109 protein-coding genes, 1 tRNA gene and 1 pseudogene (2 of these 111 cut by a window edge) are annotated in these 114224 nt (G+C 60.8%); 70 read left to right on the top strand and 41 right to left on the bottom strand.

Going from position 1 to position 114224, the window contains the following annotated elements; genetic code table 11:
* The 6 genes from AC13RE_RS20650 to hemC all read right to left on the bottom strand — a co-directional run.
* Positions 1-536, bottom strand: the 5' portion of a protein-coding gene (locus tag AC13RE_RS20650) for a glutamine amidotransferase (protein WP_488564327.1). Its footprint begins 190 nt before the window's first position; the window shows 536 of its 726 coding nt (coding positions 1-536); its start codon is at positions 534-536; its stop codon lies beyond the left edge, outside the window.
* On the bottom strand, positions 529-1014 hold the full coding sequence (locus AC13RE_RS20645) for a tellurite resistance TerB family protein (protein WP_132720602.1): 486 nt from the start codon (positions 1012-1014) through the stop codon (positions 529-531). The genes AC13RE_RS20650 and AC13RE_RS20645 overlap by 8 nt, the downstream gene beginning before the upstream one ends.
* 112 nt (positions 1015-1126) lie before the next feature.
* A complete protein-coding gene (locus tag AC13RE_RS20640; protein WP_488564301.1) occupies positions 1127-2734 on the bottom strand; it encodes a heme biosynthesis HemY N-terminal domain-containing protein in 1608 nt (535 codons plus the stop codon).
* Positions 2735-2749: 15 nt separating this feature from the next.
* Positions 2750-4030, bottom strand: coding sequence for a COG4223 family protein (locus AC13RE_RS20635; RefSeq protein ID WP_488564300.1), 1281 nt, complete (start codon positions 4028-4030; stop codon positions 2750-2752).
* A gap of 79 nt (positions 4031-4109) precedes the next feature.
* Positions 4110-4838, bottom strand: coding sequence for a uroporphyrinogen-III synthase (locus AC13RE_RS20630; protein ID WP_488564299.1), 729 nt, complete (start codon positions 4836-4838; stop codon positions 4110-4112).
* 6 nt (positions 4839-4844) lie between these two features.
* The gene (gene hemC / locus AC13RE_RS20625) at positions 4845-5774 is read right to left on the bottom strand and encodes a hydroxymethylbilane synthase (RefSeq protein ID WP_132720606.1); all 930 of its coding nucleotides are present in this window, start codon (positions 5772-5774) and stop codon (positions 4845-4847) included.
* A gap of 84 nt (positions 5775-5858) precedes the next feature.
* On the opposite strand from hemC, the gene tsaD reads away from it, so the two are divergent.
* Genes tsaD through AC13RE_RS20600 form a run of 5 tightly spaced genes read left to right on the top strand, consistent with a single transcriptional unit; the run spans position 5859 to position 9377 of the window.
* Positions 5859-6956 carry a tRNA (adenosine(37)-N6)-threonylcarbamoyltransferase complex transferase subunit TsaD gene (gene tsaD / locus AC13RE_RS20620; RefSeq protein ID WP_015341424.1) on the top strand — a complete coding sequence of 366 codons (1098 nt, stop codon included), beginning with the start codon at positions 5859-5861 and terminating at the stop codon, positions 6954-6956.
* Entirely contained in the window at positions 6953-7942 is a 990-nt protein-coding gene (locus AC13RE_RS20615; protein ID WP_488564298.1) for an NAD(P)H-dependent glycerol-3-phosphate dehydrogenase, read from the top strand. Before tsaD ends, AC13RE_RS20615 begins: the two co-directional genes overlap by 4 nt.
* A 25-nt stretch (positions 7943-7967) precedes the next feature.
* Positions 7968-8261, top strand: coding sequence for a YciI-like protein (locus tag AC13RE_RS20610; RefSeq protein WP_015341422.1), 294 nt, complete (start codon positions 7968-7970; stop codon positions 8259-8261).
* 3 nt (positions 8262-8264) lie between these two features.
* Positions 8265-8696 (top strand): EVE domain-containing protein, encoded by a 432-nt coding sequence (locus AC13RE_RS20605; protein ID WP_488564297.1) that lies wholly within the window; start codon positions 8265-8267, stop codon positions 8694-8696.
* A 30-nt stretch (positions 8697-8726) separates the two neighbouring features.
* Positions 8727-9377, top strand: coding sequence for a class I SAM-dependent methyltransferase (locus AC13RE_RS20600; protein WP_488564296.1), 651 nt, complete (start codon positions 8727-8729; stop codon positions 9375-9377).
* A 6-nt stretch (positions 9378-9383) separates the two neighbouring features.
* Here the strand turns inward: AC13RE_RS20600 and AC13RE_RS20595 are convergent, their stop codons facing one another.
* Positions 9384-9779 (bottom strand): hypothetical protein, encoded by a 396-nt coding sequence (locus tag AC13RE_RS20595; protein ID WP_488564295.1) that lies wholly within the window; start codon positions 9777-9779, stop codon positions 9384-9386.
* Between the two features lie 302 nt (positions 9780-10081).
* Between AC13RE_RS20595 and sdhC the strand changes: the two genes are divergently transcribed.
* The 20 genes from sdhC to AC13RE_RS20495 all read left to right on the top strand — a co-directional run bounded on the left by sdhC (position 10082) and on the right by AC13RE_RS20495 (position 31819).
* Positions 10082-10480 (top strand): succinate dehydrogenase, cytochrome b556 subunit, encoded by a 399-nt coding sequence (sdhC, locus tag AC13RE_RS20590; protein WP_488486591.1) that lies wholly within the window; start codon positions 10082-10084, stop codon positions 10478-10480.
* A gap of 65 nt (positions 10481-10545) precedes the next feature.
* Positions 10546-10926 (top strand): succinate dehydrogenase, hydrophobic membrane anchor protein, encoded by a 381-nt coding sequence (gene sdhD, locus AC13RE_RS20585; RefSeq protein WP_488564294.1) that lies wholly within the window; start codon positions 10546-10548, stop codon positions 10924-10926.
* 7 nt (positions 10927-10933) lie between these two features.
* The gene (gene sdhA, locus AC13RE_RS20580) at positions 10934-12790 is read left to right on the top strand and encodes a succinate dehydrogenase flavoprotein subunit (RefSeq protein WP_488564293.1); all 1857 of its coding nucleotides are present in this window, start codon (positions 10934-10936) and stop codon (positions 12788-12790) included.
* 17 nt (positions 12791-12807) lie between these two features.
* A complete protein-coding gene (locus AC13RE_RS20575; protein ID WP_015341415.1) occupies positions 12808-13587 on the top strand; it encodes a succinate dehydrogenase iron-sulfur subunit in 780 nt (259 codons plus the stop codon).
* Between the two features lie 337 nt (positions 13588-13924).
* Positions 13925-14452: a protease inhibitor Inh/omp19 family protein gene (locus tag AC13RE_RS20570; protein WP_015341413.1), complete on the top strand. Its 528-nt coding sequence runs from the start codon at positions 13925-13927 to the stop codon at positions 14450-14452.
* 62 nt (positions 14453-14514) lie between these two features.
* Positions 14515-15678, top strand: a complete 1164-nt coding sequence (zapE, locus tag AC13RE_RS20565; protein WP_488564292.1) for a cell division protein ZapE — start codon at positions 14515-14517, stop codon at positions 15676-15678.
* A gap of 180 nt (positions 15679-15858) precedes the next feature.
* Positions 15859-16821 (top strand): malate dehydrogenase, encoded by a 963-nt coding sequence (gene mdh, locus AC13RE_RS20560; protein ID WP_015341411.1) that lies wholly within the window; start codon positions 15859-15861, stop codon positions 16819-16821.
* 27 nt (positions 16822-16848) lie between these two features.
* Positions 16849-18042 carry an ADP-forming succinate--CoA ligase subunit beta gene (sucC, locus tag AC13RE_RS20555; protein WP_488564291.1) on the top strand — a complete coding sequence of 398 codons (1194 nt, stop codon included), beginning with the start codon at positions 16849-16851 and terminating at the stop codon, positions 18040-18042.
* A 5-nt stretch (positions 18043-18047) separates the two neighbouring features.
* The gene (locus AC13RE_RS20550) at positions 18048-18539 is read left to right on the top strand and encodes a DUF1579 family protein (RefSeq protein ID WP_132720617.1); all 492 of its coding nucleotides are present in this window, start codon (positions 18048-18050) and stop codon (positions 18537-18539) included.
* Between the two features lie 12 nt (positions 18540-18551).
* Positions 18552-19454 (top strand): succinate--CoA ligase subunit alpha, encoded by a 903-nt coding sequence (sucD, locus tag AC13RE_RS20545; protein ID WP_068388874.1) that lies wholly within the window; start codon positions 18552-18554, stop codon positions 19452-19454.
* A gap of 175 nt (positions 19455-19629) precedes the next feature.
* Positions 19630-22614 carry a 2-oxoglutarate dehydrogenase E1 component gene (locus tag AC13RE_RS20540; protein WP_488564290.1) on the top strand — a complete coding sequence of 995 codons (2985 nt, stop codon included), beginning with the start codon at positions 19630-19632 and terminating at the stop codon, positions 22612-22614.
* A gap of 11 nt (positions 22615-22625) precedes the next feature.
* A complete protein-coding gene (locus AC13RE_RS20535) occupies positions 22626-22871 on the top strand; it encodes a hypothetical protein (protein ID WP_488564289.1) in 246 nt (81 codons plus the stop codon).
* Positions 22861-24102: a 2-oxoglutarate dehydrogenase complex dihydrolipoyllysine-residue succinyltransferase gene (gene odhB / locus AC13RE_RS20530; RefSeq protein WP_488564288.1), complete on the top strand. Its 1242-nt coding sequence runs from the start codon at positions 22861-22863 to the stop codon at positions 24100-24102. The genes AC13RE_RS20535 and odhB overlap by 11 nt, the downstream gene beginning before the upstream one ends.
* A gap of 15 nt (positions 24103-24117) precedes the next feature.
* Complete coding sequence (locus tag AC13RE_RS20525; RefSeq protein WP_488564287.1) at positions 24118-24867, top strand: DUF4241 domain-containing protein; 750 nt, start codon at positions 24118-24120, stop codon at positions 24865-24867.
* Positions 24868-24869: 2 nt separating this feature from the next.
* Positions 24870-25391, top strand: coding sequence for a hypothetical protein (locus AC13RE_RS20520; protein ID WP_488564286.1), 522 nt, complete (start codon positions 24870-24872; stop codon positions 25389-25391).
* Entirely contained in the window at positions 25388-26143 is a 756-nt protein-coding gene (locus tag AC13RE_RS20515; RefSeq protein ID WP_488564285.1) for an SDR family oxidoreductase, read from the top strand. Before AC13RE_RS20520 ends, AC13RE_RS20515 begins: the two co-directional genes overlap by 4 nt.
* 18 nt (positions 26144-26161) lie before the next feature.
* Complete coding sequence (locus tag AC13RE_RS20510; RefSeq protein ID WP_488564284.1) at positions 26162-26800, top strand: LysE family translocator; 639 nt, start codon at positions 26162-26164, stop codon at positions 26798-26800.
* A 29-nt stretch (positions 26801-26829) separates the two neighbouring features.
* The gene (lpdA, locus tag AC13RE_RS20505; protein WP_488564283.1) at positions 26830-28236 is read left to right on the top strand and encodes a dihydrolipoyl dehydrogenase; all 1407 of its coding nucleotides are present in this window, start codon (positions 26830-26832) and stop codon (positions 28234-28236) included.
* A 113-nt stretch (positions 28237-28349) separates the two neighbouring features.
* A complete protein-coding gene (locus tag AC13RE_RS20500) occupies positions 28350-31211 on the top strand; it encodes a M16 family metallopeptidase (RefSeq protein ID WP_488564282.1) in 2862 nt (953 codons plus the stop codon).
* Between the two features lie 101 nt (positions 31212-31312).
* Positions 31313-31819, top strand: coding sequence for a DUF2867 domain-containing protein (locus tag AC13RE_RS20495; protein ID WP_488564281.1), 507 nt, complete (start codon positions 31313-31315; stop codon positions 31817-31819).
* On the opposite strand, the gene AC13RE_RS20490 is transcribed toward AC13RE_RS20495, so the two are convergent.
* Positions 31803-32894: a TraB/GumN family protein gene (locus AC13RE_RS20490; RefSeq protein ID WP_488564280.1), complete on the bottom strand. Its 1092-nt coding sequence runs from the start codon at positions 32892-32894 to the stop codon at positions 31803-31805. The two genes, AC13RE_RS20495 and AC13RE_RS20490, sit on opposite strands and share 17 nt — an antisense overlap.
* A gap of 130 nt (positions 32895-33024) precedes the next feature.
* The gene (locus tag AC13RE_RS20485) at positions 33025-33960 is read right to left on the bottom strand and encodes a tyrosine recombinase XerC (RefSeq protein WP_488564326.1); all 936 of its coding nucleotides are present in this window, start codon (positions 33958-33960) and stop codon (positions 33025-33027) included.
* Positions 33961-34206: 246 nt separating this feature from the next.
* On the opposite strand from AC13RE_RS20485, the gene AC13RE_RS20480 reads away from it, so the two are divergent.
* Together AC13RE_RS20480 and AC13RE_RS20475 are read left to right on the top strand one after the other, a co-directional pair.
* Positions 34207-35151, top strand: a complete 945-nt coding sequence (locus AC13RE_RS20480) for a GNAT family N-acetyltransferase (protein WP_488564279.1) — start codon at positions 34207-34209, stop codon at positions 35149-35151.
* Positions 35152-35177: 26 nt separating this feature from the next.
* Positions 35178-36314 carry an AAA family ATPase gene (locus AC13RE_RS20475; protein WP_488564278.1) on the top strand — a complete coding sequence of 379 codons (1137 nt, stop codon included), beginning with the start codon at positions 35178-35180 and terminating at the stop codon, positions 36312-36314.
* Between the two features lie 99 nt (positions 36315-36413).
* Here AC13RE_RS20475 and AC13RE_RS20470 read toward each other — a convergent pair.
* The 4 genes and pseudogenes from AC13RE_RS20470 to AC13RE_RS20455 form a co-directional block, all read right to left on the bottom strand.
* Positions 36414-36581, bottom strand: a pseudogene (locus AC13RE_RS20470) (glutathione S-transferase family protein); the annotation flags it as partial.
* Positions 36582-36895: 314 nt separating this feature from the next.
* Entirely contained in the window at positions 36896-37255 is a 360-nt protein-coding gene (locus tag AC13RE_RS20465; protein ID WP_488564277.1) for a TfoX/Sxy family protein, read from the bottom strand.
* Positions 37230-37565, bottom strand: a complete 336-nt coding sequence (locus AC13RE_RS20460; RefSeq protein WP_165915317.1) for a nuclear transport factor 2 family protein — start codon at positions 37563-37565, stop codon at positions 37230-37232. Before AC13RE_RS20460 ends, AC13RE_RS20465 begins: the two co-directional genes overlap by 26 nt.
* Positions 37558-38130, bottom strand: coding sequence for a TetR/AcrR family transcriptional regulator (locus AC13RE_RS20455; RefSeq protein ID WP_488564276.1), 573 nt, complete (start codon positions 38128-38130; stop codon positions 37558-37560). Before AC13RE_RS20455 ends, AC13RE_RS20460 begins: the two co-directional genes overlap by 8 nt.
* Positions 38131-38482: 352 nt before the next feature.
* Between AC13RE_RS20455 and AC13RE_RS20450 the strand changes: the two genes are divergently transcribed.
* The 8 genes from AC13RE_RS20450 to AC13RE_RS20415 all read left to right on the top strand — a co-directional run bounded on the left by AC13RE_RS20450 (position 38483) and on the right by AC13RE_RS20415 (position 46888).
* A complete protein-coding gene (locus AC13RE_RS20450; protein WP_488564275.1) occupies positions 38483-40714 on the top strand; it encodes a primosomal protein N' in 2232 nt (743 codons plus the stop codon).
* Positions 40715-40771: 57 nt separating this feature from the next.
* A complete protein-coding gene (locus AC13RE_RS20445; RefSeq protein ID WP_488564274.1) occupies positions 40772-41224 on the top strand; it encodes a hypothetical protein in 453 nt (150 codons plus the stop codon).
* Between the two features lie 68 nt (positions 41225-41292).
* Positions 41293-41676 carry an AGROH133_08824 family phage infection protein gene (locus AC13RE_RS20440; RefSeq protein WP_488564273.1) on the top strand — a complete coding sequence of 128 codons (384 nt, stop codon included), beginning with the start codon at positions 41293-41295 and terminating at the stop codon, positions 41674-41676.
* 262 nt (positions 41677-41938) lie between these two features.
* Positions 41939-42505 (top strand): F0F1 ATP synthase subunit delta, encoded by a 567-nt coding sequence (locus tag AC13RE_RS20435; protein ID WP_132720635.1) that lies wholly within the window; start codon positions 41939-41941, stop codon positions 42503-42505.
* Positions 42505-44034: a F0F1 ATP synthase subunit alpha gene (gene atpA, locus AC13RE_RS20430; protein ID WP_488564272.1), complete on the top strand. Its 1530-nt coding sequence runs from the start codon at positions 42505-42507 to the stop codon at positions 44032-44034. Before AC13RE_RS20435 ends, atpA begins: the two co-directional genes overlap by 1 nt.
* A 29-nt stretch (positions 44035-44063) precedes the next feature.
* The gene (locus tag AC13RE_RS20425; RefSeq protein ID WP_132720636.1) at positions 44064-44948 is read left to right on the top strand and encodes a F0F1 ATP synthase subunit gamma; all 885 of its coding nucleotides are present in this window, start codon (positions 44064-44066) and stop codon (positions 44946-44948) included.
* A gap of 24 nt (positions 44949-44972) precedes the next feature.
* A complete protein-coding gene (atpD, locus tag AC13RE_RS20420; protein WP_015341387.1) occupies positions 44973-46403 on the top strand; it encodes a F0F1 ATP synthase subunit beta in 1431 nt (476 codons plus the stop codon).
* A 77-nt stretch (positions 46404-46480) separates the two neighbouring features.
* Positions 46481-46888, top strand: a complete 408-nt coding sequence (locus AC13RE_RS20415; protein ID WP_015341386.1) for a F0F1 ATP synthase subunit epsilon — start codon at positions 46481-46483, stop codon at positions 46886-46888.
* Between the two features lie 236 nt (positions 46889-47124).
* Here the strand turns inward: AC13RE_RS20415 and AC13RE_RS20410 are convergent, their stop codons facing one another.
* A complete protein-coding gene (locus tag AC13RE_RS20410; RefSeq protein ID WP_488564271.1) occupies positions 47125-48030 on the bottom strand; it encodes a LysR substrate-binding domain-containing protein in 906 nt (301 codons plus the stop codon).
* A gap of 116 nt (positions 48031-48146) precedes the next feature.
* Between AC13RE_RS20410 and AC13RE_RS20405 the strand changes: the two genes are divergently transcribed.
* The 3 genes from AC13RE_RS20405 to AC13RE_RS20395 are packed head-to-tail and all read left to right on the top strand — an operon-like array spanning position 48147 to position 51936.
* Entirely contained in the window at positions 48147-49292 is a 1146-nt protein-coding gene (locus AC13RE_RS20405; RefSeq protein ID WP_488564270.1) for an iron-containing alcohol dehydrogenase, read from the top strand.
* A gap of 1 nt (position 49293) precedes the next feature.
* Entirely contained in the window at positions 49294-50793 is a 1500-nt protein-coding gene (locus AC13RE_RS20400) for an aldehyde dehydrogenase (protein ID WP_488564269.1), read from the top strand.
* A 21-nt stretch (positions 50794-50814) separates the two neighbouring features.
* The gene (locus AC13RE_RS20395) at positions 50815-51936 is read left to right on the top strand and encodes a mandelate racemase/muconate lactonizing enzyme family protein (RefSeq protein ID WP_488564268.1); all 1122 of its coding nucleotides are present in this window, start codon (positions 50815-50817) and stop codon (positions 51934-51936) included.
* A gap of 39 nt (positions 51937-51975) precedes the next feature.
* Here AC13RE_RS20395 and AC13RE_RS20390 read toward each other — a convergent pair whose 3' ends face one another.
* The gene (locus tag AC13RE_RS20390) at positions 51976-53187 is read right to left on the bottom strand and encodes an acyltransferase family protein (RefSeq protein ID WP_488564267.1); all 1212 of its coding nucleotides are present in this window, start codon (positions 53185-53187) and stop codon (positions 51976-51978) included.
* Between the two features lie 169 nt (positions 53188-53356).
* Entirely contained in the window at positions 53357-53932 is a 576-nt protein-coding gene (locus AC13RE_RS20385) for an NADPH-dependent FMN reductase (RefSeq protein ID WP_488564266.1), read from the bottom strand.
* 73 nt (positions 53933-54005) lie between these two features.
* Between AC13RE_RS20385 and soxR the strand changes: the two genes are divergently transcribed.
* Positions 54006-54470, top strand: a complete 465-nt coding sequence (soxR, locus tag AC13RE_RS20380) for a redox-sensitive transcriptional activator SoxR (RefSeq protein ID WP_488564265.1) — start codon at positions 54006-54008, stop codon at positions 54468-54470.
* A 9-nt stretch (positions 54471-54479) separates the two neighbouring features.
* Here soxR and glpD read toward each other — a convergent pair whose 3' ends face one another.
* Together glpD and AC13RE_RS20370 are read right to left on the bottom strand one after the other, a co-directional pair.
* Positions 54480-55991, bottom strand: coding sequence for a glycerol-3-phosphate dehydrogenase (gene glpD, locus AC13RE_RS20375; RefSeq protein WP_132720644.1), 1512 nt, complete (start codon positions 55989-55991; stop codon positions 54480-54482).
* A 114-nt stretch (positions 55992-56105) separates the two neighbouring features.
* Positions 56106-56879 carry a DeoR/GlpR family DNA-binding transcription regulator gene (locus AC13RE_RS20370; RefSeq protein WP_132720645.1) on the bottom strand — a complete coding sequence of 258 codons (774 nt, stop codon included), beginning with the start codon at positions 56877-56879 and terminating at the stop codon, positions 56106-56108.
* A gap of 97 nt (positions 56880-56976) precedes the next feature.
* On the opposite strand from AC13RE_RS20370, the gene AC13RE_RS20365 reads away from it, so the two are divergent.
* The 9 genes from AC13RE_RS20365 to AC13RE_RS20325 all read left to right on the top strand — a co-directional run bounded on the left by AC13RE_RS20365 (position 56977) and on the right by AC13RE_RS20325 (position 67312).
* Positions 56977-57747 (top strand): SDR family oxidoreductase, encoded by a 771-nt coding sequence (locus tag AC13RE_RS20365; RefSeq protein ID WP_132720646.1) that lies wholly within the window; start codon positions 56977-56979, stop codon positions 57745-57747.
* 100 nt (positions 57748-57847) lie between these two features.
* Positions 57848-58186 (top strand): metalloregulator ArsR/SmtB family transcription factor, encoded by a 339-nt coding sequence (locus AC13RE_RS20360; protein ID WP_132720647.1) that lies wholly within the window; start codon positions 57848-57850, stop codon positions 58184-58186.
* Positions 58187-58256: 70 nt separating this feature from the next.
* The gene (locus tag AC13RE_RS20355; protein WP_015341374.1) at positions 58257-59153 is read left to right on the top strand and encodes a LysR family transcriptional regulator; all 897 of its coding nucleotides are present in this window, start codon (positions 58257-58259) and stop codon (positions 59151-59153) included.
* Positions 59154-59313: 160 nt separating this feature from the next.
* Positions 59314-59793 carry a formate dehydrogenase subunit gamma gene (locus AC13RE_RS20350; protein WP_132720649.1) on the top strand — a complete coding sequence of 160 codons (480 nt, stop codon included), beginning with the start codon at positions 59314-59316 and terminating at the stop codon, positions 59791-59793.
* The gene (locus AC13RE_RS20345; RefSeq protein WP_488564264.1) at positions 59790-61346 is read left to right on the top strand and encodes a formate dehydrogenase beta subunit; all 1557 of its coding nucleotides are present in this window, start codon (positions 59790-59792) and stop codon (positions 61344-61346) included. Before AC13RE_RS20350 ends, AC13RE_RS20345 begins: the two co-directional genes overlap by 4 nt.
* Positions 61347-61351: 5 nt before the next feature.
* A complete protein-coding gene (fdhF, locus tag AC13RE_RS20340) occupies positions 61352-64231 on the top strand; it encodes a formate dehydrogenase subunit alpha (RefSeq protein ID WP_488564263.1) in 2880 nt (959 codons plus the stop codon).
* A 229-nt stretch (positions 64232-64460) separates the two neighbouring features.
* On the top strand, positions 64461-65288 hold the full coding sequence (gene fdhD, locus AC13RE_RS20335) for a formate dehydrogenase accessory sulfurtransferase FdhD (protein ID WP_488564262.1): 828 nt from the start codon (positions 64461-64463) through the stop codon (positions 65286-65288).
* Complete coding sequence (locus AC13RE_RS20330) at positions 65278-65544, top strand: formate dehydrogenase subunit delta (RefSeq protein ID WP_488486080.1); 267 nt, start codon at positions 65278-65280, stop codon at positions 65542-65544. Before fdhD ends, AC13RE_RS20330 begins: the two co-directional genes overlap by 11 nt.
* 106 nt (positions 65545-65650) lie before the next feature.
* On the top strand, positions 65651-67312 hold the full coding sequence (locus AC13RE_RS20325) for an OFA family MFS transporter (protein WP_488564261.1): 1662 nt from the start codon (positions 65651-65653) through the stop codon (positions 67310-67312).
* 71 nt (positions 67313-67383) lie between these two features.
* On the opposite strand, the gene AC13RE_RS20320 is transcribed toward AC13RE_RS20325, so the two are convergent.
* The 5 genes from AC13RE_RS20320 to AC13RE_RS20300 form a co-directional block, all read right to left on the bottom strand.
* Positions 67384-67860: a chemotaxis protein CheW gene (locus AC13RE_RS20320; protein ID WP_106999223.1), complete on the bottom strand. Its 477-nt coding sequence runs from the start codon at positions 67858-67860 to the stop codon at positions 67384-67386.
* A 163-nt stretch (positions 67861-68023) separates the two neighbouring features.
* Positions 68024-68959: an arginase gene (gene rocF / locus AC13RE_RS20315; RefSeq protein WP_488486078.1), complete on the bottom strand. Its 936-nt coding sequence runs from the start codon at positions 68957-68959 to the stop codon at positions 68024-68026.
* Positions 68960-69310: 351 nt separating this feature from the next.
* Positions 69311-73495: a translocation/assembly module TamB domain-containing protein gene (locus AC13RE_RS20310; RefSeq protein ID WP_488564260.1), complete on the bottom strand. Its 4185-nt coding sequence runs from the start codon at positions 73493-73495 to the stop codon at positions 69311-69313.
* Positions 73496-73560: 65 nt separating this feature from the next.
* Complete coding sequence (locus AC13RE_RS20305; RefSeq protein ID WP_488564259.1) at positions 73561-75486, bottom strand: autotransporter assembly complex protein TamA; 1926 nt, start codon at positions 75484-75486, stop codon at positions 73561-73563.
* A 315-nt stretch (positions 75487-75801) separates the two neighbouring features.
* Complete coding sequence (locus AC13RE_RS20300; protein WP_112336410.1) at positions 75802-76101, bottom strand: YMGG-like glycine zipper-containing protein; 300 nt, start codon at positions 76099-76101, stop codon at positions 75802-75804.
* 297 nt (positions 76102-76398) lie between these two features.
* On the opposite strand from AC13RE_RS20300, the gene AC13RE_RS20295 reads away from it, so the two are divergent.
* From AC13RE_RS20295 to hemA, 4 genes are all read left to right on the top strand, one after another.
* Positions 76399-76887 carry a (2Fe-2S)-binding protein gene (locus tag AC13RE_RS20295; RefSeq protein ID WP_112336411.1) on the top strand — a complete coding sequence of 163 codons (489 nt, stop codon included), beginning with the start codon at positions 76399-76401 and terminating at the stop codon, positions 76885-76887.
* A gap of 81 nt (positions 76888-76968) precedes the next feature.
* Positions 76969-79314 (top strand): xanthine dehydrogenase family protein molybdopterin-binding subunit, encoded by a 2346-nt coding sequence (locus AC13RE_RS20290; RefSeq protein ID WP_488564258.1) that lies wholly within the window; start codon positions 76969-76971, stop codon positions 79312-79314.
* A 20-nt stretch (positions 79315-79334) separates the two neighbouring features.
* Positions 79335-80129 (top strand): FAD binding domain-containing protein, encoded by a 795-nt coding sequence (locus tag AC13RE_RS20285; RefSeq protein ID WP_488564257.1) that lies wholly within the window; start codon positions 79335-79337, stop codon positions 80127-80129.
* 219 nt (positions 80130-80348) lie between these two features.
* On the top strand, positions 80349-81560 hold the full coding sequence (gene hemA / locus AC13RE_RS20280) for a 5-aminolevulinate synthase (protein ID WP_488564325.1): 1212 nt from the start codon (positions 80349-80351) through the stop codon (positions 81558-81560).
* A gap of 112 nt (positions 81561-81672) precedes the next feature.
* On the opposite strand, the gene dxr is transcribed toward hemA, so the two are convergent.
* Positions 81673-82866, bottom strand: coding sequence for a 1-deoxy-D-xylulose-5-phosphate reductoisomerase (dxr, locus tag AC13RE_RS20275; protein ID WP_488564256.1), 1194 nt, complete (start codon positions 82864-82866; stop codon positions 81673-81675).
* Positions 82867-83064: 198 nt separating this feature from the next.
* On the opposite strand from dxr, the gene AC13RE_RS20270 reads away from it, so the two are divergent.
* Together AC13RE_RS20270 and AC13RE_RS20265 are read left to right on the top strand one after the other, a co-directional pair.
* Positions 83065-83331 carry a BON domain-containing protein gene (locus AC13RE_RS20270; protein WP_106999216.1) on the top strand — a complete coding sequence of 89 codons (267 nt, stop codon included), beginning with the start codon at positions 83065-83067 and terminating at the stop codon, positions 83329-83331.
* 725 nt (positions 83332-84056) lie between these two features.
* Positions 84057-84425: a hypothetical protein gene (locus AC13RE_RS20265; RefSeq protein ID WP_488564255.1), complete on the top strand. Its 369-nt coding sequence runs from the start codon at positions 84057-84059 to the stop codon at positions 84423-84425.
* 218 nt (positions 84426-84643) lie between these two features.
* Here the strand turns inward: AC13RE_RS20265 and AC13RE_RS20260 are convergent.
* A tRNA-Arg gene (locus AC13RE_RS20260) sits at positions 84644-84720 on the bottom strand.
* A gap of 122 nt (positions 84721-84842) precedes the next feature.
* Positions 84843-86003 (bottom strand): M20 aminoacylase family protein, encoded by a 1161-nt coding sequence (locus tag AC13RE_RS20255; RefSeq protein WP_488564254.1) that lies wholly within the window; start codon positions 86001-86003, stop codon positions 84843-84845.
* A gap of 195 nt (positions 86004-86198) precedes the next feature.
* Here AC13RE_RS20255 and AC13RE_RS20250 point away from each other — a divergent pair, with 195 nt between their 5' ends.
* The gene (locus tag AC13RE_RS20250; RefSeq protein ID WP_488564253.1) at positions 86199-87365 is read left to right on the top strand and encodes a D-alanyl-D-alanine carboxypeptidase family protein; all 1167 of its coding nucleotides are present in this window, start codon (positions 86199-86201) and stop codon (positions 87363-87365) included.
* Between the two features lie 15 nt (positions 87366-87380).
* Positions 87381-88583, top strand: coding sequence for a CobW family GTP-binding protein (locus tag AC13RE_RS20245; RefSeq protein WP_488564252.1), 1203 nt, complete (start codon positions 87381-87383; stop codon positions 88581-88583).
* A gap of 29 nt (positions 88584-88612) precedes the next feature.
* On the opposite strand, the gene AC13RE_RS20240 is transcribed toward AC13RE_RS20245, so the two are convergent.
* From AC13RE_RS20240 to AC13RE_RS20220, 5 genes are all read right to left on the bottom strand, one after another.
* On the bottom strand, positions 88613-88846 hold the full coding sequence (locus tag AC13RE_RS20240) for a sulfurtransferase TusA family protein (RefSeq protein WP_488564251.1): 234 nt from the start codon (positions 88844-88846) through the stop codon (positions 88613-88615).
* Positions 88839-90152, bottom strand: a complete 1314-nt coding sequence (locus AC13RE_RS20235; RefSeq protein ID WP_488564250.1) for a L,D-transpeptidase family protein — start codon at positions 90150-90152, stop codon at positions 88839-88841. The genes AC13RE_RS20240 and AC13RE_RS20235 overlap by 8 nt, the downstream gene beginning before the upstream one ends.
* Before the next feature lie 231 nt (positions 90153-90383).
* Positions 90384-91337, bottom strand: a complete 954-nt coding sequence (locus AC13RE_RS20230; protein ID WP_132720669.1) for an acetyl-CoA carboxylase carboxyltransferase subunit alpha — start codon at positions 91335-91337, stop codon at positions 90384-90386.
* A gap of 63 nt (positions 91338-91400) precedes the next feature.
* Positions 91401-92390 carry a site-specific tyrosine recombinase XerD gene (xerD, locus tag AC13RE_RS20225; RefSeq protein ID WP_488564249.1) on the bottom strand — a complete coding sequence of 330 codons (990 nt, stop codon included), beginning with the start codon at positions 92388-92390 and terminating at the stop codon, positions 91401-91403.
* Positions 92387-92554, bottom strand: a complete 168-nt coding sequence (locus tag AC13RE_RS20220; protein ID WP_015341347.1) for a hypothetical protein — start codon at positions 92552-92554, stop codon at positions 92387-92389. The genes xerD and AC13RE_RS20220 overlap by 4 nt, the downstream gene beginning before the upstream one ends.
* Before the next feature lie 161 nt (positions 92555-92715).
* Here AC13RE_RS20220 and AC13RE_RS20215 point away from each other — a divergent pair, with 161 nt between their 5' ends.
* The 3 genes from AC13RE_RS20215 to AC13RE_RS20205 are packed head-to-tail and all read left to right on the top strand — an operon-like array spanning position 92716 to position 95746.
* Positions 92716-93309, top strand: coding sequence for a shikimate kinase (locus AC13RE_RS20215; RefSeq protein ID WP_132720671.1), 594 nt, complete (start codon positions 92716-92718; stop codon positions 93307-93309).
* Positions 93306-94436, top strand: a complete 1131-nt coding sequence (gene aroB / locus AC13RE_RS20210) for a 3-dehydroquinate synthase (protein WP_488564248.1) — start codon at positions 93306-93308, stop codon at positions 94434-94436. The genes AC13RE_RS20215 and aroB overlap by 4 nt, the downstream gene beginning before the upstream one ends.
* On the top strand, positions 94436-95746 hold the full coding sequence (locus AC13RE_RS20205; RefSeq protein WP_015341344.1) for an HlyC/CorC family transporter: 1311 nt from the start codon (positions 94436-94438) through the stop codon (positions 95744-95746). The genes aroB and AC13RE_RS20205 overlap by 1 nt, the downstream gene beginning before the upstream one ends.
* A gap of 18 nt (positions 95747-95764) precedes the next feature.
* Here the strand turns inward: AC13RE_RS20205 and AC13RE_RS20200 are convergent, their stop codons facing one another.
* On the bottom strand, positions 95765-96052 hold the full coding sequence (locus tag AC13RE_RS20200) for a BolA family protein (protein WP_112421194.1): 288 nt from the start codon (positions 96050-96052) through the stop codon (positions 95765-95767).
* Positions 96053-96159: 107 nt separating this feature from the next.
* On the opposite strand from AC13RE_RS20200, the gene AC13RE_RS20195 reads away from it, so the two are divergent.
* The 4 genes from AC13RE_RS20195 (at position 96160) to AC13RE_RS20180 (ending at position 101208) form a co-directional block, all read left to right on the top strand.
* Positions 96160-96780, top strand: coding sequence for a J domain-containing protein (locus AC13RE_RS20195; RefSeq protein ID WP_015341342.1), 621 nt, complete (start codon positions 96160-96162; stop codon positions 96778-96780).
* Positions 96781-97088: 308 nt separating this feature from the next.
* Entirely contained in the window at positions 97089-98078 is a 990-nt protein-coding gene (cobS, locus tag AC13RE_RS20190) for a cobaltochelatase subunit CobS (RefSeq protein ID WP_112336426.1), read from the top strand.
* 119 nt (positions 98079-98197) lie between these two features.
* Positions 98198-100099, top strand: a complete 1902-nt coding sequence (gene cobT, locus AC13RE_RS20185; protein WP_488564247.1) for a cobaltochelatase subunit CobT — start codon at positions 98198-98200, stop codon at positions 100097-100099.
* A gap of 104 nt (positions 100100-100203) precedes the next feature.
* A complete protein-coding gene (locus AC13RE_RS20180) occupies positions 100204-101208 on the top strand; it encodes an esterase-like activity of phytase family protein (protein WP_488564246.1) in 1005 nt (334 codons plus the stop codon).
* A gap of 97 nt (positions 101209-101305) precedes the next feature.
* Here AC13RE_RS20180 and AC13RE_RS20175 read toward each other — a convergent pair whose 3' ends face one another.
* Entirely contained in the window at positions 101306-101941 is a 636-nt protein-coding gene (locus tag AC13RE_RS20175) for a queuosine precursor transporter (RefSeq protein WP_132720675.1), read from the bottom strand.
* 117 nt (positions 101942-102058) lie between these two features.
* Complete coding sequence (gene rpmB / locus AC13RE_RS20170) at positions 102059-102358, bottom strand: 50S ribosomal protein L28 (RefSeq protein WP_004107717.1); 300 nt, start codon at positions 102356-102358, stop codon at positions 102059-102061.
* Between the two features lie 237 nt (positions 102359-102595).
* Between rpmB and AC13RE_RS20165 the strand changes: the two genes are divergently transcribed.
* Positions 102596-103372, top strand: a complete 777-nt coding sequence (locus tag AC13RE_RS20165) for a DUF3108 domain-containing protein (RefSeq protein WP_488564245.1) — start codon at positions 102596-102598, stop codon at positions 103370-103372.
* 113 nt (positions 103373-103485) lie between these two features.
* Complete coding sequence (gene yddG / locus AC13RE_RS20160) at positions 103486-104385, top strand: aromatic amino acid exporter YddG (protein ID WP_488564244.1); 900 nt, start codon at positions 103486-103488, stop codon at positions 104383-104385.
* Between the two features lie 21 nt (positions 104386-104406).
* Here the strand turns inward: yddG and AC13RE_RS20155 are convergent, their stop codons facing one another.
* The 3 genes from AC13RE_RS20155 to gloB form a co-directional block, all read right to left on the bottom strand.
* Entirely contained in the window at positions 104407-105564 is a 1158-nt protein-coding gene (locus tag AC13RE_RS20155; protein ID WP_488564243.1) for an esterase, read from the bottom strand.
* 135 nt (positions 105565-105699) lie between these two features.
* A complete protein-coding gene (locus AC13RE_RS20150) occupies positions 105700-106125 on the bottom strand; it encodes a cupin domain-containing protein (RefSeq protein ID WP_132720679.1) in 426 nt (141 codons plus the stop codon).
* Entirely contained in the window at positions 106125-106895 is a 771-nt protein-coding gene (gene gloB, locus AC13RE_RS20145) for a hydroxyacylglutathione hydrolase (RefSeq protein WP_488564242.1), read from the bottom strand. The genes AC13RE_RS20150 and gloB overlap by 1 nt, the downstream gene beginning before the upstream one ends.
* A 53-nt stretch (positions 106896-106948) precedes the next feature.
* Here gloB and AC13RE_RS20140 point away from each other — a divergent pair, with 53 nt between their 5' ends.
* The 4 genes from AC13RE_RS20140 to AC13RE_RS20125 all read left to right on the top strand — a co-directional run bounded on the left by AC13RE_RS20140 (position 106949) and on the right by AC13RE_RS20125 (position 110322).
* Positions 106949-107728 carry a class I SAM-dependent methyltransferase gene (locus AC13RE_RS20140; RefSeq protein ID WP_041677690.1) on the top strand — a complete coding sequence of 260 codons (780 nt, stop codon included), beginning with the start codon at positions 106949-106951 and terminating at the stop codon, positions 107726-107728.
* Between the two features lie 102 nt (positions 107729-107830).
* Positions 107831-108940, top strand: a complete 1110-nt coding sequence (hisC, locus tag AC13RE_RS20135) for a histidinol-phosphate transaminase (protein WP_488564241.1) — start codon at positions 107831-107833, stop codon at positions 108938-108940.
* On the top strand, positions 108937-109866 hold the full coding sequence (locus AC13RE_RS20130; protein ID WP_488564240.1) for a prephenate/arogenate dehydrogenase family protein: 930 nt from the start codon (positions 108937-108939) through the stop codon (positions 109864-109866). The genes hisC and AC13RE_RS20130 overlap by 4 nt, the downstream gene beginning before the upstream one ends.
* A gap of 27 nt (positions 109867-109893) precedes the next feature.
* Positions 109894-110322, top strand: coding sequence for a GNAT family N-acetyltransferase (locus tag AC13RE_RS20125; protein WP_488564239.1), 429 nt, complete (start codon positions 109894-109896; stop codon positions 110320-110322).
* A 4-nt stretch (positions 110323-110326) separates the two neighbouring features.
* Here the strand turns inward: AC13RE_RS20125 and AC13RE_RS20120 are convergent, their stop codons facing one another.
* Positions 110327-111340, bottom strand: coding sequence for a DUF2125 domain-containing protein (locus tag AC13RE_RS20120; protein ID WP_488564238.1), 1014 nt, complete (start codon positions 111338-111340; stop codon positions 110327-110329).
* Positions 111341-111351: 11 nt separating this feature from the next.
* Between AC13RE_RS20120 and AC13RE_RS20115 the strand changes: the two genes are divergently transcribed.
* Positions 111352-111924 (top strand): gamma-glutamylcyclotransferase, encoded by a 573-nt coding sequence (locus AC13RE_RS20115; protein ID WP_488564237.1) that lies wholly within the window; start codon positions 111352-111354, stop codon positions 111922-111924.
* Positions 111925-111951: 27 nt separating this feature from the next.
* Here AC13RE_RS20115 and AC13RE_RS20110 read toward each other — a convergent pair whose 3' ends face one another.
* The 3 genes from AC13RE_RS20110 to AC13RE_RS20100 all read right to left on the bottom strand — a co-directional run.
* A complete protein-coding gene (locus tag AC13RE_RS20110; protein WP_132720686.1) occupies positions 111952-112755 on the bottom strand; it encodes a lysophospholipid acyltransferase family protein in 804 nt (267 codons plus the stop codon).
* A gap of 142 nt (positions 112756-112897) precedes the next feature.
* Positions 112898-113620: a YdcF family protein gene (locus AC13RE_RS20105; protein WP_488564236.1), complete on the bottom strand. Its 723-nt coding sequence runs from the start codon at positions 113618-113620 to the stop codon at positions 112898-112900.
* Positions 113621-113689: 69 nt separating this feature from the next.
* Positions 113690-114224, bottom strand: the 3' portion of a protein-coding gene (locus AC13RE_RS20100) for a cell division protein FtsX (protein ID WP_112336440.1). It continues 413 nt past the right edge of the window; 535 of the gene's 948 nt are visible here — the last part of the coding sequence; the start codon falls outside the window, past its right edge; it ends in the stop codon at positions 113690-113692.

Below are 114224 nucleotides of genomic sequence, written 5' to 3'. Positions count from 1 at the left end.
AATTGCAAGCCCCAGGCATTGGCGCCGTAACGATAAGCCTGGTTTGGGTAGGTCTCCGCTGTTGCCAGGAGGTCGGCGCCGTGCGGCAGCTCGAAGCCCTCGCGATGGAAATGGTAGACCATCTGCGGCCAGCGCATCAGCAGGCGACCCTTTTCCGTCGGCTGCAACGGATACCAGCCGATCTCGGTCTTGCCGTCATCGCGCGCCTTTACCTTGGCGCCGAGATGGCGGGCGAGCAGCTGCGCGCCGAGGCAGATGCCAAGATAGGGGCGGTTTTCCTTAAGCGGCACCTTCAGCCAGTCGGTCTCGGCCTTGATGAAGTCGTCGGGGTCGTTGGCGCTCATCGGGCCGCCGAAGACCACGGCGCCGGCATGAGCCTCCAGTGTCGAGGGCAGGGGGTCACCGAGAACCGGGCGGCGGATATCGAGATCGAAGCCCTTCTCCAGCATCATCTGGCCGACGCGGCCCGGGCTGGAGCGCTCCTGATGCAGGACGATCAATATCGGGCGCCCGGCGCTCTTCGGCGCTTCAATCATCATTGCCCGTCTCCACCCTGAAACCGGGCGCGCGTGCGGCAGCTTCCTGGCGTTTCATGATGCGCTCGCGATCGGAAATGCCCATGAGGTCGGCGATCCGCCAGATGGCATGATCTTCCATCTCGCTGCGCTCGCCGTCGGCATAGACGATATCCCAGAGGATGCCGAGCAGTTCGAGCCGCTGCGTGCTGTCGAGATGGCGCTTCAGGTCCGAGGTGAAGCGATAATAGTCGACCGCTTCGCTTTCCGCTTCCTCGCCGGCCGCGATCAGCTGATCGAGCTTGCGGCCATCAAGACCATACTGCTCCTTCAAGAGCTTGCGCAGCCGCTTCTTCTCGCTGTTCTCGATCTTGCCGTCCGCCTCCATCACCTGGATGCAGAGAGCTGCCACGGCGACACGCGGGTCGTCAGGTGCGAAACCGGATCGGGGATGGTCTTGTGTCAGGTTATGAAGAAATTCCTGAAAGCGTTCGAACATGCGTGTCCATTCTCAAAACGGGCAGAGCAGGGTTCTTGGGGCACCATGCTCCATCTTTTTGTCTTCCGGAATTCCAGACGCAAAGCCGCTGCGCGCTGTTGCCGGAATTGCTCTAGAACAACTTGAGCCGCGTCTTGGGTTCCGGTTCAAGTTTATGATCTTTCACGCCCGGATCATCAGGCGCGCCACCGAAGAAGGGCCGGGGCTCCGCATCCTGCGGCACCGGTTTGGGCGCTGCCTCGGACACGCTCGGCGCGGACTTTGCCACGGCGGGCTCCAACTCCATGACATAGGCATTGCTGGCTGGCGATGCAACTTTTGGTGAATTTGTCGCCTCCGCTGCGGTTGCGCCAGCCGCCTCGCGCACCGGCGGCAGCGATTTCAGCGCCGCATCGACAGAAACCGCGGAACCCTCTTCGACCGGACCTTCGATCTGGCCGAAGGGCGCCTTCCACTCGAAGGCGTCGAGGCGGCCGGTGACCGGCGACAGCGGCAGCCATTTTTCCGAGACGAAACCATCGGCGACCCAGGCTGGATCGCGCGGGGCGCGCAGCGCCTGCGCCATCCAGTGGCGGACGCGGCCCTGATCGCCGGTTTCCGCCTCTTCGATATCGGCGAGAAGCAGGAAGGCGCCCTCGCGCGCATCGATCCGTGCGGCGGCTTCCGCCTTGGCACGGGCCTTGCCGAAATCGCCCGCGTCCATTGCCGCCTTTGCGGTCAACAGCAGGGCTTCGACATTGTTCGGGCGGATCGCCTCCAGCCGTTCGGCGCGTTTCAGGCGATCGAGAACGGAATCGCCGCTGCGGGCCCGCACATAGGCTTTGCCGATTTCGGGATGCGGCCGGGCTTTCCAGACCTGCTCGAGGATGGAGGCAGCCTTGCGCACCTTGTCTTCACGGAACAAGGCTTTGGCGGCGATCAGCGCGGCGGGAACGAAATCATCCACGAGCTTTAATGCCGCCAGCGCATCGTCGCGTGCGCCGGCGGGATCGCTTTCCAATTTCTCGTCGGCGCGCGCCGTCAGGAGCACGGCGCGTTGACGGTTGGCGGTTGCCTTATCGACGACATGGGCAGCCTTCTGCTGGTCGAGCAGCTTGATGGCATCGTCCCAGCGGCCGGCTTGGCTGCGATATTCCAGCGTCGCCTGTGCCGCCCAGGGCAGGTAGGGCGCCTGGTCGGCCGCCTTCTCGGCATATTGCCGCGCCGCTTCATGCGCCCCGAGGCGCTTGGCTTCGAGATAGAGGCCACGCAGGCCGAGTTCGCGCGTTTCCGGATCATTGGCCATCTGCTCGAACTTCTGGCGCGCCTCGTCATGCTTGCCTTCGATCAAGGCAGCCTGAGCCTCAAGCAGGTTGATGAGCGGCTCCTGATCGGCGCGGATGAGGCCGCGGGTGCGGGCCGCCATCTTGCGCGCGAGCAGGGCATTGCCGGCGCCCGCGGCGATGAGGCCGGTGGAGAGCGCCTGATAGCCGCGGTCGCGCTTGCGGGCGCGGAAATAGCGGGTGACGGAGTGCGGCGAATTCCAGATCAAGCGCACGAACCACCAGACGATCATCACGGCGGCCACGATCGCAATCAGGATCGCGGCGGCGACGATCAGCTTCGTCTGGTAAAGCTGGCCTTCCCAGACCAGCGAGAGATCGCCGGGCCGATCCGCGAGCCAGGAAAAACCATAGCCGAGAGCCAGGACGAGAATGGCGAAGATAAGCAGTCTGATCATTGCTACACTCCGTCCTTAATTCTGTTTCCCGGTATTGGCGATCGCCTTCGACAAGGCATCGCTTACCAGATCCTCGACGCGGATGCGGGCCTCCAGCGATTGCTTGAAGGCGGCCGATGCAGATTTCGCGGCATCGGGCAGGCTGTTCCACTCGGTCACCGCACCCGGGAGATCGCCATTCCTGACCTTGTCCTCAAAACGGGCGGCGATGGCATCGATGCTGTCGCCAGAGACATTGCCGACGGGGCGGACCTGCACCAGCGACTTGGCGCCGGATACCAGGCGGCTGCTCCAGCTCTGATTCGGATCGTCGGTCTGTGCCGTTGCGACGATTGCCGTTGCGACATTCGAAACCTGGCGGATCAGGTCGGCCCGAGAGGGAACGCCGGTCTGGGCGAAATTCTTGAGGGCGGCAACGGCCGGATCGTCCGGCGCGACATTGGCGAAGGTGTCGAGCTCAGGCTGGAAGGGACCGCCGCGGTCAATTGCTGCCTTCAACGCCGCCGCCGCGATGGCGCGAGCCACAGCGCTCTCCTGGCTCGGTCCGCTCAGCTTCTTTTCGGCGTCATCAAGACGCTTGCTGACCTCGGCGTCGGAGGTTGCCTGGCTCTGCGTCGTCTTGCTGAGATCCGATTTCAGCTGCTCGACCTCGCTGGTGAGCGAAGCGATCTTCTGATCGGAAGCGGGGTTTGCGGTGCCACCCGAGCCATTTGTCAAAGCGCCGTTGGCAGCGCTCGTCTCAAGCGCTGCGACGCGGGCCGTCAGCGCTTCGTCCGGCTTTGCGGCTGGCGCGGCGGCGAGATTGGCGATGCTCTGCTTGAGACCGTCGATCTCCGTATTCAGCGTTGCGATCTGGGTAGAGCTATCTTTGCCTGCGCGGCCGCCAGGCAGGAAGCCGGCATATTGCAAGGCGCCGGCGCCGATGAGGGCGATCAAGCCGCCGACGATGCCGGCCGCGATCAGCCCCGAGGTTGAACCTGCGTGCGACTGCGAACGCTCGGTATGGGGCGCTTGTTGGGCATGGGAGGGCGGAGAATCGGCCTGTTGTGCTGATGCACCTTGCTGCTCTTGCGGTGCGGCGTCGAAGATCGTCTCCTGAGCTTCCTCGCGAAGCGGCTCCTTCTCCGCTTCCAGCGGCATTTCCACTTTATCTGCCGAGGAGCCGCCAAGCTCGCCATGGCTGCGCTCGGTCAAATCTTCGGGAGCTGCGTCCTGCGCAGTCTCTTCGGCTTCCAGATCGATCGTGACCGGTTCGTCGTTGGGCTTCGAATGGTTAGGCGTTTTTCGCGATACCATGAGGTCCTCTTTTCATGCGCTGCAACGAAGTTAGACAGACAAGGCGATTATGAAAAGGCCTTACATCAAAATTGCGGCCTTACGCCCGGATCAGAAGCGCCAGAAGTCGGTCTTCATTCGGCATGTCGGCGATATCGACATGGGATTGCAGCGTCTCCGGAACCGCGCCCGCCACGGCTTCGCTCAAACAAAGAAACCGCGTTTCCGCAAAAAGCTCCATGTTGTGGCCGACGAAAGACAGGCCGAAAAAGCGCCTGGCGGTTTCGTGAGAATAAAGCAGCACGGCATCCGCGCGAGCGTCGGAAAAAAACCGGCGAAGAGTGACGTCGTCAGGGATGATATCCCGCATTCGGTAGCATTCGACGGTCAGGAAAGGCAGGTGCAGCTCCGCCAATCCGGCTTCGAAACCGGCCGCGCGCGGAAAGCCTGCGAGATAGAGGAGGGGCGCGGTATTCCTGCCGCCAGAATGGCGTGAAATCAGGGCGGCAAGCTCGGCGCCGGCGCCTTGGGAGACTGCGATATTGCTGAAGCCGAGCTCCGCTGCCTCTCTAGCCGTTGCCTTGCCCACCGCAAAGAGCGGTCGTCCGAGATGGGGCTCGATATCGGAGCCTAGCGCCGCCAGCACGCGGAACGCCTCGGCGCTGGTGACGGCGACGGCGCCCTGCGTGGTCAGGAGCGCTCGTCTTGCCTCCTCGACATGATGGACGGGTTCGGCCAGCGGCAGCAGCAGGGGTTCGTGCCCCATTTGCGTCAACCGCCGCATGGTGCGTTCACCCGAATGCCGAGGGCGGGTGACGACGACGCGCATCCTTTGTCAGGTCCAGTCTTCGAAGAAGGTGCTGCCGGCCTCGGCGCGGATCGCCTGACCGGCATTGATCCCCAGCGCCTCGGCATCGCGCCGGTGGCCTTCGATGGTCGTCGTGTGCACTTGGCGGCCATCCGGGGTGAGGATCATGCCGAAGAAGCGCAGATGATCGCCTTCGCAAATTGCGTAGCCGGCTATCGGTGTGCGACAGGAGCCGTCGAGCGCCGCCAGGAAGGCACGTTCGCAGGATACGGCGTCGAAAGTCGGCGCATCATTGACGGCGGCGAGCAGGTCGTTCATCTGCTGATCGTCGATCCGGCTCTCGATGGCGATTGCGCCTTGTGCCGGCGCTGGAGGGAATTCATCAGGATCGAGAATGTCGGTGATGACCTCGACCATGCCAAGCCGCTTCAGGCCTGCAAGCGCCAGCAAGGTGGCGTCGGCCTGCCCCTCTTCCAGCTTGCGCAGGCGCGTCTGAACCGAACCGCGGAAGGTAATGACGTTGATATCCGGGCGCAGGCGACGGATCAGCGCCTGGCGGCGCAGCGACGCAGAGCCGACGGTAGCGCCATGCGGCAGCTCGATCAGTTTCGGCGCGGTGCGGCCGATGACCGAATCGCGGATATCTTCTCGCGGCAGATAAGCTGTGAGCGCCAGGCCTTGGGGCAGCTTCGTCGCCATATCCTTGGCCGAATGCACGGCGAGGTCGAGTTCGCCTGAGGTCAGCTTCTCTTCCAGCTCTTCCGTGAACAGGCCCTTGCCGCCGATTGCCGCGAGCGAGCGGTCGGTGATGCGGTCGCCCTTGGTGGTCAGAACGACGATTTCGAACATCTCCTCCGGAAGGCCATGGGCCGCCATCAGGCGGTCGCGCGCTTCTCGCGCCTGGGCGAGCGCCAGCGGGCTGCCGCGCGTGCCGATCCGGAAAGGTTTTGTTTGCATCCGCTTTGATCCGTTGTTACCGACAGTTCCCGTAACCATATTTCCGCTTTATCGCAATCGACCTGTAGGCAACGAACTTTCTCCATGACATCCGTTCTTCGTATTCTCGGCATCGAAACAAGCTGCGACGAAACCGCTGCAGCTATTGTCGAGCGCCGGGATGACGGCACGCCAACGGTTTGTTCCGATGTCGTCCTCAGCCAGCTGGACGAGCATAGCGCCTATGGCGGCGTCGTGCCGGAAATTGCTGCGCGGGCACACGTCGAAGCGCTCGATACGCTGATCGACGAGGCATTGAAACGCGCCAATGTGTCGCTCTCGGACGTCGATGCCATTGCCGCTACATCCGGGCCGGGCCTCATCGGCGGTCTGCTCGTCGGGCTGATGACGGGCAAGGCGATCTCACGCGCGACAGGCAAGCCATTATACGCTATCAACCATCTGGAAGGCCATGCCCTGACGGCGCGGCTGACGGACGGTCTTGCCTTCCCTTATCTCATGCTGCTCGTGTCCGGCGGCCACACCCAGCTGATCCTGGTGCGCGGCGTCGGCCAATATGAGCGCTGGGGGACGACCATCGACGATGCGCTCGGCGAAGCCTTCGACAAGACGGCCAAGCTTCTGGGACTGCCCTATCCCGGCGGCCCGGCTGTGGAGGCAGCCGCCAAAAACGGCAATCCGGACCGCTTCGATCTTCCGCGTCCCCTGGTCGGCGAAACGCGCCTCGATTTTTCCTTTTCCGGCCTGAAGACAGCGGTACGACAGGCGGCGACGGCAATTGCGCCTGTCACCGAGCAGGATATCGCCGATATCTGCGCCTCCTTCCAGAAGGCGATCTCGCGCACGCTGAAGGACCGGATCGGCCGCGGCCTGCAGCGCTTCAAGACGGAGTTTCCGAAGACTGAGGAAAAGCCGTCGCTTGTGGTGGCCGGGGGCGTTGCCGCCAATCTCGAGCTGCGCCGCACGCTGCAGGAGCTTTGCGACGCCAATGGTTTCCGCTTCATCGCGCCGCCATTGAGATTGTGTACGGATAATGCCGTCATGATCGCCTGGGCTGGACTGGAACGCATGGCGACGGGCGCCGCACCTGACGATCTCGATGTGCAGCCGCGCTCGCGCTGGCCGTTGGATCAGAAGGCGGAAACCCTGCTCGGACATGGCAAACGAGGAGCGAAGGCATGAGCGGCAATGAGCGGATCGCAGTCATCGGCGCCGGCGCTTTCGGCACGGCGCTTGCCGCCGTCATCGCGCTGACCGGTCGTGCCGATGTGGTGCTCGTCGGACGCAACGCAGGGCTGATGACTGACCTTGCCGCCGACCGCATGCATGATGCCGTCCTGCCCGGCATCGATCTTCCGGATTCGCTGCAGTTTTCGGCCGTGCCGGATGCAATTTCCAATGCCGGCATCGTTCTTTTTGCCATGCCCTCACAGGCGCAGGCCGATGCTGCCCGTCATTATGGCCCTTATCTCGCCAAGGATGCGGTCGTCGTTACGTGCGCGAAAGGTATCGACAAGGTCTCCGGCGATCTGCTGACCGATATGCTGGAGCGGGAGTTGCCGCAGCATGCGATCGCCGTGCTCTCAGGCCCGGGCTTTGCCGCGGACATTGCCAAGGGACTGCCGACGGCCATGGCGATCGCCGCCGCCGACATGACTGTCGCCGAAAGGCTAGCCCAGGCGATTTCCGGCCCGACGTTTCGCCTCTACGCCTCGGATGACCGCATCGGCGTTCAGCTCGGCGGTGCCTTGAAGAATGTTCTCGCGATTGCCTGCGGCATCGTCGAGGGCCGGGGTATCGGTGATTCCGCACGCGCGGCGCTGATCAGCCGTGGTCTTGCCGAGATGTCGCGCTTCGTTGCAGCGAAGGGGGGCAAGGCTGAAACTGTGCGCGGCCTATCGGGTCTTGGCGACCTCGTGCTGACGGCCACCAGCCATCAATCCCGCAACCTGCGATTCGGCATTGCGCTGGGTGAGGGCGAGGCTGCCGATCCGACGCATGGCACGCTGGTCGAGGGCGCCTATGCCGCTTCCATCGCCGCGCGGCTCGCCGACAAACTCGGCGTCGACATGCCGATCACCGACGCGGTGTCCGCCATCATCGACGGCAAGCTCGACATAGCAACAGCCATCGGACAATTGATGACGCGGCCGATCACTACGGAATAGTTTGGATATTTGAAGGAGACTAATCATGCTGTTTGCCTTTGTCTGCAAGGACAAGCCCGGTCACCTGAATGTTCGCATGGAGACGCGCCCGGCGCATCTGGAGCATCTGAACAAGCTCAATGCCGAAGGCACGTTGAAGATGGCGGGTCCGTTCCTGGATGCGGACGGCAAGCCGAACGGTAGTCTCGTTGTCGTCAAGGCCGAGAGCGCCGAGGCCGCCAAGGCGATTGCCGATGCCGATCCCTATACGAAGGCCGGTCTGTTCGAGAGCGTCGAGATCAAGCCGTTCAACTGGGTCTTCAACAATCCGGAGGCATGAGAGATGGCGCATTGGCTTTATAAATCCGAGCCGTCCTCCTGGTCCTGGCAGCAGCAGAAGGATGCCGGCGCAAAAGGCACCGAATGGACCGGCGTGCGCAACTATCTCGCCCGAAACAACATGCGGGCCATGCAGATCGGCGACAAGGGTTTCTTCTATCACTCCAATGACGGGTTGGAGGTCGTCGGTATCGTAGAGGTCTGCGCGCTGGCGCATCCGGATTCGACCGCTAAGGACGATCCGCGCTGGGAATGTGTCGACATCCGCGCCGTTCGCGATATGCCGAATCCGGTGACCCTCAAGGACATCAAGGCCAATCCGAAGCTTTCGCAGATGGCGCTCGTCACCTCCATGCGGCTTTCGGTGCAGCCGGTGACGGATGATGAATGGCTCGAAGTCTGCCGCATGGGTGGTCTGGACAATCCGCCGGCCTGATCCGGCCTTGTTCGGTGGGTGGGAGATTCATTGAAAACCGATCCGGAAAGCTTCATCCGTGCCAATACCAGCGTCATGGCGTCGCCGCATGTGCCGGAAATCCGGCTGCATCTGGCAAGCGAAGCACATGAACTGTGGCTGAAGACGGAAGAAGAGCTGGAGGAGATCGGCCTGCCGCCGCCCTTCTGGGCCTTTGCCTGGGCGGGTGGGCAGGGTCTCGCGCGCTATATCCTCGATCATCCGGAAATCGTTGCCGGCAAAACCGTGCTGGATTTTGCCACCGGCTCCGGGCTCGTCGCGATTGCTGCGAAGCGTGCGGGTGCGGCTCATGTGCTTGCCGTCGATATCGATCCATGGGCGGGCACGGCAATCCGGCTCAATGCCCTTGAAAACGGCGTCACCATCGATTTCTCCAGCAATGACATTATCGGCCGCACCGTGGATGCGGGCGTTATTCTTGCCGGCGATGTCTTCTATGATCGCGATTTTGCCGCGAGCCTCGTTCCCTGGCTAAGACGTCTGGCGGGCGAGGGGAAGACGGTTCTCGTCGGCGATCCCGGCAGGGCCTATCTTCCCAAGGATCGTCTGGAAGAGCAGGCGACCTATCAAGTGCCGGTGACGCGGGCGCTCGAGGACAGCGAGATCAAGAAGACGACGGTCTGGCGATTTCTCGCAGATTGAGAAACGTCAGTGCCTGATGACGCAGACGCCTGCTTCATACGAGCAGGGATTGCCGGCATAGCGGACATCGATGACCTTTGCCTTCGGCCTCAGCTGCGCTGTGGCAGGCGGAGCATAGGGATTGTAGCTGCCATAGCCGATGACATAGGTGCCGCCATCGGCCCGATAGACATCGGCCGAGCCGGCATAGCTGCCGGCGTTTGCCGCGTCGCGCCGCTCCATGATGACAATCCGGGCAGGTTGCTGCTCGCGCCTCTGGGGCTGGGAGATCTGGCTCAGATGCACCAAGCCGGAGCGATCGTGATGATGCCAGTGGCGGTAGTCGCCCGCCGATGCCGGGGCGAAGGAAAGGGTGGCTGCCGCCAAAACGAGCGCTGCTGCCTTGAAAAGATGCGGCTTCATGATTCGACTCGCTTCGATCGGTTAATGAAATCTTAACGGCAGATTGCCTCAAGAGCCGCGCGAAGTCCACGTCAGGGTTGCCGAAATGGTAAACGGCCCGGAATGGGAAGCCCGTCATTGCATGCTCGCTAAAGTGCAGCCCGATCCGAATCGATTAAATTCGATGCAGGCATCAATTGTGCTTGTGGATGGGCGTCTCTGTGATTATTGGTCGCAATGATGCAACGCACACTGCACGTCTCTGCGCGCGCGTTGCCCCGGATAACCGGGTTCTAAGCGTATCGTAACGCCGCGAGGTTCTGATGGCGAACGTCACACAAAACCGGCCTCTGTCGCCGCATCTGCAAATCTACAAACCCATTCCCACCATGGTCATGTCGATCCTCCACCGCATCACCGGGGGCGCGCTCTATTTCGGCACGCTGCTGGTCGCCTGGTGGCTGATCGCCGCGGCGACCGGTCAGGGCTATTTCGATCTGGTCAACTGGATCATGGGCACGATCATCGGTCGTATCATCCTGCTTGGCTACACCTGGGCGCTGCTGCACCACATGCTTGGCGGCCTGCGCCACTTCGTGTGGGATCTCGGGCATGGTTTCGATCCCGCCGTTTCGACCAGAATGGCCAAGGCCACGCTCATCGGCTCGATCGGTCTGACCGCGCTGGTCTGGATCATCGGCATCGTCATCCGGCTGGGTTGATTGGCATGATCGCTCCCGGAAGCGCTTGGGCGCATTTCGGGATCATGCTTTAAAGGATATTTCTCATGGATATGCGCACTCCTCTGGGCAAAGTCCGCGGTCTCGGTTCCGCAAAGGAAGGTACCGATCATTTCTGGCGTCAGCGCCTGACCGCCGTTGCCAATGTTCCCCTCTTTCTCTTCTTCGTCATCTTCCTGATCATCTATGCCGGCGCGCCCTATGCGGAAGTCGTGCACGCGATCTCGAACCCGATCGTGGCCGTCATCTTCGGCCTGATGGTGATCTCAGCCCTCATTCACATGAAGATCGGCATGCAGGTCATCATCGAGGACTATGTTCATGGCGAATTTGCCAAGATCGTCCTTCTCATGCTCAACACGTTCTTCGCGGTCGTCGTGGCGGGGCTCTGTCTTTTCGCCATTCTGAAGATCGCGTTCGTAGGATAATTGCATCATGGCACCGAACTCATCCGCTCAGAATGGGCCTGCTCAAAACGGGAAAGCCTATAAATATATCGATCACTCCTATGATGTGATCGTCGTTGGCGCCGGCGGCGCCGGCCTGCGCGCCACGCTCGGCATGGCCGAACAGGGTTTCCGTACCGCCTGCATCACCAAGGTGTTTCCGACCCGCTCGCACACCGTCGCAGCCCAGGGCGGCATTGCCGCCTCGCTGCAGAACATGACGCCGGACAGCTGGCAGTGGCATCTCTACGACACCGTCAAGGGCTCCGACTGGCTCGGCGATGTCGATGCCATGCAGTACATGGTCATGGAAGCGCCGAAGGCCGTTTACGAGCTTGAGCATTATGGCGTGCCCTTCTCGCGCAACGAAGAAGGCAAGATCTACCAGCGCCCGTTCGGCGGCCACATGCAGAATTTCGGCGAGGGACCGCCGGTGCAGCGCACCTGTGCCGCCGCCGACCGTACCGGTCACGCCATTCTGCACACGCTCTACGGCCAGTCGTTGCGCAACAACGCTGAATTCTTCATCGAATATTTCGCGCTTGATCTCATCATGTCCGACGATGGCAGCCGTTGCACCGGCGTCGTCGCCTGGTGCCTCGATGATGGCACGATCCATCGCTTCGCCGCCAAGATGGTGGTGCTGGCGACCGGCGGCTACGGCCGCGCCTATTTCTCGGCCACGTCTGCCCATACCTGCACCGGCGACGGTGGCGGCATGGTGGCTCGCGCCGGCCTGCCGCTGCAGGACATGGAGTTCGTGCAGTTCCATCCGACCGGCATCTACGGTTCGGGCTGCCTCATCACCGAAGGTGCCCGCGGCGAAGGCGGTTATCTGGTCAATTCCGAGGGCGAGCGCTTCATGGAACGCTATGCGCCTTCGGCGAAGGACCTTGCCTCGCGTGACGTCGTTTCACGCTGCATGACGCTTGAGATCCGTGAGGGTCGCGGCGTCGGCAAGAACAAGGATCACATCTTCCTGCATCTCGACCACCTTGATCCGGCCGTGCTGCATGAGCGCCTGCCGGGCATTTCCGAGAGTGCCCGCATCTTCGCCGGCGTTGATGTGACCCGTGACCCGATCCCCGTCCTGCCGACCGTTCACTACAACATGGGCGGCATTCCGACAAACTATTGGGGCGAAGTGCTGAATGCCGACAGCAACAATCCCGAGCGCGTGCTGCCGGGCCTGATGGCCGTCGGCGAAGCCGGCTGCGCGTCGGTGCATGGCGCCAACCGCCTCGGCTCGAATTCGCTGATCGACCTTGTGGTCTTCGGCCGCGCCGCCGCCATCCGCGCCGGCCAGGTCATCGACCGTGTCGGTCCGGTTCCTCCGGTCAACGTCGCGGCCTGCGACAAGATCATGGAGCGCTTCGATCGCTTGCGTCACGCCAGCGGCTCGACGCCGACGGCAGCGCTGCGCGAGAAGATGCAGCGCGCCATGCAGGAAGATGCGGCCGTGTTCCGCACCCAGGAATCGCTGGAATCCGGCTGCCGCCGTCTTTCGGAAATCTGGGGTGAAATGTCCGACATCAAGGTCACCGATCGTTCGCTGACCTGGAATTCCGACCTCGTCGAAACGCTGGAACTCCACAATCTGATGGCCAACGCCATCACGACGATCTACGGCGCCGAGGCCCGCAAGGAAAGCCGCGGCTCGCATGCTCGCGAAGACTATACCGAGGGTAAGTTCGCCGGCCGCGACGACGAAAACTGGCGCAAGCATACGCTTGCCTGGGTTAACGAGGCAGGCGACGTGAAGCTCGACTATCGTCCGGTTCACACCGACCTGATCGCCGAAGGCATCGATCCGCACAAGATCGAGCCGAAGGCACGCGTGTACTGATCTGAGAGGAACTGACCATGGTTGAACTCGCTCTCCCCAAGAACTCTCAGATGCGCGAAGGCAAGGTCTGGCCGAAACCGGTCGGTGCCAAGAACACGCGCGAATTCCGCGTCTATCGCTGGAGCCCGGATGACGGCCAGAACCCGAGCATCGATACCTACTATATCGATATCGATGATTGCGGCCCCATGGTGCTCGATGGTCTGCTCTACATCAAGAACAACATCGACCCGACACTGACCCTGCGCCGCTCCTGTCGCGAAGGCATTTGCGGCTCCTGCGCGATGAATATCGACGGCACCAACACGCTCGCCTGCACCAAGGGTCTGGACGAGATCAAGGGCACGGTGAAGGTCTACCCGCTGCCGCACATGCCCGTCGTCAAGGACCTCGTGCCGGATCTGACGAATTTTTATGCGCAGCACCGCTCGATCGAGCCTTGGCTGAAGACGGTATCGCCGCCGCCGGCCAAGGAATGGAAGCAGAGCCATGAGGACCGCCTGAAGCTCGACGGCCTCTATGAATGCATCCTGTGCGCCTGCTGCTCGACCTCCTGTCCGAGCTACTGGTGGAACGGCGACCGTTACCTCGGTCCGGCGGTTCTGCTGCAGGCCTATCGCTGGCTGATCGATTCCAGAGACGAAGCCAAGGGTGAACGCCTCGACAATCTCGAGGATCCGTTCCGCCTCTATCGCTGCCATACGATCATGAATTGCGCCCAGACCTGCCCGAAGGGTCTGAACCCGGCCAAGGCGATCGCCGAAATCAAGAAGATGATGGTCGAGCGGCGGGTCTAACCCGCCGCTTTCGGCCGTTTAACCGCAAAATCAAAATGCTTCGGCAAGCTCGCCGAAGCGCCCGCATGTCCTGCAGATGGTTCGCGATATGCTGCCGTTGCGAGGACATTCGAGCACAGGCGGGTGTCGGAGAAGCAACCGAATTGACCGCTCGCAGTCATTTTGGATGAGTTACAGCCGGTTAAGCCTTGAAACCACCCGATTCTTGTCCAGCTATCGCCTACGACAATTTGTAGCGGTATCGACTTGATTAACCAAAGTGAAATACGATAATTCGGACATCATTAAATATCACTTTGCAGATGTCAGCGGTGGACAATCATTTAGGAGTGTGATGATGCAGTTTAGATATGCAGTGACGGCTGCGGCGATTGGCCTGTCGCTTGCCGGTTGCCAGCGCACGGCATACAACAACGATAGTTATTCTTCTCCGCCGCCACTGCAGGCCCAGCCTGTTCCTTCCGTACAATCCAGCCAACTTCCGCCGGCAGGCGCCGGTAACGGTTCGCAGTTCCCGGCCGCCCCTGCGAGCGCGCCGAATGCAGCTAATCCAGCACAGCAGCAGGCGATGGCGGCGTCCGCCATGGATGTCACGAAGGAATCGATGGTCGGCAGCTGGAAGGTCAGCAACGGCGGATCGAGCTGCGACATGTTCCTGACGCTGACGAACCTCGGCAGTGGCTCGCGCGGTGGCACGCGCGGTTGCGCTGGCGAGCTGACCTCGATGGGGTCGTGGGAGGTTTCCGGCAAGCAGGTCCTGTTGAAGAATCGTGACGGCTCGACGATCGGTACGGTCTACAAGACGGCCGCTTCGCGCTTTGACGGTTCGACCGCCTCCGGTCAACCGCTCAGCCTCAGCCGATAAGCTTATTTGAAAGGGGCGGCATCCTCTGGATGCGCCCCATTTGCACAGGCGGATATTTCCCCATGCAGCCCATGCCAGATTACTCGATCAGCGTCTGCGAACAGCTGAAGGCGCTGACGGCGTCCGGATCCCTTCAGGTGGATTCGGCGCAGATCGATGTGGCGAAAAAGCTGGACCGTGTGCTTGCCGATCTCAAACGGAAACGGCCCGCGGCAAAGTCCAGCGCGCTGGGGTGGATGTTTGCCGCGCGCAAGAAATCGGCGGAGACGATCAAGGGCCTCTATATTCATGGCAGCGTCGGCCGCGGCAAGACCATGTTGATGGACATGTTCTTCGCGATGGCGCCCTGCCCGAAGAAGCGCCGGGCGCATTTTTTCGAGTTCATGAACGATGTGCACAACCGGATCGCAGCGCAGCGGCTGAAATTCAAGAACGGCGAGACAAAGCAGACCGACCCCATACCACCTGTTGCCGCCGATCTCTACGCCGAAGCCGAATTGCTGTGCTTCGATGAATTCACGGTCACCGACATTGCCGATGCGATGATCCTCTCGCGGCTGTTTTCCGAGCTGTTTTCGCTCGGCTGCGTGCTGATCGCCACTTCGAATGTCGAGCCGGACAATCTCTATCGTGATGGGCTCAATCGTGGCCTTTTTCTGCCCTTCATCGATCTCTTGAAGAAGCATGTCGATATCGTGACGCTGGATTCGCCGACCGATTACCGCATGGAGAAGCTGAACAGCCAGCCGGTCTATCTCACTCCGCTTGACCAGCGTACCGACATGGCGATGGACGCCTCCTGGATGCAGGGGCTACACGGGCGCAAGGCGCAGCCGATGGAGATCCCGATGAAGGGGCGCTCCATCCATGTCCCGCTCGCCGTCGATCGCATGGCGCGTTTCTCCTTCGCCGATCTTTGCGACGCGCCGCTGGGGCCTGCTGATTTCCTCGCCGTCGCCGAGCGTTTCGATACGATCTTTCTCGATCACGTGCCGAAGCTTGGTCCGGACAAGCGGAACCAAACGAAGCGTTTCATCATTTTGATCGATACGCTCTACGATCATAATATTCGGCTTTACGTCTCTGCAGCCGCGATGCCGGAAGAGCTGCTCGTGGAGCGTCGGGGCACCGAAGGCTTCGAATTCGACCGGACCGCATCCCGGCTTTTCGAGATGCGCAGCGCCGAATATCTCGCCCAGACACCGGCAAGGCGCGCCGCTGAGTAACAAATCGGTGACGGATTGACTTACGTTTACGTAAGAATTTTTCGATCTAACCGATTGAAATTCCTGATCTCAAAATAATCAATTGCCAATTTCCGCCTTTGGGTCTATGCGAGTTGCGGCATAGGTGGATGCCCTTGCAGGTGTCCCGCCACGGATTTTGATCGCAAAGGATACACCGAAATGGCGCGCAACAAGATCGCACTTATTGGTTCTGGCATGATTGGTGGCACGCTGGCGCATCTCGCCGGCCTGAAGGAACTGGGCGACATCGTCCTGTTCGACATCGCGGACGGCATTCCTCAGGGCAAGGGCCTCGATATCGCCCAGTCCTCTCCCGTCGAAGGCTTCGACGCCAACCTTACGGGCGCCAGCGACTATTCTGCGATCGAAGGCGCTGACGTCTGCATCGTCACCGCTGGCGTTCCCCGCAAGCCGGGCATGAGCCGCGACGATCTTCTCGGCATCAATCTCAAGGTCATGGAACAGGTCGGCGCCGGCATCAAGAAGTATGCCCCGAACGCTTTCGTGATCTGCATCACCAATCCGCTCGACGCCATGGTCTGGGCGCTGCAGAAGTTCTCGGGCCTGCCAACCAACAAGGTCGTTGGCATGGCTGGCGTGCTCGATAGCTCGCGCTTCCGCCTCTTCCTCGCCAAGGAATTCAACGTATCGGTCGAAGACGTCACGGCTTTCGTTCTCGGCGGCCACGGCGATTCGATGGTGCCGCTCGCTCGCTACTCCACCGTTGCCGGCATCCCGCTGACGGACCTCGTCACCATGGGCTGGCTCACTGCCGAGCGCCTCGAAGAAATCATCCAGCGCACCCGTGACGGCGGCGCCGAGATCGTCGGCCTGCTCAAGACCGGTTCCGCTTATTACGCCCCGGCTGCTTCCGCCATCGCGATGGCCGAATCCTACCTCAAGGACAAGAAGCGCGTCCTGCCCTGCGCCGCTCACCTCGACGGCCAGTATGGCGTCAAGGACATGTATGTCGGCGTTCCCACCGTCATCGGTGCCGGCGGCATCGAGCGCGTGATCGAGATCGATCTGAACAAGGCCGAAAAAGAAGCCTTCGACAAGTCGGTCGCAGCTGTTGCGGGTCTTTGCGAAGCCTGCGCCACGATCGCGCCGTCGCTGAAATAATCTAGCCGTTCCAACAGGGATAGACCCATGAACATTCATGAATACCAGGCCAAGGCGCTGTTGAAGAGCTATGGCGCACCCGTCGCGGACGGCGTTGCCATCTTCTCCGCCGATGAAGCCGCCGCCGCTGCCAAGCAGCTCCCGGGCCCGCTCTACGTCGTCAAGAGCCAGATCCATGCTGGCGGCCGCGGTAAGGGCAAGTTCAAGGAACTCGGCCCGGACGCCAAGGGCGGCGTTCGTCTCGCCAAGTCCGTTGACGACGTCGTCGCCAACGCCAAGGACATGCTCGGCAACACGCTGGTAACCAAGCAGACCGGCCCAGTCGGCAAGCAGGTCAACCGCCTCTACATCGAAGACGGCGCGGACATCGACCGCGAACTCTACCTCTCGATCCTGGTCGACCGCTCCGTCGGTCAGGTCGCTTTCGTCGTTTCGACCGAAGGCGGCATGGACATCGAGACCGTTGCGCACGACACGCCGGAAAAGATCATCACCGTCGCCATCGACCCGTCGACGGGTGTGACGGCTGCCAATACGGCTGCTCTTTCCGACGCGCTGAAGCTCGAGGGTGCTGCCCGCGAAGATGCCGCCAAGCTCTTCCCGATCCTCTACAAGGCCTTCGTCGAGAAGGATATGGCGCTGCTGGAAGTCAACCCGCTGATCGTCATGACCAACGGCCGTCTGCGCGTTCTCGACGCCAAGGTTTCCTTCGACGGCAACGCTCTCTTCCGTCACGAAGACGTCCGCGCGCTGCGCGACACGTCCGAAGAAGACGAGAAGGAAATCCAGGCCCATGAATACGACCTCGCCTATGTCGCCCTCGACGGCAACATCGGCTGCATGGTCAACGGCGCCGGCCTTGCCATGGCAACCATGGACATCATCAAGCTCTACGGCGCTGAGCCGGCGAACTTCCTCGATGTCGGCGGTGGCGCCACCAAGGAAAAGGTTACGGCCGCGTTCAAGATCATCACCGCCGATCCGGCTGTCCAGGGCATTCTGGTCAACATCTTCGGCGGCATCATGAAGTGCGATGTCATTGCCGAAGGCGTGCTCGCAGCCGTCAAGGAAGTCGGTCTGAAGGTTCCGCTCGTCGTTCGCCTTGAAGGCACGAATGTCGAGCTCGGCAAGAAGATCATCAACGAATCCGGTCTCAACGTCATCTCCGCAGATGACCTGGACGATGCCGCCCAGAAGATCGTGAAGGCAGTCAAGGGCTGATCGGGATGGCTGCTTCCTTCGCTCCAACGGCTGCTCATCTCCGCCTCGGTGCCTTTGCCGGCACCTGGGAAGGGGAAGAGCGTGTCGCGGCTTCGGCCTGGACGAAGGAAGGCACGGCAACTGCGCAGCTCACGGCTGAGTGTCTGTTCGGCGGATTTTTCGTCGAACAGCGCTACGTACAGAAGCGGGACGGCAGCACGTCGTTCGAAGCCCGGAACATTCTCGGCTTCGACGCTGCGGATCAGGCCTACAAGCTCTATCAGTTCGATACGGTGGGCTTTACGCCCGCCGCGCCGGCCTCCGGCGAATGGATCGACGACAAGCTTGTCCTGACCAAGGTCTCGCCGCGCGGTCAGCAACGCACTCTCTTTCAGTTCGAAAATGAAGACTGCTACCGCATGGGCGTCACGTTCTCGCCCGCCGGCAGCGATACATGGCAGGAGGTCGTCAGCGGCTTATATCGCCGCGTTGCCTCCGCGTCTTCCAACCTCTCGTAACAAAGGCCTCGCATGTCTATTCTCATCAACAAAGACACCAAGGTTCTGGTTCAGGGCCTGACCGGCAAGACCGGTACCTTCCACACCGAACAGGCGCTTGCCTATCACGGCACGAAGATGGTCGGCGGCATCCACCCTTCCAAGGGCGGTGAAACCTGGACCGGCAAGGACGGCGAAAAGCTGCCGATCTTCAAGTCCGTCGCCGAAGGCAAGGACGCGACCGGCGCCAACGCCTCGGTCATTTACGTACCGCCGGCAGGCGCTGCGGCTGCGATCCTCGAAGCGATCGAAGCCGAGATCCCGCTGATCGTCTGCATCACGGAAGGCATTCCGGTCGCCGACATGGTCAAGGTCAAGGACCGCCTGATCAAGTCGAAGTCGCGTCTGATCGGACCGAACTGCCCGGGCGTTCTGACCCCGAACGAATGCAAGATCGGCATTATGCCGGGCTCCATCTTCAAGAAGGGCTCCGTCGGCGTTCTCTCGCGTTCCGGCACGCTGACCTATGAAGCCGTGTTCCAGACCACCAATGAAGGTCTCGGTCAGACGACGGCTGTCGGCATCGGCGGCGACCCGGTCAAGGGCACCGAATTCATCGACATCCTGGAAATGTTCCTCGCCGACGACGAAACCAAGTCGATCATCATGATCGGCGAAATCGGCGGTTCGGCTGAAGAAGAAGCCGCGCAGTTCCTCAAGGACGAAGCCAAGAAGGGCCGCAAGAAGCCGATGGTCGGTTTCATCGCCGGCCGCACGGCACCTCCCGGCCGCACCATGGGCCATGCGGGCGCCGTGATTTCCGGCGGCAAGGGCGGCGCGGAAGACAAGATCGCAGCGATGGAAGCGGCAGGCATCCGCGTGTCGCCGTCGCCGGCGCGTCTCGGCAAGACACTGGTGGAAGTCCTGAAGGGCTGAGCCTACCTATAGCAAGGCCGGACGGGGCGGCAGTCGCCTTGTCCCGTCCGGTTTCGACATTTGCAAGTGCATAACTGCGGCCTTCATGGCTGTGAACGAAATACGGTCGCCGGGGACCCGAAAACCGGCAATGCAAACAAGTTGGGAGACGGGCGAGAGCGCCCGCAGATTCACCATGGCAAGGCAAGAAGCCAACGAGCAATTTCAGATCACCTCGTTCCTGGATGGCGCCAATGCTGCCTATATCGAGCAGCTCTACGCGCGCTACGAGGACGATCCTTCATCGGTCTCCGACGAATGGCGGTCTTTCTTCAAGGCGCTCGAGGATAGCCCCGACGATGTGAGGAAGGCAGCCAAGGGCGCCTCTTGGCAGCGCAAGAACTGGCCGATCCCGGCAAAGGGCGATCTGGTTTCCGCGCTCGACGGCGACTGGGGCGTGGTCGAAAAGGTCATCGAAACCAAGCTGAAGGCGAAGGCGGAAACTGCCGGTACGCCGGCGAGCGCGACCGACGTGCTGCAGGCGACGCGCGATAGCGTCCGCGCCATCATGATGATCCGTGCCTATCGCATGCGCGGCCACCTGCACGCCAAGCTCGATCCGCTCGGCATCGCCGCTCCGGTCGAAGACTACAAGGAACTGTCGCCGGAAGCCTATGGTTTCACCGAGGCCGACCTCGACCGCAAGATCTTCATCGACAACGTGCTTGGTCTCGAATTCGCAACCATTCGCGAGATGATCGAGATCCTCGAGCGCACCTACTGCTCCACCCTCGGCGTCGAATTCATGCACATCTCCAATCCGGAGGAAAAGGCCTGGATTCAAGAGCGCATCGAAGGTCCGGACAAGGGCATCGCCTTCAATTCCGAACGCAAGAAGGCCATCCTGCAGAAGATCATCGAAGCCGAAGGCTACGAGCAGTTCCTCGACGTCAAGTTCAAGGGCACCAAGCGTTTCGGCCTCGACGGCGGTGAATCGCTGATCCCGGCGCTTGAACAGATCCTCAAGAGCGGCAGCCAGCTCGGTCTTCGCGAAGCCGTCTTCGGCATGGCTCACCGCGGCCGTCTGAACGTGCTGTCCCAGGTCATGGGCAAGCCGCATCGCGCCATCTTCCACGAGTTCAAGGGTGGCTCCTACGCGCCGGACGAAGTCGAAGGCTCGGGCGACGTCAAGTACCATCTCGGCGCTTCTTCGGACCGCGATTTCGATGGTGCGAAGGTACACGTCTCGCTGACGGCAAACCCGTCGCATCTCGAAATCGTCAATCCGGTCGTCATGGGCAAGGCTCGCGCCAAGCAGGACATGGGCGCCACCCAGTGGGACGGCGACATCATCCCGCTCTCCGAGCGTGCCAAGGTCGTGCCGCTGCTCATCCATGGTGACGCAGCTTTCGCCGGCCAGGGCGTCGTTGCCGAAATCCTCGGCCTCTCCGGTCTGCGCGGCCACCGCGTTGCCGGTACGATGCACGTCATCATCAACAACCAGATTGGTTTCACCACCAATCCGGCCTTCTCGCGTTCGTCGCCCTATCCGTCCGACGTCGCCAAGATGATCGAAGCGCCGATCTTCCACGTCAACGGCGACGATCCTGAAGCGGTCGTTTACGCTGCGAAGATCGCAACCGAATTCCGCATGAAGTTCCACAAGCCTGTGGTCCTCGACCTGTTCTGCTACCGCCGCTACGGCCACAATGAAGGCGATGAACCGTCCTTCACGCAGCCGAACATGTACAAGGTCATCCGCGCCCACAGCACGGTCTTGCAGATCTACTCGCAGCGGCTGGTCAGCGAAGGCGTGCTGACTGAAGGCGAAGTCGAAAAGATGAAGGCCGATTGGCGTGCCCATCTCGAGCAGGAGTTCGAGGCCGGCCAGTCCTACAAGCCGAACAAGGCCGACTGGCTGGATGGCGAGTGGTCCGGCCTGCACACGGCCGACAATGCCGACGAGCAGCGCCGCGGCAAAACGGCCGTGCCGATGAAGTCGCTGAAGGAAATCGGTCGCAAGCTGTCGGAAATCCCGACCGGCTTCCACGCGCACCGCACCATCCAGCGCTTCATGGAAAACCGCGCCAACATGGTGCAGACGGGCGAGGGCATCGACTGGGCCATGGCGGAAGCCCTGGCATTCGGTTCGCTCGTCGTCGAAGGCCACAAGATCCGTCTGTCCGGTCAGGATTGCGAACGCGGCACCTTCTCGCAGCGTCATTCGGTTCTCTACGATCAAGAGACCGAAGAGCGCTATATTCCGCTCGCCAATCTCTCGCCGACCCAGGCCCGCTACGAAGTCATCAACTCGATGCTCTCGGAAGAAGCGGTTCTCGGCTTCGAATATGGCTACTCGCTTGCCCGTCCGAACGCGCTGACCCTCTGGGAGGCCCAGTTCGGCGATTTCGCCAACGGTGCGCAGGTCGTCTTCGACCAGTTCATCTCGTCGGGCGAACGCAAGTGGCTGCGCATGTCCGGTCTCGTCTGCCTGCTGCCGCATGGCTATGAAGGCCAGGGTCCGGAACACTCCTCCGCCCGCCTGGAACGCTATCTGCAGCTCTGCGCCGAGGATAACATGCAGGTCGCCAACGTCACGACGCCGGCGAACTACTTCCATATCCTGCGCCGTCAGCTGAAGCGCGACTTCCGCAAGCCGCTGATCCTGATGACGCCGAAGTCGCTGCTGCGCCACAAGCGCGCCGTATCGACCCTTGCGGAGATGGCCGGCGAAAGCTCGTTCCATCGCTTGCTCTGGGATGATGCGGAGCTGATCAAGGACAGCCCGATCAAGCTGCAGAAGGACAACAAGATTCGTCGCGTCGTCATCTGCTCGGGCAAGGTCTATTACGATCTGCTGGAAGAGCGCGAGAAGCGCGGCATCGACGATATCTACCTGCTGCGTATCGAACAGCTCTATCCGTTCCCGGCCAAGGCGCTCATCAACGAGCTCAGCCGCTTCCGCAATGCGGAAATGGTCTGGTGCCAGGAAGAGCCGAAGAACATGGGCGCATGGTCCTTCATCGATCCGTATCTGGAATGGGTACTTGCCCATATCGATGCCAAGTACCAGCGCGTTCGCTACACCGGCCGTCCGGCCGCCGCCTCCCCGGCGACGGGCCTGATGTCCAAGCATCTGTCGCAGCTTGCGGCGTTCCTCGAGGACGCGCTCGGCGGTTGAGGGGTTGCGCGATGACGCGTTTTCGTTTGAAAGTCGCGGCGTCGCGCCCCAGCCTTCCGCATGATGTGACGGGGGAGAAGATGGCAGCCATGCAGCAACATGCCGCCTATCGCCGCAATCAGGCAAATGCCCGGTCGGCCGCAACGGTCGTTCGGGCTATTGCGCCGCGGCGTATCACCCGTCCCCCGGCCGTCTGTCGCCGGAATTCCATCCAACTCATAAAGACGAAAAATCAGGATTTGAACAATGGCCACTGAAATCCGCGTTCCTACCCTCGGCGAATCCGTCAGCGAGGCGACCGTCGGTACCTGGTTCAAGAAGGTCGGCGATGCCATCAAGGCCGATGAGCCGCTTCTCGAACTCGAAACCGACAAGGTGACGATCGAAGTTCCGGCGCCCTCCGCCGGTACGCTTTCCGAAATCGTTGCGCAGGCCGGCGAAACCGTAGGTCTCGGCGCGCTGCTCGGCCAGATTTCCGCCGGCAACGGCGCTGCAGCCGCTCCGGCACAGGCTGCTGCACCCGCCGCCGCTGCTCCGGCCCCTGCCGCTGCTGCACCGGTTGCCGCCCCCGCCGTTTCCGCTCCGGCTTCCTCCATGCCGCCGGCACCGGCTGCCGGTAAGCTGCTTGCTGAAAACAATCTCTCTGCAGATCAGGTCGAAGGCAGCGGCAAGCGCGGCCAGGTCCTGAAGGGCGATGTCATCGCTGCTGTCGCTAAGGCTGCTTCGGCTCCCGCTGCTGCACCGGCAGCACCGGTTGCCGCTCGCGCCCCGACCGCTGTCGAGGACGTCAGCCGCGAAGAGCGCGTCAAGATGACCCGCCTGCGCCAGACGATCGCCAAGCGCCTCAAGGATGCGCAGAACACCGCCGCCATGCTCACCACCTATAACGAGGTGGACATGAAGGCCGTCATGGACCTACGCAACAAGTACAAGGACGTCTTCGAGAAGAAGCATGGCGTGAAGCTCGGCTTCATGGGCTTCTTCACCAAGGCCGTTACCCACGCGCTGAAGGAACTGCCGGCTGTCAACGCCGAGATCGACGGCACCGACATCATCTACAAGAACTACTGCCATGTCGGCATGGCTGTCGGCACCGACAAGGGCCTTGTCGTTCCCGTGATCCGCGATGCCGACCAGATGTCGATCGCGGAAGTCGAGAAGGAGCTTGGCCGTCTGGCGAAGGCTGCCCGCGACGGTTCGCTGTCGATGGCCGACATGCAGGGCGGCACCTTCACCATTACCAATGGTGGCGTCTATGGTTCGCTGATGTCCTCGCCGATCCTGAATGCGCCGCAGTCGGGCATTCTCGGCATGCACAAGATCCAGGAGCGTCCGGTCGCCATCGGCGGCCAGGTCGTCATTCGCCCGATGATGTATCTGGCGCTCTCCTACGATCACCGCATCGTCGACGGCAAGGAAGCGGTGACCTTCCTCGTGCGCGTCAAGGAAAGCCTGGAAGATCCGGAACGTCTCGTTCTCGATCTCTAAGGGGAGCGTTGGATCATGTCGACATGGCCCATGCGGACGCTGCGCGGATTGTTGTGCGCCGTCGCCGCGTGGGTGCCATCGTCCGCCGATGCGGCGGAGCTCGACATTTCCAAACTCAGCAGCAATCTCGATCTGGCGTCGCTTGGCGACGCCGATCTTGCCGCCCGCTCGATCAATATTCTGCGCATCGGCAAGGTGGAACTGACTTCCGGGCGCATCGTCGCCAGCGACCCGCTCGTCGGGCCTGACCGCGCGGCCTTTACCCGCTCCGTCTCCCCTGGCGATTATCCCATCACCTTGTATCAGGCCTTCGGCCGCATCGCGGCGGCCAGCATGCGTTTTGCCGAGGGCAAGCCGGTGCGCTGGGAACTGGCCGTGGTCCCCGGCCAGGATATCAACTCGCTGAAGAATGACGAATTCTTCGGCTATCCGGTCGATGCCGGTCTTGGCTGCTACATGGATGCCGAGACCTACGCGCTGATCCAGGAGCGCGAAAAGCAGGTTCAGACAGAGAAGTCGTCGTCGGATATCAACTACTACGACGATGTTCTGGCATCCGAGTTGCAGCCGAATAACGACGACTATGCCCTGCATCGGCCCGTATCAGGCAAACGCGGCAACGTCGCCGTTTTCTCTAGCGGTTGGGGTGATGGATTCTATCCGGTGTTCTGGGGGCTGGATGCCGCCGGCAGGCCGCTGGTTCTGTTCACCGATTTCGGCGTGATCGAGAATGCTGACGGCCGGCGCGAGCCGGGAGGAGGCTGAGCATGTCGGCCGAAAGCACGATGGCGCGACTGGCTTCGATGCCTTGGATAATGTTGGCTTGTGCGGCCAACCCCGTGCCTGCCTATGCGGAAGAATGCGTGCAGGAAAAGGCTGTCTATGTCGATATGGACAATGCCTATGAGCTGCGCTTCGAGCCCATGGAAGCGGAGTCGTCCGTCAGCAACAGGTTCAAGCTCACAGTGCGCAACACCAATATCGTGGCGGATGGGATCGTGATGCGCACGGACGACCATCTGCGCGCCGATGGACGGATCATGTTCGAATGCCCTGAAGGGGATGTAACCGGGGCCGACCTCAGAGCCTGCACCGTGTGGCAGGGCCTGGTCTATGCCTCGGATCTGAAGGGCCATATCCGTGTGCTGCCGGCGGAAGGTGAGAGTGCTGCGGATCGGCTTTTCCTGCCCGCGCTCGGTCCCTCGATCCAGAAATCGTCCCTCTGGGGCAAGGGCAAGGCGACCGTCGCGCCCTGGGACGTCCTCAGCTTGAAAGGATGCAATCAATGACCGATGATGCGCCTGTTCTCCTTGTAACCGGCGGCAGCCGCGGCATTGGCGCCGCGATTTGCCTGGCCGCCGCCCAGCATGGCTGGGCCGTAGCGGTCAATTATGCGTCCAACAAGGATGCGGCCGAGGCTGTGGTGGGGACGATCGTTGACGCCGGCGGCGAGGCGATCGCGATTGCCGGTGATGTCGGCAAGCCCAAGGCTATCAAAGCCATCTTCGCCAAGGTCGACGCGCATTTCGGCCGCATCGACGGGCTCGTCAACAATGCCGGCATTGTCGATAGTGTGCAGCGTGTCGATGAAATGACATCGGAGCGGCTCGATCGTATGTTCCGCATCAATGTGACTGGTTCGATCCTTTGCGCCGGTGAGGCCGTGCTTCGCATGTCGACGCGGCATGGCGGCAAGGGCGGTGTGATCGTCAATATATCATCTATGGCTGCGATCCTTGGCTCCGCCGGTCAATATGTCGACTATGCCGCATCCAAGGCTGCGATCGATACCTTCACGCTCGGTTTGGCGCGCGAAGTCGCGACCGAGGGTATCCGCGTGAATGCGGTGCGCCCAGGCATCATCGATACCGATATTCATGCGTCCGGTGGGCTGCCCGATCGGGCGCGCGACATGAGTCCCCTTATTCCAATGCAGCGGCCCGGCACGGCGGACGAAGTAGCGGATGCCGTCCTCTATCTTCTGAGCCCGCACGCATCCTATATAACGGGCTCCATCCTCAATGTCAGCGGCGGCCGCTGATCGGAAAGGGTCGACAAGATGCAATATATTCTCGAATTCCTCGGCCTGATGGCGGTGTTCTCGATCTTCATCGTCGTTCCCGGCGCCGATTTCGCCGTGATCCTGCGCCAGAGCATCGTGCATGGCCGCCGTGCGGCCATGATGACCGGGCTCGGCATGGGCTTCTCGCTGCTCTTCCACATCAGCTACACCATTCTAGGCCTCGGCCTGATCGTGTCGCAGTCGCTGATGCTGTTTAGCGTAGTGAAGTGGGCCGGCGTGCTCTATCTCGTCTATCTCGGTATCAAATCCTTCCGCGAGCCGGGCTTCAAGGTGAAGGATGTCGAAGTCACCGAGGAAGACCGCAAGCCGGTTTCTGCCTGGCGCTGCCTGGCGACGGGCTTCGTCACCAACGCATTGAACCCGAAGCCGGTGCTGTTCTTCCTGTCGCTGTTTTCGACGCTCGTTCATCACGATACGCCGGCGCTCATCCAGTTCAGCTACGGCATCGGCATGGCGGCGGCGCTTGTCGCCTGGTTTGCCGGCGTTTCCACCTTCTTCACCGTCAAGCCGGTGCGTGATCGTTTCATCGCGTCGGGCAAATGGTTCAATCGCATCACCGGAGCGGCGCTCGTCGGCTTCGGCATCCGCCTCGCTCTGGCACGGGCGACAGACTAATCAAAGATACTAAACAAGGAAATTAAGGCATGTCCTACGATGTAATCATTATCGGAACCGGCCCCGGCGGCTATGTCTGCGCAGTCAAGGCAGCGCAGCTCGGGCTGAAGGTCGCGGTCGTCGAAAAGCGCGCGACCTATGGCGGCACCTGCCTCAATGTCGGCTGCATCCCGTCCAAGGCACTGCTGCACGCTTCCGAAGTGTTCCATCATGCCGGCCATGGCATGGATGCGCTCGGCGTCGAAGTCGCAGCACCGAAGCTCAATCTTGAAAAGATGCTGGCGCACAAGGATGCGACGGTTAAGTCGAACGTCGACGGCGTCGCTTTCCTCTTCAAGAAGAACAAGATCGATGCCTTCCAGGGCACCGGCAAGATCGTTTCGGCCGGCAAGGTTTCGGTTACGGGCGATGATGGCAAGGTGACCGAGATCGAAGGCAAGAACATCGTCATTGCTACCGGTTCGGACGTTGCCGGCATCCCGGGCGTTCCGCTCGAGATCGATGAAAAGGTCATCATCTCCTCGACCGGCGGCATCGCGCTCGACAAGGTGCCGGGCAAGATGATCGTGGTCGGCGGCGGCGTCATCGGCCTCGAGCTCGGCTCTGTCTGGTCGCGCCTCGGCGCCAAGGTTACCGTCGTCGAATATCTCGACACGATCCTCGGCGGCATGGACGGCGAAGTCTCCAAGCAGTTCCAGCGCATGCTTGCCAAGCAGGGCATCGAATTCCATCTTGGCGCCAAGGTTGTCGGCGTCGAAAAGTCCGGCAATGGCGCGAAGGTTACCTTCGAGCCGGTCAAGGGCGGCGACAAGGTCGTGCTCGATGCCGATGTCGTTCTCGTTGCCACCGGCCGCAAGCCGTACACGGCAGGCCTCGGCCTCGAAGAAGCCGGCGTCGTGCTCGACAATCGCGGCCGCGTCGAGATCGACGGTCACTTCAAGACCAACGTTGCCGGCATCTATGCCATCGGCGACGTCGTGAAGGGGCCGATGCTCGCGCATAAAGCGGAAGACGAAGGCGTGGCGCTTGCCGAAATCCTCGCTGGCCAGGCCGGCCATGTGAACTACGATGTCATCCCGAGCGTTGTCTACACGCAGCCGGAAGTCGCCTCGGTCGGCAAGACCGAGGAAGAGCTGAAGGCCGCAGGCATCGCCTATAAGGTCGGCAAATTCCCGTTCTCCGCCAATGGCCGCGCCCGCGCCATGCTGGCAACGGACGGTTTCGTCAAGATCCTCGCCGACAAGGAAACGGACCGCGTTCTCGGTGGCCATATCGTCGGCTTCGGCGCCGGCGAGATGATCCACGAGATTGCCGTGCTGATGGAATTCGGCGGTTCGTCCGAAGATCTCGGCCGCACCTGCCACGCACATCCGACGATGTCGGAAGCCGTCAAGGAAGCAGCACTCGCGACCTTCTTCAAGCCGATCCATATGTAAGATCGGGCCTTCCCGGCGAGACAAGCGCCGGGATTGCAATGCTTGCCTGATGATGCGATGTACGGGGCTCCCGTGCATCGCATCGTCCAATCGTTTTCACCAACAAAGCAAGCATGTCACGTCAAAACCCATCCGGTCGTCTATCCCTGAAACTTTTCGTTGCGACAACGCTCGCGCTCCTCGTTACCGTTGCGGCTCCGGCCCATGCGGAAACGCCTGTCGCCAGCTGGCCGCAGGCGACAAGCGACCTGCCGGTAGAGCAGGGGATACGCTTCGGGACCTTACCGAACGGCATGCGCTATGCCGTCATGCACAATGCTACCCCGGCCGGTCAGGTGGCGATCCGCTTCCGCATCGGCGCCGGCTCATTGCAGGAGCGTGATGACCAGCAAGGCCTAGCGCATTTCCTCGAGCACATGGCTTTCAAGGGTTCGACGCATGTTCCCGAAGGCGAGATGATACGCACCCTTCAGCGCCTTGGCCTCGCCTTCGGCGCGGACACCAATGCGTCCACGAGCTACGGCGAGACCGTCTATGCGCTGGATCTGCCGGAAGCCAATCCGGAGACGGTTTCGACCGGCCTGATGCTGATGCGCGAGACGGCGAGCGAACTGACGCTCGATGCCGGCGCCTTCGACCGCGAGCGCGGCGTCATTCTTTCGGAAGAGAAGCTGCGCGACACGCCGCAATATCGCGGCGGGACCGGTTTGCTTGCGCAGCTGCTGTCAGGGCAGCGTGTGCCGCAGCGCCCGCCCATCGGCAAGACCGATATCATCAGCAACGCCCCGGTCGACCTGCTGCGGGACTTCTACCGCACCTATTATCGCCCCGATCGCACTACCCTGATCGTCGTCGGCGATATCGATGCGGCCGCCATCGAAGCCGATATCCGCAACCGTTTCGGCAATTGGGCCGCCGCCGCACCTGCACCCGCCGACCCCGATCTCGGCACTCTCCAAAGCCATGGAGAGCGCGTCGGTACGGTCATCGTGCCGGGTGGTGCGACGCGCGTGCAGCTTGCCTGGACGCGCGCCTACGACGCTTCGCCTGACATGGCGGCCAAGCGCCGCGCGCAGCTGGTCGAGGATATCGGCCTTGCCGTTCTCAACCGGCGCCTGTCCGTTCTGGCGCAGCAGCCCAATCCGCCGTTCGTCAGTGCGCAGGCCGGCGCGCAGGATTTGCTGAAATCAGCTCATGTCGCGATGGTTGCCGCCGATAGCGATCCCACGAAGTGGCAGGCTGCCCTGGCGGCTATCGATCAGGAGCAGCGCCGCATAGCACAGTTTGGTGCCGACCAAAGCGAGATCGACCGCGAAATTGCCGAATATCGTTCGACTCTGCAGGCGGCCGCGAATGGAGCTGCGACGCGCGCGAGCCCGGATATCGCCGGTTCGCTCAGCTGGAGCGTCGGTGAAAATATGGTCTTCACCTCGCCTGCGGACGATCTGGCGCTATTTGATGCCGCGATGAAGGGCTTGCATACGGAAGAGGTCAATCAGGCTCTTCAGCGCATCTTTGCCGGCAATGGTCCGCAGCTGGTGCTGCAAATCCCGCAAATGCCCGAGGGCGGGGATGCCGCTGTCGAGAAGGCTTATTCCGACTCGCGCGCCGTGGCGGTGAAGGCGCCGGAACAGACGGCTTCGGTCGCATGGCCCTACACCGATTTTGGCAAGCCCGGCGATGTCGTCGAACGCCATACGGTCGATGATCTCGGCGTGACCATGGTGCGTTTCGCCAATGGCGTTCGCCTGACCGTCAAGCCGACGAAGTATCGGGCCGACGAGGTTTTGGTGCGCGCCGAAGTCGGCCACGGTCGGCTGGATCTGCCCAATGATCGCGCGCTGCCGATCTGGGCGGCGCCGGCGCTGCCGCTATCCGGCCTGAAAGCCATCAGCTATGACGATATCCAGAAGGCCTTTGCCGCGAAGGTCGTGAGCATCGATTTCGCCATTCAGGATGCCGCCTTCAAATTCGAAGGTACGACGCAGTCGCGCGACCTGCAGACCCAATTGCAGCTGCTGACCGCCTACGTCTCCGATCCGGCCTATCGTCCGGATGTCTTCAAGCGGGTTCAGCAAGCCTACCTGAACATGCTTCCCCAGCTTCAAGCGACGCCGGGCAGCGTCGTCGGTCGCGATCTTTCCGGCCTCTTGCATTCCGGCGATCCGCGCTGGGCATTCCCGGACCGGACACAGTTGATCGATGCGAAGCCGGAAGATTTCGAGGGCCTCCTGCAGCCCGCTCTTTCGAAGGGGCCGGTCGAGGTCATCATCGCCGGTGATGTCGAGGTCGATGACGCCATTCGCTTGACGGCGCAGACCTTCGGCGCCTTGCCGGTTCGCGGCGATGGAGAGACACAGGGCGACGGTTCCGACGTGCATTTTCCCGCGCCGACGACCGATCCCGTCGTTCGGCTTCATGACGGGCGCAGCGACAGCGCCGGTGCCGCCGTCGCCATGCCGATCGGCGATTTCCTTTCCGATCTGCCGAGGGCGACCGCAGCGAATGTCGCCGGGGCGATCCTTCAGAACCGCCTGATCGACCAGTTCCGCATCGCCGAGGGAGCGACCTACAGCCCTCAGGGCGAGGTCGATCTATCGAGATCGATCCCCGGCTATGGCTTTGCCTATCTCTATGTCGAAACCACGCCTGCCAAGGTGGATCACTTCTTCGAGCTGGTGGACAAGATCGCCGCCGATCTCGGTCATGGAGATGTTTCGCCCGACGAGCTGACACGGGCCAAGGTTCCGATCATCGAAGCGGTGAAGCGTTCGCAGCAGACCAACGGCTATTGGATCCAGAATCTTCGCGATGCCCAGGCCGATCCCCGGCGCCTCGAGCGTATTCGCAGGAGCATCAGCGGCTACGAGGCCGTGACCGCCGAGGATGTTCGCGCCATTGCCGCGACGTATCTGAAGCCCGATACATCCTGGCGGCTGAAGATCTTGCCGGCCGACGGATCGGCGGTCCGCTAGTTAGTCACCTGCCGGCCAAATTGCCGCAGCCCAATTTTGCCGATCGGGTGGCATCGCAATGTATGGTAACTTGCAGACGTCGAATAAAGGCGGATGAAACCATGTCTGCAGGGCCTTTGATGGTAAAGCCCCTTATGCCGCATCCGGCGCTGCCGGATGCCGATTGGGCTGACTGCTATGAGCTGAATATCCCCAACTCAGATCTGACAGCCATTGCCGCCGCTCGAACGATGCTCAGCCGCTTTCCGTTTTGGGTGCGGCTGCTGATACGGGTGCGCGATGCGGTAACAGGCTTGTTCGGCTTGAGATCCAGCAGCGACCTTCGGGCGGAGGAGTGGGAGAAGATCGGCTTCTTTCCCGTCGTCAGCAAGTCGGACCATCAGGTCGTGCTCGGCTTCGACGATCGGCATCTCGATTTTCGGGTCGTCATCGACGTGCGTGATGACGACCAGGGGCGTCGGCTGGTCGATGCGACGACGCTCGTCCGGCGGAACATATTGCTCGGCCGGATCTATCTCGCCATCATCACGCCATTCCACCGGCTGATCGTCGCGACGATGCTCGCCGATCTCGGCAAACGGATGCAAGCTGTCAGTTCACCGCCGTGACAGTAAAACCCTGCTTGCGCAGCAGCGTCACAAGGCCCTGATCGCCGACGAGGTGAAGCGCGCCGACTGCGATGAAAGCGTTGCCCTTGTCGAGAACGGGCGCGGCACGCTCGGCCATGACCTTATTGCGGTCGAGGATGATGCGCTGCTCGAAAGCGGCAGTATCGGCATCCGTGATCTTCTGGTCCGGCTCGATCACCTTCAGCATCGGAATCATCGCGCCAATATTGCCGTCGATATAGAGCTCCGTCATCGTTTCGTTGACGTCGTTGATCTTGTCGCCCAGTTCAAGCGTCTGCAGCAGCGATTTAAGGTGAAGCGCGATCGGCAGATCGCTCATGGCCTTGGCCTGCTCGGCCAGCGTTTCGAGACCGACGACCTTCTTGCCCCCGGCCGCGGCGTCGGTTGCGAGTTTCTGATCGAGGAATTTCGCGCCGGCCGTCTTGCGGCGAACCTCGCAGCCCGTCATCTCGAAGGAGCTCGAGATCAGCCAGGGCTGCATGCGGGAGACGGCGGCGAGCGCGATGCCGCGCTCTTTCAGACCCGCTTCCAGCCGGGCATTGTCTTCCGGCGACAGATGTTCGCTGATGGTCGAACCGTCGGTGAGCATGGTGAGCGAAGGATTGACGAAGAGAGCGGCGGCGGCTTTCTTGTCATCGAGAATTTCGTCCGATTCAACCACGATCGTGTCGGCTGATGCAACGGCGTCTGCAGCGCCCTTCGGCAAGGTGAGCACGCGTGTGTCCGAGACATGCATGGTGCCGAGCAGCCAGGACGGCTTCAGGCCGGGCTTTTCGATCTTCCAGAAAATGCCCTTGCCGTTTTCTATCTTGTCGCCGGCGGCGATGATGGAGGCGTATTTTGCCGGATCGTTCTTTTGAAGTTCGGCCATCAGATCCTTGCCGCCGCAGCTATCGGAGACTGCGCCTTCGGCATGGGCCGGCTGCAGCGTCAGCATCGTCGCGACCAGCAGCACCGCAAGCATCAGCGGAAAGGCTGTGGCGAGCCAGAGCAGCATATCACCAAGCGTCGGCTTCATCGACCGCATCGTCTTGGACCCGAGGGCAGAAATCATCAGAATCTTCCGTTCGCAGAGAGCATGACCGCTAACGCCGGAAAGCGGCTTTCGGGAGGCATGCCGAGATATGGTCCTGCTTTACGGGAACGAGACGGAAATTCCCTTAACGCGAGAGGTTAATCTTTTCTTATGCGCGCGGGTGGGCGCGGTCGTAGACCTCGAGCAGGCGTGAGGAATCGACACCGGTATAGACCTGCGTCGTCGAAAGGCTGGCGTGGCCGAGCAGTTCCTGAATGGTGCGCAGATCACCGCCGCCAGCGAGCAGATGAGTGGCAAAGGAATGGCGAAGTGCGTGCGGTGTTGCCGTATCCGGCAGCCCGAAGGCGCTGCGCAGTTTCTGCATGCCGTGCTGGATGATGCCCGGCTGCAGCTTGCCGCCGCGCGCGCCGCGAAAGAGGGCGTCATCGGCTTCGAGATGATAGGGACAGAACTTGCGGTATTGATCGACCGCTTGCGTGACGATCGGCAGCAGCGGCACCAGTCGCGTCTTGTTGCCCTTGCCGGTGATGCGCAGCGAGGTCGCTCCTTGCGGAAAATCCTGGGGCTTCAGATCCAGCGCTTCAGAGATGCGCAGCCCGCAGCCATAGAGCAGGGTCAGCACGGCGGCATCGCGCGCGGCGATCCATGGTTCCTCGTGCAGCTGCGCTTCGTCACTGACGACGGTAATCGCCTGCTTGTCGGAAAGCGGCTTCGGCAGCGATTTCGGCTGTTTCGGTGAGCGCACGGCGGCAGCCCCCGCAGCATTCACCAGGCCCTTCTTTTCGAGATAGCGCAAGAGCGAGCGAAGCCCGGCAAGATTGCGCCCGAGCGAACGCGCACCCGCGCCGTCCTTGCGGCGGGCGGCAAGGAATGCGCGAAAGTCGGCGGGGCGGAGCGCGTGGATATCTTCGATCGTCGCCGGACCGCCGAGATGGCCGGTGAGGAAGGTCAGAAATTGCCGCGTATCGCGTTCATAGGCATTCAGCGTATGGGCGGCGAGCCGCCGCTCTTGGCCAAGCGCGTCTAGCCAGCGGTTGCGTTCCGCCATCAACCTGGAGTCGGCGATAACAAGCAATTCGTTCAGTGGAAAACCCCTTGAAATTCAGATCGCATCTGCCACTTTGAAGGAAGGAAGGTTATGGAATCGCTAATTTTCCCGCTGCTTCCGGTGCGTTTTCCCTTCGTGCCGCGGGGCGCATCTGGACTTCAATGAAACTGCATATGGCTCGTTCCGGATCTCGGATGGTTCGCCTTCCATATGCGAGGCGCTTGTCATGCTTCGATCATATTCGATTGCGATAGAATATATCCCAACCATTCAGGATACTTCATGGCACGTCGCGGTTCGATAACTGCACTCGGGCAGATTGCAGAAGCAATCGCTTTGGTGTCCCAGGGACAGCCAGGACATATCGTCGATACGTTGATCGCAGAGCGCGGGCAGAAGATCGTCCGAAACCCGCTCTGGCCGCTCATGCGCCCCTTTCTCTACACGCTGCTGCGCTACAACAAGGCAATCGAATTCGCCGATGATGTCGCCAAGCTTTCGGGCTTCCAGTGCTTCGAATATATGAGCGATCTGCTGCGGCTCGACATCGGCGTCACCCATGCCGATCGTATTCCGGCTTCCGGCGGCTTCATTCTCGTCAGTAATCATCCCACAGGCATTGCCGACGGCGTCGCCGTCTTCGATCTTCTAAAGTCGCGCCGGCCGGATATGATGATCTTCGCCAATCGCGATGCGGTGCGCGTCAACCCGCGCTTTGCCGAGATGATCATTCCGGTCGAATGGCGCGAGGAATATAAGAGCAAGCCCAAGACGCGCGAGACCTTGCAGCTGACCAACCGTGCCGTCGCGGAGGGGAAGGTCACGGTGCTCTTCCCGTCCGGCCGCATCGCCTACTGGGCGAACGGCAAGCTCAACGAGCGGCCATGGAAAACCTCGGCCGTAGGCCTGGCGCGCAAATATAATCTGCCGATCCTGCCGGTGCATCTGACGGCGCGAAATTCCGGCCTGTTCTACTGGTTCGCCAAGTGGTCGACGGAGCTGCGTGACATGACGGTGTTCCACGAGCTGCTCAACAAGCGCGGCGACCGGTTCGATTTCCTCGTCGGCAATCTCATTCCCGTCGAGCATCTGGACGGCGATGTCAACGAGGTGACGAAGGCGCTTGAGAAGCATACGGTCTTCGATCTTGCGGCGGATGGCAATGCAACCTTCGCCCCGCTCGTCCCTCCGAACCAGGATGAGATCCTGGTTTCGCATTCTCTTTAATATGGGAATCGGCTAAACCCTCGGGCATGCAGCTACGCTCGATGTTTGCCCGGAATTATCGCTCCCTGCGCTCGATCGGCATGGATCTTTCCGACGTCAATCTGTTCATCGGCGAAAATGGGGTGGGCAAATCCAATCTCTATCGTTCACTGCAGCTGGTGCAGGCTGCGGTTCGCGGCAGGTTGGCGCATGAAATCTCCAGCGAAGGCGGCATGTTCTCGGCCATGTGGTCGGGCAAGCGGCGTTCGCATGAGTCCGCCCGCATCCGCTTCGATGTCGAGTTGCTCGACATGGAGCGAGCGGCGACCTTCCGCTACTGGATCGAGGCGGGCATGCGGCCGCCTTGTGCCTCCGCCGGCTTTCCACTGGAGCCGCAGGTCAAGGCCGAGGAGCTTTCGGTCGAAACCGGGCGCAGGCCGGTGACGATGATGAAGCGCGATGGCCCCGGCATTTCTGTGCGCGGCGAAAGCGGCCGCATGCAGGTGCATCCCGAGAACGTCCTGAGCTCTGAAACGGCGGTCGCGCTCCTGGGCGATGCCGGCTATTTTCCGGAGGTCGGCACCTTCCGCCGAGCCGTCGATGCCTGGCGATTCTACCACGGCTTCCGCACCGATCGCGGCTCGCCGCTGCGTGCGCCTTGCCTTGCCGTGACGTCTCCCATGCTGGACGAGGACGGCGCCAATATCGCCGCCGTTTTCGCGACCCTCGTTCATACGCGCGAAGATACCGTCGAGCTAGACCGGGTTCTTGCCGCAGCGCTCGGAGGGGCGCGGCTTGTTGTGCCTGAACCGCAGGAAACTGCGGATTTCGGACTGATCCTGCCAGAATTCCCCAACCGCGTCTTCCAGCCGCGCGAATTGTCGGACGGCCAAATCCGGTTTCTCGGTCTTGCTGCAGCCCTGATGTCCTACCGCCTGCCACCGCTGATCGCGCTCAACGAGCCGGAGGCAAGCCTGCATCCCGACATGCTGGTGCCGCTTGCCGACATGATCGCTGAGGCGGCGAAGACAAGCCAGATCTGGATCGTCACCCATTCCGAACGTTTGGCCGAGGCCGTTCGCGAGCGCTGCGGTGCCAAGCCGCGCCGCGTGATCCGTGAAGACGGATCTACGTGGATCGACGGTATGCGGCTGACCGGTGAGATTGATGATGACGATGAATAGCGGCTGGTTCGAGTTCGTCGTCCTGCAGCGCAGGTACCTTATGACGCGGGATTGACGATGTGACAGCCTCACGTAGAGGTACTCTGCTGAACGATCATGTGGTGACGGATACGATCGCGCCATCAAGTATTCCATGATCGCGACCATCGTGACTTCGCCGTCCCGAAGTGCTGGAATGAATCCGCTTGGATTGATCGCCAGGAATTTCGCGTCATCGGCAGCTCCGGCTATCAGGTCCACGGGCCTCTATCGGTGCGGCAGGCCCATTTCCTTCAGAAGCCAGACGACCCGAAACCCTCTTCCTTCACCGTAAATCGTGATCGTGGCCCGTTTTCTTCTTGCTGAGGAGCCGACGTCTGTCCGCCAGCGTCTTCAAGATGCACGAGCGTGTGGCGATCCGACATCGCGGTGGAAAGTTGTTGAAAAACGTCGAACGGCGGATGTCCGGCTCGCGCTAAAAGCTGCCAAGTGACATCGGCAGCGTCGCGTCCCGGGGCGCGGAGGAACTAAAAACTCTCTCCTCTCAACTGAACCGCGTCTGTCCCGAGTGCGCTGATGTCAGCCGTTCGATGAAATCGAGATCAGGATATGCTTATCGCGCGCGCAGCCCAATGGTGCAACTTGTCGATGTCATCCATCACATCGTCCGGGGCCGAAAAATAACGCCCAACAACGACCAGCCTTCCACCTTTGTGATAACTAAATGGCTGACTGCCCGCCGCTTCAAGCTCGGCCCTCATGGCGGGATCGGTGATGAAATACAAGACATCACGCATCAGGATCGCGAATTGCTTTCCTATCGCACGAAACTGCCAGCCACCAAAAAACCGTAGAGTTTCGACTTCGACTAACTGATTGAACTCTGCTTCCAGAAAATCAACGAAATCCGGTTTACGTGCCGTTGCCAAATCGACCTCAAAAAAATCCTGTGAACGACGCAAATTTCCCCTCGGGTGTCAGTCTCGCATGACTTGTACCCAGCATGATCGTAGTGCGATTGCTGTCGACCAGCTTCCAGTTGGCGAGCGATTGCTCATGATGTTCGCGCACGTCGATTATTTCAAATGCGGTTCCAGGGAACTGAGTTTGAAACTCGCCCATGTACTGGGAAAAGGCCCTGCGTCCGGTTAGCTCGACATTGGGGTCCGTATAAGTGACATTATCTGACGTCAACGCCGCGAGCGCTGCATCGCGCTCCGCTTGCGGTTGCGACCAGCTCTTGCTGTAACGACTCCAATTGGCTTCAGACATGGTATTCTCCTGTAATTGAATTGATTTCGGCATAGATGATGGCGCGTAAGTCTTGTTTTGAATGACCATGGCGGATGAGCACGAGCAGCCCCTGGTAGAGGACCAATAGCTTGAGCGCTCCCTGCCGTGATCCCGCGATAATTCCGATTCGAAGGAGCACTTTTTCAAAAGCGCTGAGCAAAAGCTCAAATCCTTGTGTAACGCTGTCGGTGACCGGACCGCCCTCGCCGGCGAATTCAACGGCGGTATTGGTCAATAGGCAACCCGCTGAGCCACCGTCGGGCTCATCGAGTAATGACAGAAACATCGACAGCAGGCCCGCGCCAGGATCGTCCGCTTCGAGATGACGATGGATGCGATTGGCAACCACGTACGCATTGTAGTGATTGATAGCTCTGACGAACAGTTGATCCTTAGAGCCAAAGCTATTGTAAAGGCTGCCGGACGATACTCCTGTGTCTTTCTCAAGTGTTTTTATGGAAACACCAGCGAAACCACGCCGTCGGAAAATCTCCATTGCTGAAGTCAGCGCTTGCTTCTCGTCGAACTCGACCGGTCGAGCCATGTGCCTCTCCATTCTAATATGATCGTTCTATAACAATCATATTAGAATGGAGTCAACACGAAATCGGTTCTTATGGAGAACGCTGAATTCGTATCTTAAATCTCTCAAGGTAGGGTCAGCTCCGACGCGTCCTTGCCCACGCTGGCAAGGTCAAGGGCTGAGCTCATAGATTCTAATAGCCCTTGGAAATCGCTTCCAGCTTTGATGGTCGCTTCGGGCCGATTGTGGTCATTGGTGATGTTGCTGCATAAGGCAGGATACTCAGGTAGCTTGCAGACTATCCGCATTTTGCAAGTGCTCTTGCGCCACCCCGGGTTTTCTTTTGCGTCCGTCCGAGGCATGGTCTGGCGCAATGAGCAAAGATTCTTCCGATCTGTTCGGTGCGCTTTTCGAGGCGGCGCCCGCGAAGTCTATGATGAGCCGTACGGTTCCCGTTCTCGTGCCGATGCCGGCGCCGCGGGCCTATTCCTATGCCGTGCCTGAGGGCATGGCGGTCGAGCCGGGCTCGGTCGTGCAGGTGCCGCTCGGGCCGCGCCAGGTCATCGGCGTCGTCTGGGATGGCGAGGATGACGGTGGTGTCGATCCGAAGAAGCTTCGGCCGATCAGCCATGTGTTCGATTGCCCACCGCTCGGCAAGCACATGCGTGACTTCATCGATTGGGTTGCCGCCTATACGCTCTCGCCGCCGGGGCTTGTGGCGCGCATGGCGCTTCGAGCACCGGCCGCCTTTGATCCCGAGCCGATGATCGAAGGCTTGCGCTTCATCGGCGGCCAGCCGGAACGGATGACGCCGGCCCGCGCCAAGGTGATGGAGATTGCTGCCGACGGGCTTTCCTGGACGAGGCTTGGCCTCGCGCATGCAGCGGGTGTGTCCACCAGCGTCGTCGACGGATTGATCTCGCAGGGCATTTTCGAAACCATCTTCCTGCCACCGCCGCCTGTCGTCGCCAAGCCTGATCCGGAATTCACCGCGTCGCGGCTGCAGGGGCCGCAGAAGGATGCGGCCGACGAAATCCTGGCCGATGTGCGCAAGGGCGAGTTCGCGGTTTCGCTAATCGACGGTGTCACCGGTTCCGGCAAGACGGAGGTCTATTTCGAGGCGATTGCCGAAACGCTCCGGCGCGGCAAACAAGTGTTGATCCTGCTGCCGGAGATCGCACTGACGGCCAGCTTCCTCGAACGCTTTCAGGATCGCTTCGGCGCCAAGCCGGCCGAATGGCATTCCGATCTTGCGCCGAAGATGCGGGAGAAGGTCTGGCGACAGGCTGTGACCGGCGAGGTTCGGGTCGTGGCCGGGGCGCGTTCAGCGCTCTTCCTGCCCTTCGAGGATCTCGGGCTCATCATCGTCGATGAAGAGCATGATCCCGCCTACAAGCAGGAGGATCGTGTCTATTATAATGCGCGCGATATGGCCGTGGTGCGCGGCCGCATCGGCGATTTTCCCGTCGTGCTGGTGTCGGCGACGCCATCGGTCGAAAGCCAGGTCAATGGCCAGAGCGGGCGCTACACCACAATCCACCTGCCGACGCGCTTCGGCGATGCGGCGCTTCCGGATCTGCATCTGATCGACATGCGCCGGCATGCGCCCGAGCGCGGCGGCTTTCTTTCGCCCGTCATGATCCGCGCGATCGGCAAGACGGTCGCCAAGGGCGAGCAGGCGCTCTTGTTCCTCAACAGGCGCGGTTACGCGCCGCTGACGCTCTGCCGGGTCTGCGGCCACCGGTTCCAGTGCCCGCAATGCTCGAGCTGGCTGGTGGAGCACCGTTTCCGCAACCAGATCCAATGTCATCAATGCGGCTATGCCGAGCGCACGCCGGAGGCCTGCCCCGAATGCGGCACGCTCGACCACCTCGTCGCCTGCGGGCCGGGCGTCGAGCGCATCGCCGAGGAGGTGGAGCGGCATTTCCCCGAGGCGCGGACGATCGTGCTCTCCTCGGACATCATGGGCGGCGTCAAGCGGCTGAGGCTGGAGCTCGACGCGATCGCCAAGGGCGAGGCCGATATCGTCATCGGCACGCAGCTCGTCGCCAAGGGGCACAATTTTCCGCTGATGACGCTGGTCGGTATCGTCGATGCGGATCTTGGCCTGGCGAATGGCGATCCCCGCGCTGCCGAGCGGACATTCCAGCTCCTGTCGCAGGTGACAGGACGCGCCGGCCGAACTGGCTTGAAGAGCCACGGACTGCTGCAGACCTACCAGCCGCAACATCCCGTCATGCAGGCGATCGTATCCGGCGATGCCAGTGCCTTTTACGAGCGCGAGATCTTGGAGCGGGAGAGGGCCATCTTGCCGCCCTTCGGCCGGCTCGCTTCGATCATCGTCTCGGCCGACAGCAGACAGGATGCCGAAACCCATGCCCGCAGCATGCGCAATGCGGCGCCGCAGGTCTCAGGCATTTCAGTGCTTGGTCCGGCCGAAGCGCCGATCGCGCTCGTGCGCGGCCGCCACCGCTTCCGCCTGCTGGTGCATGGCCGGCGCAATTCCGACATGCAAGGCTTTCTGCGCGCGATGCTGGCGCAGTCCCCGAAGGAGCGCGGCTCCGTGCAGGTGCAGCTCGACATCGATCCGCAAAGCTTTCTATAAGAATCTATCAAAATACGCAGGCAGCAATCTGAAACATTCTCGTTGCAGGAGGCATTATTGTCGAAGCTTTTTAGCATCGCCGCATCCATTTGTTTGGCAACGTCGTCAGCTCATGCAGAAATGCCCAACTTCTGCAGAAACAGTCCAGTCCAGAAGCCAGGCGAGTCGATAGACGGGCGTTTTATGGGCATTCCTTATGTCATAATGATGCATACCCTTGCTGAGAAATACTGTGGCGCTCCGCATATCTCGATGAGGGAAAAGGTTCTCCGTGCAATTCGGAAAGGGGGCTGCGGTCCCGACACGGAAATATACATCAGCGTCGAGAGGACAATTGCGGATGCGGAGACTATGGATTTGGCGCGAATCGTCAGCGATGGGCGAGCCGATCCCAAGCTGTCACTCAAAGCTGCTCGTCAGCGTGCCGCGGCAATGGCAAAGCAATTGGGGGGATGTTCAGTGCTTCTAAAAGCGCATGCCGCCGTCGATTTAAGTGCAGAGGACAAATAGGGCGCTTTTCATTGCTTGAAGCATCATGTCATAAGACGTCAAATTGTTGACGGCTTTGAGGAAAACCGATGGAGCTTTATTTTCCGACCGAATTTGGCGAACGGCTTGCCTACTGTTCGGCTGCCATTACGGCGCTGATCGGCCTCTTCCTGATGTTCGCGCCGGGTTACGCCTATCGCTTCCTCAAGCTGCAGGTGAAGGAAGGCCGTTCGGAAGCCTATGCCGAGGCTCGCTCCGCTGGCGGCTTCATGGTAGGTATCGGTTTGGTGGCAATCCTGCTGGCGCAGCCGATGATCTATCTGGCGCTCGGTGCCGCCTTCAGCGTCGCGGCGTTCGGCCGCATCCTCTCGCTCATGTCCGATCGGGGCAGTGTATTTTTGAGCCTTCTTCTTCTGGTTGTGCAGGCGATTCTTGCTGCGCTACCTTTTCTCTATGGTCTCGGCTATATTTAAGCCGAAAACGGCTCCGGCGCGGCCATTTTTGCCTGCGCTATCCCCATGCTTTTCGAATTTTGCCATCATAAATTCGCCCGAATGGCGTATTCGTCGAATACGCGTGTTGCGAGTCTCCATATCCTATGTTAGACGAACCCCGAATTTCGGATGAGGCGGGAGCGCACTCCTGCTGATTTCTGGGGGAAATCAAAACGAATTCAAGGGCATAACGCTTCCGTCACCCGGAAGTTTGGTTCTTGGGTTGAAATCAGGGAATTTTGTGCCCGTGGCAGACACATCCCAGCATGTTTCTGGTGTTGCAGAACGATATGCCTCGTCGCTGTTCGAATTGGCCCTTGAAGAGGGTGCCGTACCGGCGGTGACCGCCGATCTCGATCGGTTCCAAGCCATGCTCGACGAAAGCGATGATCTGAAGCGCTTCGTTCTCAGCCCGGTTTTTTCGGCTGAAGAGCAGGTCGGCGCGATCGAGGCGCTGGCAAAAAAGGCCGGCTTCGGCGCCTATGTCACTAATTTTCTGAAGCTTGTGGCCAGCAACCGGCGCCTTTTTGCGCTGCCGGGCATGATCAAGGCTTTCCGCATCATTGCCGCCCAGCATCGCGGCGAGATTTCCGCCGAGGTCACCTCGGCCCATGCGCTGACCCCGGCGCAGGAAGATGAATTGAAGGCGGCGCTGAAGGGCGTCACCGGCAAGGACGTGACGATTGTCGTCACCGTCGATCCGTCGATCCTTGGCGGCCTGATCGTCAAGGTCGGTTCGCGTCAGATCGATACGTCCCTTCGCACCAAACTCTCCACCCTTAAGCTTGCATTGAAAGAGGTCGGCTGATGGATATCCGCGCCGCGGAAATTTCCGCAATTCTGAAAGATCAGATCAAAAACTTCGGCAAGGAAGCTGAAGTCTCCGAAGTCGGCCAGGTTCTCTCCGTCGGTGACGGTATCGCCCGCGTCTACGGTCTGGACAATGTTCAGGCCGGCGAAATGGTCGAATTCCCCGGCGGCATTCGCGGCATGGCCCTGAACCTTGAAGCCGACAATGTCGGTGTGGTTATCTTCGGCTCCGACCGCGACATCAAGGAAGGCGACACCGTCAAGCGCACCGGCGCGATCGTTGACGTTCCGGTCGGTCCGGAGCTGCTCGGCCGCGTCGTCGACGCGCTCGGCAACCCGATCGACGGCAAGGGCCCGATCAACGCGACCCGCCGTTCGCGCGTCGACGTCAAGGCTCCGGGTATCATTCCGCGCAAGTCGGTTCATGAGCCGATGTCGACCGGCCTCAAGGCCATCGACGCTCTGATCCCGGTTGGCCGCGGCCAGCGCGAGCTTGTTATCGGCGACCGCCAGACCGGCAAGACCGCCATCATCCTCGACACGATCCTGAACCAGAAGTCCATTCAGGATAACGGTCCGGACAGCGAAAAGCTCTTCTGCGTCTACGTCGCCGTCGGCCAGAAGCGCTCGACCGTCGCGCAGTTCGTCAAGGTGCTCGAAGAGCGCGGCGCGCTGAAGTATTCGATCATCGTTGCTGCGACGGCTTCCGATCCGGCTCCGATGCAGTTCCTGGCCCCGTTTGCCGGTTGCGCCATGGGCGAATACTTCCGTGACAACGCCCAGCACGCTCTGATCGGCTACGACGACCTCTCCAAGCAGGCCGTTGCCTATCGTCAGATGTCGCTGCTTCTGCGCCGCCCGCCGGGCCGCGAAGCTTATCCAGGCGACGTTTTCTACCTGCACTCGCGCCTCCTCGAGCGCGCTGCAAAGATGAACGACGAGAAGGGCGCTGGTTCGCTCACCGCTCTCCCGGTCATCGAAACGCAGGGTAACGACGTTTCGGCCTTCATTCCGACCAACGTGATCTCGATCACCGACGGCCAGATCTTCCTTGAAACCGACCTGTTCTATCAGGGTATCCGCCCGGCCGTTAACGTCGGTCTGTCGGTTTCGCGCGTCGGCTCTTCCGCTCAGATCAAGGCGATGAAGCAGGTTGCAGGCTCGATCAAGGGCGAACTCGCCCAGTATCGTGAAATGGCCGCCTTCGCCCAGTTCGGTTCCGACCTCGATGCCGCAACCCAGCGCCTGCTGAATCGCGGTGCTCGCCTGACCGAACTCCTGAAGCAGCCGCAGTTCTCGCCGCTGAAGACGGAAGAGCAGGTTGCGGTGATCTTCGCCGGCGTCAACGGTTACCTCGACAAGCTGCCTGTTCCCCAGGTCGGCAAGTTCGAGCAGGGCCTGCTGTCGTACCTCCGCTCGGAAGGCAAGGACATCCTCGACACCATCCGCACCGAAAAGGCCATCAGCGACGCGACGAAGGGCAAGCTCACCGCTGCTCTCGACAGCTTCGCCAAGTCTTTCGCGTAATCGGGCCCAAGCTCTAGGACGGACCAAGGATGCCTTCACTCAAGGATCTGAAAAACCGGATCGCCTCCGTCAAGGCGACGCAGAAGATCACCAAGGCGATGAAAATGGTCGCCGCGGCGAAGCTTCGGCGTGCGCAGGAGGCGGCCGAGGCCGCCCGGCCTTACTCGCAGCGCATGGCCGCTGTTCTGGCCAACATCTCGGCTGCCGTCAGCGATGCCGACGGCGCGCCGCTGCTGATGACCGGAACCGGCAAGAGCGATGTGCATCTGCTCGTCGTCTGCACGGCCGAACGCGGCCTTTGCGGCGGCTTCAATTCGCAGATTTCGCGCTTCGCCCGTGACCATGCCCGCAAGCTTCTGGCCGAAGGCAAGACGGTGAAGATCTTCACCGTCGGCAAGAAGGGCTATGACGTTCTTCGCCGTGAATATGCATCGCTGATCGTCGAGCGCAAGGAATTGCGCGACGTCAAGCGCATCGGCTTCGACAATGCCGACGCCATCGGCAAGCGCCTCATCGAGATGTTCGAAGCTGGCGAATTCGATGTCTGCACGCTGTTCTATTCCGAATTCAAGTCGGTGATCAGCCAGATCCCGACGGCACAGCAGCTCATTCCGGCTTCGGCTCCGGTCGTCGTCGAAGAAGATGCAGCCCACAAGGGTGCCGTCTATGAATACGAGCCGGATGCGGCTTCGATCCTCGCGGACCTGATCCCGCGCAACATCTCCGTCCAGATCTTCCGCGCGTTGCTCGAAAACGTCGCCGGCGAGATGGGTGCCAAGATGAGCGCGATGGACAATGCGACGCGCAACGCTGGTGAGATGATCAACAAGCTGACGCTGAACTACAACCGTCAGCGCCAGGCACAGATCACCAAGGAATTGATTGAAATCATTTCGGGCGCGGAAGCGCTCTGAGGTTAGGGAAAAGAGGGTAAGAATATGGCTGACGCAGCTACCCCCGCAGGTTCTGTCGGTAAGGTTACTCAGGTTATCGGCGCCGTTGTGGACGTTGCTTTCGACGGCGAGCTCCCGGCGATCCTGAACGCGCTTGAAACCGACAATAACGGCAATCGTCTGGTTCTCGAAGTCGCACAGCACCTCGGCGAAAATTCCGTCCGCACCATCGCCATGGACTCGACCGAAGGTCTCGTTCGCGGCCAGCCGGTCAAGGACACGGGCGCGCCGATCTCGGTTCCGGTTGGACATGAGACGCTCGGCCGTATCATGAACGTCATCGGCGAGCCGGTCGACGAAGCAGGTCCGCTGAACACGTCCAAGAAGCGCGCCATCCACCAGGAAGCTCCGTCCTACGTCGAGCAGTCCACGGAAGCGCAGATCCTCGTCACCGGCATCAAAGTCGTCGACCTTCTCGCTCCTTACGCAAAGGGCGGCAAGATCGGCCTCTTCGGCGGCGCCGGCGTCGGCAAGACCGTTCTCATCATGGAACTGATCAACAACGTCGCCAAGGCTCACGGTGGTTATTCGGTGTTCGCAGGCGTGGGTGAACGTACCCGCGAAGGCAACGACCTTTATCACGAAATGATCGAATCGGGCGTCAACAAGCATGGCGGCGGCGAAGGCTCCAAGGCTGCGCTCGTTTACGGCCAGATGAACGAACCGCCGGGCGCCCGCGCTCGCGTCGCTCTGACCGGTCTGACCGTTGCTGAAAACTTCCGCGATGAAGGCCAGGACGTTCTGTTCTTCGTCGACAACATCTTCCGCTTCACGCAGGCAGGTTCGGAAGTGTCGGCTCTGCTCGGCCGTATTCCTTCGGCCGTGGGCTATCAGCCGACGCTCGCCACCGACATGGGCCAGATGCAGGAACGCATCACCACGACGACGACGGGTTCGATCACCTCGGTTCAGGCCATTTACGTTCCGGCCGACGACTTGACCGACCCGGCACCGGCAACCTCGTTCGCCCACCTGGACGCAACGACGGTTCTGTCGCGCTCGATCGCTGAAAAGGGCATCTACCCGGCCGTCGACCCGCTCGACTCCACCTCCCGCATGCTCGACCCGCTGGTCGTCGGCGAAGAGCACTACGAAATTGCTCGTAAGGTTCAGTCGACGCTGCAGCGCTACAAGGCCCTGCAGGACATCATCGCCATCCTGGGCATGGACGAACTGTCCGAAGACGACAAGCTGGCTGTTGCCCGCGCCCGCAAGATCGAGCGCTTCCTGTCGCAGCCGTTCTTCGTCGCCGAAGTCTTCACCGGTTCGCCGGGCAAGCTCGTCGCGCTCGAAGACACGATCAAGGGCTTCAAGGGCCTCGTCAACGGCGAATACGACCACCTGCCGGAAGCTGCCTTCTACATGGTCGGCTCGATCGAAGAAGCGATCGAAAAGGCCAAGAAGCTGGCTGCCTAATCAGGCCAATCCATCGGCGCGCGGCTTTGCCCGCGCGCCCTTGCCTTGCGAATATGACAATCGAGAAGTGACGGGTCATGGCTGACAATTTCAATTTCGAACTGGTTTCTCCGGAGCGCCTGCTGCTGTCGGAACAGGTCATCGATGTCGTCATCCCCGCCAGCGAAGGCGAGATGACCGTCATGGCGAACCATGCGCCGACCATGACCACCATCAAGCCGGGCGTCGTCAAGGTGCATTCGGCTTCCGGCAAGAAGCAGGACTACGTCGTTTTCGGCGGTTTTGCCGACATCCTGCCGACCGGCTGCACGCTGCTTGCCGAATCCGCCGTTCCGGTCGAAGACATGAGCCGCGACGAGCTGGACCGCCGCATCAATGCCGCCAAGGCCGAACTCGAAGACGCCGAGCATCACGAGCACAAGTCGCGCCTGGAGCACTTCATCATGGAACTCTCGCATCTGCGGGGCTCGATCACGCAGGATTGATGCGGTCAGCGTAGTGATGAATGAGATGAAAGCGGTCCTATGGGCCGCTTTTTTGTTGTGATGTCATGCCTTTGCTGATGCTGCTGTTCGGTAAGTCATGACCGGGGAAGTTAGTGTAGTCGCATATGAGGCGTGTCAGCTCCGCAATCCCTTCTCCCCGAGGGGGAAGAAGGAGGGGAGGCAACGATTTCACATGCGGCTGCCCTGTAGGGTACCGGAATTTTTCTGAAACCGCGTCAGACCTCCTGTCCTTGTAGTAAAAACCGGTGCAGCTGCGCCGCCTCCGGAGAGAGCGAGCGGAAGCGAGGGGCGCCGAGATAATATCCGAAGCCACTCTCGACGCGATCCTGGCCGACTGTGATGAGCGCGCCTGACTGCAGATATTCCTCGATGAGGCCGAGACTACCAAGCGCTATGCCTTCGCCCCTGAGGGCTGCCTCCACCGCCATGATATAGGTCGAGAAAGACAGGCGCGGCCGCGGCAGCTTGCCCTTCAGGGGATCACCGACACGACTGAACCATTGGCGGAAGCTGATCCAATGGGCATTGGCCCGCTCGTAGTCGATGAGATCGAGCCCGGCAATGTCGACCGCCGTCAGCGTCTGCGGGTCCAAGCCGCAGGCTGCCAAATAATCCGGCGAGGCGACCGGGACCAGCACCTCGTTGAAAAGTGGCGTCAAGCTCCAGCGCGGGTGCTCGCCGGTGGAATAGATGATGATGAGATCGTTGTTCTCCGAGGCCAGTTCGGAGTGCACGTCCGTCGTCAGCAGGCGTACCGAGATGCCGGGGCTCTCCTTGCCGAAGTCCCTGAGCCGCTGCCCGAGCCAGAGATGCGAGATGGAGCCGCTCGCGGCGATCGAGATGATCTCGCCCGTGCCGGCGCGAAAAGGCTCCAGGCTTTCCTCCAGATATTCCAGTGTGGCGCGCACGCGCTGGAACAGCCGCTCGCCATCCGGCGTCAGTGCGAGGTTTCGGCCTCGTCGGGTAAAAAGCGTCGCGCCGAGGTGATCTTCCAGTCCCTTGATGCGGCGGCTGACGGCGGCCTGGGTGATGTTGAGCTCCCGGCCGGCGCGGGAAAAGTTCATGGCGCGTGCTGCCGCATCGAACACGCGGAAGGCTTCCAGCGGTATTTTCTCCAGCATTGGCTCTCCATAACTTCAGATCATCAATATTCCCGATAATTGCCCGGATTTGAAGATCTGAAATTGTGATGCAGGATTGTGACATCATTCTCAATCGCTTGTCCAAGGTGAACCGCGTGTCCTTTTCCGTTTCCGCCATCCCGGATCTTCGTTTTGGCGAGGGTGTGCTCTCCAGCCTTCCCGCTGCAGTCAAATCCTTTGATGGTGTCGGTACGGTTTTGCTTGTCATCGATGCCTTCCTGGCGCAGTCCGGCCTTGCCGCAAACATCAGCGCGGAACTTGCTGAAGCAGGCGTGAAGACGCAGGTCTTTTCCGATTTTGCCGGCGAGCCGAAGCTTGCGCATCTGCATGCCGCTATCGCGACCGGGCAGGGCGCGGACATGGTGATCGGCATCGGCGGCGGCTCGGCGCTCGATATCGGCAAGATCGTCGCCTGCTGCATCGCTTCGGGCGAAGATCCGATGCATTATGCGCTGGCCGCCAACGCGCTGCCGAAGAATTCGCTGAAGAAGATTATGATCCCGACCACGGCGGGGACGGGTTCGGAAACATCGGCCACGAATATCTTCGCCGGACCTGAGGGCAAGAAGCTCTGGATCTGGGGTCCGGAGACGAAGGCCGATCTCGTCATTCTCGATCCGGCGTTGACAAAGACCCTACCCGCCAACCTGACAGCATGGTGCGGCCTTGACGCTTTCATTCATGCCTTCGAAGCCGCGACGAACCGCAACACGCATCGTGGTGCGCAGTTCTACGCGCACCAGGCGCTGCGGCTGCTGACCGGTGCACTGGAGACAGCCGTCAAGCAGCCGGATGATATGGCAGCGCGCGGCCACGTGCTGCTCGGCTCCTGCTTTGGCGGTATTGCCATCGACAATTGCGGCACGGCGATCGCCCACAATATCAGCCATGCGCTGGCGGGCCTTGGTCCTGTCCACCATGGGCTTGCGACGGCACTCGGCTTCGAGGCGACGCTGGCATGGCTGGTCGAAGCCAATACCGCAGATCTAAATGCAGCGGCCAAGGCTTGCGGCGTCGAGAACGCCGCTGAACTTCCCGCTTTCGTTTCAGACTGGATGGACCGCTGCGGTATCGTTCGCGCGCTGCCGGCTGCCTTCAAACCGTTCGATGCCTCCGATCTCGCCCGCGAGATGCGGGCGACCGAAAATCAGCCCATGCGGCGATCGACGATCCGCGATGTGACGGATGCCGATATCGATCGCTTTGCCGCCGCCGTCATGGCGCTGCCGAAAGGAATCTGAGATGACCAAGAATTATACGCGCGATTATTGGGAAAGCGTTCTCTCCGGCCTCAAGCCCGAAGGTCGTCATTTCATCGACGGCGCCCATCGCGCTGCCGCCTCGGGCGAGACCTTCATCCGTATCCGGCCGATGGATGGCAAACCGGGTGCTGAGCTTGCGCGCGGCAATGCCGCCGATGTCGATGCTGCGGTCGCCTCCGCCCGCGCTGCCTTCGAAAGTGGCGTCTGGCGCAAGAAGGAGCCGCTCGAAAAGAAGAAGATCATGCTGAAATGGGCCGATCTCATTCGCGCCCATGGCGACGAGCTCGCCATGCTGGAGACGATCGATGTCGGCAAGCCGGTCATGGCGTCGCTCGGTGTCGATGTGCGCCTTTGTGCCGACGGCATCCAGTTCTACGGCGAAATGATCGACAAGATGTATGACGAGATTGCGCCGACTGGCCCGAATGTACGCGCGCTGGTGCGCAAGGTGCCGCTCGGCGTCATCGGCGCAATCACGCCCTGGAACTATCCGATGATCATCGATGCCTGGAAGCTCGGGCCGGCGATCGCGGCCGGCAATTCCGTGGTGCTGAAGCCGGCCGAACAGTCTTCGCTTTCGGCGATCCGCCTTGCCGAGCTCGCGATCGAAGCCGGTCTGCCGGCTGGCGTTTTCAATGTGGTGACGGGCTATGGCGAAGAGACCGGCAAGCCGCTGGCGCTGCACATGGATGTCGACATGATCGCCTTCACGGGCTCGACCGAGGTCGGCAAGCTGATCATGGGCTATGCGGCGCAATCGAACGTCAAGCGCGTGGCGCTCGAGCTCGGCGGCAAGTCGCCGCTGGTCGTGTTCGAAGATGCCGATCTCGATGCCGCCGCCGTCGCAGCTGCCTGGGGCTGTTTCTACAATTCCGGCGAAACCTGCCATGCTTCGACGCGCCTCATCGTGCAGCGCTCGGTACAGGACAGGCTGATCGAGAAGATCGAGGCGGTCACCCGCTCGGATATCGCACTCAAGCATCCCCTTGACCCTTCCGCGCAGATCGGCGCGCTGATCGAGGAAGAGCACATGAACAAGGTGCTGGCGATGATCGCAGCCGGTGAGAAGGAGGGTGCGCGACGTGCCTTCGGCGCCGAGCGTGTCTTGAGCGAAACCGGCGGCTACTATGTGTCGCCGGGCGTCTTCGTCGACATGACCAACGATATGAGCCTGGCGCGGCAGGAAATCTTTGGCCCCGTACTCGCCGCCATCCCCTTCGACACGGAGGAGGAGGCGCTGAAGATCGCCAACGACACGATCTATGGGTTGGCCGGAGCCGTCTTTACCAGGGACATGGATCGTGCTCACCGCTTCTCCGAAGAGATCCATGCAGGTACGGTGTGGATCAACACTTACGATATGTCGAACTTCGCCACGCCCTTCGGCGGCTTCAAGCAGTCCGGTTTCGGTCGCGATCGCTCGGTGCACGCGATCGACAAGTATTGCGACTACAAGACCATTTGGCAGCAGTTCGGCTGAGGTTTGCGGGGAGGCACGACCATGAGCAAGATCGTTTCCATCGAAATTACCCATCACCGCTTGCCGCTTGATCCGGCGTTCAAGGCGAGCTGGGATGGCCGTCCGCGCCGGCATTTCGATGCGACCATCGTGCGCGTCCGAGATGATGAGGGGCGCGAAGGTATCGGCTCCGGCGACCTGATGAAGGGTTTCGAGGGACATGAGGATCTGTTTATCGGACAGGATCCCCGGCATGTCGAACGGCATTATGAAGTTCTGTCGCACATCAATTTCCACTATGGCCGCTGCTGGCCGATGGACCTGGCGCTGTGGGATCTTTCCGGCAAGATTACCGGCGAGCCGGTCTGGCGGATGCTCGGCGGCCGCGCCAGCCGCGTGCGGCTCTATGCATCTTCCGGCGTGCTGCGCGAGCCCGCTGCCATGGCCGATCAGGCCGAGCGTTATATCGACGAAGGCTTCCCGGCCATGAAGGTGCGCTTCTCCTCGTCTTCGGGCGGCCGCGGCGGCTGGCGTGAGGACGTCAAGGCGCTCGAAGCGATCCGCGCCCGTGTCGGCGATCGGCTGGAGCTAATGGTCGACTGCAATCAGGGTTGGCGCATGCCCTGGGATACGACCTTGCCCTGGACCTTCAAGGATGCGCTTACCGTCGCCAGGGAGCTGGAGCGGCTCGGCGTCTACTGGATGGAAGAGCCGCTTCATCGCTCGGATCGCAAGGGCATGAAGGAATTGAAGCAGGTAACGTCGGTGCGGATGGTCGGCGGCGAGATGACGCGCGAGCTCTACGAGTTCCGCGATATCATCGAAGAGCGTGCCTTCGATGTCATTCAGCCTGATGTCGCGCTGGTCGGTGGCATCACCGGCTGCCGGCGGCTCGCCTATCAGGCGCGCGAGGCGGGCGTGCAGTTCACGCCGCATTCCTGGACGAACGGCATCGGTGTGCTCGCCAATGCCCATCTGACCGCCGGCGTCGCCGATGCTGCCTGGCTCGAATACCCCTACGACAATCCGGAATGGAGCGAAGCTCGCCGCGATTATCCGATGGCCTCGCCGCTCAAGCACGATGCCGGCTGGCTGGATCTGGGCGTTGCACCGGGGCTCGGCATCGTTCTCGACGAGGAGCGGCTGAAGGCGACGCGTATCTAAAGAATCCTTCGCGATCTTCCCTAGGATAGTACCGACCCGTCACACAGTGGCGGGTCGCATGACTTTGCTTTCCCGCGTCCGCGCCCACTGAATAACTGGGCGCTCGAGCAGGACATAGCTCAGCGTGCCGATGGTAAAAATGATGGCGGTCGCGATCAGGCTTGAGACGATCCAGCCGCCCAGCACATCGTCCGAGCCGGCACCGAAGGACGAGGGGAACAGCTGCGGCATCAAGGTCAGCACGATATCCTGCCAGATATAGACGCCGAAGGAGACGGTGGCGACATAACGGAACACGGGATTGTCGAGCAGCTTTGCCAGCAGCAGCGATTGCGGAAGCGCGCAAAGCGCGATCGCGACCGCGAGGGGCAGCAGCGGGAATTGGTAGGGAATGCCGAGCCAGGCATAGCCCTCCGCCGCGCCGCCGATTGACTGCGGCAGTTGCCACGCGCCCATGACGATCGCGAGCGCGCCGATGACGTCGTAGATCACCGAGCGTCGAGACGGGAGGATGGTCTGTATGCCGGCGGCCAGCACGCCGATTGCAAATATGGCAAAGAAGCCGATCGGGTTGTAGCGCGGCATCCATTCCTTAGCGCCGCCCTGGAAGCCATATCGCCATCCTTGCCCGACATTGTCGGTCGGCAGATAGGTGACGACAAGCCAATGGCCAATCAAGGATATCGCGATGATGCCGATCCAGAGCAGGCGTCTGAGGAAAGCGGAGCGCGATCTCAGTTTTGAATGAAACAACAGCAGGAAACCGATCGGCATGAGAACATAGCAGGTCGTCTCGAAGGGGATCGACCATAAAGGCCCATCTCCTTGCACCGGGAAAAAGGTGCGCCAATGCCATTGGCTCATCAGGAAGAAGCCGGAAATGTAGCGGCCGACCAGTTCCGCGTCCAACGGAAAGCCATAGATGGTGAAGCTGATCAGGAAGCCGACCGTCAGGGCAAACCAGAAGCCCGGCAGGATGCGTGCGGCGCGGCGCATGGCATAGATCTTCAGTGAAGGGAGGGGTTGGGCTCTATCCAGCGCCAACCAGAAGGGGCGCGCAAGAAGGAAGCCGCTGAGGACGAAGAAGACCGAGACGCCGTGATTGCCGAAGCGCGCCAATATGAAGGTTACATCCAGGGCTGGTGGGATCTTGTAGAAATTCATTCGGAGCACGAGATGGTGAACAAGCACCATCAGACATGCGACGGCGCGCATGAAATCCGCTCCTCCCAGCCGCTTGGCGTTCTCCATTCCCGTATCCGCCCGAGATCTCCCTCTATTGCGTTAGGTCATTGCGGCGGTTTCGGCAAGCATGATCCTTGACAGGACGCCCGAACCCATCGGTGCCGGGTCCGGGCGTCGGACCGATCTCCCGCACCTGCCAGAAACGAGAGATCGGATACCTGTGTTGGGATAGGGATCAGGCGGCAACGGAGCGGTAGGGGCGCGTGACGCGAGCCGGTTTCAGGGCGTTGCTCCACCACGTCAGCCGCGCAATCATGAGGACAAGCGATTTTCTGGCATCGAGCGGATTTTCGAGCGTGCCATCTTCGGCAAATCTGCCCCAGGGATTGGCGAAGCTGACCGCATCGCGCACCGTGACCGTATGCAGCTCGGCAAAGACGAGCCGCAACTGTTCCACCGCGCGCAGGCCGCCGGAGATGCCGCCATAGGAGACGAAGGCGACAGGTTTGCCATGCCAGGGCTCATAGACGAGATCGAGCACGAATTTCAGCGAGGCGGTGAAACTATGATTGTATTCGGGCGTGACGATAATGAAGGCATCGGCATCCGAAAGCCGCTCCGATAGGGCTGCGACACCGGGATGCTCGCGATTGTGCGCGAAAGGCAGATCGAATTCGAGAGGATCGATCAGATCGATGTCTATAAGCGGATAATGCGCCAGTTCGCGGGCGACCCAGTTGATCACCCGGTCGCATAGCCGACCCGGACGCGTGCTGCCGTAGATGATCGCCAGCCGGGTTCTTTCTGTCATGTCTTGCTCCTGCTTTACGCGGTTCGGAGCCAGGGTTATAAAACCTCAAGTAAAGTTGAGGTCAATAGCGAAAATGAGAAAAATCGATCCGATTCAATTTTCGAAGCTGCTGACGGTCGGCGAGGTGGCCGCACGCAGCGGCGTGGCTGTATCGGCGTTGCATTTCTATGAAGCGAAAGGCCTGATCGAGAGCCATCGCAGCAGCGGCAATCAGCGGCGCTATCCTCGCGAAGTGCTGCGGCGAGTCTCCGTCATCAAGGTAGCCCAACGCGTCGGCATTCCGCTTGCCGAGGTTCAGGCGGCTCTTCAATCGCTGCCGCAGGGTCGCACGCCGACAGCATCGGACTGGAAGGCGCTTTCGGAGCTATGGAAGGATGATCTAGACGCCCGCATCAAGCGCCTGCAGGGACTTCGCGATCAGCTGGACAGCTGTATCGGCTGCGGCTGCCTTTCGCTCGATAGCTGTCCCTTGCGCAATCCCTGGGATCAGCTTTCCGAGGAAGGCGCAGGCCCGCGGCTGCTTGATCCCGGAGAGTGAATTGGCCGCTCAGGCGTGGACGTGGCTCTCTGCCATATAGCTGTCGAGCGCCGCGGCTTCTTCCTTCGAGAGGTAGAGGCCCTTCTTGGAACGGCGCCATAGGATATCTGTTGCGCTATAGGCCCATTCCTGTTCGATCAGATATCGTACTTCCGCTTCATAGAGATCGCTTCCGAAACACCGACCGAGATCGGCGATCGTCTTGGCGTTGCCCAGGATCATGGCAGCGCGCGTGCCGTAGCGGCGGATGAGCCGGCGGGCATGCGGATCGGCAAGGAAGGGGTAACGCGACTTGAGCTTGGTGACTTCGGCCTCATAGCCGCGAACCGGAAAATCGCCGCCGGGGAGCGAGCTGCCGGCAGTCCAGGGTTTACCCTTGAGGCCGATGGCTTCGCCGATCTTTTCCAAGGCATGTTCGCCCAGGCGGCGATAGGTGGTGAGCTTGCCGCCGAAGACGTTGAGCAGCGGCGCCTGGCCTTCTTCTCCCTCGACCTTGAGAACGTAGTCGCGCGTGGCTTCCTGCGCTTTCGATGCGCCATCGTCATAGAGCGGGCGCACGGCCGAATAGGTCCAGACGATATCCTCGGGCCGGACCGGCTCCTTGAAATATTCGCTGGCGGCATTGCAGAGATAGGTGGTTTCCCCCTCGGTGATTTTCACATCCTTCGGATCGTCCTTGTAGTCGCGATCCGTGGTGCCGATCAGCGTGAAATCCTGCTCGTAGGGAATGGCGAAGATGATGCGGTTGTCCGGGTTCTGGAAGAAATAGGCGCGCGGGTCATCGAACTTCTTGCGCACGACGATATGGCTGCCCTGAACGAGACGGACATTGTGCACCTGGTTCTTGCCGAACGTACCGGACAGCACCTGATCGACCCAGGGACCTGCTGCATTGACCAGCATGCGGGCGCGAAACTGACGCTTCTCGCCGCTGATCGTATTTTCCGTTTCGATCGCCCAGACCGCGCCTTCGCGCCGGGCCGAGACCACCTTCGTCCGCGGCATGATCGTCGCACCGCGGTCTGCCGCATCGCGGGCATTCAATACGACCATGCGGGCATCGTCGACCCAGCCGTCGGAATATTCGAAGGCTTTGGTGAAGAGCGCCTTCAGCGGCTTGCCCGCAGGATCCTTCTTCATGTCCAGCGTCGCGGTCGGGGGCAGCAGCTTTCGTCCGCCGAGGTGATCGTAGAGGAAAAGGCCGAGGCGGATCAGCCAGGCCGGACGGATGCCGCCCTTATGGTAAGGCAGGACGAAACGCATCGGCCAGATGATGTGCGGCGCCATGGCCCAGAGCACTTCGCGCTCCATCAGCGATTCGCGCACGAGACGGAATTCGTAATGTTCGAGGTAGCGCAGGCCGCCATGAATGAGCTTTGTGGCGCCTGACGACGTGCCGGAGGCGAAGTCGTTCATCTCGGCAAGCGCGACCTTGTAGCCGCGTCCCGTGGCGTCGCGGGCAATGCCGCAGCCATTGATGCCGCCGCCGATAACGAAAATGTCGTAGACCTGCTCGCTCACCCGCCCCTCCGCAAAGGTCAGCCATCCCCTGAAGATGGAAAATCGAAACTAATCCATCTAAAGCGAAACAGATACGAATGTCAAACGAACGTTTCTTGACGGAAAGTGCGCCGGTCAGGCCGATCTGCGAGTGGTTTCAACGAGATGGACGTCATGTTCCGCTGCGATGGAGCGCACGGATTCGATACTGCATTCGTCGGTGACGAAGGTGTGGACTTGCGAGAGATGACCAATGCGAACCGGGGCGGTTCGTTCGAACTTGGTGCTGTCGGCAACGAGTATGACGTGCCGGGCATTGGCAATGATGGCCTGTGCCACTTTCACTTCGCGAAAGTCGAAATCCAGGAGTGCGCCGTCGGGATCGATCGCCGAGGCGCCGATGACGGCATAATCCACCTTGAACTGCTTGATGAAATCGACGGCAGCCTCGCCGACGATGCCGCCATCCGAGCCGCGCACGACACCGCCGGAAATGACGACCTCGATGGAGGGGAAAATGCGCAACTTGTTGGCAACGTTAATATTATTGGTAATGACCATCAATTCGTGATGGCCAAGAAGCGCTTCGCCGACGGCTTCCGTGGTCGTGCCGATATTGATGAAAAGCGAGCTATTGTTGGGGATCAGGCTCGCCGCTGCACGGCCGATCGCCTGCTTTTCGGGTGCGGCAATAGACCGTCTCGCCTCATATTTCACGTTCTCGGTTCCGCCGGGAAAGATTGCGCCGCCATGCACGCGCGATAGAACGCGGCCGTCGCAGAGATCGTTCAGATCCTTGCGGATGGTTTGCGGCGTGACCGAGAAGCGCAACGCCAGCTCCTCTACGAGTACTCGTCCTTCCGCCTTGGCGATGTCGAGAATCTCGGTCTGACGTCCGGATAGGAACATGGTTTTCGCTCCCTTTCTTTCGTTTTTTCGTCATCATATGGTAAAGTGAAAATTCCGCAATTACTGACGCGCGAATTGTGCGATTTGGGAGGATTTCGTGTTTCATCCGAAGCTATTCGAAAATCGCAATGTCGTGGTCACCGGCGCCGGCCGCGGCATCGGGCTGGAGGTCGCGCGACAGTTTCTCGATTGCGGCGCCCATGTCCTTGTCCATATCGGCCGCGATACTGGCCGCGATTTGCCTGATTTCCTGATGGAGGCAGAGGCCGACCGTCGCGCCTTCCTGATTGCCGGCGATTTCGCAGCCGGCAACGGCACGCGCGATTTCGTCAGTGCTGCCGGGGAGCGCTTCGACCGCATCGACGTGCTGGTCAACAATGCCGGCACCATGGTCGGGCGATTTCCTGCCGGCGAACTGACCGACGAGCAATACGAGCAGATCGTTCATCTCAATCAAACTTCCGTCGTGGAAGTGACGAGAGGGCTGTTGCCGCTGCTGCGGGCAGCCGGGCAGGCCGCGATCGTCAACACTGTTTCGATTTCGGCGCTGACCGGCGGCAGCCCAGGATCGGCGATTTATTCCGCCTCGAAGGCCTTTGTCGCGACCTACTCGAAAGGGTTGGCGCGTGAGCTGGCGCCTGACGGCATCCGGGTGAATTGCGTCTCCCCCGGCACGATAGCGACCGATTTTCATGAGCGTTATTCGTCGAGAGAGAAGCTGGAGCAGACGCGCAAATCGATCCCGCTTCAGCGACTGGGCACCCCCGAAGATTGCGCGCCCGCCTATCTCTTTCTCGCAGCCCCGCTGCTTTCCGGCTACATCACCGGGCAGGTAATTGAGATCAACGGCGGGCAGCTTATCTGCTGATAAAACGGACCTTTTTTGGTTTTCCGCGTCTTTTTTGAATCAGCTTCTGATTTGATAATATTATAAACATTCCCTGGGGATTCTTATTAGAGGCTGTGATATGTCGTCGTCTCTACCGCAGGGCGGTGCAGCGGAACGTGATATTGAGGAAATGACTGACAGGGCGCGAAAGTCGAGCGCCCTGCTGAAAGCACTATCGCATGAGACGCGCCTGGCGATTCTCTTCATGCTGGCCAAGAACGAGAAAACGGTGATGGAGCTCGAGGCTCTTCTTGATCTGCCGCAGGCTGTCGTGTCGCAGCATTTGGCGCGTCTTCGCCTCGATAAGCTCGTCGATACGCGCCGCGAAGGGCGGCTCATCCACTATGCCGTCGCGCGGTCGGAAATCTGCGCCGTGGTCGATTCGCTGCAGAAGGCATTCTGTCAGCGCGAATGTTGAGGTCCGAAGCAGCCTTGCATGTTGCGTTCACCCGGCTGTCGGTCTAACCCTTTCACTTCGGGAGAGCGGGATGATCGACAAGCTGGAATTCTTCATCGCGCTGGCGAATCAGAAGCATTTCGGGCGCGCGGCCGAGGAATGCGGGGTGACGCAGCCGACCTTGTCGGCGGCGATCCGCCAGCTGGAGGACCAGCTCGGTGTGATGCTTGTCAGCCGTGGTTCGCGCTTTCAGGGTCTGACGCCCGAGGGGCAGCGCGTGCTGGAATGGGCGCGCCGCATCGTCGGCGACAGCCGTACGATGCGCGAGGAGATGCGGGCTGCGCGCAAGGGCCTTGCCGGCCACATCCGGATCGCCGCCATTCCGACGGCGCTTGCCATGGTGCAGAAAATCACCACGCCTTTCCAGGAAAGACACCCGGACGTTACCTTCTCCATTTTATCGCGTAATTCGCTGCAGGTTCTGAGCCTGCTGGAAAATCTCGAGATCGATGCCGGCATTACCTATCTGGAAAACGAGCCGCTCGGCCGTGTCACCAGCGTGCCGCTCTATGCCGAGCGCTATCACCTCATCACCGCGGCAGGCAGCCCGTTTTCCGAGCGGGAGACGGTCACTTGGAAAGAGGTCGGCGATCTTCGGCTTTGTCTATTGACTGCAGACATGCAGAACCGGCGCATCATCAATCGGCATCTTGCCGAGGCGGGCGCAACGGCCAGGCCGACACTGGAATCCAATTCGATGATCGTGCTGTTTTCGCATGTGCAGACCGGGCGCTGGGCGAGCATTATGCCGAAGAATATTGCCGATTCATTCGGTTTTCCGGCGGATATTCATAAGATCCCGATCACGGAGCCTGACGCCGAGCATCTTGTCGGCCTGGTCGCCACCCACCGCGAACCCTTTACGCCACTCGTCTCCGCCTTGTTGCACGAAGCGAGATTGCTCGCAGAAGAGGACGAGAATCGATAGAAATTTTCTATCGAGCAACGAGACTGCCTTATTGATCCTTTGTCGTCTCCCTGCGAGCTTATCCTTGCGGCGTGCCGATCGCGCGCCAGGAGGAAATGCCGCATAGGTCTTTTCCGAAGATTCGCCTTCGATCTTCGGAGCTATGCGCGGGAGGCTGCTAATGAGTTTGAATCAGGCCGCGGGCGATGTCGCAATCCGCGCCGGAGCCATCATCGATAGCATGAAATCGATGGAAGGGCCGCTTTTGCCGATCCTGCATGGGATACAGGACGAGTTCGGCTATGTACCGCAGGATGCGCTGCCGCTGATCGCCAAGGCGTTGAACCTCTCGCGCGCTGAAGTGCACGGCGTCATGACCTTTTATCATGACTATCGCGATCATCCCGCCGGCCGGCATGTCCTGAAGCTCTGTCGTGCCGAGGCCTGTCAGTCGATGGGAGGCGATGCGCTTGCCGAGCGTATCAAGCAGCTCCTGGGCATCGATTTCCATCAGACCACGCTCGATGGCAGCGTGACGCTGGAGCCGGTCTATTGTCTCGGGCTTTGCGCCTGCGCGCCGGCTGCGATGCTCGACGGCGAACTCTATGGACGGCTCGACGATGAAAGCGCCGACGACCTCGTGAAGGAGGCGCGCCAATGACGCTCACCATCTATATTCCCCGCGATGCGGCCGCCCTTTCGCTTGGTGCGGAAAAAGTGGCGAAATCGGTCGCGCAGGAAATCGCCAAACGCGGGCTCGATGCGCGCATTGTGCGCAACGGCTCGCGCGGCATGTTCTGGCTTGAGCCCCTGGTCGAAGTCGAGATCGGCGGCAAGCGCATCGGCTATGGGCCGGTGAAGGCCAAGGATGTTCCCGCACTCTTCGACGCCGGGCTCGCCGAAGGCGGCGAGCATCCGCTCTGTCTTGGGGAGGTCGAAAGCCTCCCATTCCTGAAAGAACAGACCCGCCTGACCTTTGCCCGCTGCGGCATTACCGACCCGCTTTCGCTGCAGGATTATGAAGCCCATGGTGGCCTGCAAGGTCTGCGCCGCGCGATCGACATGGCGGCTGGCGACATCGTCAAGGAAGTCACCGATTCCGGCCTGCGCGGCCGTGGCGGCGCGGGCTTCCCGACCGGCATCAAATGGAAGACGGTGCTCGATGCGCCGGGTGACCGCAAATATATCGTCTGCAACGCCGACGAGGGCGATAGCGGCACTTTTGCCGACCGGATGATCATGGAGGGTGACCCCTTCGTGCTGATCGAAGGCATGGCGATCGCTGGGCTGGCGACGGGGGCGACCAAGGGCTTCGTCTATACGCGCTCGGAATATCCGCATGCGATCGCCGCGATGACGGAGGCGGTGGAGATCGCACGCAAGGCCGGCATTCTTGGTGCATCCGTGCTCGGTTCCGGCAAGGCGTTCGATATGGAAATCCGCACCGGCGCCGGCGCCTATGTCTGCGGCGAGGAAACCGCGCTGCTAAACAGCCTCGAGGGCAAACGCGGCATCGTGCGCGCCAAGCCGCCGCTGCCGGCGCATAAGGGCCTGTTCAACTGTCCCACCGTCATCAACAACGTGATCTCGCTCGCCTCGGTCCCCGTCATCCTGGACAAGGGTGCTGCCTTCTATCGCGATTTCGGCATGGGCCGGTCGCGCGGCACGATCCCGCTGCAGATTGCCGGCAACGTCAAGCATGGCGGTCTCTATGAGACAGCCTTCGGCCTTTCGCTCGGCGATATCGTCGACAGGATCGGCGGCGGCACGGTGACGGGGCGGCCGGTCAAGGCGGTGCAGGTCGGCGGGCCGCTCGGGGCCTATTTCCCGCGCGCTCTGTTTGATACGCCGTTCGACTACGAAGCTTTCGCGGCCAAGGACGGCCTGATAGGCCATGCCGGCATCGTCGTCTTCGACGATACCGCCGACATGCTGAAGCAGGCGCGCTTCGCCATGGAATTCTGCGCGGTCGAAAGCTGCGGCAAGTGCACGCCCTGCCGCATCGGCTCGACACGCGGCGTCGAGACGGCCGACAAGATCGCACAAGGGATCGAGCCCGAGAAGAACCGGGTGCTGCTTGCCGATCTCTGCAACACGATGAAGTTCGGTTCGCTTTGCGCGCTCGGCGGCTTCACGCCCTATCCCGTCATGAGCGCGATGACCCATTTCCCGGAGGATTTTTCTCCGGCTCCCTTGATTGAAGCGGCGGAGTAAGATCCATGTCCCTCGTTCCAGAAATCGATTACGGCACGCCGGCCTCCACCTCCGAAACCATGGTGACGCTGACCATCGACGGCCACCAGATCACGGTGCCTGAGGGCACCTCGATCATGCGCGCCTCGATGGAAGCCGGCATTCAGGTGCCGAAGCTCTGCGCCACCGACATGGTCGATGCCTTTGGCTCCTGCCGCCTCTGTCTCGTCGAGATCGAAGGCCGCAATGGCACGCCGGCCTCATGCACGACGCCGGTCGCCTCCGGTCTCGTCGTGCACACGCAGACCGGCCGGTTGAAGGATATCCGTCGCGGCGTGATGGAGCTCTATATTTCCGACCATCCGCTCGACTGTCTGACCTGCGCCGCCAATGGCGATTGCGAGCTGCAGGACATGGCGGGCGCCGTCGGCCTGCGCGATGTGCGCTATGGCTATGAGGGCGACAATCACGTCAAAGCGCGCAACAACGGCGACATCAATCTGAAATGGATGCCGAAGGACGAGTCCAATCCCTATTTCACCTATGATCCTTCGAAGTGCATCGTCTGTTCGCGTTGCGTGCGCGCCTGCGAGGAAGTGCAGGGTACGTTCGCTCTGACCATCGAGGGCCGCGGCTTCGGCTCGCGCGTCTCGCCCGGCATGCATGAGAGTTTCATCGACAGCGAGTGCGTTTCCTGCGGCGCCTGCGTGCAGGCCTGCCCGACGGCGACGTTGACCGAAAAATCCGTCATATCGATCGGCCAGCCGGAGCATTCCGTCGTCACCACCTGCGCCTATTGCGGCGTCGGCTGCTCCTTCAAGGCGGAAATGCGCGGCGAGGAGCTGGTGCGCATGGTGCCCTGGAAGGATGGCCAGGCCAATCGCGGTCACTCCTGCGTCAAGGGTCGCTTCGCCTATGGCTATTCGACCCATAAGGACCGCATTCTCAATCCGATGGTCCGCGAGAAGGTGACCGATCCCTGGCGCGAAGTGACCTGGGACGAGGCCTTTGCCCATATCGCCACCGAGTTCAAGCGGCTGCAATATCAGTACGGCCGCGATTCCATCGGCGGCATCACCTCCTCGCGCTGCACCAATGAGGAAACCTATCTGGTGCAGAAGCTAGTGCGTGCAGGCTTCGGCAACAACAATGTCGATACCTGCGCCCGCGTCTGCCATTCTCCCACAGGCTATGGCCTCGGCCAGGCCTTCGGTACTTCGGCCGGCACGCAGAATTTCGACAGCGTCGAGCATTCCGATGTCGTCATCGTCATCGGCGCCAATCCGACGGACGGCCATCCGGTCTTTGGCTCGCGCCTGAAGAAGCGGCTGCGCCAGGGTGCCAAGCTCATCGTCATCGATCCCCGCCGCATCGATCTGGTGCGCACGCCGCATGTCGAGGCGAGCTATCATCTACCGCTGAAGCCGGGCACCAACGTTGCCATGATGACGGCGCTGGCTCACGTGATCGTCACCGAAGGCCTGTTCGACGAGAAATTCATCCGCGAACGCTGCGACTGGTCGGAATTCGAGGACTGGGCAGCCTTCGTTTCCGAGCCGCAGCACAGCCCGGAGGAAACGGAGAAATATACCGGCGTTTCTCCGGAACTCGTACGCGGAGCCGCTCGTCTCTTTGCCAAGGGCGGCAACGGCGCGATCTATTACGGCCTCGGCGTTACCGAACACAGCCAAGGCTCGACCACCGTCATGGCGATCGCCAACCTCGCCATGGTGACAGGCAATATCGGCCGTCCGGGCGTCGGCGTGAACCCGCTGCGCGGACAGAACAATGTGCAGGGCTCCTGTGACATGGGCTCCTTCCCGCACGAGCTGCCAGGCTATCGCCACATCTCCGACGATGCGACCCGCGATATCTTCGAAAAGCTCTGGGGCGTGAAGCTCAACAACGAACCGGGTCTGCGCATCCCGAACATGCTGGATGCCGCTGTCGAAGGCACGTTCAAGGGTATCTACATTCAGGGCGAGGATATCCTTCAGTCCGATCCGGATACCAAGCATGTGGCCGCCGGCCTCGCCGCGATGGAATGCGTCGTCGTCCACGACCTCTTTCTGAACGAGACGGCCAACTACGCGCATGTCTTCCTGCCCGGTTCGACCTTCCTCGAAAAGGACGGCACCTTCACCAACGCCGAGCGCCGCATCAATCGCGTGCGCAAGGTCATGACTCCGCGCAACGGCTATGCCGACTGGGAAGTGACGCAGAAGATGGCGCAGGCCATGGGTCTCGGCTGGAACTACACGCATCCCTCCGAAATCATGGACGAAATCGCCGCAACGACGCCGAGCTTCGCGCTCGTTTCCTACGACTATCTCGAGAAGATGGGCTCCGTGCAGTGGCCCTGCAACGAGAAGACCCCGCTCGGTTCGCCGATCATGCATGTCGACGGCTTCGTGCGCGGCAAGGGCAAGTTCATCCGCACCGAATATGTCCCGACCGACGAACGCACCGGTCCGCGTTTCCCGCTGCTGCTGACGACCGGGCGCATTCTCAGCCAGTACAATGTCGGGGCGCAGACGCGGCGCACTGAGAATGTCGTCTGGCACGCCGAGGATCGGCTGGAAATCCATCCGCATGATGCAGAGCAGCGCGGCATCCGCGAGGGCGACTGGATCCGGCTCAGCAGCCGCTCCGGCGACACGACGCTCAGAGCCTTGATCACCGATCGCGTCGCCCCCGGCGTCGTCTACACGACCTTCCATCATCCGGATACGCAGGCGAACGTCATCACCACCGACTACACCGACTGGGCGACGAACTGCCCGGAATACAAGGTAACGGCCGTGCAGGTCTCGCCGTCGAACGGCCCGTCGCAGTGGCAGGTCGAGTATGATGAGCAGGTGCGGCAGTCCCGCCGTATCGTCGGGAAGATGGAGGCTGCTGAGTGATTTTGCGGCTGCGGAGAAAGACCCCCCTCTGTCACTTCGTGACATCTCCCCCACAAGGGGGGAGATTGGTAGCCCGCGGGGCGCACTTGGCACAGACGCACATCGAATCTGCAGACGCGGCGGCCTATTATTTTGCAAATTGGGAGCGGCAAACTCCTAACAATCTCCCCCCTTGTGGGGGAGATGTCGCGAAAGCGACAGAGGGGGGTATTTCACACCCCATAGCCCAATGACCAAATTCACCCCCACCACCACCGTCCCCGAAACCGCCCGCCGCAACGGCCTGGTCCGCTCGGGCTCTCGCATCGTCCCCGAGGAAGTGCCGATCGCATTTTCCTATGGCGGCACGTCACATGCGGTGATGATGGGTACACCCGCCGATATCGAGGATTTCGCCGTCGGCTTCAGCCTCACCGAGGGCATCATCACCGATATAAGTGAGATCGCCGCGATCGAGCCGATCGAAGACGCGCAGGGGATCGATGTGCAGATCGCTCTGGTCGACGATGTGGCCGACGCGCTGCGGCTGCGCCGCCGCCATATGGCAGGTCCGGTCGGCTGTGGCCTCTGCGGCATCGAATCGATCGAGCAGGCGGTGCGTAAGGTACTGGATGTCTCGAACGTTGCTTTAAAGCTGACGCAAAAGGACGTCGTCCGCGCGGTCGCGCTGCTTAACGATGCGCAGCCGCTGCATCGCGAAACGCATGCTGTGCATGGTGCCGGCTTCTATATCCCGTCCGAGGGGCTGCTTGCCGTGCGCGAGGATGTCGGAAGGCACAATGCGCTCGACAAGCTCTGCGGTGCCGTGATCCGTTCCGGCCATAAGGGCTCGGAAGGGGTAGTCGCCGTCACCAGCCGCCTGTCCGTCGAGATGGTGCAGAAGGCGGCGATATTGGGCAGTTCCGTGCTGGTTGCCATCTCCGCGCCGACGGCGCTCGCCATTCGCACGGCCGAGGAGGCCGGCATGACGCTGGTGGCGCTGGTGCGCGGCGACGATTTCGAGATTTTCACCCATCCGCATCGCATCATCACGGGGAGCATCGCCGATGTCGCCTGAGGAAACGCCGCACGGCAAGACCGAAACCAAGCTCATCTATATGGCGAACCAGATCGCCACCTTCTTCAAGACGCAGCCGGCAAACGAAGCCGCGCAGGGTGTTGCCACCCACATCAACAAATTCTGGGAGCCGCGCATGCGGCGCCAGCTTTTCACGATCATCGATCAAGGAGACAGCGGGCTCAGCCCTTTGGTGCTGGAAGCAGCCTCGCTGATCCACAGGCCCGCGCCGGCCGAGGATGTTAAGTCGGCTTAATACTGGCATTTATAGTGCATTGGGATGGAGAGCGGAGGCTCCAGCCACAAATACGATTGCTGTCGAGTGAATCGGTGCCGGTCTTCGAAACAAGGAGGAGTTGTTCATGACGGCTGCGGATACGAATATTTCCCGAGGAACGGCGACGGCGGGCCTGCTCGATCGTGAGCGCATCATTGCCAGGCCCGGCTTCAACCGGTGGCTCGTGCCGCCGGCGGCATTGGCGATCCATCTCTGCATCGGCATGGCCTATGGCTTCAGCGTGTTCTGGCTGCCGCTCTCCAAGGCGCTCGGCACTCCGACTCCAGCTTCGGCCGAGTGCGCCAGCCCCAATCTTCTGACCGCCCTGTTCACGACGAGCTGCGATTGGCGCGTCAGCGATCTCGGCTGGATCTATACGCTCTTCTTCGTGTTGCTCGGCTCTTCCGCGGCCATATGGGGCGGGTGGCTCGAGAAAGCGGGGCCGCGCAAGGCCGGCGTGGTCGCTGCCTGCTGCTGGTGCGGCGGTATCCTGATTGCGGCGATCGGCGTGATCTTCCATCAGCTCTGGATCATGTGGATAGGCGCCGGCGTCATTGGCGGTATCGGGCTTGGGCTCGGCTATATCTCGCCTGTGTCGACGCTGATCAAATGGTTTCCCGACCGGCGCGGCATGGCGACCGGCATGGCCATCATGGGCTTCGGCGGAGGCGCGATGATCGGCGCGCCGCTTGCGAGCCTGCTGATGAACCACTTTCGCACGGACGGCTCCGCCGGTGTCTGGCAGACCTTCATCGTCATGGCAGCGATCTATTTCGTTTTCATGATGGGCGGTGCCTTCGGCTATCGTCTGCCGCCGGCCGGCTGGCGTCCTGAGGGCTGGACGGCCCCTGCCGCCAAGAGCTCGATGATCACGACAAAGCATGTGCATCTTCGCAATGCCCACAAAACCCCGCAATTCTGGCTGATCTGGGCGGTATTGTGTCTCAACGTCTCGGCCGGTATCGGCGTTATCGGCATGGCCTCCCCGATGCTGCAGGAAATCTTCGGCGGCGCCTTGATCGGCCTGCCGGACCTGAAATTCGCCGATCTCAGCAAGGACCAGATCGCGGCAGTGGCGGCCATCGCTGCCGGCTTTGCCGGGTTGCTGTCGCTCTTCAATATCGGCGGACGCTTCTTCTGGGCATCGCTGTCCGACAAGATCGGTCGCAAGAATACCTACTATTGCTTCTTCGTGATCGGCATCGCGCTCTATGTCCTGGCTCCTTGGGCGGCAGGCATTCATAGCAAGGTGCTGTTCGTGGGCGCGCTTTGCATCATCCTGTCGATGTATGGCGGCGGTTTCGCTACCGTTCCCGCCTATCTCGCCGACATCTTCGGCACGCAATTCGTTGGCGCCATCCATGGGCGGCTGCTGACGGCCTGGGCGACGGCGGGGATCATCGGGCCTGTCGTGGTCAATTACATCCGTGAGGCGCAGAAGGCGGCGGGCGTGGAAGGCGCACAGCTCTACACCTTCACCATGTATATTCTTGCGGTCATGCTGGCTCTGGGCTTGATCGCCAATTCGCTGGTCAAGCCGCTCTCGGACAAATGGTTCATGTCGGATGAAGAGGTCGCGGCACTGCAGGCGAAGACCGCTGCTGCCAATGCGGGTCCCACTGGCTCTTTTGGCATCGGCACGGGCGGTTTCGATGGCAAGGCACTGATCGCCTGGGCGCTCGTCGGCATTCCGCTCCTCTGGGGTGTCTGGGTGACGATCAAAAGCACCTACGCATTGTTCGGCTAAACGATCTTCCCGAAAATGACGAAGCCGCCCCGAAAGGCCGGAGCGGCTTCTTAAAAAATCGACCTGCGAAGTTAAGCGGCGAGCTCGTCCGTTTCGTTTTCCTTGAACATCTTGGCGAGGTTCAGGAAGCAGATCATGCCATTCTCTGTGGCGATGATGCCTTCGCAATAGGCGCGATCGAAGGAGGCGGTCACTTCCGGAACCGGCTGTACCTGGCTGGAAGCGATCGTCAGGATATCGGAGACGCGGTCGACCAGCATGCCGATGACCATGCTATGCACTTCGGCGACGACAATGGCGCTGCGCTCGTTGGCGACCGTGCTCTGCATGCCGAGCTTGTAGGCAAGGTCGATGATCGGGATCACCGAGCCGCGCAGGTTCATGACGCCGATGACATCGGCCGGCGCATGCGGGATCGGCGTCGACGGCGCCCACCCGCGAATTTCGCGGATTGTGGTGGTTTTGACGCAGAATTCCTGATCATGCAGCCGGAAGGCAATGATCTCCAGAGTTTCGCCGCTGAAGCTGGTGGAATTGATCGTGGCCATGAACGCTCTTCCCATTGAACCGTCACGCCCAATTCGACGTGTTATTGGCACGATAGAGCAAGAACATTGCTTAAACCTAAATCTATACAAGCAGTTTCGACTGGATAGTCTTACGCGGTATGATGTCGGGAAAGGGGTAGCCCCGGAAAGGAATGGAGCCCTTTTAAGCAGCTCGTGTCGGGCGATCGAAGATGCGCCGGCCGAAGAGGCTTGCCGCCATTTCCACGAGAACACGGGCGCTCTTGCCGCGATCGTCGAGGAAGGGGTTCAGCTCGACGAGATCAAGCGATGAGACGAGGTTGCTGTCGGAGAGCATTTCCATGATCAGATGCGCTTCGCGATAGGTCGCGCCGCCCGGCACGGTGGTTCCGACACCCGGTGCGATATCCGGATCGAGGAAATCGACATCGAAGCTGACATGCAGCAGGCCGTTGGCTTCGCTAACGGTATCGAGCACCTTGCGCATGATGGCGGCGACACCCTGCTCGTCGAGGGAGCGCATGTCGAAGACGTTGACGCCGTGTTCGCGGATTTCCTCGCGCTCGCGCGGATCGACGGAGCGGATGCCGACCTGGAAGACCTTCGTCGGATCGACCAGCGGCCGCCCGGCCGGCAGAACGCCGTCGATCTCAGCTTCGCCGCAGAAGAATGCAACGGGCATGCCGTGAATATTGCCTGAGGGCGAGGTGGCGGGGGAATTGAAATCGGAGTGAGCGTCGAGCCAGAGCACGAAGAGGGGGCGACCAACTTCCGCCGCGTGGCGGGCCATACCGGAGACGCTGCCCATGGAGAGGCTGTGGTCGCCGCCCAGGATCAGCGGGAAGCCGCCGGACGATGCGACATCATAGACCTTTGCTTCCAGTGCGCGCGTGAAGGCGCCGACGATCTTCAGATTGTGAGCGTGGGGATGGTCGGGAAGGTCCGCTGCTGGAACAGGATGCAGGTCGCCGCTATCCGTGACGCGATGGCCAAGTTCGGTCAGTGTGGTTTCGATGCCGGCGATGCGGAGCGCCGTCGGACCCATGCCGGCGCCGCGGCGACCGGATCCTTCTTCCAGGGGAACGCCGATCAGGGTAACGGGAGTGGATTGCGTATTCATCGGCATTGCTCCGAGGGTTAGAGCGATCCCGGAAAAGCCAGCAGCGGCTTTCCGGAACGGGGTAAAAACAACGGCATGGATCAGATCGAGGCCATGAAGAGCCGACCGATCCGCATTATGTTGGCTTGCATTATCAATTGTCTGGATGACAGCAAAAAGATGGAAAATTGTCCAGAATCAACCGGCTTTCGACAGATTGATCAATCCAATTGCGCAGAATGATAAGCCAGCGGACAATCTTCATGCGAGCTTGCGCTGCGCAACAATGCGCACATCTCCGTTTTCTCTTGCCGCGGCGAGGTGCTCGGCAAACCACTCGACGATAGCCTGTTCTCGCGGAAGAGGTGTTCCTCAATATTCATGCTCGTAGACGACGCCCGCTTCCCCGGCGCCGTCAGATCCCGCCGCGCCGCGCAGCTTCACGCCGCGACCCACATTGAAATTGATGATGGCCTTGGTGTTGTTTGAGGCGCCCTGCTGCAGCTCGATGTAGGTGCGCTTGTTGATATACTTGCCGGCGCCAACCTGTGCCTGGCCGTTCGCATCCGTCGAGATATCGAGATCATCGACGCCGAGATGGCTGCGCAACCCCTCGAACAGCGACGTGGAGCGTCCACCGGCGAGCTGGCTGGCGGCATCGGCGAGCTGGGCGATCTGCATGGCGGAAAGTTTCGACATGGATTGACCGAAGATCAGCTGCGCCAGAACTTCGTCCTGCGGCAGAGCCGGCGATGAGGAGAAGCCGATCTGCGGGTCGGTCGCCAGGCCGGTGACATCGACCGTTATGGTGGTGGAGCCTGCCGTCGACGTCGCTTCCATGTTGAGCGCTGGCGTCAGGTCGCCGCCGAAGGTGATCTTGCTGGTATCGGTGAAATCCAGCCGGCGGCTCAAGATGGTCAGACGTCCACGCCGCATGGTGAAGCCGCCGGATACCAAGGGTTCGGCTGCCGTGCCGCGAACCGCGATGTTGCCGCCGAGTTCGGCATCGATGCCGCGGCCGCGAACGAAGATCTGTGAGGGGGCATCGAGCTGCAGATCGATGCCGAGAGTCGTCGATTTGCTGCGCGGCGCCTCCGGCTTCTGATCCTTGAACTGAGCCTTGACCGCAGCCGGAGCATTCTTGTGCTTGATGTTGATCTCCGACAGCGATGCCGGCAGCTTTTGCGGCACGGTAATGGACGCCTTGCTGAGCCGGAGATTGCCCGTCAGCATCGGCGCGGTCATCAGCGGTCCTTTGATGCCGAGCGTGCCGTTGACCGTCGCGGTGACGAGGGTTCCGTCGACATAGGTCGCGTTGTTGAACTTCATCTGGATATCGGCAGGGAAACCGCTATCCGGAGCAATGCCGACCGTGCCGCTGCCGGAAACGCTGCCGCCGCTGGTGAGGTTGCCGCTCAGCCGCGAAATGACCGCCTGCCTGCCGTCGAGCGTAACAGCGACTGCAAGGCCGTTGAGCGTCAGGTTTCGCCGTACATCGACCAGCTTGGCGCTGTCGGTGGTGATCGAGCCTGATATGGCGGGTGCCGCCGTCGTGCCGCCGATCTGCATGTCGATCTTCGCCGTACCCGTCATGACCAGGCCCTGGGCGGCCAGCTGGCCGGCAAGTGCGTCGAAAGGCACATTGCCGGAAAACTTCAGCGCCATCGCCTTGTTGCCGGCAATGGCGACGGTGCCGCCGCCATTCAGCGCCAAGCCGCTCTGGCCCGTCAGGTTGGTGTTGATGGTGACGACATTGTCGACGAATTTTCCGTCGGCCTTGATGCCGAGTGCGGCGAGGCCGGCGGATTTCGTCTGGCTCGTCGCCGCTCCCGACCAGTTGGTCTGGAAGATGACGGCGGGCGAGGCGGCCTTGCCGGTGACCGCCACCGTGCCCGAGATGACGCCCTCCGCCGCAAGCGTTGGCGCAAAGACATTGGCAAGGCTCGCCGGCAGGTTGGCGATTTTTGCATTGATGTTCAGGGCCTGCCCGGCGGTGCCATCAACGGTTACCGAACCGCCACCGGTCTGAAGGGTCAGGCCGTTCAGCGAAGCGATGCCATCCCTGATGACGATCTTTGTTGGCGATGCGAGCTTCACCGGTATCGTGCGCGGTGCGCCGGCGAAGGAATCGAGGTTGACCGTTGTTTGGCCGCCAGCCGTCTCGACACTGCCGCGTGTCGTCAGCGGCGCGTTGTCATAGGCCGATTTCAGATCGAAATCCGTGCGGCTGCCCTGCTGAGTGAAGGTCAGATTAAGATCGGCGATGCGGTTGGCGCCCGAGGCGATCGCATCGGCGCGGATGCTGCCATTGGCGGAGAAGGCCTTGAGATCGTCGACGGCAAGCGCCACGGCGGGCTTGCTGATGACGAGATCGTCGCGGCGGATACCATTGCCATTGGCGTTGACCTTCAGGCCGGTCTTGCCGTTGGCGCTGGTGATATCGAGTGAGCCCTTGAGGTCGCCTTCGGCCTTCTGCCCGGCAAGTGCGGCAAGCAGGCCGAGATCCGGCAAGTCGAAGGTCAGTGCACCCGTCGGCTCGAAGCTCGGCGACAAATCCAGCTTGCCCTGCAGCTTGTTGGTGCCGATTTCGGCTGCCAGCGACGGGATGCTTGTGCGGCCATCCTTGGAAACGGCGTCGGCAGTGATACGGATGGGCTTGCCGTCGATTGCGCCGCTTGCTTGAACCTTTGCTTGCGGAGCTTTGGGGTCGGCGGTACCGGTCACGCCGATATCGAGCGTATCGAGCAGCCGTCCCGCCAATTTGACGTTGACGGCCTTGATGGTCGCGTCGATATCAAGCGCAGAGAGCGGACCCTTGGCCTTGAGACCGATATCGGCCTGTCCCTGCGCATTCGGGACGAGCTTGGAAAGGTCGAGCACCTTGCCGGATAGATCCGATGTCAGCGATTGGTCGTTGAGCGCGACATTGCCATTGATCTCGGCGACATTGGATTTCACCGCAAGATTGGAGAGCGTCATCTTGGTCGGCACAGTGCCGGCGACCTGGCCCTCCAGGGAGATTGTGCCTTCGAACTTGTTGGATACGCCGTCGGGCAGCACGCCTGGCAGGGCAAAGAGCTTGAAATTGCCCGTCAGCGCCTTTGACGACAGCGTATATTTGCCGTTGACGGTGCCGCCGATGCTGGCGCTTTCCAATGTCGTATTGTTGAAGCCGATCGTATCGGGCGAGAGCTGAAGCGGCGCGGTCAGGGCAATCGGCGCGCGGATGAGGCGGTTGAGGTCGGGGCCTGCGAAAGCCGTCTGGCCGACAACCAGACGAAGCTGCAGCGGGCCGGACATAGCGGTGAGATTGAAGGCATCGCTTCGGGCACTGAGATTGATCTGTCCGATGTTGCCTTGCGGGGCGCTGGCGCTGTCGAGAGCAGCTTTCGCATCGATCTTTACCGATTGCGCCGCACCCGTCAGCGCGATGTCGACCCGCGAGATCAGGGCGCGGGCCTCGCCGTTTTCCATCGGCCAGCGGAAGTCGACAGGACCGGAAGTGCCGATCAGATTGGCATTGAGGCTGTTGTTGCCTGCGGGATCCAGCGTGCCCGATGCGGCAAGCACGGCGCTGCCGGTGGCGAGGTTGCCGGTCTGGATATCGATCTTGCCCTTGCCGTCGAAGGCTGCTGAAAGATCGATTGTCGTCTGGCCGGCAAAGAGCGCACGCAGGGTCGGCGGCAGGAGCGAATCGACATCGCCGCCGCCCTTGACGTCGATATGATGCAGGCCGTCGGCCGAGAGGCTGTGGTGGCCGGTGATGGCGACTGTCGGCTTACCGTCGAGTGCCGCCTGCAGCTTGCCAGCCCAGTTGGAGAGGGGGCCGTCGCCGGAAAGGTCGATGTTGACGGCGGGTCCGCCCGGCAGGTGCAGCAGCCCGGCCAGCATGCCGTCGCGGGGCTCGGAGATCTGCGTCTTCAGCTTCAGCTGATTGTCGGCCGGAGCAAAGGCGATATCGGCGGAAAGCTTGGCATCGGGCACATCGTGCCTGAAGGCATTGAGTGTCAGATCCATACTGCTGCTGTTTGCCTTGACGCTGCCGTCGGCGGCCAGAACGAAATCCTGTCCCGCGACAGCCTGTCCGATGCGAAGATCAGGCAGGGCGATGGCGCCGATATCGACGGCGATGGGCAGGGAGAAGCCGGCGCCGCCCGTCGACTGCGTTTCTGGCGCGGGTGCGACCGTCGATACCGGCAGCCGTTCGAAATCAACGACATCGGATGCGACGCGATCGGCATGGAAGGTGCCGGTCAGCAAGGATAGCGGAGACCAGTCGATGGCAAGGTTCTGCACCTTGGCATAGGGGCCTTTCGTGTCGGACACAGTGATCGAACCGACCCTCAGATTGCCGTTCAACAGTCCCGAGGGCGCGGCGATCGCGATGGTGCGATCCGGCGTCGAGGCGATCTTTGCCACCTGATCGACGGCGTAGCCGGTTGCGGAGGGTACCAGGCCGACGACGAGCACAGCCGCGATCACGAGCAAGAGGATTGCCACGACCGCATAGGCGATCCAGCGCACCAGTTTCCCGAGGATTCGAATCAATATGCTCATGAAAGCGACAGTAACCTCAACTTTGTAACCGTGTGCTGAAAGGCCCGCGACAACTATACAGTCTGTCAGAAGGCCTGGCCGATGCCGGCATAGATGCCATAAGATGTGCCATTGTCATATTTCTTCAACGGCACGGCAACATCGAGCCTGATCGGGCCGAAGGGCGTAGCGTAGCGCAAGCCCACGCCGGCACCAATGCGCAGGTCGGACCCGTCGGGCAAGACACTGTCGGTGACGCTGCCCATATCGACGAAGGGTACGACACCGATCGTATCGGTGATCTTCACCCGCGCTTCGAAGGAGGCGGTCACGTAGGAGCGCCCGCCGGTTTCGTCACCGTGCGAGTTATAGGGCGAGATTTCCTGATAGCTGTAACCGCGCACCGAGCCGCCGCCACCGGCATAGAAACGCCGGGTGGCAGGAATGTCCTCAATGCTGTTCGCACCCAGCAGCGAGCCCGCAGCCAGCTTGCCGGCGAAGACCACGTTGTTGTTGGCGCCTATGCCCTTGTAGCCGGTTATCGAGCCCTCGAAGGAGCTGAAAACCGTGCCGCCCATTGCCTCATAGCTCGGCTTGGCGCTGATGGAGGCGCGAAAGCCTTCCGTGGGGTCCAGCTTGTTGTCACGCGTGTCCCGGACGTATTCGAGCGGGATTGCCACCGTCAGGTAATTATGTTTTCCGAAAGCATCGGTGGTATCGGATTCATAGGACACCTCGCCGCCGGCGGATACCGTATCCTGATCGTTGATTTCATAGGCGAGACCGCCGCTCGCCGTGACGGTATTGGCGTCGTAGGCGTCCGGATGCAGGCTTTGCATCTTGAGGCCGGCCGTGAAGGTCGCGGAAGGATAGAAGGTAGCTGGCCTGACATAGGTGATGCCGGCGGTGTAGTCGAGTTGACCGACATCCGTGGTCTCGCCGATGCGCGATACCGACCCTTCGATGCGCAGCGAATCCGCGCGCCCGGTCAGATTGCGGTGCCCCCAATAGCCCTGCAGGCCGAAGCCGTCGATGGTGGAATATTGTGCGCCGACACCGAAGAAGCGCTGCTTGCCTTCCGACACCTCGATGGTCGTCGGGATGCTGCCATCCGGCGCCAGCTTGTCGGCCTCGCGGATGGTGACGCTGGAAAAGACGCCGAGCTTTCTCAGGCGATCCGACGCCTTCTTCAACTCGTCGGGCGAGTAGGGCTTGCCTTCGTTGATGCGGGCATAGCGCTTGATGAAATCCGGATCGACCGACTTCTGGCCAGTGACGCCGACATTGCCGAAGGGAGCGACAGGGCCGCTTTCGACCTTCAGCGATACGTCGACGGTATTGGTCGAATGATCGGCGACGACATCGCGCTTGTCGAGCTTGGCGAGCGGGTGACCCTCGTTCTTGAAGTCGGCGACCATCTTATCGCCCGCCTTCAGAATGGTCAGCGAGCCGGCATCGCCGCCGCGCACGAGGCCATAATTGGCCGGATCCAGCCTGGCGGCGTCGCCGAGCAGGTTGATCTTCCCAAGTTTGAAGACCGGGCCGGGATCCACGCTGATCGTGACGACAACGGGCTTGGCGCGGCTGAAGGTCGGTGTCGGCGGCAAGGCATCGAGGGCGGTGCCGTTGATGGTGATGGTGACCACGCCGCCATAGCGGGCCTTCTCGTACAGTGTGGCTATCAGGCGATCTCGATCGTCACGGGCCTTCACGACGACGCCGAGGTCGCCGGAGACCGGCTTGTCCTTGTCGGAAATCAGCATCGAGCTGTCGTTCAACGCTTCCTTCAGATCCTTGTCGAGATTGTCGGCCTGGAAATCGACCGTGTAGCGGACGGGATCGGACACCTGATCCGCCGTTTCGTCTTCGCCCCAGAGCTTGATGCCGAAGAGCTTGAATGCAAAGGCATTTTGGGCGCACACTGGACCGAGCGCCAGCACTGCCGCAACCGCTGCCACGGTTCCTGCCTGCCGATACGCAATACTCTTTTTCGGTTCAGTTCTTTTATGCATACGCCGCTTTACGGTTACATGAGAACTTACTCAGTTTGACGTTTCCCGGGAGTTAACGCGCGGCCACCATAGAGGCAAAAGTCCCTCAGGTGTACCGTTTTGGAGTCAAAAACGGGGAAAAGATAACCTCTTGCGGGTGAAAAGCCCGCGTTTCAAGGCGGGATTCCACATATCCGGGCCGGTTGAAGAATGGCACATCGGAGTTGTCCTTGCGGGCGCCGGTCTGGCTGCTGTGCGGACGTCAAACCCTCTGTCGCCCGAATAAAAAAATCCCGGGCTGTAGCCCGGGACCTTCGAAATGCGATGAAAAATCGATCAATAGCCGCCGTAGCCGCCGCCATAACCACCGCGATAGCCGCCGCGCGGGCAATCGTCGATGTAGCGACGACCGTAGCGATCACGATAGTAGCACTGGCCGGGCTGTTCCCGGACGCTGCCGATGACTGCACCGGAAAGGCCGCCAATTGCGGCACCAACAGCTGCGCCGCGAACGTTACCGGTCACGGCTCCGCCGATGATCGCGCCGCCTGCCGCGCCAATGCCTGCGCCCTGTTCGGTCGGCGTGCAGCTTGCGATAGACAAGCCGACCAATGCGAGCATAAGAACTTTCTTCATTTACTCTCTCCAACGTTAGTTAAGCCGAACCTCGGCCAACGTCGTCCCCATTCTTCAGCTCCACCACGATGGGCTGTCTTTACAGTCCTGCAACAACAGAAAATATCGTGCAAAATATGATTGTCTATTGGTACGTCGTAGTTTTTTTCATGCTGAACAAAGGCGGTCTCGCGTCTGGAGAGTAAAACCGTCCGCAAAGAGCAGAAAATCCGCTCCCTCTCTAAAGTAGAGGTTGATTGGATTGCGAAAAAGTCAAATGATGCTCCTTGCCTCTGGAGGAGAGGCGAGGAGGAAAATATGGCAAAAGTGACTTTGACGGTGAACGGCCGTTCGGTCAGCGGCGAGTGCGAGGATCGCACGCTGCTTGTCCATTTCATCAGGGAAAAACTCGGCCTGACCGGAACCCATGTCGGCTGCGATACCAGCCAGTGCGGTGCCTGTGTCATCCATATGGATGGCAAGTCGGTGAAGAGCTGTTCGATCCTGGCCGTTCAGGCTTCCGGCTCCAAGATCACAACCATCGAGGGTCTCGCCGCCAATGGCGAGCTGCATCCGGTTCAGGCCGCCTTCAAGGAGCATCATGGCCTGCAATGCGGCTTCTGCACGCCGGGCATGGTGATGGCATCGGTCGACATGATCAACCGCCATGGCGGCAAGCTGGACGAGAAGACGGTGCGCAGCGAGCTCGAAGGCAATATCTGTCGATGCACCGGCTATCACAACATCGTCAAGGCGGTGCTTTCAGCCAATGCCGCAATGAACGCCGCCCAGCAGGCGGCTGAATAAATTCCACCGAGATCGTCTGGCTAAACGCCTGGACTGTGATCTTGGCGGATTGCCGGGCCCGGAACCCCAATGGAGGATGTGATGGGCGTTGAAGGCATTGGTGCGCGCGTGGCGCGCAAGGAAGACAAGCGATTTCTGACGGGCAAGGGGCGCTACACCGACGACATGGTGACGCCGGGAATGAAATATGCCTATTTCGTTCGCAGCCCGCATGCACATGCGAAGATCAAGAGCATCGATGCGTCGGCGGCTCTTTCCATGCCAGGCGTGATCGGGGTACTTGATGGCAAGCAATTGCTTGATGATGGCATCGGCAATCTGATCTGCGGCTGGATGATCCATTCCCGCGACGGCTCGCCGATGAAGATGGGCGCCTGGCGGCCGCTGGCGGTCGATACCGTGCGCTATGTCGGTGATGCCGTCGCGATCGTCGTTGCCGACAGTCTTGGCGAGGCACGCGATGCGGCTGAAGCCGTAGCGGTCGATTATGAGGAGCTGCCTGCCGTCGTCGAGGCGGTTGACGCGCTGAAAGCCGGCGCACCGCAGATCCATCCGGAGGCGGCAAACAACCTGATTTTCGACTGGGAGCTTGGCGACGCGGCAGCGACCGACAAGGCAATCGCCGAGGCAGCCCATGTCACGGAAATCGAGATCTACAACAACAGGCTTTCGCCGAATGCCATGGAGCCGCGCGCCACGCTCGGCATCTACGATGCGGCCGAGGACCATTATACCTGCTACACCACAAGCCAGAACCCGCATGTGGCCCGGCTCGTCATGAGCGCCTTCTATAATGTCGCGCCGGAAAACAAGCTGCGCGTCATCGCGCCGGATGTCGGGGGCGGCTTCGGCTCGAAGATCTATATCTATCCGGAAGAGATCGTCTGTCTCTGGGCGTCGAAGAAGACCGGCGTGCCTGTGAAATGGACGGCCGACCGCACGGAAGCCTTCCTCACCGATGCGCATGGCCGCGACCATGTTTCCAAGGTCAAGATGGCCTTCGATGCGCAAAATCGCATGACTGCCCTGAAGGTCGACACGATCGCCAATCTCGGCGCCTATATGTCGCTCTTTTCCTCGGCGGTGCCGACCTATCTCTATGCGACGCTGCTGTCGGGGCAATATGCCATTCCGGCGATCCACGCCAATGTCCGCACGGTTTATACCAATACCGTGCCCGTCGATGCCTATCGCGGGGCAGGGCGGCCGGAGGCGACCTATCTGCTGGAGCGCACGGTGGAAACGGCGGCGCGCGAACTCGGCGTCTCGCCGGCGGAACTCCGGCGGATCAACTTCATACGCTCGTTCCCCTACCAGACGCCCGTGATCATGAATTATGACGCCGGCGATTATGAGGCTTCGCTCAATGCGGCCATGCAGCAGGCTGATTGGGCCGGCTTTCCGGCCCGCAAGGCGGAAGCCGCCCGTCGCGGCATGAAGCGCGGCATCGGCATGAGCTGCTACATCGAAGCTTGCGGCATCGCGCCCTCGCAGGCGGTGGGATCGCTCGGGGCAGGCGTCGGCCTCTGGGAATCGGCCGAGGTGCGGGTCAATGCGGTCGGAACCATCGAGGTGCTCACCGGATCGCACAGCCATGGGCAGGGGCATGAGACGACGTTTGCGCAATTGGTCGCCGATCGCCTCGGTGTGCCGATCGATAGCGTCTCCATCGTCCATGGCGATACCGACAAGGTGCAGATGGGCATGGGTACCTATGGTTCCCGCTCGGGCGCCGTCGGCATGTCCGCCGTCGTCAAGGCGCTCGACAAGGTGGAGGCGAAGGCAAAGAAGATCGCCGCTCACCTGATGGAGGCCGACGAAAGCGATATCGTCATCGAGAACGGCGAGTTGAAGGTCGCGGGCACCGACAAGACGCTGCCCTGGTTCCAGGTGGCGCTCGCCTCCTATACCGCGCACAATCTGCCCGCCGGCATGGAGCCGGGCCTCAAGGAAACCGCCTTTTACGATCCGGCGAACTTCACCTTCCCGGCAGGCTGCTACATCTGCGAGGTCGAGGTGGACCCGGAAACGGGCAAGACGGAGATCGTGCAGTTCGTCGCGGCCGACGACTTCGGCAATATCATCAATCCGATGATCGTCGAGGGACAGGTGCATGGCGGCATCGCGCAGGGCATCGGCCAGGCGCTGCTCGAGGGCGTGCATTATGACGAGAGCGGCCAGCTGCTGACCGCGAGCTTCATGGACTACACCATGCCGCGCGCCGATGATCTGCCGTCCTTCCAGCTTTCGCATCAGAACACGCCGTGTCCGAACAATCCCCTAGGGATCAAGGGATGCGGCGAGGCGGGCGCCATCGGCTCGCCGCCGGCGCTGATCAACGCCATTACCGATGCCATCGGCAACAACAGGCTGAACATGCCGGCGACCCCGCTCAAGGTGTGGGAAGCGGCGCAGGCCACGGCCTGAAACGAGAGGAGGATAGGACTATGTATGCAACGAATTACCATCGCGCCTCCTCGGTCGACGAAGCCGTCAAGCTTCTGTCCAATACCGATGAAGGCAAATATGTCTCCGGCGGTATGACGCTGATCGCCACCATGAAGCAGCGTCTGGCATCGCCGAGCGATCTCGTCGATCTCAGGCATATCCCTTCGATCAAGGGGATCCGCGTCGATGGCCGCAGGGTCACGATCGGCGCGGCGACCACCCATGCGGAGGTTGCCTCCTCTGCCGCCATCCGCGCGGTCTGTCCGGCGCTCTGCGACCTTGCCGGCATGATCGGCGATCCGCATGTCCGGCATATGGGGACGATCGGCGGCTCCATCGCCAACAATGATCCGGCGGCGGATTACCCCTCGGCGATGTTGGCACTGAACGCCACCATCGTCACCGACCGGCGCCAGATCGCGGCCGACGACTTCTTTCAGGGTCTGTTCGAGACGGCGCTGGAAGGGGCGGAGCTCATTACCTCCATCGCCTTCGACGCTCCGGAGCGGGCGGGCTATGCCAAGTTCCCCAACCCCGCCTCACGCTATGCGATGACGGGTGTCTTCGTCGTCAAGGGGGCAGGTGGGGTGCGCGTTGCCGTCACCGGTGCCGGTGCGGACGGCGTGTTCCGCCATGCCGAACTGGAGCAGGCGCTTGCGGTGAACTGGCTGCCGGACGCTGTTACGGGCGTAACGGTCGATCCGTCATCGTTGCTTTCCGACCTGCATGCAACAGCGGAATATCGCGCCAACCTGGTTAAGGTCATGGCCAAGCGCGCCGTGGCTGCCGCTTAGATTCGCCATGAACAAGCCCGGAGCGGCGGAGTTTACCCTCCGCTCCGGAGAGAGTGTTTCCAGCATGGTTCCGATTGTCAAATTGATGTGATTGGCTATTCTTGTCTGGAATTGTTCAAAATTAGGGGCCATTTGCCGCAGCGGGCGCGAAAGCAATGCGGAGGGGTTGACGTGTGATCCGGCATTCTCGAAAACGGTCGCACGGTACTGGAGCATATGATGGATTTCGAAGCATTTTTTAAGGGCGAGCTGGAAGGTCTTCACAATGAAGGCCGCTACCGGATCTTCGCAGATCTGGAACGCCGCAGTGGCAATTTCCCCCGCGCTATCAGGCATACCCCGAACGGCCCGCAGGAAGTGACCGTCTGGTGCTCCAACGACTATCTCGGCATGGGCCAGCATCCAAAAGTGATCGAGGCGATGAAGCAAGCGATCGATCACTGTGGCGCGGGTGCGGGAGGCACCCGGAATATTTCTGGCACCAACCACTACCATGTTCTGCTCGAGCAGGAGCTTGCCGATCTCCACGGCAAGGAATCCGCGCTGATTTTCACCTCGGGCTACATCTCCAACTGGGCGACGCTCGGCACGCTCGGCGCGCGCATTCCCGGCCTCATCATCTTCTCGGATGCGCTCAACCACGCATCGATGATCGAAGGCATTCGCTATGCGAAGTGCGACAAGGTCATCTGGAAGCACAACGACCTGCACGATCTTGAAGCCAAGCTGAAGGCTGCCGATCCGAAGGCGCCGAAACTGATCGCGTTCGAGAGCGTCTATTCCATGGATGGCGATATCGCCCCCATCAAGGAGATCTGCGATCTCGCCGACAAGTATGGCGCGATGACCTATCTCGACGAAGTGCATGCCGTCGGCATGTACGGCCCGCGCGGCGGCGGCATTGCCGAACGTGAGGGATTGATGGATCGCCTGACCGTCATCGAAGGCACGCTCGGCAAGGCATTCGGCGTCATGGGCGGTTATATCGCTGCTTCCACTGCGCTCTGCGATTTCATCCGGTCGTTTGCGTCAGGCTTCATCTTCACGACGTCGCTGCCGCCGGCTCTGGCCGCGGGTGCCGTCGCCTCGATCCAGCATCTGAAGGTCAGCCAGTTCGAACGCATGCGGCATCAGGATCGTGTGCGCAAGCTGCGTGCGCAGCTCGATGCATCAGGCATTCCGCATATGCCGAACCCGAGCCATGTCGTGCCGGTCATGGTCGGCGACGCGGCCAAGTGCAAGTGGATTTCCGACCTGCTGCTCGATGCCGGCGTCTACGTTCAGCCGATCAATTATCCGACCGTGCCGAAGAAGACCGAGCGCCTGCGCATTACGCCGACGCCGCTGCATTCGGATGGTGATATCGAGCAGCTGGTCGGTGCGCTGCACGCGCTTTGGTCTCGCTGTGCGCTCGCAAGGGCCGTTGCGTAAGAGACGGCTTCCGCTTCCGGCCACGCCATTATGGCCTTATGCCAAGAATCGAACAGCTGCTGAGTCAGACTTGCTGTCAAGCCGCTCAATGATGTAAGTTTATACTTACGTTTTACGCAGCCTTTTCCCGCTGGGCGACGAGCACGGCGGCGCGGCTGCGTGCTTCCGCGTCGGCGGCAAAGACGGCATCCATGGTATCTGCGCTGCCGGTTGCGATCATCTCGTCCATGATGGCTTCGGCAATATCGGCCATTTCGAGGAAGCCGATGCGGCCATCCACGAAGGCGTGGAAGGCGATCTCCTCGGCCGCATTCATGATCGCGCCCTGAAGGCCGCCGCGTTCCAGCGCGGTGCGGGCAAGGCGCAGTGCCGGGAAGCGAACCTCGTCCGGCGCCTCGAAATCGAGCCGGGCGAGCTTGGCGAAATCCAGCCGATCGACGCTGAGCTTGGTGCGGGCGGGGTAGGTCAGCGCATAGCCGATGGCCGTGCGCATGTCGGGACAGCCGAGCTGCGCCAGAATGGAGCCATCCGTGTAGCCGACCATCGAGTGAATGACGGATTGCGGGTGAACCACGACTTCGATCTGATCGGGGCGCACGTTGAACAGGTGCTTGGCCTCGATCATCTCCAGCGCCTTGTTGAACATGGAGGCGCTGCCGATCGAGATCTTGAAGCCCATCGACCAGTTGGGATGGGCGCGCGCGATCGCCGGCGTGACATTGGCCATCTGTTCTCGCGTCCAGGTGCGGAAGGGGCCGCCGGACGCGGTCAGGATAATGCGTTCGACCGCATGCTGCTGGTCGTCTTCCAATGCCTGGAAAATGGCGCTGTGTTCGCTGTCGACGGGGATCAGCCGGCCGCCGCCCTCAGTAACGGCGCGCACGAAGAGATCGCCGGCGGAGACGAGACATTCCTTGTTGGCAAGCGCGATATCGGCGCCACGGCGCGCGGCTGCCAGCGTCGGCGCAAGACCGGCGGTGCCGACGATCGCCGCCATCGCCCAGTCCGAGGGCATCGAGGCAGCCTCGATCAAGGCATTCTTGCCGGCGCCGACGGCAATGCCGGTGCCTGCAAGCGCATCCTTCAAATCCTGATAGCGCTCTTCCTTGGCCGTCACCGCAAAAGCGGCGCCGCAGGCCCTGGCCTGCTCGGCCAACAGCTCGATATTGTCATGCCCGGTGATGGCGGCGATATCGAAGGCGTCTCGTCCGCCAAGCTGGGCGATGACGTCGAGCGTATTCTGGCCGATGGAGCCGGTCGAACCCAATATCGTCAGGCGCCGGCGCGCCTTGCTGGCGGTGTTCATTCAGGTATCCGCATTTGCTGCTGCTTCCCATGGCTCTACAGGGGATTGTCGGGAGCGGCAAGTCCGGAGCCATGCAACCGCACTGCTGGCGGCGCACGCGAAAAGCGAACGTGCAATTAGTCATATTTTTTTTCAATCTCCATTGAACCAAATGCAAACTGCTGCGTTTTCCGACCACCTGAGTGCGGAGGGTGACGAATGGTTTTCAAGGCGGCAACGTTTCACGGCATGGAGCTCTATCTGGAAAACGAGCAGGCCAGACGCTCGGCGCTGGAATCCGCCGTTGCCAACGCGCTCGCCGTTGCTGGCGGAATCGATGCTTCCGATGTTAGCGTGATCGCGGCAGGCCAGGAAATCCGCCTGCACGGTTCGGTCGCGACCTATCAGGAGGTGAAGCGGGCAACCGCCGTCGCGGAATCCATTCCTGGCGTGCGGTTGGTGAGGAACAGGATCGCTGTGGGGTGAGCACAAGCCTCAATCATCGTTCCTCCTGCGTCCGGTAGGGATCCGACGCGCGTTCCATTTTGAGGAAGATGCATGAAAAGCTCATTATGGCTGCAACCTTGGCTAGCGCCCCATCAGCCGCAATAGGCGTAACCGTCTAGCTAAGACCGGAAGGCGTCCTTCCTCAAGGCTTTTTTACGCTAGGGCTATATCCCGTCAAATTGAAAAATTGATACGCGCTTGGATTACGCCCTTGCAACCATGAAGCGGCGCGCCCATTTCGAAATGCATTCGAAACAACGAGTAGTCGCACTTTCGACGCTGCCACTCTTATTCGCAATGGTTTTCATAGGCCGCAGACGCTAAGGGACCAGACATGCCACGGGTTTTGAACATCGTCTTTCGGTGTGTTTGGGCATTCGTCATAATCACGGCAGCCGTAAGCTTCGGCGCCGCTTATGGCTGGCAAAAGCACGGCCTGATAGCGGCCATTGCGCTAGGGTTCGTTGGTCTCGCGGTCAGCTGGCCGTTTGCATATTCACCCATGGCGTTCTTTCAATTGTTGGCTGAGCTGCTAGCTGGCGTTTGACGATCCCTTCTAAACTAAATGTGGCAGCTTGGTTGCTGTCCGCTGCGGAGCAGGAAAATCATCTTGTGCCGACCAAGAATTCGCGCTCTTGAAATGCGATGGAAATTCGGATGATCTGCGTCTAATACGGGTAATTCGTTAGCACAGGGGGACAAAATTGAAGCTGATTCGCATGATGGTTGCGTCAGCACTAGCCGTTGCCGTCATCGCCGGCATCAGCAACGCTGCCGCCGCCGAAGCTCCCCCATTTCCTGTTTTGGATACATTGCTATCTTGCCGGAATCTTACCTCGAAGATGCTTGTAAAATCCGAGCAGGCTCGCGAAACGGCCAAATGCGTGTATTCGGAGGGCATCGCCAGAGGGCAGTTGCAGAACCACTGGGATCTTGTGACCCCCGACGCTGTCAAAGACTGTATGAAATACCAAGAGCCAGGTAGACAGAGCTATTTCATTTTTCGCGGTTGCGTCAGCTACTCAATAGGTTTCGAATGCATAAAAGGCGCGTATCGCTGCACCACAAAGTAGCGTCCCTGATTTCAGACTGATAACTCACAACCGTGCGCATCATCTCCTTACGCAATTGAGGCTTGCGCTCGCCTAAGGGCTTCGGCAAACGAGCGGGGGAGAATGAAATGGGGAACGCATTTGAGACGACGACTTGCGCTGTCGAAGATCTAAAGAAAAAGCGAGCTATAGAAGCGAGGCGACGCAAAATTACTGCGATTCGAGCCCATTGAAAGAGGTGGTGATCTCGACGCGATTCGAACGCGTGACCCTCAGATTAGGAATCTGATGCTCTATCCTGCTGAGCTACGAGACCACTCGGCATGATCCATACAAAAGCAAAGGCCGGAAGCCAAGCCCTTTTGCGTTGCGGAGACAATCTGTCTTACGCGTGCGCCCCGCGCGGCTTTGAAGGCTGCGCGGGGTGATCGTCAGGCCTCAGGCATTGAGGCGCTGTTCGGCGAGGCGCACCCAGTAGGAAATGCCGTGGGCGATGGCTTCGTCGTTGAAATCGTAGGCCGGGTTGTGCAGGCCGGCGCTGTCGCCGTTGCCGACGAAGATGAAGGCGCCGGGGCGGGCGAGCAGCATGTAGGAGAAATCCTCGCCGCCCATCATCGGGTCGATATTCGGGATGACGTTGCCCGCGCCTGCGATCTCCTCGGCCACCGCAATCGCGTGCTCGGTCTCGTCGGCATGGTTGAAGGTGACCGGGTAGTTTCGGTGGAATTCGATCTCGACTTCCGCGCCGTGGCTTGCCGCGATGCCTGTCACAATCTGTTTGAAGCGCTGTTCGGCAAGGTCGCGCATTTCGGGGTCAAGCGTGCGCACGGTGCCGCCGAAGCTTGCATCGTTCGGAATGACGTTATGCGCGTTGCCGGCGTTGAACTTGGTGACGGAAACGACCACCGATTTCAGCGGGTTGGCGCTGCGCGAAGCGATGAGCTGCAGGTTGGAGACGATCTGCGCGCCGATGGCGATCGGGTCGATCGTCTTGTGCGGCATGGCGGCGTGGCCGCCGAGCCCCTTGATGGAGACGGTGAATTCATCCGTCGCCGCCATGATCGCGCCCTTGCGGATGGCGAAGTGGCCGACGGGTAGGCCCGGCATGTTGTGCATGCCATAGACCTCGGCGATCTGGAAGCGCTCCATCATGCCGTCCTTGACCATGGCATCGCCGCCGGCGCCGCCTTCTTCTGCCGGCTGGAAGATGACGGCGATGTTGCCGTTGAAATTGCGGTTTTCGGCGAGATATTTCGCAGCACCCAGCAGCATGGCGGTGTGCCCGTCATGGCCGCAGGCATGCATCTTGCCAGGCGTTTCGGAAGCATAGGGCTTGCCGGTGATTTCGGTCAGCGGCAGGGCGTCCATGTCGGCACGCAGGCCGATCGTGCGCCCTTCGCCCTTGCCGCGGATCAGGCCGACGACGCCGGTGCGGCCGATGCCGGTCACCACTTCGTCGACGCCGAAGGCACGCAGCTTCTCGGCCACGAAGGCGGCCGTATTCTCAACGGCATAGAGGAGTTCGGGATGCGCATGGATATGGCGGCGCCACTCGGTCACTTCGCCCTGGAGTTCTGCGGCTCTGTTCAAGATCGGCATATGCTGATTTTCCTGCTGCTCAATATCGATTCTGGTTCAACCTGCGGGTCCTTGGCACAGCCTTGGCCAGCTTATCGCGGCCCTTGCGGCGTGCCATCGGGAAATAAAGTCGTCAATCGCCTTTGCCTTCTCCTAGCCATATAGGTTAAATAGACGAAGCTTTCGAGAAAATTCCGGACTTCTGAAGGATAGATCGTGCCGACGAAGCAGAATCGTTTGTATGCCGCCCTGCGGCTCGTTCCTATGGCCGCAGCAGCATCCATGCTTTTCCTGTCGACCGCGCAAACGGCCGGAGCCAATCCGCATATTCTCGTCGATGTCAGCACCGGCCGCGTTCTCGACCAGCAGGAGGCGTTTCGCCGCTGGTATCCTGCCTCGCTCACCAAGCTGATGACGACTTACGTTACCTTTCGTGCGCTTCAGTCCGGCCAGATCAAGCTTGATACGCCTGTCGTCATGTCGAAGCTCTCCGCCGCGCAGCCGCCGGCGAAGATGTACTTCAAGCCTGGCCAGAAGATGACGCTCGACAATGCCTTGAAGATGATGCTGGTCAAATCGGCAAACGATCTTGCCATGGCTGTGGCCGAGACCGTCGGCGGCTCGCAGCAGGGCTTCGTGGCGCGGATGAATGCGGAAGCCGCGCGCCTCGGCATGCGCGACTCGCATTTCATCAATCCGAACGGTCTTCCCGGCAAGGGGCAATTTACGACGGCGCGTGATCTTGCGATTCTCAGCGTGGCGCTGCGCCGCGAGTTTCCGCAATATGCCGGCTATTTCTCGCTCGAGGGCTTCACCAACGGCGTCAAGCAGGTGCCGAACATCAATATGCTCATCGGCCGCTTCGACGGTGCCGACGGCATGAAGACCGGTTTCATCTGCGCGGCCGGCTTCAACCAGATCGCATCGGCAACCCGCAACGGCCGCACGCTGATCTCGGTCGTCCTCGGCACCGACAGCCTGGCGGCGCGTGCCGACGATTCTGCCAATCTTCTGGAAAAGGGCTTCCAGAACCAGCTGTCTACCCGTGACACGCTCGCAACCTTGAGACCCGACGCGCCGCTTGCGGCCGATGTCGCCGATGTCACCGCTGAGATCTGCAGCGCCAAGGGCGCACAGGCGCGCAGCGAAACCCGCGATCCGTTCGGCCGTACCAAGGTACAGTCGCCTTATATCCACGAAATGGATCATGAGCCCAATTTCGTCTATGCCGGCCTGATCGGCGGCCAGGACATCGCAACGGCCGTAAAGGGCGACAAGGACGATGCGACGGCCAGAGGCGACAAGGCGACCAGGGACAATAAGATCGCCATCTCCGGCGGCGCGTCCAATGTGCCGGTCCCGGTGCCGCGGCCCACTTTCTAATATCGGACAGGAATCATGAGCGTTTCGCAGCAAAGAGTACCGGTTGCCATCCTGACCGGTTTTCTCGGTGCGGGTAAATCGACCCTGCTCAACCGCATCCTCAAGGACGAGGACATGCGCGACGCGGCCGTCATCATCAATGAGTTCGGCGATGTCGGCATCGATCATCTGCTGGTGGAAAGCTCCGGCGATTCCATCATCGAGCTTTCCGATGGCTGCCTATGCTGCACGGTGCGCGGCGAGCTGGTGGATACGCTGGCAAATCTCATGGACGCCATGCAGACCGGGCGTATCCGGCCGCTGAAGCGCGTCGTCATCGAAACGACCGGCCTTGCCGATCCTGCTCCCGTCATGCAGTCGATCATGGGCAATCCGATCATCGCCAACAATTTCGATCTCGATGGTGTCATCACCGTCGTCGATGCGGTCAATGGCCTGCAGACGCTCGACAATCACGAAGAGGCGCGCAAGCAGGTGGCGGTTGCCGACCGGTTGATCGTTTCCAAGACCGGGATTGCCGGCGCTGTGCCCGAGGCGCAGCTGGAGAGCCGGCTGAGGGCGCTCAATCCGCGGGCGCAGATCATGAATGCCGACAGCGCCGAGGCGGGACGCGCCGCCATTCTCGTCAACGGTCTTTACGATCCCGCATCTAAGATCGCCGATGTCGGCCGCTGGCTGCAGGATGAGCTGGAGGCGGACGACGATCATCATCACCATGATGAGCACGATCACCACGACCATGATCATGACCACCATCATGGCGATCATGGGCACCACCATCACCATCATGCGCACCATCACGGCCACCGGCATCAGCACGCTCATGATGTCACCCGCCATGACGGGTCGATCCGCTCCTTCTCGATCGTCGAGACGCAGCCCATCGATCCTACGGCGCTGGAAATGTTCATCGATCTCCTTCGTTCGGCGCATGGCGAGAAGCTTCTGCGCATGAAGGCGATCGTCGCCGTGTCCGACCGGCCGGAGCGTCCCGTCGTGCTGCATGGCGTCCAGAACATCTTTCATCCGCCGGTGCGGCTGCCGGCCTGGCCCGATCCTGAAGACCGGCGCACGCGTATGGTCATCATCACCAAGGATCTGCCCGAGGATTTCGTGAAGGGCCTGTTCGACGCCTTCCTCAGCAAGCCGCGCGTCGATACGCCTGATAGGGCGGCGTTGGAGGACAATCCGCTAGCCGTGCCGGGGATGAAATTTTAGATTTACGCTGATGGCCTCGATGTAGCCGATCACCCCTTGCGGATCACGAAACGATGGCCGCTTTCCGTCTTCTCGCTTGCGAGAAGCGCATGGCCTTTTTCATTGCAGAGATGGGGAATGTCGATGACAGCAAGCGGATCCGTGGTTTCCACGGTCAACGTCGCGCCGCTTGCCATGGCGCGCAGGCGCTTTTCCGTCTTGATCGCCGGATAGGGGCATTTCAGGCCGCGCAGATCGTAGATCTCGGTATCCCGGCTATTCACTCTTCGCCCAGAACTTCCAGAAAGGCGGCTTCTTGGCCTCGGTCTGTGCGGTCTCGACGGCGGGGTTCGGTGCGTAGGCGAGCGCATTGAGGCCGGGGTTCATCGGGTTTGCCGCCGGGATCGGCACGTTCGCGGGAACATTGGCAGCAACGATCGGGCCGGCCGCGGGCTGCTGCGCGGTCGCCAACGTGGCGCCTGCCGCAGGGCTTGCTGCCGCCACCCGGATACTTGCCGTCGTCGGATTGCCCGTCGGGCTGGCAACAGTGCCGCCGCGCGCAATCTGTTGCGCCGACTGGTTGGACATCATCGATTCGAGGTCGGCAACCTTCATCATCTTGCCGGCGGCAAGGGCGGTGCCTGTGGGAGCGTAGGCGAGATCATGGCCCTTGCGCTGCTTAGCGACGACGGCCTTGCGCTCTGCCTCAGTCGGATCGTACCAGGCCATGCCGTCGAATTTCTTGGAGGCCATGGCGTAATCCGCCTGGTACTGCTTGTCATAGGTCGCAAGCGCCATCTGCAGAGCAGGCGGGGTGGTCATGACAGGGCATTTGCCGCCGGCGTTGAAGGGGCCGCTGGCCTGCTGGTTGAAGACGTATTTCTTCTCGCAGACCTCGACCTCGGGCGGGCGCTTGGTGACTTCGAAATTGTCGTAGCCGACCTTCAGCATCTTCCAGAATTCGATATTGGGGCTGAGGCGGTGCTTCCACATGTTTTCCGCCGTCATGCGGAAGGGGAAGGCTTCGAGCTGAACGGCCTTCTGGCCGCCCTTGAAGGCGTCGCGCGCAAAGGCATAGATTTCCAGCACCTGCTGGTCAGTCATCGAATAGCAACCAGACGACGAGCAGGCGCCATGGATCATCAAATTGTTGCCGGTGCGGCCATTGGCGGCATCGTAGCGGTTCGGGAAGCCGGTGTTGATCGCGAGGTAGTATTTCGAATTCGGGTTCAGGTTGGCCGGCGTCAGCATATAGAAGCCTTCCGGCGCTTGCCGGTCGCCTTCCTTCACCTTCGGGCCGAGGCGGCCGGACCAGGCGCAGATCTTGTAATCGGCGATGACTTCGAAGCGGTTGCTCTGGTTCGCCTTCAGGATCTCCATCACGCCTTCTTCCTTGAAGATGCGGATCATGATCGGCGAGTTGCGGTCCATACCCTTCTTTGCCATGTCGGCGAGGATATGGCTCGGAAGCGGCTGTTCGACCTTGTTCTTCACCTTCGACAGGTCGATCGACGCGGTGTCCAGTGCGTCGTTGCAGCCGGCGAGTGCCAGCGCCATTAGGGAAACATAGGCAAGGTGACGAATGCGCATTCTGACTTGGTCCATAAATGCGAAGAGTGGCAGCTCGATCTGTTTCGCCACTCCCCTCGAAGCATGAAACGGAATCATAGACGGCTTATACTTGAAAATTCCTTACCAGCCTATGACGTGCCCGCAGCGCGTCGGCAAGCTTTTCTTTGCCATAAATAGCTTCGATAACGGAAATGTGGCCAAGGTTTGGCCTCATTCCCGTTTTTCGCGATCACTTTTTCCGAAAAGAGCTTAGAGATTGCGGCCGATGTTGAGGAATTTCTGGCGGCGGTCGTTGCGCAATTGTTCACCTGAACGGCTGGAAAGCTCTGCAAGCGCGTTCGCAATCGTCTCGCCGGCCGCGCTTATCACCGCGTTCGGATCGCGATGCGCGCCGCCGACGGGCTCGGAGATGATGCCGTCGATCACGCCGAGACTTTTCAGATCATCGGCGGTTATCTTCATATTGGTGGCGGCTTCCTTCGCGCGCGTTGAATCGCGCCAGAGGATCGAGGCCGCACCTTCCGGCGAAATCACGCTGTAGATCGAATGTTCGAGCATATAAACGCGGTTGCCCACGGCAATCGCGATGGCACCGCCCGAACCGCCTTCACCGATCACGATGGAGACGATCGGCACCTTCACGCCAAGACACATCTCGGTCGAGCGCGCAATCGCTTCGGCTTGGCCGCGTTCTTCTGCCCCGACGCCCGGATAAGCGCCGGCCGTATCGACCAGGGTGATGACGGGCAATTGGAAGCGGTCGGCCATTTCGAGGATACGGATCGCCTTGCGGTAGCCTTCCGGCCGGGCGCTGCCGAAATTATGCTTCAGACGGCTCTTGGTGTCGTTGCCTTTTTCCTGGCCGATGAGGGCGACCGGCTGACCGCGGAAGCGGGCAAAACCTGCCTGGATGGCGGCATCCTCGGAAAATTGGCGATCGCCGGCCAGCGGCGTGAATTCCGTAAACAGCGTACTGGCATAGTCGACGAAATGCGGGCGCTGCGGGTGGCGGGCGACCTGTGTCTTCTGCCAAGCGTTAAGCTTGGAATAGATGTCGACCATCGCCTCGCGGACGCGGCCTTCAAGCCGTCCGACTTCTTCGGACGTATCGATGCTTTCGTCTTCGCTCGCCAGTTTCTTGAGCTCGTGAATCTTGCCTTCGAGATCCGAGATGGGTTTTTCGAAGTCCAGATAATTGTGCATGAGGTGCGTTTCCGATCCTTTTGCCCGTGACGAGAGATGGCGGCTTGAGCCTGTATGCCGGTCCTAATCCTGTTTTTTTGCCTGTTTGGCAAGGGGGTGATGCGTTTGGACCAGCTGATGAAGGCGTTCTTCCAGCACATGTGTGTAGATTTGTGTCGTCGAAATGTCCGAATGACCGAGAAGTTCCTGCACCACGCGCAGGTCTGCGCCGTTGGCGAGAAGATGGCTCGCGAAGGCATGGCGCATCACATGCGGCGAGATCATCGAAGGCGTCAGGCCGGCCCGGATGGCAAGATCCTTGAGATCGCGTGCAAAGACCTGCCGCGGCAGATACCCCTGCTTGGACGCCGCGGGGAAAAGCCAGGGGCTTTCCGGTAGCGGCTGCTTGGCGTTGGCTGAAATGGTGGCCTGCAGGCGCCTATAGGCCTTCAGGGCCGAAATGGCAGTCTGCGATAGCGGCACCAGCCGCTCCTTGTTGCCTTTGCCGCGGATCATCAGAAAGCGCCCTTCCTGATCCAGGACTTTCGCGGGCAGGGAGACGAGCTCGCTGACGCGCATGCCGGTGGCGTAAAGCATTTCCAGAAGCACCAGCATGCGCAGGCGCTGCAACTGATCGGGCCCTTCGACCGCCGCTTCCCGCTCCGCCTGGGTCAGAAGCTTCGTCACCTCATCGACGCCCATCGTCTTCGGAAGGGCGCGGCCTTTCTTTGGCGCATCGAGAATTCCGGTGGGATCGTTCGTGCGCAGACCTTCGGCATAGAGGAACTTGTAGAACTGCCGCATGGCGGAGAGGCGGCGTGCCTGGGAGGATGGCTTGAAGCCCTGGCTCGACAGGCTGGAAAGATAGGCGGCCAGATCACCGGGGCTTGCCTCCGTCAAGCGGACGCCCTGCCCGGAAAGAAATGAATGGAGATCGTCGAGATCGCGCTCGTAGGATTGCAGCGTGTTGACGGCAGCACCCCGCTCGGCGCTCATCATCTCCAGAAAGGCTTCCAGATGCACTCGCCCCAGATCCCTTTTGCTCGCTCGTACATTCTCAGCTGGCGCGCTCATGGTTTCAGCGCGCCTGTCGTCGGTGGATTGAGGCGCTCGGGGGCAATGCGGATCGTCACATCGCGCGGCTGGGGATCGACGAAGAGCACCAGAGCCCACATCGCTCCATATATCGATCCGGCGATGACCGCGCAGATGACAAGGAAGCGAAACAGGGTGGGCATTCGAAAACTCTCCTTCGCCGTTCAGTGGCGCGGCGATGCGCTATAATTATATTCCTTCAAGAGTTAGCCGAAGGATATTGCAGACATGTTTACGGCAGCGGCGTCTTGACGCTACCGGCGCATTTGACGATACCGTTTCCAAAGAAATTGTGAATGGGCCGATGAGTGAACAAGTCCTGACCCTTGCCGAGAGCTTGAGAGACAAGGCGCGCGCAGCGCTGGGTCAGCGCAATCTTGTCTTTATAGGATTGATGGGAGCGGGAAAATCCTCGATCGGCCGGCCCGTTGCGCAGCAGCTCGGCCTCCCCTTCGTCGATACGGATGCCGAAATCGAGCGCGTGTCGCGCATGACGATCGCCGAACTGTTCGCCGCTTACGGCGAACAAGAGTTCCGAGCGTTGGAGACGCGCGTCATCAAGCGGCTGCTCAAGGGCGGCCCGCGCGTCGTCTCGACGGGCGGCGGTGCGTTCATCAACGAAAGCACGCGCCTGCATGTCAAGCGCGGCAGCCTTTCCGTCTGGCTGAAGGCCGATCTCGATGTGCTCTGGGATCGGGTGAACAAGCGCGATACGCGCCCTCTGCTCAAGACCGAGAATCCGAAACAGACCCTCGAGAACCTGATGAATGCGCGCTATCCGATCTATGCGGAAGCCGATATCACGGTTCTCTCCCGCGACGTAAACAAGGATATCATGGTCAGGGAAGTCCTTGCCGCCATCGCCGAGGGAAAGAAAACAGAAAGCAAAATGCCATGAATGCGATGACACCGGCTTCCGCAGAGCGCCTTGTGCGCGTGCCTCTCGGTGAACGTGCCTACGATATCCTGATCGGTCCCGGTCTGATCGCGCGTGCGGGCCAAGAGATCGCCGCGCGGCTGAAAGGCCGCAAGGCCGCCATCATCACCGATGAAAATGTGGCGCCGCTCTATCTCGGTGCGTTGGTCGCCAGCCTGGAAGCTGCGGGCATCCAGGCTTCCAGCCTCGTTTTGCCGGCCGGCGAGAAGACCAAGAGTTTCGAGCACCTGATCACCGTTTGCGATGCGGTGCTCACTGCGCGTGTGGAGCGCAATGATGCGGTGATCGCGCTTGGCGGTGGCGTCATCGGCGATCTCTCGGGCTTTGCCGCCGGCATCGTGCGGCGCGGCGTCCGTTTCGTTCAAGTGCCGACATCGCTGCTGTCGCAGGTGGATTCGTCCGTCGGCGGCAAGACCGGTATCAACACTCATCACGGCAAGAACCTCGTCGGCGTCTTCCACCAGCCCGACCTCGTGCTGGCCGATACCGATGTGCTGAATACGCTGAGCGAGCGCGAATTCCGCGCCGGCTATGCCGAAGTCGCCAAATACGGCCTGATCGACAAGCCGGATTTCTTCGCCTGGCTCGAGGCCAACTGGAAGGATGTTTTTGCCGGCGGGGCGGCCCGCATCGAGGCGATTGCCGCGAGTTGCCAGGCGAAATCCGATGTCGTCGTTGCCGACGAGCGTGAAAACGGGGCGCGTGCCTTGCTCAATCTCGGCCACACCTTCGGCCATGCGCTAGAAGCGGCCACCGCCTATGACAGCCGCCGGCTGGTGCATGGCGAGGGTGTCGCGATCGGCATGGTGCTGGCGCATGAATTTTCCACGCGCCTCAATCTGGCAAGCCCGGATGATGCCAAGCGTGTCGAGACGCATCTGAAGGCCGTAGGCCTGCCGACGCGGATGGGCGACATTCCGGGCGAGTTGCCGCCGGCCGAAGTGCTGATGGATGCGATCGCGCAGGACAAGAAGGTCAAGAGCGGCAAGCTCACCTTCATCCTCACGCATGGTATCGGTCAGTCCTTCGTTGCCGACGACGTGCCGTCTTCCGAAGTCCTGAGTTTCCTGAAGGAAAAACATCCCTGATGACCGTCGAGGGCACGCTGGCTGTATTGCTCGAATATTGGCCCGAGATCATCTCGATCATCGTGCTCGTGTTGGTGTCGGCGTTTTTTTCCGGTTCGGAGACGGCACTTACGGCCGTCTCGCGCACCCGCATTCATACGCTGGAGGCCAACGGCGATGAAAGCGCCGGTATCGTGCGCCACCTCATCGAGCGTCGGGATCGGCTGATCGGCACTTTGCTCATCGGCAACAATCTCGCGAATATCTTGGCGTCTTCGCTGGCGACCAGCGTTTTCCTCGGTCTGTTCGGCAATTCGGGCGTGGCGCTGGCAACGGCAGCCATGACCGTCATTCTCGTCATCTTCGCTGAGGTCCTGCCGAAGAGCTGGGCGATTTCGACTCCGGATCGCTTTGCGCTCAATGTGGCGGCGCCGGTGCGGCTGTTTGTCGCGATCGTCGGCCCCGTATCGAGCTTCGTCAACGCCATCGTGCGCTGGATCCTTGGCCTGTTCGGCATCAACCTCTCCAAGGAGGTGTCGATGCTGTCGGCGCACGAGGAGCTGCGCGGTGCTGTCGATCTGCTCCACCGCGAGGGTTCGGTCGTCAAAGCCGACCGCGATCGCCTGGGCGGCGTGCTCGATCTCGGCGAGCTCGAATTGTCCGACATCATGGTGCACCGCACGGCGATGCGAGCCATCAATGCCGACGATCCGCCAGAGGTGGTCGTGCGCGCGATCCTTGACAGTCCCTATACGCGCATGCCGCTCTGGCGCGGCACGATCGACAACATCATCGGCGTCGTGCATGCCAAGGATCTGCTGCGAGCCTTGGCGGAACGCAATGTCGAGCCGGAAAATCTCGATATCGTCAAGATCGCGCAAAAGCCCTGGTTCGTGCCCGACAGTACCAACCTCGAAGACCAGCTCAACGCCTTCTTGCGCCGCAAGCAGCATTTCGCCGTCGTCGTCGACGAATATGGCGAGGTGCAGGGCATCGTCACCCTGGAAGACATTCTGGAGGAGATCGTCGGCGATATCGCCGATGAGCACGACCTCGATATCCAGGGCGTGCGACAGGAGGCCGACGGCTCGATCGTCGTTGATGGCGTCGTACCGATTCGCGACCTGAACCGCGCGCTCGACTGGCACTTGCCCGACGAGGAGGCGACGACGATTGCGGGTCTCGTCATCCACGAATCGATGACCATCCCGGAAGAGCGTCAGGCCTTCACCTTTTATGGCAAGCGCTTCATCGTCATGAAGCGGGAAAAGAACCGCATCACCAAGCTGCGCATCCGCCCTGCCGAAACGGAAGAGGCAAAGCCGGAGTAATTCCGGCTTGCAGCCAACCTACCAACGGACCGCCTCGCCAGGGGCCGCAGGCTCCACGGCCAGCGCGTGCAGCCCCGCATCCAGCTCGGGCTTCAGCAATTCATTGATCGCCCGGTGGCGCGCAAGGCGCGGCATGCCCGAGAACTTGGCGGACACGATTCGAATTCTTATATGGGTTTCGCCGGTTCCGGTCATGTCAGGCTGATGGCCCGCATGAAGGTGGCTTTCATTGATGACGGCAAGGCGCTCGGGCGCGAAGGCGTCGATGAGCTTCCGCTCAATGCGGGATTGCAGTGTCGTTTCCATATTCCCGCATCGACCTCGCTTGCGAAAAAAGGCTCCCACAAAGCCTATAACATTCCTGTTTGTCAATTCTTGTTGTGGGGTATCCAAGGCCCCATAATTAGGACGCCATGAGACTTGATTCAAAATATTTCGATCGCATTCGCACCCGCCGCAAGCGCGCGCAGGAACCCGAACAGGGGCCGCCGACGTGCCAGTGGGACGGCTGCGATAAACACGGCACGCATCGCGCCCCGGTGGGGCGCAATGCGGAAGGGCAGTTCTTTTTGTTCTGCTTCGAGCACGTCAAGGAATACAACAAGGGCTACAATTATTTCTCCGGCCTCTCGGATGGCGAGATTGCGCGTTATCAGAAGGAAGCCATCACCGGCCACCGTCCGACCTGGACGGTCGGTGTCAACAAGGCTGCCAAGAACAGTCCGCTTCAATCAGATATCCGCTCCGGTTCCTATTCCCGCGTTCGCGACCCCTTCGGCTTCGTTAGGGAAGGCGAGGGGCAGGGTCGGGGACCGCGTTTCCCGCAGCAGCGCAAGCTGAAAACGCTGGAGGCGAAGGCATTCGATACGATGGGCCTTGACGCCAATGCCGCGGCCCCGGAAATCAAGCGCCGCTACAAGGAATTGGTGAAAATGCACCATCCCGATGCCAATGGCGGCGATCGCGGCTCGGAAGAGCGTTTTCGCGCGGTCATTCAGGCCTATCAATTATTGAAACAGAACGGTTTTTGTTAATTCCCGTCCTTGCTCTCCGCCTTCAATCAGGTATGGTCCAAATCGGCTGAAGCTGCGGGCAACCGCGGCAGGGTGCGCATTTGGCTGGCTGCACCTCGGTCAACTTTCCGGACGCGGCGTTTCTTGTCCGGGGACTCTGTTCAAGGATGCTCGCAAGCGATCATATATCGTGCCGAGATTTTGCTTTAGTCCCGGAGAAGTATCGCCGCTGTTCCGACCGAACGGATGCGGGCAACAAGCTGCGGCGTTTCGGAAAAATCGGCTGAGTTTGATATGGCAGGGTGAGAGCCACCCGCCCTGGAGACATGATGAGCAAGATTGACCTTGATATTTCCGAGATCCCCGATACCACCGTTTCGGTCCGTGAAGTCTTCGGCATTGATTCCGACATCCGCGTCCCTGCCTATAGCCAGGGCGGCGCCTACGTACCCGATCTGGATACGGACTACCTCTTCGACCGCGAGACCACGCTCGCCATTCTCGCGGGCTTTGCTCATAACCGCCGCGTGATGATCTCGGGCTATCACGGTACCGGCAAGTCCTCCCACATCGAGCAGGTCGCTGCGCGCCTCAACTGGCCGTGCGTGCGTATCAACCTCGACAGCCATGTCAGCCGTATCGACCTCGTCGGCAAGGATGCCATCGTCGTCAAGGATGGCCTGCAGGTCACCGAATTCAAGGACGGCATCCTGCCCTGGGCCTATCAGCACAATGTCGCGCTCGTCTTCGACGAATATGATGCCGGCCGTCCGGACGTGATGTTCGTCATTCAGCGCGTGCTGGAATCCTCGGGCCGCCTGACGCTGCTCGACCAGAGCCGCGTCATCCGTCCTCACCCGGCCTTCCGCCTGTTCGCAACGGCCAACACCATCGGTCTCGGCGACACGACTGGCCTTTATCACGGCACGCAGCAGATCAACCAGGCACAGATGGACCGCTGGTCGATCGTGACGACGCTGAACTACCTGCCGCACAACAACGAAGTCGATATCGTGCTGGCGAAGGTGAAGTCCTTCCGCAACGACAAGGGCCGCGACATCGTCTCCAAGATGGTTCGCGTTGCCGACCTGACGCGTGCGGCTTTCATGAACGGCGATCTGTCGACCGTCATGAGCCCGCGTACCGTCATCACCTGGGCCGAAAATGCGGAAATCTTCGGCGACGTCGCCTTTGCCTTCCGCGTCACCTTCCTCAACAAGTGTGACGAGCTGGAGCGGCCGCTGGTCGCCGAGCACTATCAGCGCGCTTTTGGCGTCGAGCTGAAGGAAAGTGCCGCCAACATCGTGCTCGAAGCCTAGAACATTTCCGCTTTTCTTCGAATCGCGAAAACGTTCTATCTTTTTGTTTTGACGCAATTCCGGATAGAAAACTGCTATGCATTTTTCCTGGAATTGCTTTAGGGAAAAGCCGATACATCATGTCAGGTCGCGGAGATAATTCCAAAGCGAAGCCGGGTGCACCGGTGGACATGGAGCCGTTGCGCCGGGCGATCACCGGCTGTGTCCGCTCGATCGCCGGCGATGCCGAGGTCGAGGTGGCCTTTGCCAACGAACGCCCGGGAATGACCGGCGAGCGCATTCGCCTGCCGGAACTTTCAAAACGGCCGACGGCGCATGAGCTGGCGGTGACACGCGGCCTCGGTGATTCGATGGCCCTGCGGCTTGCCTGTCATGATGCCCGTGTCCACGCCGTGATGTCGCCCCAGGGTGCCGATGCTCGCAGCATCTTCGATGCCGTCGAGCAGGCGCGTGTCGAATCGATCGGTTCGTTGCGCATGAGCGGCGTTGCCGCCAACCTCAATTCCATGAATACGGAAAAATACGCCAAGGCGAATTTTTCCGGCATCGAACGGCGCGAGGATGCGCCGATCGGTGAGGCCATGGCGATGATTGTGCGCGAGAAGCTGACCGGTCAGAAACCGCCGGAAAGCGCCGGCAAGGTGCTCGACCTGTGGCGCCCCTTCATCGAAGAAAAGACCGGCGGTCAGCTCGAGAACCTGTTGTCGTCGATCAACGACCAGCAAAGCTTTGCCCGTGTCGTCCGCAACATTCTGACGGCCATGGAAATGGCCGAGGAATATGGCGACGAACAGTCGGAACCCGACAGCGAGGACCAGCAGAGCGAAGAGGACAAGCCGAGCGGCGAGGATCAGAACGACGACGACGTCAAGGAAGACGAAGGCTCCGATGCCGCGCCGGCTGAGGATAGCGAAGCTTCCGACGAGCAGATGGAAGACGGCGCGACCGAAGACGGTGGCGAGATTTCCGACGATGACATGAGCGAAGAAGGCGAGGAAGATTCGGAAACGCCGGGCGAAACCCGCCGTCCGAACACGCCCTTCGCCGATTTCAACGAGAAGGTCGACTATCACGTCTATACGGAGGAGTTCGACGAGACCACGACCGCACAGGAGCTGTGCGATGTGGCCGAGCTTGAGCGTTTGCGTGCCTTCCTCGACAAGCAGCTTGCGCATCTGCAGGGCGCCGTTGGCCGGCTCGCCAACCGTCTGCAGCGTCGCCTGATGGCCCAGCAGAACCGCTCCTGGGACTTCGATCTGGAAGAGGGCTATCTCGATCCGGCCCGCCTGCCACGCCTGATCATCGACCCGACGCAGGCGTTGTCCTTCAAGATGGAGCGCGACACGCAGTTCCGCGATACGGTCGTGACGCTGCTGATCGACAATTCCGGCTCGATGCGCGGACGACCGATCACGGTTGCTGCCTCCTGCGCCGACATCCTCGCCCGCACGCTCGAGCGCTGCGGCGTGAAGGTCGAGATCCTCGGCTTCACCACCAAGGCCTGGAAGGGTGGCCAGGCGCGCGAGAAGTGGCTCGCCAGCGGCAAGCCGCAGACGCCCGGCCGTCTGAACGACCTGCGCCACATCATCTACAAGTCTGCCGACGAGCCCTATAGACGGTCTCGCAGCAATCTTGGCCTAATGATGCGCGAAGGCCTGCTCAAGGAGAATATCGACGGCGAGGCTCTGATCTGGGCACATAACCGCCTGCTCGGTCGCCGCGAACAGCGCCGCATCCTGATGATGATCTCGGACGGTGCGCCGGTCGATGATTCCACGCTGTCGGTCAATCCCGGCAATTATCTGGAGCGGCACCTGCGCGCCGTCATCGACCAGATCGAGACGCGCTCGCCGGTGGAACTGCTGGCCATCGGTATCGGCCATGATGTGACGCGCTACTATCGCCGCGCCGTCACCATCGTCGATGCCGACGAGCTTGCTGGCGCCATGACGGAGCAGCTTGCCTCGCTGTTCGAGGATCAGACGAGCATGCCGCGCTCGCGCATGCGCCGCGCCAGCTGAGCCCGCTCAGGTTTCCCTTGGCATCGGCCTTGCGGCCGGTGCCTTTTCTGACGGAAGGGACTGTTTCCTTTGGCCTTGATCTGCGCTGGCAGAAGACGGTTCTATTGGCGGCAGTTTTCGCAACGCTGCTTGCCGGCTGCAGCTCCGGCGATAATGGCGAGAAAGGTGGTCCGGCAGATATCCGCGCGACCGTGATTTCCACCTTCAAGCCCGGTTCGAAAGAAACACAGTTCGGCGCGCTGGAATTTGTCGGTGGTCTTGAACTCAGCTCGGATAATGTGCTTCTCGGCGCCATCTCCGCTATTCGCTTCCGTCCCGATCAGCGGCATTTCGTTTCCGTGCTGGATACCGGCCATTGGCTGACCGGAACCATCGAGCGCGATGGAGAGGGCCGCCTGAAGGGTGTCGGCGACGCCCGCATCACACCGATGATCGACCGTCATGGCAGCACGGATGCCGGCAAAGGAGATATGGATGCCGAAGGCTTGGCGCTGCGCAGCAATCACGTCCTTGTCAGCTATGAACAATATCACCGTGTCGATGCCTATCCCGATCCGGGTTTCGAGATTTCGCCGCCCGATGGCACAATGCCCATTCCCATCCCGAGATCAGAGCTGCGTTCCAATCGCAGCCTCGAGGCGCTGATGATCGCGCCTCAGTCGAGCCCGCTTGCCGGCAGTGCGGTGATCGTTGCCGAAGACAGTCTGGACGATCAAGGCAATCTGCTCGCCGCAATTCTGGACGGGCCGTTGAATGGCCGCTTCACCGTCCGGCGCCATGGCGGCTTCAATGTCAGCGACGGCGTCTTTCTGCCCGATGGGGATCTATTGCTGCTGGAGCGGCGCTTCGGGCTGATCCATGGTCTCGGCGTGCGTATCCGCCGCGTCGCCGGCGCGAATATCAAGCCAGGTGCGGTCGTAGATGGCGAGGTGATCTTCGAGGCAGGGCCCGGAGATCAGATCGACAATATGGAAGGGCTGGATGTCTTCCGGGCAGCCGACGGCTCCCTGCATCTCGTCATGGTTTCGGATGACAATCATTCCATTCTGCAGCGCAGCCTGATGCTGGAGTTCAAGCTGCATGACGACAATATCGTCAGCCAGAATTGAGAGTGGCGAGCGGTCTGATTCTCGGCCGCTGCCATCCTTCTTTGTCAGGAAATGGTGCCGCGCGTCACATTGAGTCGCGCGGCGGATCATTTGGCCGTCAAGCCATCGGAGCCTGAGGCATCGGCTTCAACATGTTCATCAGCGCGCCGTAGGGCAGCAGCATGACGAGGCCGACAGTCACCTTGACCGAGAAATCGCCGATCGCCCAGGAAATCCAGCGCGGTGCCGAGGTGGAGAACGCGCCAAGAATCGGCGCCCATTCGATCGCGAAGGGATCGTTCGGCCCGAAGAAGACGAAGAAGGGCGCGAAAGCGAAGGAGAAAAAGATCAGCGTGTCGAGCATCGAGCCGATGAGCGAGCCGAACAGCGGCGCGCGCCACCAGGCCAGGCGGCGCAGGCGGTTGAAGACCGAGATGTCGAGCAGTTGGCCGGCGAGATAGGCCGATCCGGAGGCGATCGCGATGCGCGGCTGTGCCGTGTAAAACGACAGGGCGACACCAACGACGAAGCCGGCAAAGACGACCTTGCGCGCGGCCTTCGGACCGAACTGGCGGTTGGTCAGATCGGTGATGAGGAAGGCGACCGGATAGGTGAAGGCGCCCCAGGTGAGGATATCCGCGAGATTGATGCCGGCGAGCGTCGCCTGCAGCGGATATTGCACGAGGATGTTGGAAGCGACGACGACCAGCGTCATCAGCAGAACGTAGACAAGGGTATGACGTATCGTCAGCATTTTTTTATCCTGGGAGATGCCACCAGTTGAAAGAAACCGGACATGGAAAAAGGCTTGTCCGGAGATGATCCGTGCAAGCCTCTTAGCCGGTATGAAATCGCGAAGTGCTAGTGCTGCTTAGGCAGCAACGGCAGCTTCAGCAGACTTCTTGACGATCTGGCGACGCAGCAGGCGAGCGCGCATGCTGAGTTCGTTTTCGCTTGCCTTGATAAGGAAAGCGTCCAGACCACCGCGATGCTCGACCGAACGCAGCGCTGCAGCGGAAACGCGCAGACGGTAGCGCTGGCCGAGAACGTCGGAGATCAGCGTGACCTGGCAGAGGTTCGGCAGGAACCGACGCTTGGTCTTGTTGTTGGCGTGGCTAACGTTGTTGCCCACGAGGACGGCCTTGCCGGTCAATTCGCACATGCGGGACATGGTACACCTACTTTTGTTTTTCTCGGCCATCGAATAGACATGCCGGGCAAAACCCGACGCGCAATCCAACAGGCCATAATTGGAAAGTTGCGGTTCTATAGTCAGAGAGGCTGGCCGCGTCAAGCCAAACCTTGTGTTTTCCCGCAATTCCGTCAAAAAGCTGCTGTTGTCTGACGCTCGCAGCAGGCGAGCAAAGCAACTATATAACTTGCCTGATCCTCGTTGAAGGCCTTGATCATGGTTCAAATTCGGAAGTGGCTTCTCATTTCAGCGATCGTTGCGTCGATGCCGTCGCTGGCAATGGCCGACGTGCTGCGGCATGAAACGCGGTATCGCGTTTCGCTGGCCGGCCTGCCGATCGCCAGGGCGGATTTCAAGACCGAAGTTACCGGAAAGCAGTTCACCATTCGCGGCGATATCACCTCTGCGGGCCTTGCGGATCTCGTGACCTCGATCGATGCGAAGACCGATGTGACCGGCGTCGTCGACGACAGCAAGCTGCAGGCGACGCATTACACGCTCTTCTACAAGAGCGGGAAGAGGGAGCGCACCTATGACGTTGCCTATACCAACGGCAACGTGACGTCGAACACGATCACACCCGAACCGAAACGGCCGGATACCTGGGTCCCGGTCACGGGGAACGACCTGAAATCCGTGCTCGACCCGATATCGGGTATGATCTTTCCGATTACGCCCAGCCTTAACCTCTGCAATCAGACGCTGGCCGTCTTCGATGGCGAGATGCGGATGGATTTGAAGCTGTCGCCGAAGGGATCCCACCCCTTTTCGACGGAAGGTTTCAAGGGCAAGACCATCGCCTGCGGCGTGCGCTTCACACCGAAGAGCGGCTATAAGAGCACGCGCAAGGACTATCTCTATCTTGCCAAGAGCGACGATATGGAGATCTGGTTCGCCAAGGCGGATGCCATGAATGTCTACGCTCCCGTCTACGTCCGTATCCCGACCCAATACGGAACGGTGACGATCACGGCCGTAAAATACGGCAGCTAGACGCGCCGCTGTTTCACAGAACGCTTGACGCTTCCCGTCGTTGTTTCTACGCAATTCCACGAAAATTGCTGGGTATTACGCGGGCTCGGGACGTCCGCGGCAAGGGGACAGGAATGAAATTTCGTGCGACGTTGACAGGCTTTTTGGCCATTTTGATGTGGTCGTTTCTGGCGCTTTTGACCGTCGCTTCCGGGAAGATGCCACCCTTCCAGCTGCTTGCCGTCTGTTTTGCGATCGGCAGCATTCCTGGCATCATTGTTCTTCTGCTCAGGCCCGAACGGCTGCAACTGCTGCGCCAGCCCGCCAAGGTCTGGATCACAGGCATTGCCGGCCTGTTCGGCTATCATTTCCTCTATTTCACCGCATTGCGCCATGCGCCTGCGGTGGAGGCTGGCCTGATCGCCTACCTCTGGCCGCTGCTGATCGTTGTCGGATCCGCATTGCTGCCAGGTGAGCGGCTGCGCTGGTATCATATTTTCGGTGCCTTGATGGGGCTTGCGGGCACGGTTCTGATTGTCGGCCGCAACGGCTTTCATTTCGAAGGCGCCTATGCCGTCGGCTATGGTGCGGCGTTCCTTTGCGCCTTCACCTGGTCCGGTTATTCGCTGATCACGCGGCGTTTCGAGGCTGTTTCCACCGATGTGGTCACGATATTTTGCCTTGCGACCTCGATCCTTTCCTTCTTTTGCCATCTGGGGCTGGAGGAAACCATCTGGCCGGAGAACCCGGCCCAGTGGATCGCCGTGCTCGGTCTTGGCCTTTTTCCGGTCGGGGCCGCCTTCTATGCCTGGGACTTCGGCGTCAAGAACGGCGATATCCAGATCCTCGGCGCGGCAAGCTATGCCGCACCGCTGCTCTCGACGCTGATCCTGACGCTGTTCGGTTTTGCCGAGCCGAGTTGGGGTATAGCGCTTGCCTGCCTGCTCGTGACTGGAGGTGCGGTGCTGGCCGCCCATCGCATGATCCTGCGCCGGGGCGACGCAGAGCAAACGCGGGCGGAAGCGGCGGAATAGCTCCGCCGTCCCCGCTGCCATTTATTTCTTGAAGACTTCTTGCAGGAAGGCCACGAGCGACGGTCGCCAGACATCCATCTCATGCTGGAGATCCGGATATTCGTGGTATTCGTGCTTGATCTTCTTGGCGTCGAGCGTCGCCTTCAGGCCCGCAACATCCTTGCCGACGACCTGGTCCTTGCTTCCGACCGTTACCGTGAAGTTGTGCAGGGCCTTGTTGATCTTCTCCGGCTCGTTCAGCACGGCATCGACGGTCTTGTTCGGCACGGTCGTCGTGCTGACGCCGCTGAAGGTTGCGACCCAGCCGAAGGTATCCAGATGTGAAAGACCGGATACAAGAGCCTGATAGCCGCCTTGTGACAGGCCGGCCACCGCGCGGCCGCTCGTCTCGTTTCGCACCCGATAATGCTTCTTCATGTAGGGGATAAGGTCTTCGATCAGCTCGCGATCGGCTGCCTCGGCATTCGCCGGATAGAAATTCGCGCGGCGATCGGCGGCCGGGAAATTCTCGGCGATCGCGTTCGGCACGTCGGTTTCCGTATCCGGGATGACGACGATCATCGGCTCGATCTTCTTGTCAGCAAGGAGGTTGTCGAGGATCTGCGGTGCGCGGCCCTGGAGGACCCAGGACCCCACAGTATCGCCGAAGCCGTGATAGAGGTAGAGCACCGGCAGCGGCTTGGAGGAATCGGTGTAGCCGGGTGGTGTGTAGACATACATCTGCCGTTCCGAATCGAGCGCCTTGGAATGCAGGGTCACCAGCCGCAGGTCGCCGTGGGGCACATTGCGGATATCGAGAATGCTGCCGGGCACCAGGATCAGGCTGGTATTGACCTGTCGCTGTGGCTTCGGCGCATTGGTGCCGGGATCGATGCTGCGGAAACCGTCGATGTTGAAGTAATATTCGTAGAGATTCGGCTTCAGCACCTCCGTCTTCGCACTCCATGTGCCGTCGTCGCCGCGCTGCATGGTGATGGGTTCGCGCGAGCCCGAGGTGACGGAAACTGCTTTCGCACCCGGAGCATAAAGGCGGAAGGTGATCGAGCCGTCCTTTTCGACAGAGGTCACGAAGTTTTTCAGGGGCTGGGCGGCCGGCGGCGAGGCCGGTGCATCTAGGGCAAAGACAGGGGCGCTCATGACACAGCCTGTCGCGACGAGCAAAGGAAACAATAAACGCACGAAAAAACCTCCTCCAGATGAATCAATTTTCACTCTCCCCGTGTAAAGCTGACACAGCGCAACGCTTTTTCAAGGGCGCTACTGCGCGCCGTCTGGCCGCACCCTGCTTGATGTCAATGAAAGGTAAAAAGAGGTTCAGTCTGAGGCCGGCTTCCAGTCCGGCGGTGCCATCTCGAAGCTCGAAAATTCGAAGCCGGGTGCCACCGTGCAGCCGACAAGCGTGAATTGCCCGAGGCTTTCGGCTGATTGCCACCAGTTGGCCGGAATGATGGCCTGCGGGCGCTCGCCCTTTGCCAGGTCGAGGCCCAGCACGAGGGTTTCGCTGGTCTTGCCGTCGGCGGAACGATGTAGGGCAAGCGGGGCACCGGCATAGTAGTGCCAGACTTCGGCTGCATCGTGCACCCGGTGCCAGTGCGAGCGTTCGCCGGTTTCGAGCAGATAGTAGATCGCCGTGGAATGGCCGCGGGCGCCGCCATTTTCGTCGCGAAAGGTCTGCACGTACCAGCCGCCTTCCGGATGCCGCTGCATGGAGAGCGTTTCGATGATCTCTTTTGCCTGCATCAGAAATTATCCTTGCGCTTGCGGATCTCGGCAAAGACCTCGTCGTTGCTGCGGCTTTCCATCAGCAGGTTGCGGCGGATCGCGGGATCGGCAGCGCGCAGGAACGGGTTCGTTTCCTTCTCCAGCGCCAGTGTCGTCGGGATGGTGAACTTGCCTTCCGCCCGCAGGGCTTCGATATCCGCCGCGCGTGCCTTCAGCCGCTCGTTGTCGGGGTCGATGGTCAGTGCGAAGCGGGCGTTGGAGAGCGTATATTCATGGCCGAAATAGACGGCCGTTTCGTCCGGCAGGACCGCAAGCTTCTGGAGGGAGGCCCACATATCGATTGCCGGCCGTTCGAACAGGCGGCCGCAACCGAGCGCAAACAGCGTGTCGGCGGCAAAGAGCAGCTTGTCGTCGGCAAAATGATAGCAGACATGGCCCGCGGTGTGGCCGGGCGTTTCGATGACATTGACCGTATGGCCAGCAAACTCGAACGTATCCCCATCAGCGACGGCGCGATCAAGGCCCGGGATGGCGACCGCCTCGTTGATCGGGCCGATGATCTCCAAGCCGAACTGTTCCTTCAACGCCAGATTGCCCTCGACATGATCGGTATGGTGATGCGTGGTCAGGATATGGCTGATGGTCCAGCTACGACGATCGGCGGCCTTCAGGATCGCACCTGCCTCCGGAGCGTCGATCGATGCCGTCAATCCGGTTTCGGGATCATGGACCAAGACGCCGTAATTGTCGGAACGGCAGATAAAAATCTCTAATTCCAATGGTTTCATGATCGAAATCGTCCTCATCTTTTCCGTGAATAGAGAATGTAAGCCGTTCGGCCTTGAAGTCCAACGTTCGGCTGATAACATTTGTTTCGATGCATACCGATATCGTCGATCTTCGTCAGTTTTATCATTCCGAGCTTGGTCGCTTGGCGGAGCAGTCGATTGCCATGGCGCTGTCCTCCATCTGGGCGCGCATGCCGGAGGAGAGGCTTGTCGGCCTTGGCTATGCGGTGCCTTATCTCGACCGTTTTCGTGCCGATACCGAACGCACCTTCGCCTTCATGCCGGCGGGACAGGGGGCGGTGAACTGGCCTATGGGCTCCGCTTCGGCGACGGCGCTGATCTTCGATGAGGAATTGCCGTTGCCGGATAGTTCGATCGACCGTGTGCTGATGGTGCATTCGCTGGAGTTTGCCGAAAGCCCGCGCGAGACGCTGAAGGAGCTTTGGCGCGTTCTGGCGCCCGGCGGGCGGCTGGTCATCGTCGTGCCGAACCGTACCGGCGTATGGGCGCGCATGGAGCATACGCCATTCGGCTCAGGCCGGCCCTATTCGCGTGGCCAGCTCACCTCGCTGCTGCGCGAAACCAATTTCACCCCCGGTGCGACCGCGGAGGCGCTGTTCTTCCCGCCTTCGAAGCTGCGAACCGTGCTGCGGCTGCGCCGCGCCTTCGAGCGGATCGGCCGAACCCTTTGGCCGGCTTTTTCCGGCGTCATCATCGTCGAGGCGCAGAAGCGGCTTTATCAGGGCCTGCCCGTTGCCGTCCGCGCCTCGCGCCGTGTCTTCGTGCCGGTGCTAGCGCCGCGCGGCATACCGACGACGCGCGATGGCGCGTGACGCTTTCGCCGTAGCGCCGACACTCGACAAATTTATCAATCCGCTTTAATGCGACGGGGTGTCATAAACCGGAATTTTCCGGTCTTTCCCAAGGTCGATCCCATGAGCATGGAAATGAGCAAGCCCGTCCCGCGTCCCGGCATTCTCGATATCGCTGCCTATGTGCCGGGCAAGGAGCATGCGCCGGGCGTTGCGCGCGTGTTCAAGCTCTCCTCGAACGAGACGCCGCTTGGCGCCAGCCCGAAGGCCATCGAAGCCTTCCGCGGTGCTGCCGGCAATCTCGAGCGCTATCCGGACGGACAGGCCAAGGAATTGCGCCAGGCGATCGCCGATGTGCATGGGCTGAATGTGGCCAATATCCTTTGCGGCGCCGGCTCCGACGAGCTGCTCGGGCTGCTCTGCCACACCTATCTCGGCACCGGTGACGAAGGCATCATCACCGAGCACGGCTTCCTGGTCTACAAGATCCAGATCATGGCCGCCGGCGCGACGCCGGTTACGGTCAGGGAGAAGGATTGCACAGTCGATGTCGACGCGATCCTCGCGGCGGTCACGGAGAAGACCAAAATGGTCTTCATCGCCAATCCGGCCAATCCGACAGGTACCTACGTGCCGGTCAGCGAGATCCGCCGCCTGCAGGCGAGCCTGCCCAAGCACGTCATCCTCATCCTCGACGCTGCCTATGCCGAATATGTCCGCCGCAACGACTACGAGGCTGGCCTTGAACTCGTTTCGGCAAACCAGAATGTCGTCATGACACGTACCTTCTCCAAGGTTTACGGCCTGGCAGCCCTTCGTATCGGCTGGATGTATGCCCCGGTCGATATCGTCGATGCGATCAACCGCGTGCGTGCTCCGTTCAACCTGAACGGCGCCGCCATTGCTGCCGGAGCCGCTGCCATTCGCGATCAGGCCTTTACGGAAAAGGCGGTCGCGCATAACACGCTCTGGATCGAGAAGATGACGGCTGCGCTCGAGGCTCTCGGCCTCAAGGTGACGCCGTCGGTTGCGAATTTCGTCCTGTTCCACTTCCCTGACAGCGACGGCAAGCGCGCCGTGGAGGCCGATGATTTCCTGACGAGCCGCGGCTATATCCTGCGCGCCGTTCGAGCCTACGGCTTCCCGAATTCGCTGCGCTTGAGCATCGGCACCGAAGAGGCCAATCTCGGCGTCATCGACGCTCTGGCCGAATTTATGGGACGCAAGGTATGAGCAACATTCAGTTCGATCGCATTGCGCTGATCGGCATCGGCCTGATCGGCTCCTCCATCGCCCATGACATCAAGCGCCTCGGCCTGGCCAAGGAAGTGGTGATCTCGACGCGCAGCGCCGAGACGCTGAAGCGTGCCGAAGAGCTGAAGCTCGGCGACCGCTATACGCCGTCCTCAGCCGAAGCGGTGAAGGGCGCCGATCTCGTCATCGTTTCCGTGCCTGTGGGCGCCTCGGAGAGCGTCGCCAAGGAAATCGCCGCGCATCTGAAGCCAGGCGCCATTGTTACCGATGTCGGCTCGACCAAGGCGTCGGTCATTGCACAGATGCAGCCGCATATGCCGTCGAACGTGCATTTCATTCCGGGCCATCCGCTGGCAGGTACGGAGAAATCCGGTCCGGATGCCGGTTTTCCGGGGCTGTTCAAGGGGCGCTGGTGCATCTTCACCCCGGTTCCCGGTACCGACGGGGCCGCGATCAAGACGCTTCGCACCTTCTGGGAAACTCTGGGCTCCCGTGTCGACGAGATGGATCCCGAACATCACGACAAGGTGCTGGCGATCGTCTCGCATCTGCCGCATCTCATCGCCTACAATATCGTCGGGACCGCCGATGATCTGGAGACGGTGACCGAGTCGGAAGTCATCAAATATTCCGCTTCCGGCTTCCGCGACTTCACCCGTCTCGCCGCATCCGATCCGACCATGTGGCGTGACGTGTGCCTGCACAATCGCGATGCGATTCTCGAAATGCTGTCGCGCTTCTCCGAGGATCTGGCATCGTTGCAGCGCGCCATCCGCTGGGGTGACGGCGACAAGATCTTCGAACTGTTTACCCGTACGCGCGCCATTCGTCGCTCGATCGTCGAAGCCGGCCAGGATGTCGACGTGCCGGATTTCGGCCGTCATGCGCTGGATGCGAAGGAATAGGCATCCTTATCCCACGGAAGGCCGCTCATGATCGTCAGACGCGGATGCTCTGAAGATTTGCCTTGGCTCACTGCGCACGATGACGTCCGTGACGATTGGATCAAGCGCTGCATTCATTACGGCGAATATTTTGTCGCCGAGCAGAATGGCGAGCTTGTCGGCTTCCTGCGCTTCAGCCGCTTCTGGGGCAAAATCCCCTATATGGACATGATCCGCGTACTGCCGTCATACCGACGCGAGGGCGTTGGAACCGCTCTGTTCCATGCCTGGGAACGCGCCATGATCGAAGAGGGTGCCGGGCATCTGATGACATCGAGCGAAAGGGCGGAAGCCGAGCCGCAGGCGTGGCATCGCCGCAACGGCTTCAAGGCGGCCGGCAGCATAGACCTCCGCAGCGTCCAGCCGAGCCCGGAGATATTCTTTGTGAAGGATATCTCCGGCATCCGCAAAGGATAGGCTCTCAGATCGGCGGGATCTTGCCGAGCGGGATGAAGCCGCTGAGCGAGAGGCGGCCGCGATCGGCGGTGAGATCGACGGAAACCTTATCGCCGCCATTGGCAAGCGCCTTCAGCATCTTCGTGGCCGTCTTGATGATGTTCTTGGCGGCGGGAAGCGTCGTGGTCAGGCTATCGCCCCAAGGCCCGATCTGATTGATCTCCAGCTTGAACTGGCCGGATAGAAGACCCTCATCGTCGAAATTGAAGGGGCCGGAAAGCGTCATGATGCGGCCGTCGCCGATGTCGATGACGGCCTGATGCAACATGCCCGCCGAGCCGCGAAGCCCCTCCCGGTCGCTGCCATCGAGCAGGCCGGCCTTGCCTGATAGTGTGACATTAGCGCTCGTGGATGCGGTCGGCAGGACCTGGGGGAAATCCTTGATCACGGCATTGGCATTTTCGACGCCGATCGCGAAATCCAGATCGCTGCCGTTCTGGCTGGCATGCATCTCCGTGCGGGCGGCTGTGACATTGACACTCTGGCCGGTGACGGAGGAGACGATGCCTGCCTTCAGTCCATTGATGACAGTCTGTGTCTGCGCCACGCCGCGGCCCTTGGCGACGAGGTTCGATTGCAGGTCGGCCCACTCTGCCGATACGGCCAGGCCCTCCGTCGTCCGCAACGCGGCAGGAGATTTCAGGCTCCAGCTCACATGGTTGGGCTGGAAGACCGGTGCGGAGGCGCTGAGCCTGTCGAAACTGGTGGAGACGCCCCGCGTCTGGTTGTCGACCGTCACGGTGTCGCAGGTCAGGCCGATGGAGAACGGAAAGCCGTTGAAGGCCATGTTCTCGCATTTGCCGGCAACGCCGGCGCTGTTCTGCTGGCCGAGCGCCTTCAGGACATTGCTCCTGACGAAACCGGTCGCATAGTACCAACCGCCGGTGTAAAGACCGGCCAGAACCACCACCAGCCCAAAAAGGATGAGCCACAGACGTTTGCCTCGACCGGTCGTTACGCTCTGGCTTGACGCTGCCATGTTGTTCTCCAATGGTTGAACTGAAGCTTCACAGTGATTTGGCGTTGGATATGGACGAATTTTGGGTGTTTGGCTACGGATCCCTCATGTGGAATCCGGGCTTTGGTTATGACGAGCGGGCCGAGGCCCTGATTTTCGGTTATCGTCGCTCGCTCTGCGTCCGTTCCTGGGTCCATCGCGGCACGGAAGAAAATCCCGGCCTGGTCCTCGGCCTCGATCGCGGCGGTTCCTGCCGCGGCATGGCCTTCCGGGTCCCCGCCTCCGAGTGGGACGAGGTGCTGACCTATCTGCGCGAACGCGAGCTCGTCACCAACGTCTATCTGGAAAAGACCCTGCCGATTCGGCTCGCTGACGGGCGGCGCGTAAACGCCGTAGCCTATGTCGTCGATCGCAACCACAGGCAATATGCCGGCTCGCTGGATGCCGTCGAGGCAGCGAATGTGGTGGAAGCTGCCAACGGCCGCTCCGGCCCGAACGATGCCTATGTCTTCAATACGCTGACGCATCTGCGGGACATGGGCATTCGCGATCACTGGCTCGAACAGGTCGCCGGCGAGGTGGAGCGGATGCGAAAGGCATCCTGAACCTATCGCATAGAATCGAGAGTTCGCTCAGACCGCGGCGGTGACCGGCTTTGTCTTGCCGATTTCGGCCAAGCGCTGGACTGCGGTCGGAGGAAGCGGCAGATGCGGATTGTTGGCGACGGTTTCGACCAGCAGCTCGTCGCTTGCTCTTTCCGTTTCCTCGATCAGGCGCGCGAAGAAGGCATCCGGGTCCATGCCGGGCTCGATCGGCGGCAGGATGCGCACCTTGAGATGGCCGGGATACTTGCGGAAGGTGCGGCGCGGCCAGAAAAGGCCGGGATGCATGGCGACCGAGACCACGGGAATTCCGAGGTCGCGATACATGCGGGCAATGCCGTATTTGTAGACTGGCTCGGCGCCCGGCGGGCGGCGCGTACCCTCGGGATAGATGATGAGCTGGCGGCCGGTGGCGAGCTCTTCGCGCGTGCGCTTCAGGACGTCGAACATCACCTTGCCGCGGGCGCTGCGATCCACGGGAATCATGCGCTGCTTCTTCGCATACCAGCCGAATAGAGGGATCCACAAAAGCTCGCGCTTCAGGATATAGACCGGATCGTCGAGATAGGGCAGTAGCGCGAATGTATCCCAGAAGGATTGGTGCTTTGGCGCGAAGATGAAGCTGCCCTTGGGGAGATTTTCAAGGCCCTCGATCTCGAAGGTGGTGCCGACGATCTTCTCCATCAGCCAGGTGCTGGATTTCGCCCATGCCTTCGGGATCGCGTAGGCCGCCTTGCGCGGCATGAGGAAGTAAATCGGCGTCAACACGATCATGCGAATGATCAGATTGGCATAAAAGGCCGTGTTGAACAGGATCGAACGCAAGATAATCATCGAGGCTTTTCCAATGCACCGGCTTGCGCCGGCATCCGAAGGTTTGCCTACACGATTACAGCGTCAATAAAAAGTCGGTCTTTGCGTGGTTTCGCACCTTCAAGCGCGTTGCCTCTCCGAGATTCGGCCTTTGCTGCGAGCCTCAGTCGTCGTCTTCAGCCGACTGCCGCGAGCGCAGGCCTACCGGCCGCCCGAGGCCGGTCAGGTTGCGGGCACCGGCGAGGAGGACCTTCGCATATTCGGAGATCATCGTCCGCAGCGCATTCGGGTCCGTGAACCAGTTCTTGCTCTTCAGATCCGAGTTGACGACCGGATAGGGAATGAAATCGGTCGAGGGATCGACATATTTCAGTTCGGCGAGGCTACGGGGCATATGGTAGTTGTTCGTGACAACGAGAACGCTCTTGTAGCCCCTGGCGTGAATCCACTTTGCCGCTTCGCGGGCATTGCCGATCGTATCGAGCGCGTCGTAGCCGATGTCGACACAGCAGCTGAACAGGCTGGCGGAACTCTGCGTCAATTTGCGAATCTGCGTCGGCGTGGTGGTCGGATGTGCGCCCGAGATCAGGAGACGGTTTCCGGCGCCGGTCCGTAGCAGCTCCACCGCCTGATCGATCCGCTGATAGCCGCCGGTCAGCACGACGATGGCATCAGCCTTCGGCTCGAGCGGCGGTTTCAAGGTAGTGATCGAATCGGCAAAATGCAGGAAGCCGCCGAAAACGATGGCGGCGAGGAAGATGAAGGCGAAGCCGCCCCAGCGCAAGAGACGCCGGAACAGGCTGCGGCGCACGGGTCTATCGCCGCTGGGGCGTGTCCGCAGCGACTGCAAACTTATGGTCTTGCGAGTCGTCAGATCCATGCTCATGATTCGCTATTATACGCCAATTGCGGCAAGGAACGGGCTGGCACACGGTAAAAAAACATCGCTGAAGCGTCAATTCGGTACGCTATCCGTCCGCCCGGGATCGGAACGAACCAGATCGATCTCATAGATCGTGTGCATGACGGTGAAACGTGCCGTCAGCGTCGTCAGCAGCGCGATGATGATCATGGTGGCGAGAATGCCGATATAGCCGAGCGCGCCGACGGAGAAAGTCCCGAACAATGCGGTTGCCTGATCGGTCTGCGGTGTAGCGATCGTATGGCTCTGCAGGAGGCCGGCTGTCGCGAAGAAAAGCGCGGCGAGCGCGCTGCCGGCTCCCGAGCCTTTGAGGCTGATCTTCAGGAAATGCTTCTGGAATTCATTGGCGACGAAGGTGCTTTCGGCGCCGACGAAATGCAGGACTTCGACAATATGGCGGTTGCCCGACAATGCGCCGCGCGTAGCGAAAACCACAGTCAGAACCATAGCGGTGAAGACCAGCAGCAGGACGCCGGTACCGATGAGAACGGTGGTATGCGCCATCGACACGAGCCGGTCGACCCAGGTGCGATGATCGTCCAGCGTCGCCTGTGGGATCTGCGCCTTG

Source organism: Martinezella sp. CNPSo 3959, from assembly GCF_057784355.1.
The sequence above is the reverse complement of the archived record's forward strand: the minus strand, read 5'-3'. Positions and strand labels throughout refer to the sequence as shown.

Bases quoted from the DNA above. Each gene is read 5' to 3' on its own strand.
- AC13RE_RS20515 (WP_488564285.1), top strand. From the start codon at position 25,388: ATGACCGATGATGCGCCTGTTCTCCTTGTAACCGGCGGCAGCCGCGGC.
- AC13RE_RS20385 (WP_488564266.1), bottom strand. From the start codon at position 53,932: ATGACAGAAAGAACCCGGCTGGCGATCATCTACGGCAGCACGCGTCCG.
- gloB (WP_488564242.1), bottom strand. From the start codon at position 106,895: ATGAAACCATTGGAATTAGAGATTTTTATCTGCCGTTCCGACAATTAC.
- AC13RE_RS20495 (WP_488564281.1), top strand. From the start codon at position 31,313: ATGTCTGCAGGGCCTTTGATGGTAAAGCCCCTTATGCCGCATCCGGCG.
- AC13RE_RS20500 (WP_488564282.1), top strand. From the start codon at position 28,350: ATGTCACGTCAAAACCCATCCGGTCGTCTATCCCTGAAACTTTTCGTT.
- cobT (WP_488564247.1), top strand. From the start codon at position 98,198: ATGTCAGGTCGCGGAGATAATTCCAAAGCGAAGCCGGGTGCACCGGTG.
- yddG (WP_488564244.1), top strand. From the start codon at position 103,486: ATGAAATTTCGTGCGACGTTGACAGGCTTTTTGGCCATTTTGATGTGG.
- aroB (WP_488564248.1), top strand. From the start codon at position 93,306: ATGAATGCGATGACACCGGCTTCCGCAGAGCGCCTTGTGCGCGTGCCT.
- AC13RE_RS20425 (WP_132720636.1), top strand. From the start codon at position 44,064: ATGCCTTCACTCAAGGATCTGAAAAACCGGATCGCCTCCGTCAAGGCG.
- AC13RE_RS20245 (WP_488564252.1), top strand. From the start codon at position 87,381: ATGAGCGTTTCGCAGCAAAGAGTACCGGTTGCCATCCTGACCGGTTTT.
- AC13RE_RS20285 (WP_488564257.1), top strand. From the start codon at position 79,335: ATGTATGCAACGAATTACCATCGCGCCTCCTCGGTCGACGAAGCCGTC.
- atpA (WP_488564272.1), top strand. From the start codon at position 42,505: ATGGATATCCGCGCCGCGGAAATTTCCGCAATTCTGAAAGATCAGATC.
- AC13RE_RS20345 (WP_488564264.1), top strand. From the start codon at position 59,790: ATGACGCTCACCATCTATATTCCCCGCGATGCGGCCGCCCTTTCGCTT.
- AC13RE_RS20490 (WP_488564280.1), bottom strand. From the start codon at position 32,894: ATGATTTCTGCCCTCGGGTCCAAGACGATGCGGTCGATGAAGCCGACG.
- AC13RE_RS20525 (WP_488564287.1), top strand. From the start codon at position 24,118: ATGTCGACATGGCCCATGCGGACGCTGCGCGGATTGTTGTGCGCCGTC.
- AC13RE_RS20640 (WP_488564301.1), bottom strand. From the start codon at position 2,734: ATGATCAGACTGCTTATCTTCGCCATTCTCGTCCTGGCTCTCGGCTAT.
- AC13RE_RS20220 (WP_015341347.1), bottom strand. From the start codon at position 92,554: ATGCCCACCCTGTTTCGCTTCCTTGTCATCTGCGCGGTCATCGCCGGA.
- sucC (WP_488564291.1), top strand. From the start codon at position 16,849: ATGAACATTCATGAATACCAGGCCAAGGCGCTGTTGAAGAGCTATGGC.
- atpD (WP_015341387.1), top strand. From the start codon at position 44,973: ATGGCTGACGCAGCTACCCCCGCAGGTTCTGTCGGTAAGGTTACTCAG.
- AC13RE_RS20355 (WP_015341374.1), top strand. From the start codon at position 58,257: ATGATCGACAAGCTGGAATTCTTCATCGCGCTGGCGAATCAGAAGCAT.
- odhB (WP_488564288.1), top strand. From the start codon at position 22,861: ATGGCCACTGAAATCCGCGTTCCTACCCTCGGCGAATCCGTCAGCGAG.
- AC13RE_RS20290 (WP_488564258.1), top strand. From the start codon at position 76,969: ATGGGCGTTGAAGGCATTGGTGCGCGCGTGGCGCGCAAGGAAGACAAG.
- AC13RE_RS20645 (WP_132720602.1), bottom strand. From the start codon at position 1,014: ATGTTCGAACGCTTTCAGGAATTTCTTCATAACCTGACACAAGACCAT.
- AC13RE_RS20205 (WP_015341344.1), top strand. From the start codon at position 94,436: ATGACCGTCGAGGGCACGCTGGCTGTATTGCTCGAATATTGGCCCGAG.
- AC13RE_RS20535 (WP_488564289.1), top strand. From the start codon at position 22,626: ATGACGCGTTTTCGTTTGAAAGTCGCGGCGTCGCGCCCCAGCCTTCCG.
- AC13RE_RS20570 (WP_015341413.1), top strand. From the start codon at position 13,925: ATGCAGTTTAGATATGCAGTGACGGCTGCGGCGATTGGCCTGTCGCTT.
- AC13RE_RS20440 (WP_488564273.1), top strand. From the start codon at position 41,293: ATGGAGCTTTATTTTCCGACCGAATTTGGCGAACGGCTTGCCTACTGT.
- cobS (WP_112336426.1), top strand. From the start codon at position 97,089: ATGAGCAAGATTGACCTTGATATTTCCGAGATCCCCGATACCACCGTT.
- AC13RE_RS20540 (WP_488564290.1), top strand. From the start codon at position 19,630: ATGGCAAGGCAAGAAGCCAACGAGCAATTTCAGATCACCTCGTTCCTG.
- AC13RE_RS20350 (WP_132720649.1), top strand. From the start codon at position 59,314: ATGAGTTTGAATCAGGCCGCGGGCGATGTCGCAATCCGCGCCGGAGCC.
- AC13RE_RS20450 (WP_488564275.1), top strand. From the start codon at position 38,483: ATGAGCAAAGATTCTTCCGATCTGTTCGGTGCGCTTTTCGAGGCGGCG.
- fdhD (WP_488564262.1), top strand. From the start codon at position 64,461: ATGACCAAATTCACCCCCACCACCACCGTCCCCGAAACCGCCCGCCGC.
- AC13RE_RS20460 (WP_165915317.1), bottom strand. From the start codon at position 37,565: ATGTCTGAAGCCAATTGGAGTCGTTACAGCAAGAGCTGGTCGCAACCG.
- AC13RE_RS20300 (WP_112336410.1), bottom strand. From the start codon at position 76,101: ATGAAGAAAGTTCTTATGCTCGCATTGGTCGGCTTGTCTATCGCAAGC.
- AC13RE_RS20575 (WP_015341415.1), top strand. From the start codon at position 12,808: ATGGTTGAACTCGCTCTCCCCAAGAACTCTCAGATGCGCGAAGGCAAG.
- AC13RE_RS20605 (WP_488564297.1), top strand. From the start codon at position 8,265: ATGGCGCATTGGCTTTATAAATCCGAGCCGTCCTCCTGGTCCTGGCAG.
- AC13RE_RS20150 (WP_132720679.1), bottom strand. From the start codon at position 106,125: ATGCAGGCAAAAGAGATCATCGAAACGCTCTCCATGCAGCGGCATCCG.
- AC13RE_RS20115 (WP_488564237.1), top strand. From the start codon at position 111,352: ATGGTTGAACTGAAGCTTCACAGTGATTTGGCGTTGGATATGGACGAA.
- mdh (WP_015341411.1), top strand. From the start codon at position 15,859: ATGGCGCGCAACAAGATCGCACTTATTGGTTCTGGCATGATTGGTGGC.
- AC13RE_RS20295 (WP_112336411.1), top strand. From the start codon at position 76,399: ATGGCAAAAGTGACTTTGACGGTGAACGGCCGTTCGGTCAGCGGCGAG.
- AC13RE_RS20195 (WP_015341342.1), top strand. From the start codon at position 96,160: ATGAGACTTGATTCAAAATATTTCGATCGCATTCGCACCCGCCGCAAG.
- AC13RE_RS20310 (WP_488564260.1), bottom strand. From the start codon at position 73,495: ATGAGCATATTGATTCGAATCCTCGGGAAACTGGTGCGCTGGATCGCC.
- hisC (WP_488564241.1), top strand. From the start codon at position 107,831: ATGAGCATGGAAATGAGCAAGCCCGTCCCGCGTCCCGGCATTCTCGAT.
- AC13RE_RS20510 (WP_488564284.1), top strand. From the start codon at position 26,162: ATGCAATATATTCTCGAATTCCTCGGCCTGATGGCGGTGTTCTCGATC.
- sucD (WP_068388874.1), top strand. From the start codon at position 18,552: ATGTCTATTCTCATCAACAAAGACACCAAGGTTCTGGTTCAGGGCCTG.
- AC13RE_RS20165 (WP_488564245.1), top strand. From the start codon at position 102,596: ATGGTTCAAATTCGGAAGTGGCTTCTCATTTCAGCGATCGTTGCGTCG.
- AC13RE_RS20480 (WP_488564279.1), top strand. From the start codon at position 34,207: ATGGCACGTCGCGGTTCGATAACTGCACTCGGGCAGATTGCAGAAGCA.
- AC13RE_RS20400 (WP_488564269.1), top strand. From the start codon at position 49,294: ATGACCAAGAATTATACGCGCGATTATTGGGAAAGCGTTCTCTCCGGC.
- hemC (WP_132720606.1), bottom strand. From the start codon at position 5,774: ATGCAAACAAAACCTTTCCGGATCGGCACGCGCGGCAGCCCGCTGGCG.
- AC13RE_RS20305 (WP_488564259.1), bottom strand. From the start codon at position 75,486: ATGCATAAAAGAACTGAACCGAAAAAGAGTATTGCGTATCGGCAGGCA.
- AC13RE_RS20410 (WP_488564271.1), bottom strand. From the start codon at position 48,030: ATGCTGGAGAAAATACCGCTGGAAGCCTTCCGCGTGTTCGATGCGGCA.
- sdhC (WP_488486591.1), top strand. From the start codon at position 10,082: ATGGCGAACGTCACACAAAACCGGCCTCTGTCGCCGCATCTGCAAATC.
- AC13RE_RS20635 (WP_488564300.1), bottom strand. From the start codon at position 4,030: ATGGTATCGCGAAAAACGCCTAACCATTCGAAGCCCAACGACGAACCG.
- tsaD (WP_015341424.1), top strand. From the start codon at position 5,859: ATGACATCCGTTCTTCGTATTCTCGGCATCGAAACAAGCTGCGACGAA.
- AC13RE_RS20105 (WP_488564236.1), bottom strand. From the start codon at position 113,620: ATGAGCATGGATCTGACGACTCGCAAGACCATAAGTTTGCAGTCGCTG.
- AC13RE_RS20175 (WP_132720675.1), bottom strand. From the start codon at position 101,941: ATGCTGACGATACGTCATACCCTTGTCTACGTTCTGCTGATGACGCTG.
- AC13RE_RS20475 (WP_488564278.1), top strand. From the start codon at position 35,178: ATGCAGCTACGCTCGATGTTTGCCCGGAATTATCGCTCCCTGCGCTCG.
- AC13RE_RS20370 (WP_132720645.1), bottom strand. From the start codon at position 56,879: ATGTTCCTATCCGGACGTCAGACCGAGATTCTCGACATCGCCAAGGCG.
- AC13RE_RS20320 (WP_106999223.1), bottom strand. From the start codon at position 67,860: ATGGCCACGATCAATTCCACCAGCTTCAGCGGCGAAACTCTGGAGATC.
- sdhA (WP_488564293.1), top strand. From the start codon at position 10,934: ATGGCACCGAACTCATCCGCTCAGAATGGGCCTGCTCAAAACGGGAAA.
- AC13RE_RS20615 (WP_488564298.1), top strand. From the start codon at position 6,953: ATGAGCGGCAATGAGCGGATCGCAGTCATCGGCGCCGGCGCTTTCGGC.
- rocF (WP_488486078.1), bottom strand. From the start codon at position 68,959: ATGAATACGCAATCCACTCCCGTTACCCTGATCGGCGTTCCCCTGGAA.
- soxR (WP_488564265.1), top strand. From the start codon at position 54,006: ATGAGAAAAATCGATCCGATTCAATTTTCGAAGCTGCTGACGGTCGGC.
- AC13RE_RS20595 (WP_488564295.1), bottom strand. From the start codon at position 9,779: ATGAAGCCGCATCTTTTCAAGGCAGCAGCGCTCGTTTTGGCGGCAGCC.
- sdhD (WP_488564294.1), top strand. From the start codon at position 10,546: ATGGATATGCGCACTCCTCTGGGCAAAGTCCGCGGTCTCGGTTCCGCA.
- lpdA (WP_488564283.1), top strand. From the start codon at position 26,830: ATGTCCTACGATGTAATCATTATCGGAACCGGCCCCGGCGGCTATGTC.
- AC13RE_RS20270 (WP_106999216.1), top strand. From the start codon at position 83,065: ATGGTTTTCAAGGCGGCAACGTTTCACGGCATGGAGCTCTATCTGGAA.
- AC13RE_RS20230 (WP_132720669.1), bottom strand. From the start codon at position 91,337: ATGCACAATTATCTGGACTTCGAAAAACCCATCTCGGATCTCGAAGGC.
- AC13RE_RS20325 (WP_488564261.1), top strand. From the start codon at position 65,651: ATGACGGCTGCGGATACGAATATTTCCCGAGGAACGGCGACGGCGGGC.
- rpmB (WP_004107717.1), bottom strand. From the start codon at position 102,358: ATGTCCCGCATGTGCGAATTGACCGGCAAGGCCGTCCTCGTGGGCAAC.
- AC13RE_RS20125 (WP_488564239.1), top strand. From the start codon at position 109,894: ATGATCGTCAGACGCGGATGCTCTGAAGATTTGCCTTGGCTCACTGCG.
- AC13RE_RS20120 (WP_488564238.1), bottom strand. From the start codon at position 111,340: ATGGCAGCGTCAAGCCAGAGCGTAACGACCGGTCGAGGCAAACGTCTG.
- AC13RE_RS20330 (WP_488486080.1), top strand. From the start codon at position 65,278: ATGTCGCCTGAGGAAACGCCGCACGGCAAGACCGAAACCAAGCTCATC.
- AC13RE_RS20520 (WP_488564286.1), top strand. From the start codon at position 24,870: ATGTCGGCCGAAAGCACGATGGCGCGACTGGCTTCGATGCCTTGGATA.
- AC13RE_RS20550 (WP_132720617.1), top strand. From the start codon at position 18,048: ATGGCTGCTTCCTTCGCTCCAACGGCTGCTCATCTCCGCCTCGGTGCC.
- zapE (WP_488564292.1), top strand. From the start codon at position 14,515: ATGCAGCCCATGCCAGATTACTCGATCAGCGTCTGCGAACAGCTGAAG.
- AC13RE_RS20390 (WP_488564267.1), bottom strand. From the start codon at position 53,187: ATGGAGAACGCCAAGCGGCTGGGAGGAGCGGATTTCATGCGCGCCGTC.
- AC13RE_RS20395 (WP_488564268.1), top strand. From the start codon at position 50,815: ATGAGCAAGATCGTTTCCATCGAAATTACCCATCACCGCTTGCCGCTT.
- AC13RE_RS20455 (WP_488564276.1), bottom strand. From the start codon at position 38,130: ATGGCTCGACCGGTCGAGTTCGACGAGAAGCAAGCGCTGACTTCAGCA.
- AC13RE_RS20215 (WP_132720671.1), top strand. From the start codon at position 92,716: ATGAGTGAACAAGTCCTGACCCTTGCCGAGAGCTTGAGAGACAAGGCG.
- dxr (WP_488564256.1), bottom strand. From the start codon at position 82,866: ATGAACACCGCCAGCAAGGCGCGCCGGCGCCTGACGATATTGGGTTCG.
- AC13RE_RS20360 (WP_132720647.1), top strand. From the start codon at position 57,848: ATGTCGTCGTCTCTACCGCAGGGCGGTGCAGCGGAACGTGATATTGAG.
- xerD (WP_488564249.1), bottom strand. From the start codon at position 92,390: ATGAGCGCGCCAGCTGAGAATGTACGAGCGAGCAAAAGGGATCTGGGG.
- AC13RE_RS20255 (WP_488564254.1), bottom strand. From the start codon at position 86,003: ATGCCGATCTTGAACAGAGCCGCAGAACTCCAGGGCGAAGTGACCGAG.
- hemA (WP_488564325.1), top strand. From the start codon at position 80,349: ATGGATTTCGAAGCATTTTTTAAGGGCGAGCTGGAAGGTCTTCACAAT.
- fdhF (WP_488564263.1), top strand. From the start codon at position 61,352: ATGTCCCTCGTTCCAGAAATCGATTACGGCACGCCGGCCTCCACCTCC.
- AC13RE_RS20415 (WP_015341386.1), top strand. From the start codon at position 46,481: ATGGCTGACAATTTCAATTTCGAACTGGTTTCTCCGGAGCGCCTGCTG.
- AC13RE_RS20235 (WP_488564250.1), bottom strand. From the start codon at position 90,152: ATGCGCATTCGTCACCTTGCCTATGTTTCCCTAATGGCGCTGGCACTC.
- AC13RE_RS20110 (WP_132720686.1), bottom strand. From the start codon at position 112,755: ATGATTATCTTGCGTTCGATCCTGTTCAACACGGCCTTTTATGCCAAT.
- AC13RE_RS20200 (WP_112421194.1), bottom strand. From the start codon at position 96,052: ATGGAAACGACACTGCAATCCCGCATTGAGCGGAAGCTCATCGACGCC.
- AC13RE_RS20130 (WP_488564240.1), top strand. From the start codon at position 108,937: ATGAGCAACATTCAGTTCGATCGCATTGCGCTGATCGGCATCGGCCTG.
- AC13RE_RS20610 (WP_015341422.1), top strand. From the start codon at position 7,968: ATGCTGTTTGCCTTTGTCTGCAAGGACAAGCCCGGTCACCTGAATGTT.
- AC13RE_RS20630 (WP_488564299.1), bottom strand. From the start codon at position 4,838: ATGCGCGTCGTCGTCACCCGCCCTCGGCATTCGGGTGAACGCACCATG.